The organism is Campylobacter corcagiensis (assembly GCF_013201645.1).
Lineage (GTDB): Bacteria > Campylobacterota > Campylobacteria > Campylobacterales > Campylobacteraceae > Campylobacter_B > Campylobacter_B corcagiensis.
The window spans coordinates 57,672-169,934 of sequence record NZ_CP053842.1; the positions used below are offsets into that span (position 1 = coordinate 57,672).

Below are 112,263 nucleotides of genomic sequence, written 5' to 3' on the forward strand. Positions count from 1 at the left end.
TCCGCCACCTACATATAGTGAGTCAAATTCATATCCAGCACCTTTCATCTGATAAATTTCAGACCTTAAATTTTTAAAGTACTCTTTACAAAGATCATCTGAGTATTTATATTTGTGAAAAGAGCAATATGTACAAAACACATGGCAAAATGGTATATGTGCATAAAGCATATATTCTTTGCCTTCATCAGGAACTTTTTTGATCTCTTTATCTAAAATATCAATATCTAGGGCATTGCTAAGAGTTTTTTGCATCTTGTTGTGTCCATAATTAAGTGCAAATTTCTGTAATACATTCATCATATCTTTAACCTTAAATTTAAAATTCCAAATTCTACCATAATACCTTTAATATTAAAAAGTTTTTAAAATTATTTTATGGGTTTTTGTCTAAAAAATTTTTTATATTTTGGGCAACTTTTTTTATTAAAAGAGTTCTTGCTTCTATACTAGCCCAAGCAGTATGAGGAGTAATAATGAGATTTTCTTTTTTCTCAATGTTAAAAAATGGACTATCTTTTAGCATCGGTTCAACTTCTAAAACATCAAGTCCAACTTTTAGATTTTTCTCATCTATAAATTTAGCCAAATCACTCTCATTTACGATGCCGCCTCTACCAAGATTCATCAAAATGGCACCATTTTTCATCTTTGAAAGATTGCTAGCGTTTATTAAGTTTTTAGTATTATCATTAAGCGGTGCGTGGATGCTAATAATATCAGAAGTTATTAATAACTCATCTAAACTAACACTTTTGTAGGTAGTGTTAGTGTTTTTCCCACTAGTTGAGTAGTAGCACACTTCACAACCAAAAATTTTAGCAGTTTGAGCTACCTTTTCTCCGATAGTTCCAAGCCCTATAATGCCAAATTTCTTACCATGAATTTCACTTATTTCTCTTCCTAAATGTGTAAAAATTTCACTTTTTGCCCACTCGCCATTGCTAACATAGTTAGTGTAATACCCTATGTTTTTTGTTAGTTCAAAAAGCAGGGCAAATGTGTGTTCTACGACGCTATTAGTTGAGTAACCTGCTACATTTTTAACTACAATTCCTGCATTTTTAGCCGCTTCTAGGTCGATGTTATTTACGCCTGTTGCAGTAACGCATATTAGTTTTAAGTTGGTGTTATTAATGACTTCTTTTGTTATTAAAACTTTGTTAGTTATAGCAATATCAGCGTTTTCAAGCCTTTTTATAGTATCTTTTGAGTCAGTTTTAGCATATACTTTAAAACTACCAAATTTTTCAAAAATAGATAAATCAACATCAAATCCTAGTGTATCTGCATCTAAAAATACTGTATTCATAATATTTAATCCTTTATGTAATGCCCTACAAATTTAGCAAAATTTCCTAAAATTTCACCACCTTTTCTATATCCTAAAGCACACCCTTCAAAAGCAAAAAATACCCCTGCTTGATAGTTGTGTCCTAGACTATCTTTATTAAATTCATAAAATTCTTGATAGACAAATTTTTGACTTTCATACTCGCCATCTTCTTTTGCTACTATTTTACCGTCAGCGTCAAATATAGTAACATTTGCTCCTTCTCTGGCTAAAAATGGCTTCTTGACCATTTTTTTACCAATTAATGGCTCAAATGAAGTTTCTAAAAGAAGTGGGTGATTTGGATACAGATCCCATAAAATTTTTAAAATTCCTTTGCTTTGGAATAGTAGCGTATAGGCTGGATTTAAGATGATTGCTTTTTGGTTTTTTATGATATTTTTAAGGATTAAAGCAAGATCACTCTCATCAACTGCTATACTCTCCCAAGGAATCAGTTTAAACCAAAATTCATAGTTTTCATCATCGTAAAAAATGCCATTTTCATCGTTAAATACAACCTCATCAGCATAGGCAAAATTTGTCGTAAATCCTGCATCTTTTGCTGCAAATTCCAAAAGTTTAGTTGTGGCTTCATCTTCTAAATTTCCAGCAATTGAGCTAAATAAAATTTTCCAACCATTGTAAAATTTCTCAAAGTCGCTAGTATCTTCACTAAGCGTTACAAGGCGTTTGAAATTCTCAACTAAAGCATCGTATAAGTCATTAAACTGAGAACTTTCATCCATGCCATTTTGCTTGAGTAAAGCCCACTGGATGATTGCAGTTTCAAAAAGAGCAGTTGGAGTATCGGCGTTAAATTCAATTAGTTTTATCTGTTTACCATCAAGCCCACCCGCTAAATCAAAGCGGCCATATAAGTGCCAATGAACATCATTTTCCCAGCTATCTTTTATAATATCAACTAAGTTAAAAGGAATGCCAAGTTCGTGAAAAAGGTTGTTGTCTATTACATGCTGTGCAGCAGCAACAAACATATCATATAGCTCATTTGCCGCTTCATAGTAGGCTTCACACTCATCTTTACTAACTTCTACAACTTCATCTGCTACATAACTTGTGTTATCACTATCTGTGTGCCACGAAAATCCTATACTTTCTAGATACTCAGGTGTTAAAGCATTTAGTTTTTTGATATTCATCTTATCCACCTACTGATGATGATTTAGATCCACCACCAAAAAAGCCACTTCTGCCACTTGTGCTTTTTTTAGCCGTTTGACCTTGTTTTGCATTGTTAAAACTATTTACACTTCTTTGATAACTGCTTGTGTTTTTATACGCACTTTGGCGTTGATTTTGATAAGCTGGGTTGTTAAAAAGCTTACTTCCTATCCAGCTTCCAATTATTGCACCTGCTGCACTTGCAAGTATTGCTTCACCTAGACTCATTCCACCACTACTAAGTTGAGCATTAGGATTTGTTAAATTTGAAGTACCATTATCTATCTTTGTTGCTTCTTTGGCTATTAAAGCATCCATCTCTTCTTTTGTTAGAACCTCTTCTGTTCCATCAAGTTTTTTAAGAACAACTCTAGTTTCTGCACTGGGAAATTCTTCTAAAATCTTATATCCACCGCCTTGAACTTCTTCAATAACTACAAATGCACCTGCTAACTGATTTTGCTCTTTTGTGCTACTTTGTCCATTACATCCTGATAAGCCGCCTGCTAAAACTAGCCCAAACCCACTAGCTATAGAGACTGCTACTATCTTTTTAACTCTTTTCATTATCATCCTTTATTAAAGTTGAAATTTCAAAATTCTTATCAATAAATATCATTCCTGCTTCTATTTTTATAAACTCACTATCATAAGCTTCTTTTATGATTAGCTTTTTAATCTCTTTTCTCTCTTTTTTCTTAAGATCAAGTGTGTCTAAAAAGTCCTTAAGAGAAAGCCACTTTTTTTCGCTTTTTTTATCTTGAGCAGTTTTTACTTCAATAGCTTCTATTTTATCTGTTTTTGCAAGCATGGGTTTTTCAAGTAAGCTTAAAAAATACTTAAGCTTCTCATCTCTTTCATTATAAATGGCTTTTATTTCGTCTTTTGTATTTGTTAGAATTTGCTCTTTTTCTTGATAGAGTTTTTCTTTATCGCCTTGAAGGGAGCTGATTTTTAGCTTTAAATACTCAATTTCACCTTTAAGATAGTCAATAAAATCCTTATCATTTTTGCTAGATTTTTGTGATTTTGTGTTTGTGGTAGTTTTATTATCATCTTTACTAAGAAGGACATATTTTACGCCATCTATCTCTTCGCTTTGGATGGTTTGTCGGCGAATTCTATTGTAAATAGCCTCTTTTGAAATTCCAAGTTTTTGTGCTGCATCCGCTATTGATAATCTTTCCATATTAACTAACCTTTTCGCATTTTGTTAGTTTATTGTAGCAGATTTTGATTAAATTTAGGCTAAATTTTGGAGATAAAAAGCTAACTAACAAATAGTTAGTTAGCTTCATGGGCTTAGAGTCTTGATTCGTATCTTCTAAGCATATAGAGTCTTTTTAGCATTTTCTTTCTAGCTGCAATCTTTTGCTTTTTGCGAATTTCAGTCATCGGTTCGAAATTTCTTCTAGCTCTAGCTTCAGTTACAATTAGATTTCTATCTGTTTGCTTTTTGAATCTTCTATAAGCTTCATCAAAACTCTCATTAGGATAGACCTTTACACCAGGCATTCCTAATCACCACCTTTCGTTAAAATTTGAAGAGTAATTATACTACAAAATTTATAAATTTCAAAATTTAAGGATTAAATAATTGAAATGATAGTAAAATTTAAATGTGATAAAGATATTACTATTTTAAGGACAGATTATGTATAACTATGCTAAAAAACGCTATATTAGTTTTTCTATCATAATGATTTTAGCTTTTGTGCTTCCTTTCATAAGGATTAATGGGAATCATATTTTTCTTTTAAGCTTTGATAGAAAAGAACTTCATCTATTTTTTCAAGCTTTTTCAACTCAAGAACTTTTTTTGCTTCCATTTTTGCTTATACTTTGTTTTGTTGGAATTTTTTTTATAACATCTCTTGGAGGTAGAGTTTGGTGTGGTTGGGCTTGTCCGCAGACGACATTTAGGGTTTTTTATAGAGACTTCATTCAAACAAAACTTCTTGGAATCAGAAGAAGTATAAAAAACAAGCAAGTTCAGCCAAAAAGCAATATTGTTAAAAAAGCAATTGGATTTATTATATGGGTAGTTATATCTTTAATTGTAGGTTCAAATTTTATGTGGTATTTTATACCGCCTGAGGACTTTTTTAGATATTTAGCAAATCCTAGCGAGCATCTGTTTATGATAGGCATAGTTGTAGGTATTGCGCTGTTTTTAGTGCTTGATATTGTATTTATAAAAGAGAATTTCTGTGTATATATATGCCCCTACGCTAGAATACAATCTGTTATGTTTGATAAAGACACATTTCAAGTCATATATGACGAAAAAAGAGGCGGTAAGATTTATGATGATAAGCACAATCTTATAGCAAATAAACCAACTGGTGAAGGTGATGAGTGTATAGGATGTAGAGCCTGTATAAATATCTGCCCAACTCATATAGACATAAGAAAAGGTATGCAACTTGAGTGTATAAACTGTTTAGAGTGTGCTGATGCTTGTAGTGGCGTTATGGGTAAATTAGGCAAAATTTCACTTATAAATTGGACAAGTGAAAATGCAGTAGAAACTAGAAGTGAAACAAGAGTATTTAGACCAAAAACCATTGGATATATGGCATTTTTATCACTGATATTTGTTGTTTTACTTCTTGTTGGGGCTAGTAGAGATAGCTTGCTTCTAAACATAAACCGAGATAGTGGTCTTTATAATATAAGAAAAACTCAAGATAGTTTAGTTGTAGAAAATGATTATGTATTTTTAATAGAAAATACTCATAGTAAAGATGGTAAATTTTACTTTAAAGTAGATAGTGATCTTATAAAAATAAAAAGACCAAAAGATGAATTTACAGTAAATTCAGGTAAAAAAGAGAAAGTTATCGTAACTCTTGTGATGAATGCAAGTAGTATAGAAGCCAAAGATGATGATATAAAAATTCCTATAAAAGTTAAAGCATATGCAGTTGAGAATGAAGATGAGATTAATGTGGTTAGGGATAGTGTTTTTATATTTCCAAAAAATGAGCAACTAAAAAGGTATAAAAAGTAAACCATAGGAGGGCAGATGGTGCCAAATTTAGCTAACAAAAGAGCAAAATTTAGATACAACAAAGTCCTAAATGTTGGACTTGAGCTATTTTTAGAAAAAGGGTATAACGATACTAGCTTAAATGATATAGTAGAAAGAAGTGGAGGTTCGCTTTCTACTATATATAAGTATTTTCATAATAAAGAAGGGCTTTTTAAGGCCATTATTGCAAATGGAATCAATAGATTCAGTGATGAACTTGAAAAAAATATAAATTTAAATGACTCTCTTTTGCTAGAAGAATTTTTATATAAATTTGGACACTCTTACTTCATAAGTATATTTTCTTCAAAGAGTATAGCTTTTTTCAAGCTAGTTTTAAGCGAGTGTTTTAATAGAGACACTATTGCTATAGGTAGAGATTTTGTAAGAGATATTGATACTTTTATGAGTGGTAGGCTTACTGAATTTTTTAAAAATGATCCAGATATGATGAAATTTAGTAGCGACGAGCTTATGAATTATGCTAGTTTTTTTACATATCTTGCAAGAGAACCATACTTTACAAATGCTCTGTTTTATGGAATAGAGCCAAATTTAACAGATAATCAATTGGAAAATCATCTTAAAAATATTATAAAAATCTTTTTATATGGAATCTTAAAGTAGTTTCATAGTTTTTTAAACTAAATGGAGTATAATTTTATTTTATTTAATTTAAAAGGCTATTTGTGCAAAAAAATATATATAAGAGACGAAGAATTTATGCGTGGGGAGTTATAGTTGGAATTTCAACCATTTCATTTTTTATATCTGAAATTCCACTTTTAAAATCTCTAGCCATAAGCCCTTTGATCATAGCAGTAATTTTTGGTTCAGTATATGGCAACACCGCTAAAATTGGCACAAAAATTCTCTATAAAACAAAATCTATAGCCATTTCAACTAAACAAATTCTAAGACTTGGAATTATACTTTATGGTTTTCGTATCACTTTTTCTGATATCGCTTTTGTTGGAGTAAATGGCATTTTAATGGCTTTTGTCATGGTATTTTCAACATTTTTTGTAGGATTTTTGATAGGAAAAGCTCTTGGTTTAGATACAAAAAGCACGACGCTTATTAGTTCGGGAAGCTCTATTTGTGGTGCTGCTGCTGTTTTGGCAACTGAGAGTATGACAAAAGGCGGCTCATCTAGAGTTGGTGTTGCTGTTACTACTGTTGTAGTTTTTGGTACTATTACTATGTTTATCTATCCTTTTGTATTTAAGATAGGAGTTTTACCATTTAGTCAAAAAGAGATTGGATTTTTTCTAGGTGGAACTTTACATGAAGTAGCTCACGCTGTAGGTGCTGGTGCAGCTGTTGGGGGCATGAGTGAACAAATTTCTATAATTATAAAGATGCTAAGAGTTCTTATGCTTATGCCGTTTTTAATACTACTTAGTTTTTTAAATAAAAATAAAGAGCACAGTATAAAAGATAGCATTCCATACTTTGCTATATGGTTTATAGTAGCAGTTGTTGTTGGTTCTGTCATGCCATTTAGAACCGAGATTATTCCGTATATAAATTTTTTAGATACTTTTATGCTAACTATAGCAATGGTTGGACTAGGTATTGGTATAAGAAAAGATATATTTAAAAGCGCTGGCAAAAAACCATTTATTCTTGCTTTTGGACTTCTTTTGTGGTTAATACTTTTTGGTGGAGTTGCTTCTAAAATTTTAGGCTAAAATCTAGTTATAAAATAGAATAATTAAACATTAATAGTTTAAATTTAGTTTATAAAAAAAGTATAAAATCACCTATACACAGCTGTTTATGGTATTTTTTAGTATAATTATCGGACTAATTATTAAATATTCGTTGATAAAATTTACACTAATTAAGTATAATTACAACTGTTTTATAGTAATTGATATTACACATTAAAGGAATGGTATGAGTAAATTTAGAAAAGCACTTATTTTTTCATCTTGCTTGTTTGTTTTAGCAGGTTGTGCTGATGGCGGAAAAGATGCAAAAGCAAAAGGTTCTATGAGAGATCAAGGACCTGTTCCGGTAGGAATCTTTACTGCTAAGATGGCTGATGAGCCTATAGTTTTAGAGTACCCTGCTAGGGTAGTAAGTGATCAAGATGTAGATATTGTTGCAAAGATTTCAGGTACTATAGAAAAGCAGAATTTTAAAGCCGGGGACAAAATAAAAAAAGGCGATGAGCTGTTTTTGATAGAACCTGACAAATATGAAGCTGCTTATGAGATGGCGGCGGCAAACCTTAGCTTAGCAAATGCAAATCTTGAAAAAGCTAGACTTGATTATAATAGAGCTTCAAGGCTTAAAAGATCAAATTCTATAAGCCAACAAGAATTTGACGCAGCTAGTGCGGCTTATAATAGCGCTTTAGCATCTATAAAAAGTAGCGAAGCAGCACAAAAAAATGCAGCTGTAGATATGAACTATACTAAAGTTATAGCACCATTTAGTGGGGTTGTAGGAGATCCGTATGTTGATGTTGGTGAGTTTGTATCGCCAGGAGCGAATGCTAGACTTGTAAGACTTACAAAACTTGATGTTGTAAATGCAGAATTTGCTATTCCAGATATTGATGCTTTGACGATTAATAATCAAAAAAATGGTGGCGAGTGGGCTCAAAATGGCTCTCTTGCAACACTTAAAGTTGGTGATAGAGAGTATAATGGAACTATTACTTTCATAGATAGAGTTTTAGATGAAAAAACAGGTTCTATAGCTGCAAAAGCTAGTTTTGAAAATAAAGATGGCTCTCTTCTTCCTGATTCATTTGCAAGAGTGAGAATGGACGGACTTTATCAAAAAGATGGCTTTAAAATTCCACAAGTTGCAGTTATGCAAGACCTTTCTGACTCATTTGTATATGTTATAGAAGATGGAAGTGCTTCAAAAAAGATTGTAAAAGTAGTTTCTGAAACCGGAGAGTACTCTATCGTTTCTAGTGGATTAAATGATGGTGATAAAGTGATAATAGATAACCTTATGAAAGTAAGGGTAGGAACACCTGTTCAGATAGTCCAAGAGGTTAAGTGATGTCAAAATTCTTCATACATAGACCGATATTTGCATCGGTTTTGTCTATTATAGTAGTTATCGCTGGTCTTGTATCTATGGCGGTTTTACCAGTTGAGGAGTATCCTCAGCTTACTCCACCTAGAATTATGGTTATGGCAACTTATAGTGGAGCTGATGCTGAAACTATTGCTGAAACTGTTGCTGCACCTTTAGAAGATGCAATAAATGGTGTTGAGGATATGATCTATATGCAGTCAACTTCAAGTTCATCAGGTGAGCTTAGTCTTAGTGTTTATTTTGAAGTTGGAACAGATCCACAAGAAGCTCTTGTTAATGTTAACAACCGTATAAGCATTGCCGAACCAAGACTTCCTGCTGAAGTTGCAAGACTTGGAGTTAGGGCTTTTGAGATGAGTCCAAACATTCTTGAGGTTGTATCTTTTTATGATCCAACAGAGCAGATGGATCAAGTTGATGCTTATAACTATCTTGCTGTAAATGTCGTTGATGAGTTAAAAAGAGTTCCTGGCGTGGGTAATGTTGTAGCTGTTGGAAATAAAGATTATTCTATGAGAATCTGGGTTGATCCTGATAAACTTAAGCATTATGATCTTACAATTTCTGAAGTAACAGCAGCTATTAGAGAACAAAACTCACAATATGCCACTGGTAAATTTGGACAAGAACCAACAAAATCAGAAAATGCCTATGTATATATTATCAAGCCAGAAGGGCGTTTGATTAAAACAAGCGAATTTGAAAACATAATACTTAGAAGTGATAAATTTGGTTCAGCACTTAAGCTAAAAGATGTTGCAACTATCTCTCTTGATGCAGAACAGCACTTTTTTGAAGCTAGATACGGTAAACATCCAATGACACCTGTTTTGATATTTACTCAAAGCAGTGCAAATGCATTAGCAACAGCAGAAGCTGTAAATGCAAAACTTGAAGAGCTTAGCCCTACATTTCCTGGTGGTTTGACTTACTCTATAAGTTATGATACAACAGAATTTGTTAAAGTTAGTGTTGGAGCTGTTGTTAAGACATTTATTGAAGCTATGGTTCTTGTTATGGTTATTATGTATCTTTTCTTAGGAAATATAAGAGCTACGATTATACCTATGCTTGCTATACCAGTATCTATTGTTGGAGCTTTTGCTGGAATGCTTGCAATGGGCTTTTCCATAAATATGATTACGCTTTTTGCTATGATTTTGGCAATTGGTATCGTTGTTGATGATGCCATCATTGTTGTAGAAAATGTGGAGCGTATTTTAGAAGAAGATCCTGAAATTTCAGTTATTAAAGCTACAGAGAAAGCTATGGAAGAAATTTTTGCCGCAGTTGTCTCTATCGTATTGGTTCTTTCAGCTGTTTTTATTCCAGTTGCTTTTTTAGAGGGTTTTGTTGGAATTATGCAAAAGCAGTTTGGTTTAACTATGGTTGTTGCTATTGTAATATCAGGAATTTGTGCTCTAACTCTAACTCCAGCACTATGTGCTATGCTTTTAAAAAGAAAAGAAAAGCGACCATTTTGGTTTGTTAGAGGATTTAATAAAATATTTGACTACTCAACAGATGTATACTCTTGGATAGTTAAATGGATACTAAAAGTTCCGATTTTCTCAGTTTTAGTTTTTATTGGAATTGTGTTTTTAACATCTGTAATGTTTAAAGTTGTACCTGGCGGACTTGTTCCAAATGAAGATAAGGGAAGCCTTATGGTTATCAACCAACTTCCTTCAGCTGCAGCTATAAATAGAACCTTATCTCATGGTGTTGAACTTCAAAATAGCATTGCTGATGAAAAAGAGGTTGACTCAACCGGACTTATGGCAGGGTATGATCTTCTTTCTGGCAACCTTAGAGAAAACGCTGCCATTATGTTTGTTAAGCTTAATCCTTGGGATGACAGACCACTTGAGAGCCAAAGTTCATTTGCACTTGCTGCTAAATATAACGCTATGTTTGCACAAAATCGCCATGGTTTAAGCTTTGTTTTAAATCCACCACCAATTAGTGGTCTTTCAACCACTGGAGGATTTGAGTTATATGCACAATCAAGTTCTGGTAAGACATATAAAGAGATAGAGGCTGATATGGGCAAAGTTGTTGCTAAGGCAAATGAGCGTCCTGAACTTATGATGGTAAGGACTACTCTTGATACGAATTTTCCTCAGTATGATATATCTGTAGATAAAGATAAAGCAAAGATGATGGGTGTAAATATTGCTGATATCTTTACAACTATAAATGCAACCATCGGTAGCTACTATGTAAATGACTTTAATATGTTAGGCAAAACTTACAAGGTAAGAATTTCAGCAGATAGCGACTTTAGAGATAGTGAACAAGCTATTAGAAATATCTTTGTTAAAAGCATGACAACAGGAGAGATGATACCAGTTAGCACTCTTGTAACACTTAAAAAAAGCCTTGGACCTGATAATGTTGATAGATTTAATGGTCTTCCAGCAGCTAAGGTTATGGGCGAACCAGCACCAGGATATACATCTGGTCAGGCAATAGGTGCGATAAGTGAAGTAATGGCTGAGGTTTTTCCAAATAATGAGTACTCTATAGGTTGGTCAGGAACAGCTTATCAAGAGGTTCATACAAGCGGAACTGGAACGATAGCATTTATCTTTGGTATGATATTTGTGTATCTAATCTTAGCTGCTCAGTATGAAAGATGGCTAATGCCAATAGCAGTTCTAACAGCTGTGCCATTCTCGGTTCTTGGGGCTTTAGGTGCTGCTTATATCGGTGGGCAAAACAATGATGTTTATTTCCAAATCGGACTACTTTTGCTGATAGGACTTGGTGCTAAAAACGCTATTTTGATTGTGGAATTTGCTATGGCAGCTCATGAAAAAGAAGGAAAGAATTTAATTGAAGCTGGAATTCAAGCTGCAAAACTTAGATTTAGACCAATTGTTATGACATCTTTAGCTTTTACTCTGGGGGTTTTACCACTTGCTCTAAGCAGTGGAGCTGGAGCGGCAAGTAGACATGCTGTTGGTATACCAGTAATTGGTGGTATGATAGCAGCATCAACGATTGCGATTTTGTTTATTCCATCATTTTACTATTTGGTTGAGTCATTTAACAACTTGCTAGATAGAATTTTTGGTGATAATAAGTCAAAACAGAGTCCAGCTGTTACCCAAAATAGCGATATGGAGATCATAGATGATGATAGGAGAGTTCATGTTAAGTAAAAAGAGTTTAATTAGTGTAGTTGCTATATCATTATTTTTAACTGGTTGCTCTTTTAAGCCAGTTACTCCGCTAAAAGATGCTAGTTTTAAAGCAACTTATGCTACAACAAATATAAATGATATGTGGTGGATGGATTTTAAAGATCCAAATTTAAACACACTTGTAGATAGTGCCTTAAAGCATAATTCAGATCTAGCCTTAGCACTAAACAATATTGAAATAGCCAGAGTTAGCTTAGGGTTAAGTAGGCTTGATTACTTGCCAAATTTTGGATACGGTGCAACCGCTGGTGGTCAAAATAACCTTCCGATGAGACCAAATGCTAACTCTAGTGAAGCTTACTCAGCTAATATAAATATGAGTTATGAGATAGATTTATGGGGTAGGGTAAGAAATGGCGTTAGGGCAAATGAAGCTAAATATCTAGCTACAAAATATGATTATGATTCAGCAAGACTTTCAATTGCAAGCAATGTGGTTACGACTTATTTTAGGCTTCTTTTCTTAAAAGAGCAAGAAAGTATCTTAGAAGATACTCTTGCTAGCTATACAAGAACTCTAAATTTTAGAAAAAACCAACTAGGAGCTGGAGCTATAAGCTCTATAGTTTACTATCAAGCAAAAGCCCAAGTTGACTCAGCTAAAGCAAAAATTACTGAAGTTAGAAATGAACTATCTAGTACAAATACTGCTTTAGCACTTTTAACTGGTAAAAACTACAATGAAATTTTATATAAAAATATATCTACAAATAGAAATACTCTTCCAACGATGCCAGTAGTTCCAAGTGGAGTTCCATCAGATCTACTTTTGCATAGAGCAGACGTTGCTGCATCTTTAGAAAGACTTAGAGCTTCAAATTTCTTAGTTGGTGTTTCGAGGGCTAATTATTTTCCAAGTCTGTCTTTAACTGGAAATTTAGGATATATGAGTAGTGATTTTAGTAGATTGTTCGCTACAGCAGCAAATAGCTGGAGTATAGCAGGCTCTCTGGTAGGACCACTTTTAGACTTTGGTAGAACCTCAAAAAGAGTTCAAATTTCAAATTTAGAGCAAAATGCTAGTTTTATTAACTACGATAAGACTTTAAAAAATGCCTTTGGTGAAGTTAGAGATGCGTTAGTTAATAGAGAAAACGCCCTTCTTTTACAAGATAGTATGCAAAATTTATACAAATCACAACAAAATGTTTATAATATAGCTAGCAACCGCTATAAAGCTGGATATAGTGATAACTTAGAACTGCTTGATGCTCAAAGAGGGCTTTTAAACGCAAGACTTAGCCTTGCATCAGCAAGACTTGGCGTTGCAAATAGCGTAGTTGGCGTTTATAAAGCTCTAGGTGGTGGATTTACGCTCAAAGACAGTAGAGCAAAAGCTTTACTAGAAGCTAACAAAACTGTAGAACCTACAACATCTACTAATCCATTTGGCGATCTTAAATACTAAATTTAACCCCTACTTTGGGGTTAAAACTTTAATATTTAAAATGTTTACCCTTTTGTCATATAATGTTAATACATTTTTTAAAAGGAGATAAAATGGCAGAAGTTACAACAGAGTCACTTAAAAAAGATTTAGATGCACTTAAAAAAGATTTTGAGTCGCTTACTAAGAATTTGAAGAAAACAACAGAAGAAGAAGTAAGCAAGAAATTTGACTCTATTAGTGAAGAGCTATCTTTAGAAGAGCTTAAAAAATCTATTGAAGAGTTAAAACTTAAAGGTAAACAAGGTTTTGAAGATGCAAAAGACAAAGGCAAACAAGTTTTAGAAGACGTAAAAGACAGAGGCGAAGACTTTTTCAACAAAGCTGAAAGTTGCGTGAAAGATGATCCGCTAAAAAGCGTTGCTATCACTTTTGGTGTTGGCTTTATTTTTGGATGGCTGATGAGAAAATAATGGGAAATTTCTCACTATCAGAATTTTTTATATCTGCTGTTGAGCTAGTTGAAGCTGAGGCTTACAACATAAAAGATTCATTTGTAAAAAGTGCAAATGGAATAGTTTTTATGATTGTGGTGGCAGCTTTGGCTATTGTAGGTTCGGTATTTTTGTTTATTGGAGTTTTCTTGCTTCTTGAACTTTGGACTGGTAAAATTTTGGCTTACTTTTTAACAGCTGGGATAATCTTTACTGTAGTTTTAATACTATATGGAGTCTCTCTTGCTAAGCATAAGTGAAAGAAAGCTTACGGATGCTAAGCTGAATTTGATAAAAAATAGATCCAAAATGAAAGAAAGTGACTATAAAATAGAGATGGCAAAGCTAAAACTTAGAAAAAATGACCCAACTTATACCATAAGTAGCGAGTTAAATTTGCTAAGGCAAGGAAGTCTTAGCACAGCTATTTTTAGCTTTATAGATAGAAATTTCATACTTCCATATATTGCTAAATTTATGGGAAAAAAGAGATAGTTTAGGCTATCTCTTTTAGATTAAGAGATTAAGATTTATTTAAATTTCAAATATCTTAAATTTCACAGTAAACTTAAAAATCGCAAAAAATGTATCGGCGATAAAAATTTAAAAAGGATAATAAATGGTATTTCAAACAATTCAAAAAATCTTTCAAATTTACAAAACGGTAAAAATTTAGCTAAGAAACTAGGCTATTATAGTTTAAATAACTTTAATAAAGCTATTTTAAAAGTTGCTAATGCTAAAAGCTTAGATGAGTTTTTAAATGATGGCTATTATGACTATATAAATAGTTCTGAGAGTTTAGTTACTAAACTTGCTAATGCTTTTAATTTAGATATTAAAGACGAGCTAAACCAAGCTAAGATTATAAATAACGAAAGGGCTAAATTTAAAAATTGCTACGCTTATATAGATACAAATTTTAAACGAAACTCTTGTCCTATTTTTAAAATAGCTATGATGTTTAGATTAAGATATATAAGCCTAAATTTAAAAGAGCTATATTTTAAAAATTTAGACACTCAGCTAAAGATAATTTCAAATATTTTAAAAAATCATTATAAAATGACAAAATCTCTACCTTTGTTTGGCGACATAGCAGGATATAACGCTCATTTTTTGGGCAAAATTTACCCTTTTGATGTAAGTGGCGATTTAAAAGGTGAAGCTATTAGCGAAAGTGAAGCTTGGATAAAGGTTTAATATGAGAGTTTTATATATACATGTATTAAATGGTAGTTGTAACGGAAGTACTGGAAGTTTTGTAAGATAATTTTTAATGGTAAGTTTATAGAACAAAATTTTAACATGCTTAACTATAGCGAAACGATGGAAATTTTATCAAATTTAAAATTTGATATGGTTGTGGCATCTTCTTTTGGATGCTTTTATGCACTTCATTTAGAAAATGTGCCTAAAATTCTAATAAATCCTTGTTTACACCCATCAGTAGAGATTCCAAAACTAACAAAAACTAAGGCAAATTTTGCTAGTGAATTTTCTAAAATAGAGAAAAAATTATATTCAAAGGAGAAAATGATAAAAGACGTATTTGGTATATTTGGAAATAGCGATGAGCTATTTAGTTATTTAGACGAGTTTAAATCAAATTTTAGCTTTAAAGATTTAAATTATGCTGTTGTAAATGGCAAGCATAAGATATCTAAAGGTGAGCTAGAAAAAGGTTTTATTAAGGCTAGAGATTATTTTAATGTTTAAAGATTTTCATAAAAAGGCATTATTCATTATATGCAAATTCAACATTTTGAGATAACAATATACTAGGTGAAAGCATTTTTCTAAGTGAATTTAATGCTATGTAAAGGTTAAATTAAAGAGTTTACAAAATGCTAAAAATGAAGAATATTTTCTTATAGATACGGAGAGAAATATAGGATAATTTGATACTGCTTTTATGTCTGGAGTGGTAAGCTAGATGAGTATATGCAATGTTATGGTACTTTTTTGACACAACTAATTTTGATATGTTTTGAAACAATAATTATAAATTATAAGAGATAGAGAGTGGCTACTGTGAAGCAGATCTAGATGCAAAAAATTATAACTATTTTAAAGGAGAGAGAATTATAGATCAATACTTAGTTCAAAGTTAAAGATGGCGTTGCTAAGGGGCTATTTGCTTATAGCTTTATTTAAGAAGAAGGTGAAATATTTTAAATAAAAGGCTACGAAAGCAGCCTTTTGCTAATCTTTCTCTTTATTATTAAAAATATAACTGGCATAATCCAAAATTTTAGCAATCTCTTCAAGGAGTTTTTCATCTCTAGACGTAGCTTCTCTTCCAAAACTATGTATATTTTTATACATTATTTCTGGACGATTGTCAGATGTGGTTATTTTTTCTCCTTTTAAATTTAAATCATTTGAGATTTCATCATACTTTCTCATAAAAGATATAGTTAATTCAGACTCTAGATGAAATTGTGAATATTGCCAGGTATTAAACCACACTGGATATATTTTTTTGTTTAATATATCTCTTGTCATACCCATCATTGATGTTTTTCCAGAACCCCAATCGCCTTGTATAGCAATTGTTAATGGGGTGCTGCATTTGTTTATAAAAGCAGCCAAGCCCTCAATATAGGGCTTTACGCCAAGAGTATCTTCATCAGCCGGCAGATCTGTCATTGCTACTATTTTTGCCATCTTTGCTCTTTAAAAAATATCTAATTTTTCGTTTATTTTTTTTATCATTTCGTTTTGCCTATTTTTTAATTCATCTGGATTCCATGGCGTATAGAATTGATAAATTCTTTGAGTTGATTCAAAACAAGTCCTAAGGCCATCTTTATTTTGATAAATTTCCATTTTTTCAGAGAATGATTTGTTACTAGCTTGAATATTTTTTCTACCATAAAGTAAAGTCAAGTTTCCTAGTTTATAAATAGAATCTTTTCTTTCTTCATCAGTAAATTCTTGTGGGTTTTTCTTGGGTTTTCTTTGTGGCAGGATATGTTCTACTTGAAGTTTTCTATTGATTTTAATCTCATTTGGAGAGATATCATCGGTTGCAAAATATTCCAATAAAATTAAAATAGGCTTTAGCCATTTTCGATCTTTTATATCATTTTTTAAAATTTCCTTATAAGTTGTAGTTCTTTGGTAATTGTCTAAATTTTCTTTTATTAGATCTTTAAAATCTTTTATTTTATAGTTTTCTTGTTTTTGATAGAATTTGCAATGTTTATAGAAGTTTGTTTTATGCTAGCAGCATTTCCACCAGCAATCCAATTTTGATAATACCAAGCAACTAAAATTTCCAAAAGTTTATCAAATTCTTTGTATTCGTGAAGTTTTGCAGTAGTTAAAATAAGTCTATAATAAATAGAATGATTTAGATATTTAAGTAGATAAAAGTATCTATTTTTGAGTTCATAAATTTTTAAATAGCTATCTGAAAATTTTTTGATATTTCCAATAACCTTTGATATATCTTTATTTTCAATATAACCCATAAGTTCCTCATCGTATCTTCTCGATGTATTTTTTCCACGAAGATAGATTGTGTAAATTATTAACATATCATTTATGTTTTGATCTATTTTTTCTAGTTCGCGAGAAATATTTCCCCAATTGTGTAATCTCAAGTTTAGTATCTTTGTTTGTGGTTTTTGAAATTAGATTTGCTTTTAAAATATCACTGGGAAAAAGTTTAAGACCACGATCATTTAAGACTAAAAATATTTTAATAGCTGTATTTTGATTGGCGCAAGTTATTTGATTAAATTTTATATTATAATATAACCATTTTATAAATATATTTAAATCTTTTATTTCTTTTATAAATTCATGTTGCATTATAAATGTTTTATTTTTCCAATAGTTATTTTCTTCTTTTTTTGATGCTGAGTATTGTTCTAAAATACTTTTAAAATCAGTATGATGATTGTTGTTTAACCAAATTCTGAAGTAAGGATCTTTCGATTCTTTTGATTTTATAGTAAGATTTAATAAATTTCTAGACTCTTCATTCATTCTATTACTATTAGAATAAAGATCTTTTAATGCAGATGCTAAAAGTGTAAAAGTTATTAACCTTTGCTGTCCATCAATTATATCAAAAACTTCATTTGATCCTTTTTTGTTTATTTGTTTTGATAAAACTATGGATCCACAAAAATATTCATCACTTTCTTCTATCTTGCCATTTAAAATGGCTTTTTCATATTCTTGAAATATGTCTTCTAATAGACTATTTACTTGCTCTTCTTTCCAGCTATATGGCCTTTGAAATAGTGGAATTTCAAAAATTCTACCATCTTGTGTTAATAAATTTTTTAGATTTATTAGTTCTACGCTTATACAATTAGACATTTTTATCCTTTTTATGCTACTACTCATTGCGTTTTAAGTAGTGCTCTATCTCTGTTTTAGCGCTTACAGCATCTGCTTTTTCATCATATGATATGGTGTAATAAGTTCCATCGGCAAGAAACATATGAAGTTGATAAACTGCCGGTATGGTTTTAATATTTAGTTTGCCATTGCTATCTTTTCTTCTTATTTTTTTCTCTGGAATCTTTTCTATATCTGTTTGAACAATATCTGCCATCTCTAAGTATAAATATTTAGAATTTCCAGTCAAAAAAGCCCTTCCAAGTCTTATTCTAACTAATCCAGTGTTTGAGTCAATCTCTTCGTTTTTTGGTTTGTCTTTAAACCACCATGCAACCTATAATCATTACAAAAAATCTTAACACCACATAATCCTTTCAAGATTTATAATATTTCAATTTTATCATCTACTTTTTTAAGATTAGCTAAAATCTTAAAAAATCTGTGTATATAAATAAAAATTCATAACTATAATATTTACTTTTTTAGAGGGTTTTTGAATGTATTGTTTTTGAAAATTTTAGCCTTTTTAAAAGGCTAAAATTTAAAATTATAGAAAAATTTTTAAGTTAAATAGGCATTACACGGATTTTTGGGCTAAGATTTTCTTTTAAAACTGATTCTATTGCAAAAAGCGTTCCAGTTGAACCGCTTGCACAACCACTACAAGCCCCGAGATAGCGGATATATATATCAATATATGAATCATCCGATTCTCTTATATCAACTATATCTAGATCTCCACCGTCAAATTGAAGCATAGGGCGAATTTCTTTATCTATTAAATTTTCCACGGCTTTAAATTGACCAATTGCATTTAGCTCTTCAAACGCCATATCACTTGCGTTAGGATTTGTCTTAGCATCTGCGATAGCTGATAGTTTTTCTTGTTCCATCTCAGCTCTAGTTTGAGCTAAAATATCAACTAAGTGATACTCTCTTTTTTCATGTCCGCCAGGCTTTATACAGCTTTTACAAAATCCCCCTGCTTTGGTGTATTGAGTGATTTCTTCGACTGTTTTTAAATCATTTAGTCTAATTACTTCTTTTATCGTTCCAAGGCTTACTCTTGCACACTCACATACTATTATCTCATCTTCAAAGTGTTCTGGATCTATTCCTTTATACTGTGCAGCTGCTGCTTTTATAACATCATAAGCCATAACCGAACAGTGCATCTTTTGAGGTGGTACAGCTGGAGTATCTGGGTCATCTCTCATAGCTTTTTCAACATCAATATTTGTTATTTTTACAGCTTCATCGACGGTTTTTTCGATACAAAGCTCAGCCATAGTATCACTACTTGCTATAGCGGAACCACAGCCAAAACTTCTAAATTTAGCATCTTTTATAATATTTGTTTTTTCATCAACCAACCAATAAAGCCTAACCGCGTCCCCACAGCTCTCAGCTCCAAAATCAGCAACTATTAACTTACAACCCTTTTCTTTTGCCTCTTCTTCTGTGATTTCACCCATAAATTTAGGGTTGTTCATCCTATCTTGAACTTTTTGTGAGTACTCATCCCAAAAAGAGGTGCTTATTAAATCATTTTTTGCCATTTTTTATCCTTTATTATAAACCGCTTTTATACCCTTTAGGAGCATAAGCAAACGAACTTGATATACTTCTTAATCTTACGACAGCTTTTTTTATCTCTTCTATAGCATAATCTATCTCTTCTTCTGTATTAAATCTTGAAAGTGATAGTCTAAGTGCTGTATGTGCTAAATCGTCACTTGCTCCAATTGCTTCCATTATCGGATTGCTTTCTAATGTTTCACTTGCACAAGCTGAGCCTGTTGAAGCAGCAATTCCAGCTTTATTTAAGTCCCAAAGCATCGCCTCTCCTTCAACGCCTTTTATACTTGCTAAGATTGTGTTTGGAGTTCTATGCTCTCTTTTTCCTACAACTGTAACATCTGGAATTTCTAAAAGTGCATCTTCAAGTTTGTCTCTTAGTCTTCTTACATGACTATCTTCAAAGGTTAGAAATTTATTTGCAATATCAAGAGCTTTGCCCATCGCAACTATATATGGAACATTTAGTGTTCCACTTCTTCTTCCGCCCATATGCTCACCGCCATGTAAAAGTGGGGTTAATTTTTGTGAGTTTTTAATGTAAAGCCCACCAACTCCTTTTGGTCCATGGAATTTATGTGCTGAAAAACTTAAAAAATCAACTCCTGCGTCAATCACATTTACTTTTATTTTTCCAACAGCCTGCACTGCATCTGTATGAAATAAAACCCCTCTTTCATGAGCGATACCGGCTAACTCTTTTATCGGAAAAATAGCCCCTGTTTCGTTATTTGCCCACATTATGCTAACTAAGGCAGTTTTATCATCTATTGCATTTTTTAAATCATCTGGATTTATAAGCCCATCGCTATTTACATCAAGTCTTGTAACTTTTACACCAAGTCGCTCTAAAAACGAACAGGTATGCCCAACGGCAGGGTGCTCTACACTTGTAGTTATTATATGGTTTTTTTCGCCAGTTACTATCTTATCAAAATATATCCCTTTTAAAACCCAGTTATTGCTCTCGGTTGCACAAGATGTTATAACGATATCGTCCATATCACCTGCTCCTAAGCCATCATATAGCTGATCCATTGCTTTTCTAAGATATGGACTTATTTGGCTTCCATAGTCGTGAAGTGAATTTGGGTTTCCATATTTTTCACAGAAAAACGGCTGCATTGCTTCATAAGCTTCAGGGTCAACCATTGTCGTTGCGTTATTGTCTAAATATACCTTTTTCATATTGCTCCTTTTTAATTAGGACTAACTTTATCTTTTATGTAATTTTATAGCTAAAGTTTAAATTTTAGCTAAATTTAGAAAATTTAATCAAAATCTCATCTCTTTTGGAGAATTTATAAGTGAAAAAAACTCTTTTCTTGTTCTTGCATCGCTTATAAAACCACCACGAAGTGCTGAAGTTGTCGTAGTTGAGTTGATTTTTTCAACACCTCTCATCTCCATACACATATGCCTTGCTTCAACTACTACGCCTACGCCCCTTGGTTTGATAACTTCTTGTATGGCGTTTGCGATTTGTTCGGTAAGTTGTTCTTGAATTTGAAGTCTTCTTGCGAAAATATTTACCATTCTTGGAATTTTAGAAAGTCCTACAACCTTGCCATTTGGGATATAAGCCACATGAACTCTTCCTATTATTGGTAGCAAGTGATGCTCACACATACTATAAAACTCAATGTCTTTTATTAAAACCATTTCGTTATTTGTACTATCAAACAAAGCATCATTTAACACAGTTTTTGGGTCCATATCATACCCACTTGTTAGAAATTTCATCGCTTTATAGACTCTTTGTGGAGTTTTTTTTAGCCCATCACGGTCTGTATCTTCACCTAAAATTTCAAGCATCTGTCTTACTAAATTTTCAAATTTTTCTTGATTTTGCATTAAATTTCCTTAAATTTTGAGCAATATTATATCAAAAATGCTTTATTTGTAATAAATTTGCTTTTTTTATACAAAAATAAAGCTAAATTTAGATATATTAATAAATTAATTTCTAAAAAACAAAAGGAATATAATGGAAGTAAAAGCAAAATTAGTAGATTCAGCTAATGCTTTAGTGGATGTAAAAATAGCAAAAGATGCTATAGATAAAAAGGTTGACGAGATCGCTAAAAAAAGTGCTAAGCAAGTTAAAATGGCTGGTTTTAGACCAGGAAAAGTTCCAGTTAGCGTTGTTAAAAAAAGATATGCTAAAGAGCTAGAAAGCGATGCTAAACAAGACATTTTCAAAGAGGCTATAAATGATGGCTTAAAAGAGCTAGATAAAAAAGGTGAAGATATTTTAGGTGAGCCAACATTTGCTAAATTAGATGATAATGAAAATGGCATCGATGCATCAATTGAGATCTCTTTTAGACCTGAAATTGATACAAAAGGCTATGAGGAGAGCATTCCTGAGTACTCAACTCCAAAAGTTATGAAAAAAGAGATAGAAGAGAAGATAAATGAACTATTGCTTATGATCGCTCCATTAGAAAAAAGCGACAAAGAGGTTTTAGAAAAAGGCGATTTTGCTAAATTTGATTTTGAAGGCTTTGTTGATGGTGAAGCATTTGAGGGCGGTAAGGCTGAAAACTATAGCTTAGAAATCGGATCAAATCAGTTCATACCAGGATTTGAAGACGGTATGGTTGGCTTAAAAGTTGGTGAAGAAAAAGATATAAAAGTTACTTTTCCAGCTGAGTATGGAGCAGAGCATTTAGCAGGAAAAGATGCTATTTTTAAAGTAAAACTTCATGAAATTCAAAGCAAAAATCCAGCAAAAGAGCTTAATGATGAAACTCTTAAAAAACTTATGCCAGGTGATGAAAATATAACTATAGCTAAATTTGAAGATAGAGTAAAAGAGCAAATCAGAGCTGATAAATTTACAAAGCTTTTAAATGAAGAGTTAAAACCAAAATTTGTAGATGCTGTAGTAGAAAAGCTTAAATTTGACCTACCTAAAAATATCGTAGAACAGGAGATGGATCTTCAGTTTAGAAATTCATGGAATGATTTCACAAAAGAGGATATGGAGAAATTTAGAGAAGATAAAGATGCTTTGGCAAACAAAAGAGAGGAGTTTAGACCTGAGGCTGAAAAAAGCGTAAAGCTAACATTTATCGTTGATGAGCTTGCAAAACAGAGAAATGTTGAAGTAGCTGATCAAGAGGTTCTTCAAGCTGTTTATATGGAAGCATTTCAGTATGGTATAGATCCAAAAAAACATCTTGAAAGCTATAAAAATCAAGGAATTTTACCAGCTGTAAAAATGGCCTTAATAGAAGAAAAACTTTTTAAAGATCTTTTCAGTAAAGATAAAAAAGAGGACAAAAAAGAGACTAAAGAAGATAGTAAAGGGGAGTAAAATTGAGCTATTATATACCTTATGTAGTTGAAAAAAGTAGCCGTGGTGAGAGAAGTTATGATATTTACTCTCGCCTTTTAAAAGATAGGATTATAATGCTTGCTGGAGAGATAAATGATGATGTAGCAAGTGCTATCGTCGCCCAGCTACTTTTTTTAGAGGCTGAAGATCCTGAAAAAGATATATATCTATACATAAATAGCCCAGGTGGCGTTGTAACAAGCGGTCTTAGCATATATGATACGATGAATTATATAGCTCCAGATGTAAGTACGATTTGTATTGGTCAAGCTGCTTCTATGGGGGCTTTTTTACTAAGTTGTGGAACAAAGGGCAAAAGATTTGCTCTTCCAAATTCAAGAATCATGATACATCAGCCTTTAGGCGGAGCTCAAGGACAAGCAACTGATATAGAAATTCAAGCAAATGAAATTTTAAGAATCAAAAAAACATTAAATGATATATTGGCTAAAAATAGCGGTCAAAAGCTCTCTAAGATAGAAAAAGACACCGATAGAGATTTTTTTATGAGCTCAGAAGAAGCAGTAAAATATGGCTTAATAGATAAAGTCTTAGATAAGAGTCTTAAAAAATGATATTAGAAGTTTTAACATATCCAGATAAAAGGCTTTATGAAAAGTCATTAGAAGTTACTGAATTTGATGAAAAGCTTCATAAATTTTTAGACGATATGTATGAAACTATGATAGCTAAAAAAGGCATCGGACTTGCTGCTATTCAAGTTGGTGTTCCAAAAAGAGTGCTGCTTGTAAATTTGGCTAATGAAGATGGCATTCAAGATAAAGCTGACCTTCTTGAGATAATAAATCCTGAAATTTTAAGTAGTGATGGCGAAATTTGCTATGAAGAGGGGTGTTTATCTGTGCCTGAATTTTTTGAAGAAGTAACTCGCCCTGAGTTTATAAAGCTTAAATTTCAAGATCGCTTTGGCAAAGTTTGCCAGCTAGACGCTAATGGCTTAAAAGCAGTTTGTATCCAGCACGAAATAGATCATCTAAATGGACATCTATTTATAGAAAAGATAAGCTTTAAAAACAAAAAAAGATTTAGCAAAGAGTATAAAGAAAAACTTAAAAAGCAATGAAATCTCTAAAATGTGCAAGTTTTGATGGGAACTTACAAGTTGTAAATATAGAGTCCAAATTTCTAAATGCCTTGCCAAGCTTTAATATAATAGGTTTGGCAAATACCACAATAAAAGAGAGTGAAAACCGTGTTAAATCAGCACTTTTAACTCTAAATTTTAAATTTCCACCTCAAAAAATCATCATAAATTTAAGCCCTTCAGATATTCCAAAGCGCGGTAGCCACTTTGATTTAGCTATAGCTATACTTATTGCTTTGCAAAAAGAGAGTTTTGATGAGAGTTTTTTTGTATTTGGTGAGCTTGGACTTGATGGAAGCGTAAAAAGCACAAATTCTTTATTCTCAGTTTTGCTATTTTTAAGTAAACAAGTAATAAGTGCCAAAGTTATCGTTCCAAAAAGCATCGCTTTAAGGGCTGCTACTATTCCAAATTTTAGAGTTTTTGCAGTTGAAAATTTAGAAGATGGAATTAAATTTTTTATGGATGAAGAGTTTGCTAAGAGTTGTGAAGTAGTTGGCACTCATCCGCTATTTGCTAATACTCTTGAAATTTTAGGTAAAAATTATGTGCCTAACTTAGAATTTGAGCTTGATTTTAGTGATATAAAAGGACAAGCTAGAGCAAAAAGAGCAAGTTTAATCGCCGCAGCTGGATTTCATAATGTCTTATATGAAGGAAGCCCGGGTTGTGGTAAATCAATGTGTGCAAAACGCTTACGATACATTTTGCCACCACAAAGTATAGATGAGGTTATGCTTAGCGCAGCTTACGAAAGTCTTGATAATAAAGACGCTGATTTTTCAGCTCTTAGGCCATTTAGAAGCCCTCATCACACCTCTACAAGAGGGTCTATCTTTGGTGGTGGGTCAAATTTAGCTAGAGTTGGTGAGGTAGCTTTGGCAAATGGGGGTGAGCTATTTTTTGATGAGCTTCCACACTTTGGTAAGCAAATTTTAGAAAGTCTTAGAGAGCCATTAGAAGATAATAGAATTCTAATATCTCGCGTAAATTCAAAAACCAAATACCAAACTAAATTTCTTTTTGCAGCGGCAATGAATCCTTGTCCGTGCGGAAATCTTTTTAGCAAAACTCAAAGTTGTGTGTGCTCTGAAATGGAAATCAAACGCTACAAATCAACTATTTCAGCGCCTTTGCTTGATCGCATTGATCTATATGTGGCAATGGATGAAGTTAGCAAAGATGATAAAAGTAGCGTAACTAGCCAAGAGATGTATGAAAAAGTTTTGTATGCTTTTAAAGCTCAAAAAACAAGAGCACAAACTGAGCTAAACGCAAAACTTAGCGATCAAGATGTGGGTAAAATTTGCTTGCTTGATAGCGATGCTAAAAGCGTTCTTGATATGGCTATATCAAAGTTTAGTTTGTCTCAAAGAGGGATTAATAAAAGCTTAAAAGTTGCTAGAACTATTGCTGATTTGGCTGGAAAAGAAGTCATAGGAAAAAGTGAAATTTTAGAAAGCCTTAGTTTTAGGGTTAGGAGTTTAGGATGAAAAATCTATACCTAAGCAGTGCTAAATTTGACGAAAATTTAACTCAATATTATGGTCTAAATGAGGCTATTTTAATGGAAAATGCCGCAAATGCTATAGAGAATTTAGTTAGAAAAAAGTTAACTAAAGGCTCAAGATTGTTAGTTATAAGTGGTGGTGGAAATAATGGAGCTGATGGGCTTTGCGTGGCTAGAAAATTAGCAGGAGATTACGAAGTTAGTGTTATGTTAGTTAGTGATAAACTAAACGACATGGCAAAATTTCAGCTTAACATTTTAAAAAAATTGGGTGTAGATTTTATTTTTTCTTATAAAGAAGAGTTTAAATTTGATTGCTTTATAGATGCCATTTTTGGTAGTGGTTTTCATGGAGAACTATCAAACGAGATTGTAGAAATTTTAGATACTTTAAATTCTCAAAAAGGGCTTAAAATCGCTGTTGACATTCCAACGGGAATTGATAAATTTGGTGGCGTTAAAAGTGTAGCTTTTGTGGCTGATTATACTGTTACAATGGGGGCTTTAAAGCTTGGTTTATTTGGAGATTTGGCTAAAGATTTTGTTGGAAAGATAAAAGTAGCAAATTTAGGTGTTAGTAAAACTAAATTCCAAAGTGAAAAATCACCTTTTTATTTGCTAGAAAAAAGCGATTTAACTCTTCCAAACCGAACCAAACAAAACACTAACAAAGGCGATTTTGGTCATCTTTATATAGCAAGTGGAGAGATGAGTGGAGCAAGCATTATGGCTGGATTGGCAGCAAATGCTTTTGGTACTGGGCTTGTTAGTTTAGTTAGTAGTGAATATATATTAAATTTGCCACCATTTTTAATGCAAAAAAGCTCATTTAAAGATGCTAAATGCGTAGTTATAGGACCAGGACTAGGGGATGCTAAATTCGATCTAAAAGAACTAACTAACAAAAAAGTTGTTATTGATGCAGATCTATGCTACAGAAGTGAAATTTTAGAAATTTTAGATGAAAATTTTGTTATAACACCACATCCAAAGGAGTTTGTTAGTTTGTTAAAATTAGCTAACATTGCTGATATTAGTGTTAGTGATTTGCAGTTTAATAGATTTAAATACGCTCAAATTTGGAGTGAGAAATTCAGAAGTGTTTTGGTGTTAAAAGGGGCAAATACTATTATTGTCCAAAATGAAAAGCTTTTTGTTTCAAATTTTGGCTCGCCTGCTCTTAGCAAAGGTGGAAGTGGTGATGTTTTAGCTGGAATGATAGGAGCTCTTCTTGCTCAAAACTACAGCGTACTTAATGCTTCAATAAGCTCTGTTATCGCTCATGGTCTAGCAGCACAAAAATTTAGAGCAAATTTATATGGGTTAAATCCACTTGATATTATAGAGGAGTTAAAATGGTTATAAAAAAAATAGCAGTTTTATTTAGTGGAAGTGGCTCAAATTTAGAAGCTATTTTAGAAAAAGTTCACGCTAAAGTTTTTAATGGTGTTTTGATTGAAGTTGCTCTTCTTATCACAAATAAAAGCGATGCTTTTGGGATACAAAGAGCTAAGAATTTTGGACTTGATACTTTAGTGGTTAACCATAAGGATTTTAAAAGTCGCGAAGATTTTGATGCTAGACTTGTAAAAGAGATAACTAACGCTAACATAGATTTAACTGTGTTAGCTGGATTTATGAGAATTTTAACCCCTGTTTTTACAGATCAAATCCTAGCTATTAATCTACATCCAAGCATTTTGCCACTTTTTAAAGGAGCAAATGCTATAAATGATAGCTATAACAGTGATATGGCGTTAGGTGGAGTTAGTGTTCACTATGTTAGTAGCGAGTTAGATGCTGGCAAGATCATAAAACAAAGAGCTTTTGAAAGAGAAAAAGATATGAGTTTAAAAGAGTGGGAAGCAAAAATACACTCCATAGAACACGAGATTCTTCCTGAAGTAATAGTTGAAATTTTAACTAAGTAAACTAAAAATTATGAAAATAATAATATATTAAATAAAGAGTTTATTTTACAATAACGCTAATGTTAATCTCAAACTAAAATATGGTGTTTGTTTTATAAAAATTACATAAATCTTATAAAAAATAGAGTTATATTATCTTTTTTTTTGATACAATAACGCCTTAAATTTTATAATGTATTTTATATTAATAAGGAGTTATGATGAAAAAGATAATTTTATCTTTATGTGTAATGGCTGGAGTTCTTTTTGGAAATTCTCTTGATGAGATTCAAAAAAGCGGTGTTATTAGGGTTGGTGTTTTAGGGGATGAACCACCATTTAGTAGTGTTGAAGATGGAAATTTTGTTGGTTTTGACATTGATTTTGCTAAACGCATTACAAAAGATATAGTGGGCGAAAACGGTAAAGTTGAACTTATAGAAGTTACTACACACAACCGTATTGAAATGCTTCAAAATAATAAAGTTGATTTATTGATAGCTGAGTTTATTATAGACCCTGAAAGAGAAAAACTTGTTGATTTTTCTATGCCTTATTTTGCTGTAAATACAGGTGTTTTAACCAAAGTTGAAGACCACTATGCAAATATCTCTCAACTTCGTGGTAAAACTATTTTAGTTGAAACAGACACTGAAGCTGAAAAAGATCTTAGAAAAGCTGGATTTAATACATTGGGTTGTAATGATATGTTTCATTGTTATAGTGAATTAAAAGCCGGAAGAGGTGATGCTTTTGCTGGTGCAAACTTGATAGTTTTAGCTTATCCTATTATAGATAAAAAACTAGAAGTAAATATTACAGGAATAGGAACATCAAGTTATTATGCCATTGGAGTTCAAAAAGGTAACAAAGAGTTGCTTGATGCCCTAAATCAAGAACTTATTACTTTGAGCAAAGAGGGATTTTTCAAAAAAGCGTTTGAAGATACACTAGATCCATTTTACAAAGGAACAGCTGATAAAAAGTATTTCTTACTAGATGATATTTACAGAATTTTTGGTTAATCACCTTAGAAAGGCGAATTAATGAAAAAGATTATTTTATGTTTGGGATTTTTATGTGGCTTAAGTTTTGCTGATGAATTAGCAGATTGTGAAGCTGGTAATATAAAAGCTTGTCATAATATAGGTGTTGAACACTATGAAAAGGGCGAATTTGAAAAAGCACTTGAGTTTTTTAAAAAAGGGTGTGATGGTAGGGCTTCAAAGTCATGTTTTGCAATTTCAGAGATGTATCACAGTGGAAATGGCGTAAAAAGAAGTATGCATGAAGCAATTATCTATGTAGAAAAAGCTTGCGATGAGAGTGATGATCCTGAAAATTGCGATAAGATGGATAGATACTGAGCTAGGAGATTGGTATGAGTAGATTTATTGTGGTTTTAGGAATACTTTTTAGCTTAAGTTTTGCTGATGAATTGGCAGATTGTGAAGCTGGTAATATAAAAGCTTGTCATAATATAGGTGTTGAATACTATGAAAAGGGCGAATTTGAAAAAGCACTTGAGTTTTTTAAAAAAGGGTGTGATGGTAGGGCTTCAAAGTCATGTTTTGCAATTTCAGAGATGTATCACAGTGGAAATGGCGTAAAAAGAAGCTTTAGTGAAGCTGTTGCTTATGTAGAAAAAGCTTGTGATGAGAGTGATGATCCTGAAAATTGCGATAAGATGGATAGATACTGAGCTAGGAGATTGGTATGAGTAGATTTATTGTGGTTTTAGGAATACTTTTTAGCTTAAGTTTTGCTGATGAATTAGCAGATTGTGAAGCTGGTAATATAAAAGCTTGTCATAATATAGGTGTTAAACACTATGAAAAGGGCGAATTTGAAAAAGCACTTGAGTTTTTTAAAAAAGGGTGCGATGGCAGGGCTTCAAAGTCATGTTTTGCAATTTCAGAGATGTATCATAAAGGCGAGGGTGTTAAGCATAGCACACACGAAGCAATTATTTATGTAGAAAAAGCTTGTGATGAGAGTGATGATCCTGAAAATTGTGATAAGATGGATAGGTATACTTTCTAGTTTTTGATATAAAACATTTACTTTAATAAGAGCTTCTAGGATATTTTTTATTTTATTAAGTAGTTTTTGAAGCTCTAAATTTAGTATTAGAGATTTAATTTATATTTTTATTGGTTAATGCAGCATCTTACTTTTACATTTATACAAACTTGATAAAATTCTTACTAAATTTTAAAATTAAGGATAAAAATGGAAATGCTAAATTTCGCTTGGATATATTCTCCGGAGGCATGGATATCTCTTGCTACACTTATCGGTCTTGAGATAGTTTTGGGTATTGATAATATTATATTTATTGCTATACTTTGTGATCGTTTGCCAGTAGGGCAAAGAGATAAAGCTAGGATAATCGGTCTTGGTTTGGCGATGATTACTAGGATTTTACTGCTTTTAAGCTTGTTTTGGATTATGAAGCTAACTTCGCCACTATTTAGTGTTGGCGGTATGGAAATCTCAGGGCGAGATCTTATACTAATACTTGGTGGACTTTTCTTACTTGTAAAATCCACTACAGAGATCAGTCATAGCGTGACTGGGGCTGATGATACTCATGATGAAAAAAATAGTAAAACATTTGCAAATTTCGGTGCAGTTTTGGTTCAAATAGCGATTTTAGACATTGTTTTTTCACTTGATAGCGTTATTACAGCAGTTGGAATGGCTGATCATGTTATGGTTATGATTATTGCAGTTATAGTTGCGGTTGGTTTTATGATGGTAGCAAGTGGGTCAATAAGCCGCTTTGTAAATAATAATCCTACGATTAAAATTCTAGCACTGTCATTTTTGATAGTTGTAGGAGTTGCTTTAATAGCAGATGGTTTGGATTTCCACATACCAAAAGGATATATCTATTTCTCAATGGCATTTTCTTTAGGTGTTGAGATGATAAATATCACAATAAGAAATAAAAAGAAAAAAGCTTTAGAAAATAAAGAATAAATTTAGCCTAGTTGACTAGGCTAAATTCTTACAATGTAAATTTAGCTGTTTTAACAAGCGTTTAAAATATAAAATTTTTATAAATTTAACCTATAAATTTAAGCCCAACAGCTGAAGATATTATTATAAATGCAAAGAGTATTTTAAGTCTGCCTAAACTCTCACCAAACAGAGCAATACCAACTATCATGCCTCCAACAGTGCCTATCCCTGTCCAGATAGCATACGCTGTACCCATAGAAATTTCACGCATTGATAGTCGTAAGAAAAAAAGACTTACGGCAAAATTTAACCCCATAAAAACTATCCATCTTTTACGCTTTGTTATTGTGTATTTTTTGGTGCCATAAATTCCAACAGCTTCTAAAATACCAGCTATTATTAGATATATCCAGCTCATTTTTTGCTTTCCTTTTGGGTGGCATATACCATTCCTATAACTCCACTAAAAAGCGTTGTGATAAGAAAAATCTTTAGCCAATCAAAAGGCTCGCCATAAAATAGCATCTCAATTAATACAACCCCAGCTGCTCCAACTCCAACAAATACTGTATAAACAGTACTTACTTCACCAAGTTCTGATGCTTTAAGCAAGGATGGAAAGCTTATAGATACTCCGATTAAAAAAACCAAATATCCACTCATATCTGATGCATGTTTAAGAGCTGTAACCCAGATGAGTTCTCCAAAAACAGCTAGAAAAATGTAAAACCAAACCAATATTGTTCCTTATATAACAAAATATTAACGCTATAGTCTTATGTTAATCTAAAGCTATAGTGTTAATACTAAATAAGAAATTTTATGTATAAAAATATAATAAAACTCTTTTAAATTTCATAAATACTTGAAGTATCTAGGTAAACCATATTCTAAAGTGTTAAGTGGGTATGTAGCAAAGGGGATGGTGCGGACGAGAGGACTTGAACCTCCACGCCGTGAAGCACTAGATCCTAAGTCTAGCGTGTCTGCCAATTTCACCACGTCCGCAAAATCTAGCTTAAAGGTGCTAGTGACCTTAAAATGGTACGCCCAAAAGGATTCGAACCTTTGGCCTACGCCTTAGAAGGGCGTTGCTCTATCCAGCTGAGCTATGGACGCTCAAAAATATACTTAAGTCAATGGTACGCCCGAAAGGAGTCGAACCTTCAACCTACAGATCCGAAGTCTGTTGCTCTATCCAATTGAGCTACGAACGCACGGTCTAATGGGGTGAGTGATGGGAATCGAACCCACGACCCTCAGGACCACAATCTGATGCTCTAACCGACTGAGCTACACTCACCATTAATGGTCGGGGCGAAAGGATTCGAACCTTCGGCCCCTTGGTCCCAAACCAAGTGCGCTACCAGACTGCGCTACGCCCCGTCTCCTGGATACTTTTCTAAAAGTGAAATCGAATTATACAAGATTTTTAAACCTTTGTCAAGTAAATTTCTGATTTTAAGTTAAAATTTAGCAAATTAGTATTGAATTTATATTTGACAAATTTTGAGCGTTTTAAAAACGCTCAAAATATCTATTTAGTGTGAGTTAATTGCCGATATGATTAAATCAGCATTTCTGTTATAGTCACTTGCTATAGCTCTTTGTAGCAAAGGTCCAACTTGTGCGTAACTTGTAACGCCAGTGCCAAAAAATGTTAACTCGCCAAAATGCCTTTCAGGACTTGCTATATTTCTTCTAAATAGCTCTTTCCCCTCTTTGTAAATAGTTAAATTTAAGCCATAACTTATAAATGGCTTTGCATCAACATCAAGCCCGTCTGGACTATAAAAACCGTATGAAAAGTGGGTTATTTCAGGAATTATTATAAGTTCGTTTGTTGCTAAGACATCGTTTTTATTTGTAACTTCTAAATTTCTTAAGTAGTTTTTAAAAAATCTTTTGCTCTCTTCACCTAAATACAACCCTAAATCAATATCAAGCTCATCTTCACCAAGCCTTGTGCTAGGTTTAAAGCTATTTTGCTTCATTGTTGATTTATCTATATAGATATAAGTTTTTTGCAGAGGTTTTGATGCTTTAAAAGCATTACTAGCTTGAGTAACTTCAAGATTTTTGTTATACTCAGCTGTTTTTGAACACCCTGTTAAAAGAGCAAGTGCACTAAGTAAAAGTAGAATTTTTTTCATAGTTTTCCTTTTAAATTTAAATAAGAGTAATTTTAGCACTAATTTAAAATTTAATCAAATCTTAAATCACTATTTAAAATGTTACATTATTACAATAAAATTTTGATTTTGAAAGTAAATCAGCTGTTTTACCTTAATTAAAGCCAAATTCTACTAAAATAAATCTAAATAAATTTTCAGGGGCAATGATGTCACATATGTACTTTGAGCACCCATATTTTGGTGCTTTTTTTATGCTTATTTTTGCTTTTGGTATATTTTTATCTATTATAATTTTTACTAAATTCATAGGTGATAAATTTGCCAATAAAGATGGAGAAAAGCTAAAAAATGCTCTTTATGAGAGTGGTCCAGAAGGGCTTAAGCAGCCAAACCGTATAAATTCTCACTTTTATTTGGTAGCGGTTTTGTTTGTGCTTTTTGATGTGGAGATTGTGCTTATGTTTCCGTGGGCTGTAAATTTTAGATTTTTAGGGATGTTTGGTTTTGTAGAAATGATACTTTTTATCCTACTTCTTGCTTTTGGTTTTATATATGCTTGGCATAAAGGAGCATTAGAGTGGCATTCCATAAAGTAGACTACACAAAAGAAAATGGTCTTCCAGTTGTTTTAACAACTGTTGATAAACTAGTTCAGTGGGGCAGAAGCAACTCTCTTTGGGCGGTTAGTTATGGCTTAGCATGCTGTGCTATTGAGATGATGGCAGCAGGTGGCGGGCGTTATGATTTTGATAGATTTGGGACTATATTTAGAGCTAGTGTTAAACATAGTGAAGTTATGATAATAGCTGGAACTTTAACTAAAAAGCATGCTGAATTTACAAGAAGACTTTATGATGCGATGCCTGAGCCAAAGTGGGTTATAAGCATGGGAAGTTGTGCAAACACAGGCGGTATGTTTAATACCTACTCAACTGTTCAAGGTGTAGATAGAATAATACCAGTTGATATCTATTTGCCAGGCTGTGCACCACGCCCTGAGACTCTACAGTATGCTTTGATGATACTTCAAAAGAAAATTCGCCGCCAAAAGCCAAATAGATCTCAAAAACCAAAAAGGCTAGTGTGATGAGAGATAAATTTATAAAAGATAGAAGTTTAAAAAACTACTACGATGATAGATTTTTTGTAGTTAAAGATAGCAAAAAGCTTGAGGTAGAAGGAAGTGAGTTTGAAGCTGAAATTTTAGCTTTAAAAGACGCTCAAATTTTAAACTCATATATTGAGTTTAATACTTTGGTTGTTTTTATAAATAAAGAGCAAAATTTAAAAGCCTTAAAAGCGTTAAAAGAGTTTGGCTATGAGTGTTTAAGCGAATTAAGTGGGGTGGACTTCGAAAGTGATAAAGGTGGAATAGAGGTCTTTTATCAGCTTTTAAGTATAGAGCATAAAAGAAGAGTTAGGGTTAAGTGTTTTGTAAAAGATGGCGATTTTTTAGAAAGTGTGTGTGAGCTTTACAAAAGCGCAAGATGGGCTGAAAGAGAGCTTTATGATATGCTTGGAGTTTTGATAAAAAACCATCCAAATTTAAAGCGAATCTTAATGCCTGATGACTGGTATGGTCACCCTCTTAGAAAATCCTACCCACTTCAAGGTGATGAAAGAGCTAAGTGGTATGAGATAGATAAAATTTTTGGGCGTGAATATAGAGATGAATTCGGGGAAGAAAACCGCGATTCTAGTTTTGTGGATAGCAAAGATACATTTAATTTCTCAAGACTTTATCACGAGACATATTATGGCGAAGAAAGACCCGATAAGGCCTACCTTCAAGAGTATCAAGAAGAAGGCGGTGTAGCGTTAGTTAAACACCTAAAAAGGGATAAATTTAAAAATATTAAAAGACAGGAGCGAAAATGACTCCTACAAAATTAAGACCTTTTTTTGAAAATATTGAGTTTGAAAAAGATGGCTCTCATATGGTGCTAAATTTCGGTCCTCAGCACCCAGCAGCTCATGGCCAGCTTAGACTTATTTTAGAACTAGATGGCGAAAAGGTTATAAAAGCTGACCCACATGTTGGATATATGCATCGTGGCATGGAGAAAATGGCTGAAAATATGATCTATAGTGAGTTTATTCCTGTAACTGATAGGATTGATTATCTTGCTTCAACTGGGTGTAATTACGGCTTTGCTTTAGCTGTTGAAAAGCTTTGTGGTATTAAAATTCCAAGAAGAGCTGAGGTTATAAGAGTTATACTTTTAGAGCTTAACCGCATAGCTGCACATCTGCTTTATATCGCGACTCAAGCCCTTGATATCGGAGCTATGACGGTATTTTTATATGCTTTTAGAGAGCGTGAGTATGTTTTAGATGCAATTGAGCATTATTGTGGTGCAAGATTAACTCACAATGCCATAAAAATAGGTGGTGTTTTTACAGATCTTCCTGATAATTATTGTAACGAGCTTTTAGAGCTTTGTGATAAGGTGCTTAACGGCGTAAAAGATTATGAGATTATGCTTGATAAAAACAGAATTTGGCTTCTTAGAACTCAAGGCGTTGGTGTTATAACTAAAGATATGGCACTAAATTGGGGCTGTTCTGGAGTCACGCTAAGAGCTAGTGGAGTTCAGTGGGATATAAGAAAAGAAGAGCCTTACTCTATTTATGATGAGCTTGAATTTGATGTGCCTTATGCTACAAGTGGCGATGTTTATGCAAGATTTAAGTGCTATATTGAAGAGATTAGACAAAGCGTTAGAATTTTAAGACAGTGTGTAAAGCTATATCATGAAAGTGATACAGCGATTTTAGCTGATAATCCTGAGTATGTAAATCCAAGCAAAGAGCAAATCATGACACAAAACTACTCTTTAATGCAGCACTTTGTTTTAGTAACACAAGGACTAAAAGCACCAAAAGGCGAAATTTATCAAGCTACTGAGACAAACAAGGGCGAATTTGGCGTATATATCTATTCAACTGGCGATAGCAAACCTTACAGAGTAAAGCTAAGAGCACCTAGTTTTTGGCACTGTGCTATATATGAAGAGCTTTTAGTTGGTGGATATATTGCTGATGTTTCAGCCATTATTTGTTCGACAAATCTTATCTTTGGCGAGGTGGATAGATAATGAAAAGATACGATTTAAGGCATTTGGGCGAAAATTTTAGCATAAGAATGGGTGAAATTTTAAAAAACAGTAGTTATGGCGAAGTTAGCCAGTTTGTCTTTGAAGTTGGAGATTTTAGCTCTGTTCAAAGAAGTGCTGAGTTGGTAAATGCCCTAAATTCAACGCTTTTAAATTCAATAAGATTTAACAGAAGTGACTGGATAGTTACAGTAAAGAAAGGAAAAGTATGAAAGTTTTAAATTTAATACCAATGCTTAGTTTTCAAAGCCCTAAGCTTTTTGCTAAATTTAAAGATGAGGAAATTTTAACTATTAGCCCTATAAAAGATCCAAATTTAAAGGACTTTATCAAGTGTGAGATAGGAAGTTTAAGCTATGTTTTAGCGATGATAGTAGCCGAGCTAGAGCCTAGAATTTATGAGTTTGATATTGGAGAATTAAGCGGCGAAAGTAGCGTTGGAGAAGAGGAAATTCCAGAAATTTTAGAATTTATAGAAAGCTTAGATTATATCTTAGTAGATGATAATGCTCTAAATTTTCACTTTGATAAATCAAGCGTTTTGGCTTTTTTAAATTTAATAGCTTTAAAAAGTGGAGCTAAAATTTTAGGACTAAATGGCGAGATAAATTTAGAAAATGCCAAATTTAGCGAGCTAAAAGAGCTTCCAAATTTTGATGGTGCTGTGGTTTTAAAGCATGATTTAGATGATAAATTTGTAGGCGGACCATATTTCATGGCTAGTTCTAAACTAAAAGATGGCGATATGGTAGAAATTTCAGGCGTTAGGCGAGTTTTTAAGTTAGATAGAGATATAAAAGGAACAGTAGCACTTCTTGGTTTGCCAAAGATAGATAGCTATATCTATGAAATAGCTAAATTTAGCAAGGTTTGAGATGATCTGGATAGATGGAAAAGCCATAAATTGCGATGAGAGCGAGAGCATCTTAAATGTCGCAAGAAAAAATGGAATCTACATTCCTGCTATTTGCTATCTAAGTGGATGTAGTCCAACTCTTGCTTGTAGGCTTTGTATGGTTGAAGCTGATGGCAAAGTAGTTTATAGCTGTAATGCTAAGGCAAAAGATGGTTTAAAAATAACTACAAATAGCCCTGAACTAAACGAAGCTAGAAAAGCTATCATGCAAACTTACTGTGTAAATCACCCTTTAGAGTGTGGTGTGTGTGACCAAAGCGGTGAGTGCGAACTACAAAATATGGTATTTCATATGAAAGTTAGCGAAGTTCCATACGCCATAAAAGATAGCTATAAACCTGTGCAAAAATGGGGAATTGTTGAGTATGAGCCAGCTTTATGTATCGTGTGTGAACGCTGCGTTACAGTTTGTAAGGATAAAATCGGCGAAAACAGGCTAAAAACCGTTCCTAGAAACGCAGACCAGCTACCAAAAGAGTATAAAGATGAGTTGCCAAAAGATGCATATGCTGTGTGGAATAAATTTCAAAAAAGCCTTATAGGTTTAGCAAGCGGCAAAGATTATTTAGAATGTAGCCAGTGTGGCGAGTGTGCGGCGGTTTGTCCTGTGGGGGCTTTGACAGAAAGTCATTTTACTTACACTACAAATGCTTGGGAACTTACAAAAATTCCATCATCAAACCCTCACGCAAGTGATTGTGAACTTATTTATTATGAGATAAAACCAACCAGCATTGAAGATAGAACGCCTAAAATTTATCGAGTTAGTAATGATTTTTTCTTTGGTGAAATAGATAAAGCAGCAAGATTTGGCTATGATTTTAATAATGGCTTTGGCGTTAAAGATGAGATTAAATTTAAAAGTATTGTTGAAAATATCAAAAATGGCACTATAAAAAATATAAAATTTAGTAGCTTTATTACAAACGAAGAGGCTAGAATTTTAGAACTTCTTAGCAAGAAATATGGCTTAAATTTGGTAAATGATGAGGCTAAAAAGTATCAAGAGTTTTTAAATATTTTTAGTGATTATTCAGGCATGACTTTATATAGTGGCGATGTGGATTCTATAAAAGAGGCTGATTTTATCGTTGTAGCTGGAAGTTTTTTAAGGTATGACGCGCCAAATTTAAGCTATAAAGTAAACAATGCTTTAAAGATAAATAAAGCAAGTGGATACTATTTTCACCCTATAGAAGATAGCGTCGTGGAAGGGTATTCTAAAAATTTTAAAACCATAACTCATAAGCCAAATTTAGATATTGAAATTTTGCTTTTTATCTTACAGAAATTTGGTACAAATTTACCTGTTTGGATTGCTGATAAGCTAGTTTATGATGAAAAAGAGATAAAAGACCTAAAAGAAGAAACAACTAAAATGGTAGAATTTTCTAAATTTGCTGAGGTTTTAGGAGTTAATGAAGAGGAATTTGATAAGCTATCAAAGGATAAAAAAACCCCAGTTTTAATCATCGGCGAAGACTATATAAAAAGTAAAAATGCTCCTACTTTAGCAAAGCTTTTAGGATATATACAAAGATTTACTTCGTTTAAAATTATCATCATTCCACCGCGTACAAATTCCTTAGGTGTGGCTAAAATCTGCACTATTAGTAAACCAGATACAAACAAGAAAACCCTAGGATATAATGAAAAAGCAGACTTTGAATTTGGTGTGTATGAGGGCTTAAATGCTCCGTCGTTAAACCAGCAAGAAGGTACTTTTTTAAATTTAGACAGAAGAGTTGTACCTATAAATCCAGCACTTCCATACTACGGATATGAACTAAACGATATAGCAAAAGCTTTAGGTTTGGATGCAAAACACACTATAGATTATAGTGAGAATTTAGGCGACGAGTTTAAAAGCGTTAAATTTGATGATTTAGAAAATTTCTATGATAATGGCGGAAAAAATCACAGAGGCTATAAACTAGAACCAAAAAAAATTGTAGGCGTGATAGATAGCGAGTTTGATATAGAAAATAAAGCTTTAAATTTAGATAGTTTTATCTACCTTGCAAATCCTATTTCTCAGTTTAGCAAATTTACAGCTAGATCAAGCATTGGCGAAGTTGCTTATTTGTATGCTGGGGCTAAATTTTTAAAAGATCATGGTTTGGAAGATAAAGATATCGTAGAAATTAACGGTATAAGTCTAGGTGTGAAGCTTGATAGTGAGATTGAAGGTGCGTATCTGCCTTACTTTGATGATAAGATAGAAGTTGAGAAATTTTTTAAAACTCGCTATGAAAATTTAGAGATAAAAAGGTTAAAAGATGAGTAGTACTGGGTTTTTAATCTTTGAAACTATTATTAAAGCCATAGTTATCCTAGCTGTTATTGCTAGTCTTGCAGGGCTTGGAACTTATGCTGAAAGAAAAGTTTTAGCGTGGATGCAACGCCGAGTTGGACCGCAAATGGTTGGTCCGCTTGGTTTAGCACAAATCGTTGCTGATATGATAAAACTAGCCACAAAAGAAGATCTCATCCCTGCAAACGCTAACAAACTAGCATTTATGTTAGCTCCACTTATCTCGGTTACAGCAGCTTTTGTAGCTCTTGCTCCAGTGCCATTTTTACCTGAATTTAGCATGTTTGGACATACTATCCATCCTATTTTAAGTGATATTGGAGTTGGTGTGTTGTTTGTGTTAGCTGTTAGTTCAACTTGTATATATGGACTAATAATTGGCGGCCTTGCTAGCTATAATAAATACTCACTAATTGCATCAATGAGAGCAGTTTTGCAACTTATAAGTTTTGAAGTTATAAACGGACTTAGTCTTATACCTATTGTTATGATTGTTGGGTCTTTATCTATTATTGACATAGTAAATGCGCAAAGTGGCGGTATTGGCGCTTGGTTTATATGGAAGCAGCCAATTTGCTTTATTATATTTTTAATAGCAAGTTTTGTAGAGTGTAATAGAACGCCATTTTGTTTAACAGAAAATGACCCTGAAATAATAGCTGGTATTACAACGGCTTATTCTGGCATGAGATTTGGTATGTTTTTTATAGCAGAGTATGCTAATATGATAACTTACTCAATTCTTATGTCACTACTGTTTTTGGGTGGTTTTAACTCAGCTTGGTTCGTACCTGGTGGGGTTATGATGATACTAAAGTCAAGCTTTTTCTTCTTTTTATTTTTGTGGACAAGGGCTACTTTTCCACACTTAAGACCTGATCAGTTAATGAGCCTTTGTTGGAAAGTACTACTTCCTCTTAGCTTGGCTATGATTTTTATAACTGGTTTGGTACTGTTATAAGGAGTAGTGATGGAATTTAGATGTCAAAATTGTGGAAGCGGGATTAGTAAGATAAAAAAGCCATTAATTTGTCCAAATTGTAAAACTAAATATATAAGAAAAAAGAGTGCTTGGGCGTTATTGGTTTCTAGAATAATGGAGTTTTTAATAGTTGTTTTAGCTATTTATAGCTCAGTAAAAGTAGGATATTTTTTCATGACAAACTACGCACTTGGCGATATAGCTTATGTTGTAGTAAGTATTGTTTTATTTGTTATGTTTATGGTGGTTTTTTTGTTTTTATACTCTATTTTTGAAGCTAATTTGTTAGTTAAATTTGTTAAGGAAAGTGATGATGGCATACATTGAAGTAGATAAACGAGATGAGATTAGAACAAATTCTGATAGATTTAAAAGATTTCTTAAAAGAACTTTTAGTTTAGAGCTATTTATTGGGCTTGGTCATACTTTTTATCAAATGATTAAAAAAAACAACACCCACACATTTTTATATCCACTTGAAAAGATGGAAGTAGATAGAAGATATAGAGGTGTTCACAATCTTATGCGTATGCTAGAAAGTGGTAGTGATAGATGTATTGGGTGTGGGTTGTGTGCTAAAATTTGCGTTAGTAATTGTATAGATATGGATACATATTTAGATGAGAGTGAGCGAAAGGTAGTTGGTAACTACTCCATAAATTTAGGGCGATGTGTTTATTGTGGTTTATGTGCTGATGTCTGTCCAGAAATAGCAATAGTTCATGGCGGGGAGTATGAGTTAGCAAGCGAACAAAGAGCTTATTACGCGTTTAGGGATGATTTGTTAACTAAAAGCGTAAGAGAACAGAGTGAATTTGAGGGTTATGGTTCACTACCAAAAGATGCTGATGAGAGAGTAAAACTTACTCCAACGGCTTATATAGAGGTTGAGTGATGATAGAACTAGTAGCGTTTTTATTTTTTTCCATCTTGTCAGTTGGGCTTTTTAGTGTGAGTGTGTTTTCAACAAATATTTTATATGCTATGAGTAGTTTAGCTGGTGGGATGATATTTATTTCAGGACTATTTTTTCTTTTAGGGGCTGAGTTTTTAGGAGTTGTACAAATTTTAGTTTATGTCGGTGCTGTGGTTGTTCTTTATTCTTTTTCTATGATGTTTTTTGATGCAAATAAGCTTGTAAAAGAGAACAAAAAAGGCTCTAAAACAATATATACTTTAGCTGTTTTTTCAGCTTTACTTCTTTTTGTGATGGTACTAGCTCCAGTTACAACTGAGCTTAGTGCTGAACTTCCTATTATAGAAGGGGCTGGAAATAGTGATTATCTTGGCAAAGTTGTCTTTACTAAGTATTTGATAGTGTTTGAAATTTCTGCTCTTATGCTTTTAGTAGCGATGATAGCTGGCATTGTTTTGGTTCATAAAGATATGGATAAAAAAGGAGATGCGATATGAGTGTGGGTGTAAATCACTATCTATTTGTCGCTATAGTTATGTTTGTTTTAGGTCTTGTTGGTGTGATGAAAAGAAAAAATCTCTTAATGCTATTTTTTTCAAGCGAGATTATGCTAAATGCTGCAAATTTAGCTCTAGTTGCCATATCAGTTCATCATAAAGACCTTAATGCTCAAGCATTTGCACTTTTTGTTATTGTTATAGCTGCAAGCGAGTTAGCGGTAGGACTTGCTTTACTTATAAGGTTTTATAAAAAAACAGGCTCTATTGAGATAGAAAATTTAAGCAAGGATGCTCTATGATAAATTACATATTAGTAGCTCTTTTTGCACCACTTCTTTCATTTATAATAGCTGGAATTTTTAAGGGTAAAAACCTAATAATAGGCATCATCTGCTCAGGTCTTATAGTAATAAGTGCTATTAGTTCGCTTTTTTTACTAGAGATTGTTAGAAGTGAGGGTGCGTTTGAAGTTTTGATAAAAGACTTTATTTATACAGGTTTTATCAATGTTGATTTTTCTGTTTTGGTTGATAGTGTAAGTGTTGTTATGATGGTTGTTGTAGGAATTGTTGCAAGTGTAGTTCATATATACTCAATTGGCTATATGGAAAAAGATGATGGTTTTAACCGCTTTTTTAGCTATCTTGGACTTTTTGTTTTTTCTATGATGATTTTAGTGATGAGTGATAACTTTGTTGGGCTATTTATTGGATGGGAAGGTGTTGGACTGTGTTCGTGGCTGTTGATTGGTTTTTGGTATGACAAGGCTAATAATAGCTGGTGTGCAAATGAAGCTTTTATAATGAATAGAGTAGCTGATCTTGGAATGCTGCTTGGGATTTTTCTTATTTTTAAATATACAGGTTCTGTAAAGTATGATGTAGTTTTTAAAATGGTGCCAAATTTGCCTAGCTTTGTAGTTGTTTGGATGGGAATTTTCTTGCTAATTGGAGCTATGGGTAAATCAGCTCAGTTTCCATTTCATACATGGTTAGCTGATGCGATGGCTGGACCGACGCCTGTTTCAGCACTAATCCATGCAGCTACTATGGTAACAGCTGGAGTTTATCTTGTTATAAGAGCAAATGCTATTTTTGGTTTAGCAACTGGCGTTAGTGAATTTATAGTTATTTTAGGAACATTTGTAGCAGTTTTTGCTGCTTCGATGGCGTTAGTTTGTGATGATTTAAAGAAAATCATCGCCTACTCAACACTTTCTCAGCTTGGATATATGTTTGTAGCTGCTGGACTTGGGGCTTACTGGGTAGGACTTTTTCACCTTACAACTCACGCATTTTTTAAATCTTTGCTATTTTTATGTGCTGGAAATATTATGCATGCTATGAATGATGATTTAAATATTAAAAAAATGGGTGGGCTTTATAAATTTATGAAACCAACGGCGATTCTTATGGGAATTGGCTCAGTTGCTTTGGTAGGATTTTATCCATTTGCTGGATTTTTCTCAAAAGATAAAATTTTAGAAGCTGCCTTTGGAAGTGAGTTTTACATCATCTGGGCGGTGCTTTTAGTTGGAGCTATGATGACAGCATTTTATAGTTTTAGGCTTATAATGCTAGTTTTCTTTGGTAAGGCTAAATTTAACCACTTGCCTAAAGAAGCTAGGAAATTTATGATTTATGCTCTTACTCCACTTGCTATTTTAGCAGTTATTGCTGGATGGTTTGAGAGTGAATTTCACGCTTTTGTGAGTAAGTCTTTGCCTGATTTTAGCTCTGGACTTGAAAAAGATAGTGTAACAAATCTTATAGTTATAACTCTTATTGTTATTACGCTTAGCTCGCTTTTAGCGATATTTGGTTATAAAAAAGGAATTTTTAAAGAAGGTGGAAAAATTTATAATTTATTAAAAAACGAATACTATTTGCCACAAATTTATGAGAGAATTTTTATAATACCTTACTATAAAATAGCCCAAATTTGTGCTAAAGCCGATAAGCAAGTTATAGATAGAAGTGTTGATATTATTGCTGTAATACTTAGAAATTTAGGAAATAAAGCTGATAGAATTTCAAATGGAGAGCTAAACAGTATGGTTAAATGGCTAGTTTTTGGATTTATTATACTTCTTTTAGTTGCTATTTTGGGGGTTTTATGATACTTAGTTTAGTTATTTTCTTTCCTTTGCTTGCTGGGCTTTTGGGCTTTTTTATTGATGAGAAAAATATCAAAATTTATGGAATTTTAGCAACTTGTATTGAGTTTTTTTTGGTTTTATTTGTATGGATAAGCTTTAGCGGAAATGGCTATGAATTTATTGAAGCTTCACCGCTCATACCAAGTCTTGGGATAAGTTACTTTTTAGGAGTTGATGGAATTTCATTAGTTCTTGTCCTAATGAGTGCATTTATGACGCTAGTTGGGCTAATAAGTGTTAATATAACAGAAAAAATAAAGCATCTTGTTATCTCGATTTTGTTTTTAGAGATGACTATGATGGGGGTATTTTTAAGTCTTGATGCGATTATGTTTTATGTGTTTTGGGAACTCTCGCTTATACCGATGCTTTATATTATTGGGGTTTGGGGAAGTGGGGATAAAATTTATGCCGCTGTTAAATTTTTCCTTTATACTTTTTTTGGCTCGGTTATAATGCTAGTAGGAATTGTTACAATGGCGTATCTAAATTTTAAACACACTGGAGATATTAGTTTTAATATACTTCAGTGGCAAACTCTTCCTTTGGTAAAAAGCATTCAAATTCCTCTGTTTTTTGCTTTTGGTATAGCTTTTGCTATTAAAACTCCTTTGTTTCCGTTTCACACCTGGTTGCCTTATGCCCACGGACAAGCACCAACTATTGGATCTATTCTTTTAGCAGCAGTCTTGCTCAAGATGGGAACTTATGGCTTTGTAAGGTTTTTATTGCCGATGTTTCCTGATGCAAGTGTTTTTCTATCTGGTATGATGAGCGTGATTGGGTGCATAATGGTAATTTACGCATCATTTGTAGCATTTGCACAAAGCGATATCAAACAAGTTATTGCTTATAGCTCAATTGCTCATATGGGTATTATTGTGCTTGGCGTGTTTTCATTTAGTGTTGAAGGAATTTCTGGTGCTGTGTTTTTTATGGTAAGTCATGGTATTGTAAGCGGTGGGCTTTTTATGTTAGTTGGTTTTATTTATGATAGAACTCATACTAAAGAAATGAGCGAATTTGGTGGTCTTGCTAAGGTAATGCCTATTTATGCAACGCTTTTTTGTATAGTTATGTTAGGTGGTATTGGGCTACCTCTTACAAGCGGGTTTGTGGGTGAGTTTTTAAGTTTGCTTGGTATATTTAAAGTTAGTCCTTGGCTAGCCTTTTTTGGTGGGCTTGGCATTATAATGGGGGCGATTTACTCTATGAATTTATACAAAAGAGTGTTTTTTGGGAAGCTAAATTTAGAAAAAAATAGCTCTTTAAAAGATCTAAATAAAAAAGAGCTTTGTGCGATTTTGCCGATAGTTTTTCTTGTGTTGTATCTTGGAATTTTTCCAAATACAGCTCTTAAGCATATTGATAAAGCTACGATAAATATAGTAGGGATCATGCAACAAAAAGCTTCAGATGAGAGTAGCTTAAATTTTATAAAGAATTTAAACCAAATAAGGAGCGTTGATGCTAAATAGATTAAATATGGATTTTAGTATGCTAAATTTGGCTTCCATCGCCCCTATGGCAACTTGCGCTGTTTTTGGAATTTTGATTTTATCTGTAAGTATGATCAAAAAAGATCTTGAAGCTAAATTTTATGCAGTTTTAGCACTTCTTGGGCTTATTGTAAATATCGGCCTTATGCTTGGATATGGCGGGGCTATAAGAGGGCTTTTTGATATGGTTTTAATAGATGGAATTTCATATATATCAAATTTATTAATATCTATAGTCTCAGCCGTTTTTGTTTTATATACGATAGACGATGAGAGATTTGAAGAGTATAAAAAAGCTGAGTTTTATTCACTATTTTTATTTATGGTAGCTGGTTTTGGATTTATGGTGTCAAGTGATAGTCTGGTGCTTATTATTGTAGCTTTAGAACTTTCAAGCATCTCACTTTACACTCTCATAGCCCTTAGAAACACAAAAGACGCACTAAGTGCAGCTATAAAATACTTTGTAATGGGTACGGTTGGATCTGGATTTTTTATATTTGGAGCGGCGATTTTTTATCTAGTAACAGGAAGTTTTGAGATAGATAATATCGGCAGGGCTTTGATTTCTAATAACCAAGGAGTTACTCTAACTGTTGGAGTTGTGATGATTATGGTAGCACTTGGATTTAAAATCTCAGCTGTGCCTTTTCACACTTGGCTGGGTGATGTGTACTCTTACTCAAACTCAAATTTAAGTGCATATATCTCAATAGTTCCAAAAATAGCAGCATTTATTGTAGTTTTAAGGCTTTTTAATACTTTGCTTGTCGTGGATATTAAGGTGGTTATGGTAATTCTTTTTATTATCTCAGTTACTACGATGAGTATAGCAAACATAGCAGCCTTAGTTCAAAAAGACATCAAAAGAATGCTTGCATATAGCTCTATATCTCACGCTGGATTTATACTGGTTGCGGTTTTAGTAGGAAGTATTCAAGCTTCAATGGGTATGTTTTTATACTGGATAATGTTTTGCGTAGCAAATTTAGGGGCTTTTGGAGTTGTTTTGGCTTATGAAACAAAAGAAGCTGATACTATAAATATAGAAAAACTTAGCTCTCTTATAAGCATAAATCCAAAACTCGCTTTAGCTATGAGTGTGTTTATGTTTAGTTTAGCAGGAATTCCGCCATTTAGCGTGTTTTGGGGTAAGATGATTTTACTTAGTTCAGCTGTTAGTTCTAGTTATTATACGCTTGCTGTCATTATGGCGATAAATTCAGCAGTTGCGATGTATTATTATCTAAGAGTTATTGTAGTTATGCTTCTAAGTAGATATAAAAGTGAAGCTAAATTTGAATTAAATACTATCTTAAAATGGCTTATTGGAATTTGTGCTTTACTTTGTATATTATCGCCACTACTTGTTAAATTTATAGTGCCTAAAATTTATGCTTTATTGCTATTTAGTGGCTTTTAGTTTTAAATTGAGATAGTAAGGTAGTTTAAGTTTATAATAAAAGGATAGATATGAAAAATTTACTTTTAATACCAGCAGTTTTGCTTTTTTTAGGTTGTGCACAAAAAACAGAAGTTTTAAACAAAGATGAAAAAGCCTCACCTAAATATGAAAATGTCAATATAACATCAGTAAGCACCATTAAAGATCCATATGGCGGCAGTGGCGTAAGTGTTGGCGGCTTTGGCGGAAGTCATGGAAGTGGCATTGGTGTAGGCATAGACCTTGGAAGAGTTTTTGGGAGTAAAAGTAGTGAGGTTATCATAAACTATGAAAAAGATGGCAAATTTTACGAAGTTACTCAAAAGGGCAAAATTTGTGAGTTTAAAAAAGGAAATGCTATTTTGATAAATTCTCAAAAAATTGAGCCAAATTCATTTTGTGACTGAATTTGGCATTTTTATCAAAAGAATTTTTAAAAGCCAGATATAAATTTAGAAATTTCACCTTTTAAATCTTTAATTGGGGCTGAAATTTTATCTTTAAACTGCGAACGGAAAAATGTTCTTTGGCGTTTTGCGAGTTGGATTGTGTGGGTTTGGATTAAATTTTCTAGGTTATCTTTTGAAATTTTACCACTTAAAACCTCTCCACACTCCTTAAGACCTACGGAATTTAGGGCTTTACACTCATAGCCGTATTTATTAAATAGATACTTTGCTTCGTTCATTAACCCACTTTTTATCATATTTTTAGTCCTAGTAATAATTCTAGGATTTAAAACTTCAGGCGGGGATAAAATTTCAAAAATTTTTAGATTTTTTATGATTGGCTCGCTTCTATTTTCTCTTAAAAAAATAGTTGGAATTTCTCCTGTAATTTTATAAATGCTATACCATTTTAAAAGCCTATAGCTGTCGTTTTTACTAAATTTAGCCGCAAATTCAGGATCTACTTTTAAAGAAAGCTCATAAATTTCAAAATTACTAAGATTTGTTTTAACATCTTCGATTTTAGGGCTTAGCCCACTCATCATAGCTTTTAGATAAAACCCAGTTCCGCCAGTTATGATTAAAATTTTATCGTTAGTAAAAGCAAATTCTTTAGCTTTCTTATACTCATTTATAAAATCTCCAACGCTAAAATGCTCATTTGGACAGACTAAATTTACACCAAAATGTTTCACGCTTTTAAGATCATTTTTACTTGGTTTAGCACTTGCTATGTCTATCTCTTTATAAACAGATAAAGCATCAAGACTTAAAATAACACCATTAAATCCTAAAGCCAAATTTAGAGCCAAATCGCTCTTTCCGCTAGCAGTAGGTCCTAAAATTCCAAACTCTTTAAACATAAATATCCTTAAATTTCAAGAAATTTTATCAAATTTAGACTTAATCATAGATATTTTAGTATAAATTTGGTAAAATCTTGGTTTGTAAAAAAGGGTATAAATGGAAAAGTTTAAACAAATTTTATTAGATATTAACGAACTTATTGTCTTTAAGCACTCAGTTTTTGCGTTGCCATTTATTATGACAGCGATGATCGTTGCTTCAAGCATAAAAAATGGTAGTATGTGGTTTGGTTTTAGGCTTTTGTTTTTAGGTGTGATATGTGCTGTTAGTGCTAGAAGTTTTGCTATGGCGTTTAACCGTTTTATGGATGAAGATATTGATCGTCCAAACCCACGCTGTGCAAATCGCCCGAGTGTGGACGGAAGGATAGGAAGGCTAAATTTAATACTTTTTATTTTGTTTTGTGCTTTGGTTTTTATAGCAACAACTTACTTTATAAATGATTTGGCGTTTTATTTAAGTGTGCCTATTTTGGTTGTTCTTGGTGGATACTCTATATTTAAAAGATTTTGTAGTATTGCACATTTAGTCCTTGGTTTTTGCCTTGGATTAGCACCGATAGCTGGAGCTATTGCTGTAACGCAAAGCATTCCTATGTGGTCAGTTTTACTGTGTTTTGGGGTTATGTTTTGGACTGCTGGGTTTGATGTTTTATACTCACTTCAGGATATGGAGTATGACAAAAGTGCAGGGCTTTTTAGTATACCATCAAGATATGGCGAAGATGCTTCGATGTTTATATCGGCACTTTTTCATACTATTGCTGTGATATTTTGGCTGTTTTTTTGCTGGGGAGCAGGGCTTGGTATTTGGGCTTATGTTGGAGTGATAATCTCAGGGATTATCTTATTAGCAGAACATAAAATCGTAAGAAAAGATTTTAGTAAGATAGATAGAGCTTTTTTTACATTAAATGGCTATCTAAGCTTTGTGTTTTTCTGTTTTATATGGTTAGATTTATTTTTATAAGGAGTAGTAATGGCTACAAATAGTATTGTGATTTTAGGGCTTTGTATAGTTATATTTATTATGCTTATTGTTATGTATGTTAAAGATAAGCAAACTGATAGAAAGCTTCAAAGATATGATAATATTGTAACTGATAATATGAATGAAATTTTTGCTCTTAAAAAAGAGCTTGAGACCCAAAGAGAGCTTATTGACTCTATGGTTGGAATTGATTTTGATGATGAGATAGAAAGACAAATCAACCAAAAGCTTGAACCTATTGTCTCTATGTTAAAAGCGATGAACTAAAGTTTTAAAATACGTTAAATTTTAAATAGTAGTATTTAAAAAACTTTAGGATTTAAAAATGTTAATAGATGGACATGGTAGAAGAGTTGATTATTTAAGAATTTCAGTAACTGAAAGATGTAATTTTAGGTGTCGTTACTGTATGCCTACAACCCCATTTGAGTGGGTATCGCATAGTGAGATTTTAACATATGAAGAGATGTTTGAATTTGTTAAAGTTTGCATCGATGAAGGGGTAAAAAAGATAAGAATAACAGGTGGCGAACCACTCGTTAGAAAAGGTACACCAGAATTTATAAAAATGATAAGTTCTTACGCACCTGATATTGATTTAGCAATGACCACAAATGGCTATTTTTTAGATAAATTTGCTAAAGAGTTAAAAGATAGTGGGTTAAAAAGAGTAAATATCTCACTTGATACTTTAAATCCTAAAAAGGCTGAGTATATATCTCAAAAAGATATCTTTGATAAGGTTATGGCAGGGATTAACAAAGCTTTAGAAGTTGGGCTTAAAGTCAAGCTAAATAGCGTTATACTTAAAGGCATAAACGATAATGAAATAATAGATCTTTTAGAATTTGCTAGAAAAAAAGGTGCAATGATAAGGTATATTGAATTTATGGAAAATACTCATGCTTATGGCGAGTTAAAAGGGCTAAAAAAGGATGAAATTTTGGGCATTATCTCAAAAAAGTACTCCATAAAAGAGCTTGGAAAAGCTTTAAATTCACCAGCTTCTATCTTTGAGATAGATGGTGGGTATAAATTTGGTATCATCGATCCACATAAACATGATTTTTGTGAAAGTTGCAACCGCCTTAGAATGAGTGCTAGTGGGGTTTTGATTCCTTGTTTGTATTATGATGAAGGTCAAAGCATAAAAGGTGCATTAAGAGATGGTGATATCAAAAAAGCTACTGAAATTTTAAGAGATGTGCTTAAAAATAAGCCTGAGAAAAACCGCTGGGAGCATAATATGGCAGATTCTAACATCTCAGCTAGAGCGTTTTATCAAACTGGCGGATGAGTGAAGGCTAAATTTGCGTTTGGTTGAGTGTTTTTACTCCATTCAAGGCGAGGGAAAATACGCTGGTAAAGCGGCTGTTTTTTTCCGTTTTGCTGGGTGTAATTTAGAGTGCAAGGGCTTTGGCTGTGAGTTAAAATCTCCAAAAACAGGAGAAATTTTAAAAGGCTGCGATACGATAAAGGCTGTGAAATTTAGTCATTTTAAAACTGAAGCTATAAAAAGTGCTAAATTTTTAATGTCAAAATTTAAAACTTTAAATTTTAAATCTAAACCAATAGTTGTTATCACAGGTGGAGAGCCACTTATCCACCATAAAGACAGCGTTTTTTTGGAGTTTTTGGGTGAAATTTTAAAGCAAAATTTTGAGGTTCATTTTGAAACAAATGGAACGATTTTAGTTGATTTTGAGAAATTTAGTATCTATAAAAACTGCACTTTTTGCATAAGCCCAAAGCTTGAAAATTCAGGCGAAGAAAAAAGCAAAAGGCTAAATTTCAAAGCCCTTAAAGCTATAAAAGAAAACTCAAAAGATAGCTTTTATAAATTTGTAGTTGATTTAAATTTAAAAAAAGATGAGATTTTTGAAATTTTAGATGAGGTTTCAAACGAAGTTTATATAATGCCACAAGGTGCGACAAAAGATGAGCTTGAAAAAAACGCTAAATTTGCTTTTGAATTTGCGTTAGAAAATGGCTTTAATTATAGCGATAGATTACATATTAGGATTTATAATGACAAAGATGGTGTATAGATGATAATAAGAAAAATGTATAAATTTGAAAACGCTCACATCGTAAGAGATTGTAGCTCAAGGCGTTGTAAAACAAGCATTCACGGGCACTCTTACAGGTGCGAGGTGCTTTTGAGTTCAAATTTTTTAGATAACGCTGGTATGGTTTATGATTTTGGGCTTATGAAATTTGGTATAAAAACTTTGATTGATAGTTTTGATCATGCTACGACGATTTATAGTGGTGATAGTAGTGAGTATAAAAACGATATTAAAAAGCACTCACTTCGCTGGGTAGAGCTGCCTTATAATCCAAGTGCTGAACAGTTTTGTAGGATATTTTTTGTGATGATTGATAAACTTCTTAATCTTAGCGATATGGCAAATGGTGAAAAAGAGGTAAAACTTCATAGTATTATCGTTCATGAAACAGATACGGGATATGCACAGTGCTTTAGAGATGATGCTTATAATGAAAATATGGGAGTTATAAATTTAAAAGATATCAAATTTAGTGATGAGATAGTAAAAGAGTGGCAAGATCAAAAACTGTTTGAAAAGCTAATAAATGGTGAAAGATTTAAAGCAAGGAGCGAGTGTTAAATGGACTACACTTATGATATGCTATTTAAATTTCACTCATTTTTAAGCGTGAGTTTGGTGGTGCTTACTTTTGTGCTTTTGTTTTTATCACAAAAGGGCGAAGGCGTGGCAATGGTAAAAAGAGTGAGATATCTTTATCCGCTTTATTCAGGGGTTTTAGCTGGTGTGATTTTAACGGGCATTATTATGATGCCTATTATAAATTTTGAGTTTTCATTTAGAATTTGGCTAATGGTTTTAACAAGTATTGTTTTGCCAGCACTGCTTGGAGCTGGATTTTCGGCTCTTAAAAGGGCTTATTATACAAGACATTATAAAACCTATAAAGATAAAATGAAAATTTTTATAGCCATTATTTTGATTTTAAATTTAGCGATTTGGGTGGTTTGAAGTGGTTTTTTTATACTCAAAAGATTGTGGCGATGAGAGCTTAATAATAGATGGCGAGCAGTTTAAGCATCTAAAAGCAAGAAGGCTTAGCGTTGGCGATAGACAAGATGTTAGAAATTTAAAAGATGGATATAACTATATCTATGAGATAAAAAGCATGGATAGAAAAAGTGCAAATTTAGATCTTGTTTTTAAAAGTTCATCTTATGATTTTGCTAGCGATATCACCATAGCATGGGCAGTTGTAGAGGCTAGCGTGGTAGAAAAAACCCTGCCTTGCCTAAACGAGCTTGGAGTTAAGAAGCTATGTTTGGTTTATAGTGAATTTTCTCAAAGGGACACTAAATTTAGCACAGAAAGGCTAAAAAGAATTCTTATAAACTCATCACAACAGTGCGGGCGAAATTCTATAATGGATATAGAAATTTTTGAAAATATTAAAAATTTTAAAGCTAAATTTAATAATATTTGTTTAGTTGATTTTGAAGGTGAAAATTTAAATAACGCTAAAGTAGATGAAGTGCTATTTATAGGACCTGAAGGTGGGTTTTCAAAGAGAGAAAAAAGCGAGTTTAAAAGTTATAGTTTAGGTTTAAAAAGCATACTTCGTTCAAACACAGCTATTATTGCTACTGCTAGTAAGATGATTTTGTTTTAAATAGTTTTAAGTTAATTTATGATACAATCGCCACTTACTAAAAATTTTGTAACACCAAAAAGGAAATAAAAATGAAAAAAGAGATTCATCCAGAATATGTTGATTGCACTGTAACTTGTGCTTGCGGAAACACTTTTCAAACAAAATCAAACCAGAGTGAACTTAGAGTTGATATCTGTTCAGAGTGTCATCCATTTTTCACAGGTAGTGAGAAAATCGTTGACTCAGCAGGTAGAGTAGAGAAATTTAAGAAAAAGTATGGAATGAAATAATTGCTTTACCTTCTTCCTACACCAATAGGAAATTTATCTGATGTATCCTTTCACTCACTAGAAATTCTTAAAATTTGCGAAATTATACTGTGCGAGGATACAAGAGTTAGTAAAAAACTCCTAAATTTACTAGAAAACAGATTTGAGCTAAATTTTGCTGATAAAGAATTTGTCAGCGTTCACTCTCACAATGAAGAAAAAATCACAACTGAAATTTCAGATATTTTAAGAGATAAAATTTGTGTTTATATGAGCGATGCAGGTATGCCTTGTATAAGCGACCCTGGCGTTTATCTTGTAAGACACGCTCAAAATTTAGGCATTGCTTATGAAGTCATAAGCGGTTCAAACGCTACTTTGTTAGCAGCAGCTGCTAGTGGGATAGTTAAAAAAGAGTTTGTGTTTTTAAGTTTTTTACCAAATACTGGAAAAGAGCGAACAAAAGCAATAGAAAACGCCCTAAATTTAGCATATCCTGCGATAATTTATGAGTCTCCAAAGAGAATTTTATCACTTATAGAAGCTATTAGAGATTTAGATGAAAACCGCCAAATTTTTCTCATTAAAGAAGCAACAAAGAAATTTGAGAAAAAATTTTGGGGCAAAGTAAAAGATGTAGCAAATGCTTTAAAAGATGAGAATTTAAGTGGCGAGTGGAGCGTTGTGATTGATAAAAATCCAGCTAATTCTCAAGAAAAAATCTCACTTGATGACATAAATAATCTTGATATTCCACCAAAACAAAAGGCAAAACTTATTGCCAAAATCACAGGTGATAGTGTTAAAGATATCTACAATATCCTTACAAAATAAGCTAAATTTTAAACTTTATCTGATATTATTACAGCTATGATTATTTATGGAAAACAACTATTTTTACATTTACTAAAGCACCATAAGGATAAATTTGAAAAAATCTATCTTGCTAAAGAGCTTGATAAGCCTTTGTTTAAGGAGATTTCAAAGCTAAATTTAGATATTATCAAGGTTGATCCTAAAAAAGCACAAGCTTTAGCAAAAGGTGGAAATCATCAAGGCTTTTTAGCTGAAGTTAAAGAATTTGAGTTTAGTGATTTTAAAAGTTTAAAAAATTTTAACTCACTTGTGGTTTTGTATGGTCTTAGCGATGTTGGAAATATCGGAGCTATTTTAAGAACTGCTTACGCTTTAGGTGTAGAAGGCGTTATTGTTGTTGCCAAGAATTTACGCATGGAGGGTATAATTCGCTCAAGCTCTGCAGCGGCTTTTGAGATACCTATTGCCATGCATTGTGATGGTTTGACGCTGCTAAATGAGCTAAAACAAGCTGGTTTTACAACATATGTAGCAGATGCTGGTGGTGAAAATATAAATAATATAAAATTTAGTCAAAAAAAGGCTTTAATACTAGGCAGTGAAGGCGATGGAGTTCCACAAAAGGCGATTAGTAAGTGTGACAAAACAGTCGCTATTGGGATGAAAAATAGCTGGGATAGTTTAAATGTAAGTGCAGCTTTTGCGATAATTTGTTATAGGATGATGAATGAGTGATAAAACAGTAGATGGCGTAAAAAGACTTGCTGAGTTAGAGATTAGCGAGATAGTTAAAAAAACACATATTGAAGCTGAATATATAGAAGCGATAATTTCAAGAGATTTTGATAAATTAAAACATAAAAATGTCTATGCTTTTATAAAGATAATAGAGCGTGAATTTGGTGTTGATATGAGTACTTGGCTTGATGAGTATAAAGCAAGTATATCATTAGATGAAGAAAAAAGAGCCTTTGTTCCAGTTAGTTCAAGAGAGATAGTTATAAAAGATCGCAATAAACTTCCAAAAATTCTCTTTTGGTTGGTGCTAATTATAATTGCTGCTTGGGCTATTTTTAACTTTAAGCTTTATGATTTAACTAGGTTTAAAAGTGAAAACAACGCAACTTCTTACTCTTCAAATACCACAATGGTTGAGGTTGCAGGTGGTAAACTTGAAAATGTTGGTGTTGAGATAATAAGTCTTGATGAGCCACTTATAGTAACTGAGAATAACGAAACTGAAAATTTAAATGCTCTTGAAAAAAGTATAATTCTTCAAAGTGTTGATGATGAAAATATCACTAATGATAACATTGCAACTAATACCTTAGAAGATGAAACACCAACTGGGGCTAGTATTGTTCCATCTAATAATATCTGGATAGGAATAATTGACATTGCAACTAAGAAAAAATCAACTATCACAACAGATAAAGAGTACAAAATAGACTTAGATAAAGAACAGCTTATTCTTACAGGACACGGACTTTTTGAGCTTAAAATAGACGCAAAAAGTGAGAAATTTAACGATAAAAACCCACATAGACTTCACATAAAAGATGGTAAAGTTAACCAAATAAGCTATGATGAATTTTTAAAGCTAAATGGTGGCAAAGCTTGGTAAAAGCAAATTTTTAAAATTAGGATAAAATATGTTTGATGAGATTAGATTTAACACAATAGAGCGTCTTCCTAACTATATTTTTGCTGAGATAAATGCACTTAAATTGCAAGCAAGAAGAAATGGCGAGGATATTATAGATTTTTCTATGGGTAACCCAGATGGCAGAACGCCTGAGCATATTGTAGATAAGCTTTGTGAAAGTGCTAAAAAAGATAAAACTCATGGATACAGTGTATCTCAAGGAATTTATAAATTAAGACTTGCTTGTGCAAATTGGTACAAAAGAACCTATAATGTTGAGCTTGATCCAGAAACAGAAGTTGTAGCAACTATGGGAAGTAAAGAGGGCTTTGTACATCTAGCAACGGCTATTATAAATCCAGGCGATGTTGCAGTTGTGCCCGATCCAGCCTACCCGATACATACTCAAGCTTTTATTATAGCGGGCGGAAATGTTGTTAAAATGCCTTTAAAATATCAAGATGATTTTTGGCTTGATGAAGATGCGTTTTTTGCTGATTTAGAACAAACTTTTAAAGATAGCATACCAAAACCAAAGTATGTAGTAGTAAATTTTCCACATAATCCAACCACAGTTGTTGTAAATAAAAGCTTTTATGAAAAGCTAGTATCTATGGCTAAAAAAGAGAGATTTTATATAATTAGCGATATTGCTTATGCTGAGCTTACTTTTGGAGATTATAAAACTCCATCTATATTTGAAGTAGATGGTGCAAAAGATGTAGCCGTAGAGTCATATACTCTATCAAAAACTTACAATATGGCTGGTTGGAGAGTTGGCTTTATATGTGGAAACAAAAAGCTTGTAAGTGCCCTTAAAAAGATAAAGTCATGGTTTGATTATGGTATGTTTACGCCTATTCAAGTTGCAGCAACAATAGCTCTTGATGGACCACAAGATTGCATCTTAGAAAATAGAGCCAAATATGCAAAGAGAAAAGATGTACTGATTGAGGCATTTGAAAATAGCGGTTGGAGTTTAACTTCTCCAATTGCGTCAATGTTTATTTGGGCTAAAATTCCTAAAGATTTGCAGCATTTAGGAAGTTTAGAATTTTCCAAACAGCTATTAACAAAGGCTCATGTTGCAGTTAGTCCTGGCGCTGGATTTGGTTCAGCGGGTGATAAACACGTAAGAATTGCTCTTATAGAAAATGAAAATCGTATCCGTCAAGCTGCTAGAAATATTAAAGCTTATCTAAAAGAGGCTAAGTGAGAGTAGCTATTTTAGGTGTAGGTACAGTTGGAGCTTCAGTAGCAAATATACTACAAAAAAATGCCGGTATTATCTCAGCAAGAGCCGGAGAAAAAATAGAGCCAGTTGTTGGTGTTGTAAGAGATCTTAGCAGGGATAGAGGTGTTAGTATTCCTTTAACAGATGATTTACAAAGCGTTCTAGATAGAGATGATATTGATGTCTATGTAGAGCTTATGGGAGGCGTTGATAGTGCATTTGCTGCTGTTAGTAAGGTGCTTAAAAAAGGAAAATCTGTTGTAACTGCAAACAAAGCTATGCTTGCATATCACCGTTATGCTTTAGAAAAACTTGCAAAAGATAGTAGTTTTGGGTTTGAAGCAAGTGTTGGTGGTGGAATTCCAATCATTAAAGCTTTAAAAGAGGGTTTAAGTGCAAACCATATAAAAAAAATCGTTGGAATTTTAAATGGAACTAGTAATTATATACTAACTCAAATGATGGATACAAATGCAGATTTTCATGAGGCTTTAAAAAAAGCTCAAGATTTAGGCTATGCAGAAGCAGATCCAACTTTTGATATTGAGGGGCAAGATGCAGCTCATAAGCTTTTAGTTCTTAGTTCTATAGCATATGGAACTCATGGTAATCCAGAAGATATTTTAATTAAAGGAATAACTAAAATTTCAAGTGAAGATATATTTTTCGCAAAAGATTTTGAGTATGTTATAAAGCTTTTAGCAATTGCAAAAGTAAATGGCGATAAAGCAGAACTTAGAGTTCATCCAGCTCTTATTGATAAAGATAATATCTTAGCTAAAGTTGGCGGTGTTATGAATGGCATTAGCGTTTTTGGCGATGCGTTAGGTGAGAGTATGTATTATGGTCCTGGTGCTGGAGGAGATGCGACTGCAAGTGCTGTGATAGCTGATCTTATAGATATTACGCGTGGAAACAAAAACCCAATGCTTGGTTATAATAGTCCAGTTAATGCACTTAAACTTTTGCCAATTAGCGATATAAGAACTAAATACTATCTAAGAGTTAAAGTTGAAGATAGAGTAGGGGTTTTAGCTAAAATCACAAATGTAATGAGTGAAAATTCCATCTCTATTGATAGTTTTTTACAAAAACCAAGAAACAAAGAAGAAAAATATACAACATTATTTTTTACAACACATACTTGTAAAGAAAGTGATGTAAAAAGAGTTATGGATATACTTGAGCGTACTGAATTTGTCGTAAATAGACCGTTTATGATAAGGATAGAAAGCTGAGTTTAAAAAGCTATATTTTTGGGTTTAAGGCTGAAGATAAGGCAGTTAAATTTTTAAAAAATAGTGGCTTTGAGATAGTTGAGCGAAATTTTCACTCTAAATTTGGCGAGATAGACATCATCGCTAAAAATGGTGAAATTTTACACTTTATCGAGGTTAAAGCAACTAATGGCGAGTACGAGGCGATTTATAGAGTTACACCTTTAAAGCTAGAAAAGCTTTTGAAAACAATAAGGTTTTATCTTATGAAAAATAGCAAAGATGAGCTTTTTCAGCTTGATGTTTTGATTGTAGATAAAAGCGGTATAAGACTGGTTGAGAACATAACTAGTTGATGATTGTATTTAGAATAGATTAAATATATAAAGATAAAATTTAGACATTAAAATTTAAGGAGATATTATGTCAAAATACATAGAGTTAACATCAGCAAATTTTGCTGATGCAAAAAGTGGCGTTAGTTTAGTGGATTTTTGGGCTCCATGGTGCGGACCTTGCAGAATGCTTGCTCCAGTAATTAATGAGCTTGCCCAGGAATTTGAAGGCAAAGCAAAAATTTGTAAAGTAAATACAGATGAAGAGCAAGATTTAGCAGTTGAGTATGGTGTAAGAAGTATTCCAACTATGATATTTCTTAAAGATGGCGAAGTAAAAGATACTTTAGTAGGTGCTCAATCAAAGCAAGTTATCGCAGATAAATTAAATTCTCTTCTATAAAATTTGGGGCTTTTGCCCCATTATTACTCTTTAATAGTTTCATTATAAGTGTTATTATAAATTGATAATGATTATAATAAAACTTAGGAGAAATATATGATAGATTTAGCAATAATAGGTGGTGGACCAGCAGGGCTAAGTGCAGGACTTTATGCTACAAGAGGTGGTTTAAAAAATGTAGTTATGTTTGAAATGGGAATGCCGGGTGGACAAATTACAGGAAGCTCGGAGATGGAAAACTACCCTGGAGTTTCAACTGTAATGGACGGGATGTCTTTTATGGCACCATGGCAAGAGCAGTGTTTTAGATTTGGATTAAAACATGAGATGAAAAATGTTGCAAGAGTATCTAAAAATAGCGATGAGAGCTTCAGTATTTTTCTTGATGATGGAGGCGAGATAAGGGCAAAAGCTGTTATTGTTTGTACTGGATCAGAGCCAAGAAGAGCAGGTTTTAAGGGTGAAAATGAATTTTTTGGTCGTGGAGTTAGTACTTGTGCAACTTGCGATGGATTTTTTTATAAAAACAAAGAAGTAGCCGTTTTGGGTGGTGGTGATACTGCTTTGGAAGAGGCGATTTATCTTGCAAATATAGTTTCAAAAGTTTATCTAATTCACAGGAGAGATGGTTTTAGAGCTGCGCCTATTACGGTAGAAAAAGCAAAGAAAAATGAAAAAATAGAATTTATAACAAATGCTGTTGTTGATGAAGTTTATGGTGATCAAAGCGGCGTTACAGGCGTTAAAGTTAAATTTAAAAATGGCGATATAAGAGATCTAAAAGTTCCTGGAATTTTTACCTTTGTGGGTTTAAATGTTAGAAATAGTGTCATAAAAGATGAAAATGGAAATTTTATTTGCGAAACAACCCAAAGTGGACAGATAAAAGTAGATCTTAAGATGCAAACAAGCCTAAAAGGGCTCTACGCAGCTGGCGATATCAGACAAGACGCTCCAAAGCAAGTAGTTTCAGCAGCAGGAGATGGTGCAGTTGCTGCTCTATCGGCGATGAGCTATATTGAGAGTTTAAAATAAGGGCTTAAGCCCTTATGAATTTCTATTTTTATAAATTTTATAATTAATACAAAATCCAAATGCTTATAAATTTATATGATAAATAAGCAAATAAACTAACTTTAAAATTTTAGTCATCTCTTAACTAAATTTGGTATAATCAAAGTAAAATTTCATAAAGGAAAAATATGGTAAATGTTGGTATTAATGGCTGTAATGGCAGAATGGGAAGGATGATACAAGAGTGCTTAAAAGATAGTGATAATGCAAAATTTTATGCAGGTTTTGATAGAGAAGCAGGAAGTTTAGAAGAGCTTTTTGGTAGTGATGTAATAATAGACTTTAGTTTAAATTTAGGGACAAAATCACTTTTAAATTTCGCTAAAAATCATCCAAAACCTTTAGTTATCGGTACAACAGGACTTGATAATGAAACTAAAACTTTGCTAAATGTATGCTCAAAAAATATGCCAATTTTATATGCTACAAATATGAGTCTAGGTGTAGCAGTTTTAAACCGTTTAGCGTATTTGGCTAGCAAAGCTTTAAAAGATTATGATGCTGAGATAGTAGAGATGCATCATAAGCATAAAAAAGATGCTCCAAGTGGCACGGCTTTAACTTTAGCTAAAGAGATTGCAAATGCTAGAAATTTAGATCTTGATAAGGTAAGAGTTAGTGGTAGAGATGGAGATGTTGGTGAAAGAAGCAAAGATGAGATAGCGGTTATGTCCTTAAGGGGTGGTGATATAGTTGGACGCCATACGGCAGGATTTTATACAGATGGTGAGTTTATAGAGCTAAATCACACAGCAACATCAAGAGCAACGTTTGCAAATGGAGCGATAAAAGCGGCATTGTGGCTAGTTAATCAAAAACCAGGATTATACTCCATAAATGATTGTTTAGGATTTTAAAATGTGTGCAGTTGTAGGAATCATTAACTCAAAAGATGCAGCCAGAACTGCTTATTACGCACTTTTTGCGATGCAGCATCGTGGTCAAGAAGCAAGCGGAATAAGCGTTAGCTTTAATCACCACATAAAAACATATAAAAATTTAGGATTAGTAAACGAAGTTTTTAATAATGAAAATTTGTCAACCCTTAAAGGTAACATGGCTATCGGTCACAACCGCTACGGTACAGCTGGAAGCAAGGAGAGCAAAGATGCTCAACCAATAGCCGCAAATTACTTATTAGGTGAGATTTCCATAGCTCATAATGGAAATTTAACAAATAATAAAGAAGTGCGAGATAAACTCATAGCAGAGGGTGCGATTTTTCATACAAATATGGATAGTGAAAATATCATCCACCTAATAGCAAGGAGTAAAAAAGAGCACTTGCAAGAGCGTATTGTAGAGGCTTTGGGTGAGATAAAGGGTGCATATTGTTTACTTGTAATGAGTAGGTCTAAGATGTTTGTAGTAAGGGATAAGTACGGCATTAGACCATTAAGCATAGGAAGACTAAAAGATGGCGGATACATTGTTGCTAGCGAGACTTGTGCGTTTGATCTAGTGGGGGCTGAATTTATTAGAGATGTCAATCCTGGCGAGATGATCATTTTTGAAGAAGGAAGTAATAGTTTTGAAAGCATTGAGCTTTTTAACGCTCAAGCACCTAGAATTTGTGCATTTGAGTATATATATTTTGCTAGGCCTGATAGTACAGTTGAGGGCAAAAATGTCTATGAAGTTCGTAAAAATATCGGCAAAGTCTTAGCTAAAAAGAGTAAAATAAAAGCTGATATGGTCGTTCCTGTACCAGATAGTGGCGTTCCAGCAGCTCTTGGATATGCCTTTGAGAGCGGACTACCTTTTGAGATGGCTATAGTTAGAAATCACTATGTAGGTAGAACTTTTATTGAGCCAACGCAAGAAATGAGAAATTTAAAGGTTAAACTTAAATTAAATCCTATGGGTGAAATTTTAAAAGGTAAAAGCATAGTTGTGGTTGATGATAGCATCGTTAGGGGAACAACATCTAAAAAGATAGTCGAGCTTTTACGCCATGCAGGGGCAAAAGAGATACACTTTAGAGTTGCTGCTCCTGAGATAAAATTTCCTGATGTGTATGGCATTGATACCCCTACAAAAGATGAGCTAATAAGTCATAAAATGAGCGTAGAAGAGGTTAGAGAGTACATCGGGGCTGATAGCTTGGAGTTTTTAAGCTTAGATGAGCTAGTTAGTGGAATTGGCAGCGAGAGAAAGTACTCACTTGTTAGCTTTGATGGGGACTATTTCGTTAAATAAGATGGATTTAAATAGATAAAAAGTTTAAATTTTTAAAATTTAAACTTTTTGATATGATTTTCTGGAAATTTAGAATTTAGATTTTTCTTGAATTTTTCTCATCTATTCCACTTATGCCATTTCTTTTTGCTAACTCATCTAAGATTTGGTTTGGGTGGATATTGTGAGCTGCTAAAGATATAAAAAGATGAAAGACCAAATCACTTGCTTCATAAACTACATCATACGAAGGATTTCCATCTATATGTTCGCCAAATTTTTCACGCTTTAAGTCTTTGTAATTTTCAAATTTACTTAGATCTTTACAAGCAAGAGCAAATTCTCCTGCTTCTTCACAGATTTTTTTAAGCATAGCATTTTCGCCTCTTTTAAAAAGCTTAGCAACATATGAATTTTCAGGACTTGCGTTTAGTTTTCTATCAAGTATAGTGTGATAAAGCTCATCAATTATATCATAAGCACTAACTTTAGTTGGGGCTAGAATTTCACTTTTGCTATTTAAAGAATCAACTTTTGTATAAAAGCAGCTTTTTCTACCTGTATGGCATGCTACGCCGTTTTGCCTTACTTTTAAAAGCACGCTGTCGCTATCGCAGTCTAGAAAAATCTCCTTTACTTCTTGAGTGTGACCACTTGTTTCGCCCTTCATCCATAAAGTATTTCTAGATCTTGAGAAGTAGTGGGCAAAGCCTGTTTTTATGGTAAGCTCATAGGCTTTTTTATCCATATATCCAAGCATTAAAACCTCACCATTTTCTAGATCTTGAGCAATAGCAGGCACTAGCCCCTTACTAAAGTCTATCACTGTATTTTTCCTTCAAAATAATCACTTGATGATGTTGGCGTATAGCCTTGTTTGCTGTTTTGTCCGCTTATACTTGGGCGAATTTTATCTTTGGTATCTACCCATATATTTGGCACTGCTCCACCAGGAGTTAGGAAAATTTTAGCATCTTTATTTTCACGAAGTGCTTCGTTAAATTTAGCTTGAGTTTCAATCTGTTTCATTGATAAAATGTTATTATCTAAGCTTTTTGCTATTTCTATATTAGCATACGCTTCAGCATCAGCTTCTACTTTTTTAGCATCAGCTCTACCCTGAGCCTCTATAATAGTTGCTTGAGCTGTACCTTCAGCAAGAGCAGCTTTTTTAAGTGCTTCTTGATTTGCTCTTTCTACTTCGTATTTTGCTCTTTCAGCTTCTTGTTTGGCGATTTGAACTCTTTCAATTTGTTCGCGTATTTTTTGAGGAAGTATTATCTCTCTTAGCTGTATAGCGTGAACATCAACTGGTTTACTTGCAATTCCATGAATATTATCAGTTATCTCTTTTGTAATAGCTGCTGAAATTTCACCTCTTTTTGTTGGAATTTCTTCAGCTGTAAATTTACCTACAACTCTAAGGATAACATCTCTAACTGTTCTATCTACTATCTTGCTTTCCCAAGATGGTCCCCAAGAAGCAATAGTGTTTGGTGCTGTGTTTTCATTTAAGCTATATTGAACGGTTAAATCTATACTAACTGGAAGGTTTCTTGAATCAGGCACTGAAATAGCACTCATTCTAATAATTCCTGAGTTTTTATCAGTTGAGCCACTTACATCAACATTTGTATAATCAATGGTTCTAACTCTTGTATCAACTATAAAAACCTCTTGCATAAAAGGAATGAAAAAGTGAAGACCTGGTTGAAGAGGGGTGTTTTCATACTTTTGCCAAGTTGATTTTATTCCAACATAACCTGATTCTATCGTTACAAATGGCCTAAATAAAACTAGCAAAAATATAAGTCCAGCTATCGTATAAATAGCCCATGAAAATTTACCAAATCCTTTAAAATCTGGCATTTTCATATTGCTAAAGTCTGGACCTTTGAAGTTTCCACCACCACCGCTGTTATTATTGTTGTTTCTTTTCTTGTTAAAATAGTCATTTAAATCTGCTGGCATATCTTTCCTTATTTTACATATGTCAAGTAGTGCTCATATCTGCTGTCTTCGCCTCTAACAGCAGCAAAATAAGCTTTTTGAAGTTTGCTTGTTATTTCACCCATCTCTCCACTTCCTATAACCCTAGCGTCAATATTAGTAATAGGCGTTACTTCAGCTGCTGTTCCTGTAAAAAATGCTTCATCTGAAGTGTATACTTCATCTCTTGAGATTCTTCTTCTTTCTACTTTAAAGCCTAAATCTTTGGCTATTTCTATAACTGTTGCTTGTGTGATTGACTCTAGGCTTGTATCATTTGGCGGAGTGATTATAACGCCATCTTTTACGATGAAAAAGCACTCGCCACTTCCTTCAGCTACAAATCCACTAGCATCTAAAAGAAGTGCTTCATCATACCCAGCCTCTAAAGCTTCAAAATTTGCCATTTGAGAGTTAAAGTAGTTTGCACTTGCTTTTGCTTTTGCCATCATAGCATTTGGCGCTGGTTTTGCCCATGATGAAATTTTAACTTTTATACCTTTTTTAAGAGCTTCTTCGCCCATATAAGCGCCCCATTGCCACGCTACCATAGCAACTTGTGTAGGTGAGCCTTTGTGCGAAACACCCATTGAGCCATAACCTAAAAAAACAAGTGGTCTAAGATAGACTGTATCTGTAAAATCGTTAGCTTTTACCACATCAATTTGAGCTTTTAGTAGCTCTTCATAACTATAAGGGATATTTATAAGGCAAGCTTTTGCTGAGTTTATAAGTCTTTTTGTGTGTTCTTCAAGTCTAAAAATCGCTATGCCTTTATCTGTTTGGTATGCTCTAACGCCTTCAAATACAGCATTTCCATAATGAAGTGAGTGAGTTAAAACATGGACAGTTGCATCTTTCCAATCTATAAGTTTTCCATCTATCCAAATCTTTTTGGCTTCGTTTATTTTTGCCATCTTTTTTGCCTTTCTTATGTTAAAATTAAAATTCAATAATACCAAAAATTTGGTTAATCTTTAGTCAAATTCATAAATTTAGATAAATTTCTAACTATTTACTGCTTTTTGTTAGAATAATTTTGAAATTTTTAAAAAAGGAAATTACTAATGCCATATGTAAGTATTAAATTTTCAAGTCCTATGCCTACAAAGGATGAGCAAGATCAAGTAGCAAAAGAGATAACTGAGATCTTAGTTAAAAATTTAGGCAAAAATCCTGATAGAACAGTGATAACTTTTGAAGAGGTTAAAGCTGAGAGTTTTTACTTCGCAGGAGATAGCGTAGCTAATAAAAGGAGCAAAAATGGCTGAGTTTTCACAAGAAGATTTAGAAAGAAAAGTTACATTAAAACCAGGTGATAAAGCTCCAGATTTTACGCTTTTAAATAGCGATGGAGTAGAAATTTCACTACATGATTTTAAAGGCAAAAAAGTTGTACTTTATTTTTATCCAAAAGACAACACTCCAGGGTGCACCACAGAAGCGTGTGAATTTAGCCAAAACTATGATGATTTTATAGCAAATGATAGCGTTATAATCGGCATTAGCCCTGACTCGACCCAAAGTCATGCTAAATTTATTGATAAACATAGCCTTAAGCATATTTTATTAAGCGATGAGCAAAAAGAAGTTGCAAAAGCTTATGGTGTTTGGCAGGTTAGAAAAAACTACGGAAGAGAGTATTTAGGAATCGTAAGAACGACTTTTGTTATCGATGAAGATGGCAAAATTTTAAAAGTCTATAAAAGCGTTAAGGCAAAAGATCACGCTGCAAAAGTTTTAGCTGATCTTACAAAAGAGTAGAATTTTTGGTAGTTCAGATTTGCTGTTCGGTGGATTTTGCCTATTTTCTTAAAAGGCTTCGTGATGAGTATCCAAATGAAAAGATTGTAGGATACTTTTACAACCCAAATATCCATCCTTACGCTGAATATATGCTTCGCTACTATGATACTGTAAGAATTGCTAAAAAATACGGTATCGAAGTAGAGCTTGGAAGCTATGATTTAGAGCGTTGGATGGACTGTGTTAAGGGGCAAGAAATGGAGCCTGAGCGTGGAGAAAGGTGCCAAAGTTGTTTTGATTTTAGGATGGAAGAAACAGCTAAATTTGCTGTAAAAAATAGTGAAAATCTAATAACAACTACTCTTTTAATGAGTCCAAAAAAAACTCACGCTCAACTTGAAAAAAGTTTAAGCGAAATTTGTGATAAATACTGGCTAAATTTCATAGCACCTGATTATAGAAAAGGTGGCGGAACGCAGGCCCAAATGAAGCTAGCTAAGGATGAAAAGCTTTATCATCAAAAATTTTGTGGCTGTATTTATGGCTTAAAAGCTATGAATAAATTTAGCCTTGAAGCTGATCTTTTTAGCCCAATAAATAGACAAATTCTGCCTAATAGTATAGAACAAAGAGCTAAATTTTATGCCCAAGATTTTAAAGATAAAAGCATCAAAAAAGACAAATTTATAAACTACAGACTTTTAAAAGGGGTTGTTAAATTTAACCAAAAAGCGGTAAAGAGCTATTTTTTATTTAACTCTCATTTTGATAGAAATTTTATAAAATTTAGCATCGATAAAGAGTGTGATGAGTTTTACGCTGATAAAGAGTGCGTTTTACTACTTTCGTTTGCTAAATTTTGTGAAATTTCTAAAGTGAAATTTAAAAGCTTTGATGAGTTTTTAGCTACTACTTTAAGTGTTAGCGATGAGTTAGAAATTAGGGCTAAAATTTTTGGTTACTATAGTTTTTCGCCAATTATAATCGTTGAAAAACTACAAAAAGCAGAGGTTAAAATAGAAGCAATCAGTAAAATTTACTCAGATATTAGGGAAATTTTAGTTTGATTTTGATAAAATGATTAGTTTAGTTAAATTTTTAAGGTTGAGATATGAATGTTACACAGATAATGGAAATTTTACCACATAGATACCCTTTTTTACTTATAGATAAAGTTATTGATATTGAGCCAAATAAGACAATTACAGCGATAAAAAATGTCACAATTGGCGAGCCTGTTTTTGGGGGTCATTTTCCAGGTCATCCAATCTATCCAGGGGTTATGATTTTAGAAGGAATGGCACAAGCTGGCGGAGTTTTGGCGTTTAAGAGTATGGATAATGAAGAGGATTTAAAAGATAAAGTTGTATATTTTATGAGCATTGATAAGGCTAAATTTAGAAGCCCAATTCGCCCAGGAGATAGAATCACTTATAAAATAAAAACAATCAAACATCGTGGTAGAATTTGGGTTTTAAAAGGCGAAGCATATGTTGATGACAAACTCTCAGCCGAGGCTGAACTTCAAGCAATGATAATGGATAAATAGATGAATATTCACAAAACTGCCATCATTGAAGATGGTGCAACTATTGGCGAAAATGTTAAAATCGAAGCTTATGCTTTTATTAGTAGCAAGGCAAAAATAGGTGCAAACTCAATCATAAAGCAAGGAGCTAGAGTTGTGGGCGATACAACAATAGGTGAAAATTCCAAAATTTTTAGCTATGCAGTTGTTGGGGAAATTCCACAAGATATGAGTTTTCAAGATGGTGAGAAAACAGGGCTTATCATTGGTAAAAACGCAACAATTCATGAATTTTGTACGATAAATTCAGGTTCACATAAAGGCGATGGTTTTACAAGAGTTGGTGATAATGCTTTCATAATGGCGTATTGTCATATCGCTCATGATTGTAGTTTGGGAAATAATGTGATTTTAGCTAATAACGCAACCCTAGCAGGGCATGTGGAACTAGGAGATTATGCTGTTATTGGTGGGCTTACCCCAGTTCATCAGTTTGTAAAAATTGGACAAAGTTGCATGATAGCAGGGGCTTCTGCTCTTAGTCAAGATATTCCTCCATTTTGCCTAGCAGAGGGAAATAGAGCTTATGTTAGAGGGCTAAATTTAATAGGAATTAGAAGAAGGTTTGATAAAGAAAAAGTTGAGAGTATTAACAAAGCTTATAAATTTATCTTTAATCAAGGCGTGAGCATAAAAGAGCAAGCTGAAATTTTGCTTAGTCAAACAAGTGATGAAAATGTTAAAGATATGTGTGAGTTTATAATAAATACAAAGCGTGGAATCCCACTAAATAAAGGAAAAGAGCAATGATAAAAAAGTGTAGTTTTTGTGGCGGAAATGATGGTGATGGACGCAGAATTTTTCCAAACGATACAAAAGACGCTTTTATCTGTGAGTATTGTATAGATGCAGCTTATGAAGTAGTTCATGGCGGAGAGATTCTTGATATCAAAGATGAGAGTGATAAAACTCCAAAAGATATAGAGGATATAACTCCTAAAAAATTAAAAGAGGTTTTAGATAGCTATGTTGTAGGCCAAGAAAAAGCAAAAAAAACCTTTAGTGTTGGAATTTATAACCACTATAAGAGAATTTTTAGACAAGATGAGGCTCAAGAAGACGATACAGAAATTTCAAAATCAAATATACTTTTAATTGGTCCAACAGGAAGTGGTAAAACCTTAATGGCTCAAACTTTGGCTAAATTTCTAGATGTGCCTATTGCAATTAGTGATGCTACGAGTTTAACTGAGGCTGGATATGTGGGTGAAGATGTAGAAAATATCCTTACTCGTCTGCTTCAAGCAGCAGATGGCGATGTAAAAAAAGCAGAACAAGGCATAGTTTTTGTTGATGAGATGGATAAAATCGCTAGAATGAGTGAAAATCGCTCAATCACAAGAGATGTAAGTGGTGAAGGCGTTCAACAAGCTCTTTTGAAGATAATAGAAGGAAGTGTGGTAAATATCCCACCAAAAGGTGGCAGAAAGCATCCTAATCAAGAATTTATCCAAATAGATACATCAAATATCTTATTTATATGTGCGGGAGCTTTTGATGGGTTAAATGAGATAATAAACCGCCGTATTGGACAAAATGTTCTTGGATTTGGGCAAGAAAAACGCACAAAAAGCGAAAGTGAAAATTTAATACATCTGGTTGAACCTGATGATTTAGTTCACTATGGCATAATTCCAGAACTAATTGGTAGACTTCATGCAGTAGCTACTTTAGAAGAACTTGATGAAGATGCGATGGTGAGAATTCTTACAGAGCCAAAAAATGCTATCTTAAAGCAGTATCAAAAGATATTTGCTATTGATGGTGTGACTTTAGAATTTGAAGATAATGCTTTAAAAGAGATAGCAAATTTAGCCCTTAATAGAAAAACAGGAGCAAGAGGTTTAAGAAGTATTATGGAAGAGATTATGCTTGATACGATGTTTGATTTACCTGAACTTAAGGGTTATAAAGTTGTTGTGACAAAAGACGTTGTTAATGGTAGTCAAAAGCCGATTTTGATAAAGCAAGATATACTGAGTGCATAAAGGATAAATATGATTTTAGATAGTATTTTAGGGTTTTTTTCAAGTGATATGGGGATAGATTTAGGAACAGCAAATACACTTATTTTAGTTAAAGATAAAGGTATTATTATAAACGAACCAAGTGTTGTAGCAGTTGAGAATACCAGATATGGCAAACAAAAAATCCTAGCAGTAGGACACGAAGCAAAAGATATGGTTGGTAAAACACCTGGCGATATTGAGGCTATTAGACCTATGAAAGATGGAGTTATAGCTGACTTTGATATGACTGAGAGAATGATAAGGTATTTTATAGAAAAAACCCACAAAAGAAAGAGTTTTGTAAGTCCTAGAATAGTTATATCTGTACCTTATGGTCTAACTCAAGTAGAAAGAAAAGCTGTTAGAGATAGTGCTTTGATGGCTGGAGCAAGAGAGGTTTTCTTAATAGAAGAGCCAATGGCAGCAGCTATAGGGGCTGGACTTCCTGTAGAGGAGCCAAAAGGAAGCCTTGTTGTTGATATCGGTGGTGGAACAACTGAGATAGGTGTTATATCACTTGGTGGTCTGGTTATTAGTAAATCAGTAAGAGTTGCTGGAGATAAATTTAACTCAAGTATTGTTAACTACATAAAAGAAAAATATAACCTTTTAATAGGTGAGCGAACTGGTGAAGATATAAAAGTAAAGGTTGGAACAGCCATTCAGCTTCCAAAAGAGCTAGTTACAGTTGTAAAAGGAAAAGATCAAATTACAGGACTTTTAAGTAGAATAGAACTAAGCAGCGAAGATGTCAGAGAGGCAATGAGAGAGCCACTTAAAGAGATAGCAGATTCGTTAAAAAGCGTTTTAGAACTTATGCCACCAGATCTTGCAGCTGATATTGTAGAAAATGGTATCGTTTTAACAGGCGGTGGGGCACTTATTAGAGGTATAGATAAATATTTAAGTGATATTGTAAAACTTCCTGTGTATGTTGCAGATGAGCCACTACTGGCTGTTGCGAAGGGAACAGGTAAATCTTTAGAGTCTATAAGTACATTAAGACAACTAACCAATGAGTAAAATAAAACCACTCATTTTTATAGCGATACTTGTTTTTGTATCTCTATATTTTGGCTCAGCTATACAAAGTAAAAGTGTAGGTGTTAGTAGCCAAGTGGTTAGTTTTTTTAAAGATGTTAAAGATATTATTAGTTTTAAGATTACTCAACATATTCATAAAAATAGACAGGTAAGAGAACTTACAGCAGAGAACAAAGAGTTGGAAAAAAGAGCACTCTTGCTTAATACTTTTGCTTATGAGTTAAATCAAATTTTAAAAGATACAAACTCTTTACAGTTTAGTCCTAATGCTGTACTAATTAGAACAACTTCATATGTAAATATAAGTGATTATTCTAAATTTTGGGTGGATTTTAAAGGCTTTAAGGATGGTGAAATTTATGGAGTTATATATGGTGGAAATAGCGCTGGAATAGTAGTTAGCAAAGATAATAACCCAATGCTAGTACTTCAAAATGATCCATTATCATCTTTTTCAGTCTCTATCGGATTTGATGAAATTCCAGCAGTTGCAGTAGGAGATGGTGTAAATTTGATTGCTAAATTTATACCTCAATGGCTTAGTCCAAATGTAGGGGACGAGGTATTTACTAGCGGACTTGATGAGATATTTTTTGCGGGTGTTCCAGTTGGAGTGGTTAAAGAAGTTATAGATGAGGATTTATATAAAAGTGCTGTAATAGAGCCTTATTTCAAGGAAAATAGTCCAGCATTTTTATATGCAGTCACTAAAGTTAGATAGCAAATATTAAAAATAAGAAAGGATAGTAGTATGAAAAGAGATGACTTTAAGACAGTTTTGGTTATAGGAAGTGGTCCTATTGTGATAGGTCAAGCATGTGAGTTTGATTATAGTGGTACTCAAGCAATTAAAACATTAAAAGCTCTTGGATATAGAGTTGTGCTTATAAACTCAAATCCAGCTACTATCATGACAGATGCTGATTTTGCTGATAGAACATATATTGAACCCATTACAAAAGATAGTATTATTCGTATCATTAAAGCTGAAGGCGTAGAGGCGATTTTGCCAACTATGGGTGGTCAAGTTGCGCTAAATGCTGCTATGGATGTATATAATAGTGGTGAAGCAAAAGATATCAAATTCATTGGTGCAACACCTGAAGTTATAACAAAAGGCGAAGATAGGATAGCTTTTAAAGAGGCAATGCTTAAAATCGGCATGGATATGCCACGCTCAACCTATGCTTATGATATGGATGAAGCTTTAAAAGCAGCTGATGAAATAGGTTTTCCACTCATTATAAGAGCTAGTTATACACTAGGCGGGGCAGGAAGCGGGGTAGCTTATAATATTGATGAGTTTAAAGCAATAGCAAGTAGTGGTCTTGATATCAGCCCAATAAGTGAAATTTTAATAGAAGAGAGCCTTCTTGGTTGGGAAGAGTTTGAAATGGAGGTTATAAGAGATAGAACAGGTAAATCAATTCTTGTTTGTTCTATAGAAAACATTGATCCAATGGGCGTTCATACAGGTGATAGCATTACAGTAGCACCACAGCTTACAATGGATGATGAGACCTTTTCAAGGATGAAAGAACAAAGCTTTAAAATCGTTGAAGAAGTTGGTATAAATAGCGGTGGAAGTAACATCCAATTTGCATATAATAGAGAAAATAAAAGACTTATTGTTATAGAGATGAATCCGAGGGTTTCAAGAAGTTCAGCTCTTGCTAGCAAAGCAACAGGATACCCAATAGCTAAAGTATCAACTATGCTTGCTGCTGGTTTTAGTTTAGAAGAGATAGGTATGGATTTTGAGCCAAATGTTGATTATATAGTAGCAAAAGTGCCAAAATTTGCTTTTGAGAAATTTCCAGGAGCAAGCACAAGGTTAGGAACAGCTATGAAGTCAGTTGGCGAGGTTATGAGTATAGGTGCAAATTTCAAAGAGTGTTTTCAAAAAGCACTTTGTAGCCTTGAAGAGGGACTATCAGGATTTAACAAAATAAGTTATAAAAATAAAGATGAGTTAATATACAACCTAAGACACGCAAATCATAAAAGAATTCTCTACACAGTTCAAGCCCTAAGAGATGGCATGAGCATAGATGAGGTCCATGAGTATACAAAGATAAATAAATTTTTCTTACAAGAATTTATGGATTTGGTTGAGTTTGAAAAAAGCGTTGATATGGATATATTAAATGACAAAGCTAAGTTGAAACAAGCAAAGCTTATAGGCTTTAGTGATGCTATGCTAGCTAAAATCATAAACGAAAAAGACTCTTTAAATTTAACTAAAAACGACATATATTATGCTAGAAAGCTCTTTGATATCAAACAAAACTATAAAAAAGTACCTACAAAAGAGGGTGCAAACTATCTATATTCAAGTTTTGGCGTTGAAGATGAACCAGTAGTTAAATCAGACAAAAAAGTACTAATAATAGGTGGTGGACCAAATAGAATAGGTCAAGGAATCGAGTTTGATTACTGTTGTGTTCACGCAAGTTATGCACTAAAAGAGCTAGGCGTTACGACGATAATGTATAATTGCAACCCTGAAACTGTAAGTACGGATTATGATACGAGCGATATTTTATATTTTGAACCAATTGACTTTGAAAGATTAAGAGCAGTTATTGACAGAGAAAAACCAGATGGCGTTATAGTTCATTTTGGTGGACAAACTCCACTTAAATTCTCTAAAAGTTTAAGTGTTATTGGGGCTAAGATAATAGGCACAAGCCCACGAGTTATTGATTTGGCTGAAGATAGAAAGAAATTTAGCGAATTTATTAGAAATTTAGGCATAACTCAACCTAAAAATTCTACTGCTACAAGCAAAGAAGAAGCAGTCATTAAAGCTAGGGAAATAGGTTATCCAGTCTTAGTTCGCCCAAGCTATGTTTTAGGTGGAAGAGCTATGAAAAAAGTAGCAAATGAGAGTGAATTAAGAGAGTATATGGACGAAGCAGTTAGCGTAAGTCACCACTCTCCTGTACTTCTTGATAAATTTTTACAAGATGCTGTTGAGGTTGATGTAGATGCTATAAGTGATGGCAAAGAGGTCTTTGTAGGTGCGATTTTAGAGCATGTAGAAGAAGCTGGAATTCACTCAGGTGATAGCGTTAGCATGATGCCTCCATTTAGCCTTAGCAAAGAGATAATCGATGAAATTTACTCCTACACAAAAGATATCGCTATAAATTTAGGCGTTGTTGGACTTTTAAACATCCAGTTTGCTGTTCACGATGGTAAAATTTATATGATAGAAGTAAATCCTAGAGCAAGCAGAACAGTGCCATTTGTAAGCAAAGCAATAGGCATAGCCATGGCAAAAGTTGCCACAAGAGTCATGTGGCAAGGCGGTCTTAAAGAGGCTTTAGCTTACTATGATAAATATGCAGTCGTTTATGAAGAAAACGGCATTTATAAGCCAAATTTAAGAGGTCAAGTTGCCATTAAAGAGAGTGTTTTTCCATTTAATAAACTTGCTGGAGCGGATGTTATTTTAGGACCTGAGATGAAATCAACTGGCGAAGTTATGGGCATAAGCGATAGTTATACAAAAAGCTTTGTTAAAAGCCAAATAGCAGCTGGAAATGCACTTCCAACAAGCGGTGTAGTTTTTATAAGTTTAGCTGATGATGATAAAGAAAAAGGCGTAGAAGTTGCTAAGAATTTTGAAAAGCTTGGCTTTGAAATTTTAGCAACTAGTGGAACTTATAAATTTTTAAGTCAAAATGGTGTTAATTGTAAAATGGTCTACAAAATAAGCGAAGGACGCCCAAATATCGAAGACAGGCTTAAAAACAAAGATATAGCTTTGGTTATAAATACAAGCGATAACAAATCAAGCACAAGCGATGCAGCCACCATAAGGCAGCTCGTACTTCGCTTTAAGCTTCCATACTACACAACTATAAAAGCAGCTCTTGTAGCTTCTACATCGATAGAGGTAGTAAAAGATGCTTTAGAAGTAAAGCCACTTCAAGAGTATTTATCTTAAAGGGCGGCAGAAGTTGCTGCCCTGATAAATTTCAGCATAAATTAGCTTTTAAATTCAAATAAAATTTATCAAATTTTGATATCATCACTCCTTAAAAATTAAAAGGTATGAAATTGAGAGCATTAGCACTATTTAGCGGTGGACTTGACAGCATGCTTGCCATCAAGCTTTTAAGGCTTCAAAACATAGATATCACCGCACTTCATATGGATATAGGTTTTGGTGGGCGTGAAGATAGAAGTGAAATTCTAAAATCAAGAGCAAACGAAGCAGGGGCGGATTTTAAAGTAGTGGATATAAAAAATCCTTACTTACAAGATGTGCTTTTAAATCCTAAATTTGGCTATGGTAAGCATTTTAATCCATGTATTGATTGTCATGGATATATGTTTAAGACAGCTTTAAGTATGCTAAAAAGCGAAAATGCAAGTTTCATCATCACAGGCGAAGTTTTAGCCCAACGTCCGATGAGCCAGCGAAAAGATGCACTAAATAGCGTCCTAAGTCTAACAGGAGATGAAAACAACTTAATCCTTCGCCCTTTAAGTGCTAAGTTGTTAAAGCCTACAACGCCTGAGATAAATGGCTGGGTTGATAGAGAAAAACTTCTTGATATCTCAGGAAGAGGAAGACAAAGGCAGTTAAATATGGCAAAAGAGTTTGGATTTAGCGATTATGAAAGTCCAGGTGGCGGGTGTTTACTAACTCTTGAAAGTTTTAGTGGGAAGCTAAAAGATGCTTTAGAATTTGAAGGTCTTGATATTCCAAAAGATACAGAGATTTTAAAATTTGGACGCCATTTAAGACTTCCTAGCGGAGCAAAACTTATCATCGGAAGAGATTTAAACGACAATAATAAGTTAGAATCTATAAAAAACCCTAAATTCTTTGAAATCTCACTGCCAAAGGGCGTTACTGGACCCTATGCTTTGATAAGCAAAGAAGCAGCTAGTGATGATATAAATTTAGCCGCAAAGCTTGTTTTAACATACGCTAGAACGCAAAAAGGTGAAATTTATGAAATTTCAGTTGATAAGAATTTGATTAATTCTACTCCATTTGAAAGCAAAGATGAAGCTAAAAAATACTTCGTTGGATAGTCTTATTTACTAGTATTTACCAAGATGAGTATATAATGATATCCATAGATGGTTTAAGCTATCTAAATTTTAAAAAAAGGATTTAAAATGGCTGCACAAGATAGTATGGATGCTATGAAAAAAGAGCTTGACTCTTTAAAAGGTGAGATGAAAGATTTAGTAAATTCTATGAAAAGCTATGGTAAGCAAGCTATTGATAGTGGAAAAGAGAAAATCACAGATCAAATTTCCCTTGATGAACTCCAAAAAACACTAGATGAACTTAAAGAAAAGGGCAAGGACGGTGTTCATTATGTGGAGAAAAATATAAAAGATGAGCCTTTTAAAAGCGTAGGAATAACTCTGGCTGTAGGCTTTGTGCTTGGTTGGTTATTAAGAAAATAGATAAAAGCAAAGGATAAGATGTGCTAAGATGGGTTATAATTTTGGTTGTATTATCTTTGGTAGCTGGAGTTTTAGGCTTTGGCGGTATCGCTGGAGCAGCAGCTTCTGGAGCTAGGATAATATTTTACATATTCTTAGTTTTACTTGTTGCTTCTATTATTATGAGTATTATAAAAAAGGTCTAGGAATTTTCCTAGGCTTATGATAGCTTTTTAAGAGCTGAGAATATTATCAAAGACGCTCCAAACAGACAAAAAGATGCACCGATTAAATCAAATTTTGTGACATTTGTTTTTTCTATAAAAAATAACCAAAGAAGTGAGCTTAATATATAAATACCACCGTAAGCAGCGTACGCTCTACCTGCAAATTCACTCTCAACACGGGTCAAAATAAACGCAAAAATCATCAGCGATAAAATGCCAAGACCAAGGTATAATGAGCTTTTGTCATGTCTGAAAACTATCCAAAAAAGATAGCATCCTAGTATTTCAAAAAATGCTGCAACTATATAGTAAAAAATTTCTACAAACACATCTGACCTTTAAATTTTTGATAATTATAATCAAATATATTAAAAAGAGTTTTAATTTAATAAAAGTTCAAAATTTTATAAATTTATAAGAAAACTTACGCTATAATTCAGCCTTTATGTCAAGGTAGCTCAGCTGGTTAGAGCGCTGGTCTCATAAGCCGGAGGTCGGGAGTTCAAGTCTCCCTCTTGACACCACGAACAAATTCTTAAACTTTTACATTTGCAAAATTTTTAACTAAAATAATTTAAAGCTAGAATTTAACTTCACTTAGCTAAAATAAAATTAAAGATTTACACAAAGGTTAAAAAATGACTACACTAATAATCAAAGGCGATAGCGAAGTAATCAACCAAATTTTAGATCTTATTAAAGAAGTAAAAGATAAGGTTACACTAAGCAAAACAAGCGACCCAATAAAAGAAAGTATTTTAAAAGACATAGAAGCTTATAGAAATGGTGAACTAGATACAATCACACTTCAAGAACTAGAGAAAAGAGCCCTATTGTGGTAGTTTTTAATAATCGTTTTGAATATGAGCTAAAAACGATACACGACTACATAAAAGAGCAAAGCCCCACTAATGCCAAAGAGTTTACAGACGGACTTTTTGATGAGCTTAGAGAACTACCGAACCACCCTAAGGCATATCGCAAAAGTATAAAATTTGATGATGAAACAAAAAGAGACTTAATTTACAAAGGCTTTGTAATACCATACTCAATAGAAACTAATGGCGATTTACTTATTTTAGGAATTTACAAAGCCAACCAGTGGAAACCTTAAGAACACAATTAACTTAATTTTCAAATTCTAATTGTGTTGAATTTAAAATCTTAAAGCTAAGATTTATATACTCAAAATCCTAAAGATTACTATAAATTTTCAACTCATCATCGCTTTGACGCCTTCAAATACTAGTTGAGCTGATAGTCCTGCTAAGATAAGTCCTGTTATCTTTGACATCACTAAAAGCCCTTGACGACCAATGAATTTTTTGATGTAGTTTGATGAGTATAACATCGCTCCGATAGTCAAAACAGCAAATACCAAGGCAAGACTCACTATAAAAAGAGCCATTTTTTCATAAGTGATACCAAAAACTAAAAGCATTCCAATAGTTCCTGGACCAATTGTTATAGGTATGGCAAGTGGCACAACGGCTAGTTCCATAAGGGTTTCAGGGCTACTTTTGATATCGTTTTTGCCACCATTTACTAAACTAACTGCTGTTAGAAAAAGTATCGCTCCAGCACCTATTTTAAAGGCATCAATAGTTATACCAAAAAGGCTAAATATATGTTTACCAAAGAAAAGTATCACAAGAGTTATTGCAACTATTGAAAGAGTAACTCTTAAGGCTAGGGATTTTGCTGTTTTATCATCTGCTGTTTCTATCACACTCATAAAAACAGAAAGTACAAAAAATGGTGTCATTAGAAAAAACATCTTTGCGTATGTGGATATGAAAAACTCCATATTATCTCCTAAATCAAATATCAAAATTATACCAAATTTATGAGATTTATAGTCTACTTAGAAATTTAATATGGTTTTTATGGTTATTTTATCAGTGAAATTTATAAGAAATTTTAAACTGTTTTTAAAAATATTAGTTTTATTGTTATAAAGGTGACTTTTAGCCACCTTAGAGTATTTTGCTACTATTATTTAGATTCTTCTATATTTTCTTTAGCTTTTGTAGCGTTATCTTCTATAGCTTTAGCGGCTTTAGATGCACCTTCTTTTATATTTTGAGCTGCTTCTTTGCTACCATCTTTGATATCATCTGCTAAGTTAGCAGCACCTTCTTTTGTTTTCTCATAAGCCTCTTTGGAACTTTCTTTGATATCAGAACCAACTTTAGCGGCTTTATCATCAGCATCTTTTGTAGCTTCGTTTATTTTATCTTTAGTTTTTTCGTAAGCTTCTTTAGAGCTTTCTTTAACATCTTCTACTATATTAGCAGTGCCTTCTTTTGTTTTCTCATAAGCATCTTTTGAGCTTTCTTTGATATCAGAACCAACCTCACGAGCTTTATCAGCTGCTTTGTCTGCTGCTTCACTTACTTTATCGGCTGCTTTTTTAGTAGCCTCTTTTGTAGCCTGAGCTGCATCTTTTGTTGCTTTTACAACATCTTCTTTAATCTCTTTTGCATCTTGTTTCATTTCATTAACAGCCCTGTTTGTATCGTCATTTTTAGATGAATTATCTGAACAACCTACTAAAAAAGACAGAGCCAACACGGCAACTAAACTATAAATAAGCTTTTTCATACAAGCCTCCTTAATAAAATTTGTAAAATTTTACAACTTTAAAGTAACTCTTTGTTAATAATATTAAAATTAAATATAAAAATCTTACTTAAACCCAGCTTCGTTTAGTATTTTATAGCTATCACAACCTTTTAAGTCTCTTAAATCGCACGCCTTACCAAAGAATTCTTTAGCTTTTGTAAGATTTTGTTCTACATTTGTACCGCTTGTGTAAGCTACACCAAGTTCTAAGCAGTTTTGAACCATGCCATACTCACAAGATTTAGCAAGACTATCCAAAAGCCCTGTTTGGTTATGTTCATTAAGGTAAAGCACTGAAAGATTGTGGCAAGAGGTGGCATTTTTATTATCGCAAGCCATTTTAAAAAACTCTTCAGCTTTTTTAAGATCTTTTTTTACTCCTTTTGCGTTTTGATAAATTAAACCTAAATTTACACAAGCTGAGTACTCTTTGTTTTTACAAGCTTTTTCATACAGCTCTTTTGCTTTTGTAAAATCCTGCCTTGTACCCATACCATTTTCATACATATAAGCTAAATCTACACAACCTTGCCAAAAGCTCTTATCGCAAGACTTTTCATAGTAGTCAAACGCCATAAATAGATCTTTTGCCACACCAATACCGTTTTCATACATCACCCCTAAACTTTGACAACTTTGATATGTCTTGCCACCACATGAAAGTGTAAAAAGCCTTAGTGCTTCAGCTAAATTTGAGTATTTGCCATAGCCATTTAGATATATAAGACCTAGGTTATGACAAGCTGCTAGGTTTTTGGTTTTTTTCTCACACTCTTTGGTTAGTTTTGATATCGCTGTTTGAGTATCTCCAACTTCTAGAGCTTTTTGTGCTTCTTGTATAGGATTAGCTAGGGCTAAATTTAGACTCATAAATAGCAAGGTGATTAGTTTTTTCATCAGTTTCCTTTGATACAAAATTTCAAAATTATAGCCAAAAGGTGTAAATTTTAGATGTTTGGATTTCTAAAATTTACATAAGGGTATGTAAAGTGAAATTTAAAATAAGGAGAAAACCATGAAAAAAGGTTTTACTATGATCGAGTTGATCTTCGTGATCGTAATTTTAGGTATATTATCAGCAGTTGCTATCCCAAGACTAGCAGCTACAAGAGATGATGCTGAAGTCAGTAAAGCAGCTACAAATGTTAGCACTATAATTTCAGATATTAGTTCATACTATACTTCTCAGGGAACATTTGCAAAAGATTTAGATAAAATGACTAACGTTGCTTTAACAGAAGCAACGGGAGATTTATCAAAAGGTGAAGCTGCAACCGGAAATATGAGAGTATCTGGTGAAGATTGCTTTACAGTGACTGTAACCCCTAGACCTACTACTAATATAAAAGTGGGTGATCTTAATACAGATATTATAACTATTGCAGCGGCAAAAAAAGTTACTAAAAATGGTTGTAAAGCTGCTCAAGCAAACCCACAAATAGTAAAAATGGTATCTGCAAAGTTTGATGCTCAAAAATGCAAAACAGTAGAAACAAAAGAAGGTAAGACTTCTTGTACTAAATGGGAACCCGCAACTAACATATCTGGCTTTCCTTTAACTGGTTTATCAGTAGTTTAATAAGTATACAAAAAGCTTATTTTTTAGCCCTAAGTTCAAACCTTAGGGCTTTTTTAAATTCTGCTATTTATAAACATTCAAACATTATTAATATATTGTAGTCTTTCTATAGAATATAAACATCAAACTAATCAAAATTTTCAGTTCTTATAAGCGGTAGGTCAATTTTTGGAAAGTTTTTATCATTTGTTATTATTGCGATTGAGTTGCTGTTTTTAGCACAAATGTATTGTTGCAAGTCTTCAAAATCAGCTTTTGGGTTTTTGTCAATTATGCTAATTATTTCTACAATATCTCTATTTTTTATCTCATAAACTTCAAAAAGATCAGTTTTAAAAAAATCTTTTATAAACTCTAGTGTTTTTAACCTATCTTTTTTAGCTCCGATATACCAAATAGTATTTAAACTAAGAGCATTTAAGACAAAAGTATATCCATCTTTTATAAAACCATCTATCTTTTTTGCTGTTGCTTTGCTAAAAACTCTATCTTCAAAAAGCTCATCAAGTAAGATATTTGTATCTAAAAATAGCTTTTTATTTTCCATATTTTTCTTCTAAATATAAACCATATTCGCACTCATCACCGCTACCTGATATCTTATGCCTGTGTTTTTTTGCAAATTCTAATCTATTGGCTATCTTTTTACTTGTTAGGCTATCGTTAGATAAAGTTTTGAATTTTTTGGCTTTTTCTAAAAGTAAATTTGCTATATCGATGAGATCTTTTTCATCGCTTGGCAATTCAAATGAAAATTTTGTCATAGCTTGCATTTTATCTCCTTTTTTAAAGTTTATTATATCAAAGTTTGTTGAAATTTACAGCTAAATTTGAGTGATTTTTACATAAGGGTATGTAAAGTGAAATTTAAAATAAGGAGAAAACCATGAAAAGAGGTTTTACTATGATCGAGTTGATCTTCGTGATCGTAATTTTAGGTATTTTAGCAGCAGTTGCTATTCCGAGACTAGCAGCTACAAGAGATGATGCTGAAATTTCAAAAGCATTAAATAACATTAACACTTTGGTATCAGATGTTGGTGCATATTACACTTCTCAAGGACAATTTGCTCCAAATCTAAGTGATATGACAAATGTTCCTTTGGTTAATACAACTGGTTTAACGTCTGCTATCAATGCTGGTGGTCAGCCTTGCATTAGTGTTACATTAACTCCAGATGCACCTGGCGTAGCTGGTACTAGTGGTCCAGTTCCAGCTCTAATAACAGTAGCAAATGGTACAAACACAGCTGGTCTATGTGGTAAAATACAAGCAGACCCTGGATTTACAAGATTAACTGGTGCTACTGGCACTTATGTAGATAGCGTAACTGGTGCAAGCACAACAGTAAATGGTATCATCGTAAGTGGTGTTCCAGTAGTTAGATAATTATTATCTTAAATATTAAAGCCTTAGCACTCGCTGAGGCTTTAAATTTTTTAAAGTATTCTGCTTAGATAGTTAATATAACAAGAAATAAAACGATTTTACTAAAAACTGAAATCTAAATTGTTTTGATGATGTCTAAATCATTAATTTCTATAGTTGTATTCTTTCTTTTGTTATTTTCTATAAGAGCTTGTAGTTTCTGGCTAGCTTGATTAAATTTTATATTCTTTATAAATTTAACCAAATGTAAAAATCCTATATCGCTAGCGATTTGTGGGATTTCACCATTTTGGACATTTATAACTTTATTTGAAATTATTTGACAGATATAAATTTCATTATCAAATTCTTGCGTTAGTGGAATCACTATAATGTCATTTTTCTTAATTTCATAGACAAAATTTATCACATTGTTTTCAGTTACATAGTTGTAATTCCAGCCAGGGCACTCTTTATCTAGTGCTTCTTTTACGCTTTGAAGTTTGTTATTTGGATCGTAAATAAAACTTTTAGCCATATCACTATATCCAGTAGCTAATAAATTTAGCTTTATTAAAAGGTTAAAACAATTTGTTTCATTGCTTTGACTTGGATTTATTTTATGTAGCCAAAATTTCATTTTTATTTCCCTTTTTGAATGTATTAGCAGAATTTAAAGCCCCAAAATGGGGCTTTAAAATTAATATTTTATATTAGATGTTCCGCCAACTCTTACGCCAGTTTTAGCTGATCCATCTACGGCTGTAAACTTAGACTTGATTAGAGCATCTATACCAGGAGCTTTTGCAACTGATGCGCAAGCAGTTTTACTTGAGCCACTTAAACTACCTGAGTTATCAACTATCACCATAGCTGCTTCAGTCGCTAAAAATTTAATACCTATGCAAGGCTGACCTTTAAATGGTACAAATACTGCTGGCTCACTATCATCTGCAGTCATTTTTCCAGCAGTAGCACTAGTTTCTTGTGGTTTGTCTGCTTCAGTAACTAACTGAACATTTGTCATATTTGCTGCTGTTGCATTAAAATCACCCTGTGCTGTGTAATAACCTGTAAAATCTCTAATAGCAAATGAAGCGTTTGAGATAGTTTTTGTTATTTCTGCATCATCTCTTGTAGCTGCTAGTCTCGGAATAGCAACTGCTGCTAAAATACCTAAAATTACGATCACGAAGATCAACTCGATCATAGTAAAACCTTTTTTCATGGTTTTCTCCTTATTTTAAATTTCACTTTACATACCCTTATGTAAATTTTAGAATTTATCTTTTGTGAAAATGATTTGTACAATTTTGCAAATCTTTAAATTTACACTAGTAAAATTCAGAAAATTTATCACCAAAGGACACAAATGAAACTTATCAACCACAAAGGCAAAATTTACCTTCAGTTCTATCTAAAATCAAAACTTACTAAAAGATCTCTAAACCTTACCTACACCCCTAAAAACATAGCTTACGCTACTAAAACCTTGCTTCCTATATTTACTAAACTTAAGGCCACTAAAGAGCATATACAAACCAAACCTAGCGTCTTTAAGCACCACTCTCAATCAACACCAAATTTTCTTTTTAACCTAACCACCAAAGCCATAAATTCTCTGCCCACTACCAAGCTATCCACTAAAATAAATGCAAGAAGTTTTACCAAACGCTTTTTTGATTTTTGCCAAAACAAGGCTATCCATACCTACACCACAAAAGACTTCCAAGATGCTATTTATAGAATGAAAAGTGCCAACCTATCACCTAGAACTATTCGTACTTTATTTGTCTATCCAAGACATGCTTTTAAATTAGCAAAAGCTAAAAATTTAGTGAAAAATGACCCCTTTTTAGCCCTTAAATTTCCTAAAATACTACCAAAAACTCATCACATTTTTACCCAAAAAGAGATAAATAAGCTACTTTTGACCGCCACAGGCGAACTAAAGAGCTTTTTATACATAGCATTTTTTACTGGTCTTAGAAGCGGTGAGATTTTAGCTCTTACAAAAAGCGACTTCGATCTTGATAACAACATACTTTTTATTAGCAAAAACCAAACTCGCTTTGAGCTTACTACGCCTAAAAATGCAAAATCTAGGCAGGTATTGCTCCCACAAAAGTTAAAATCATATCTTGTAGAGATATTTAGAAATTTTGAAAATCAAGAATTTTGTAAAAATAGCAACCAAAACTCTAATGATATAAATTTTAACTCTTCTTTTTCTCAAATACCACTTTTTACTAAAGATTACTTCTGTATTTATTATGAATTTCAAAAACTCCTAAAGTTACTAAATCTTCCAAAATGCGGACTTCATATCACTCGTCATACCTATACATCACTTCTTATACAACAAAACACACCCCAAACTCTTATCGCGCAAACGCTAGGTCACAGCGGACTTTCACAAATTCATAAAACATACGCTCATCACATAAACTCAAAAAATGACCTTAAGCTTATAAACAAAGCCTTTAAATTTGCGTTGTAAGCTAAATTTAAGTAGGAAAAAGTTACATTTAAATGACAACAGTTATAAAAGTAAGAATATCAAAAATTTGTATAAAATTTCAGTATTTTTTAAGCCTACTTGGACTACAATCATATCAACATTTTACATAAGGGTATGTAAAGTGAAATTTAAAATAAGGAGAAAACCATGAAAAGAGGTTTTACTATGATCGAGTTGATCTTCGTGATCGTAATTTTAGGTATTTTAGCAGCAGTTGCTATCCCAAGACTAGCAGCTACAAGAGATGATGCAGAGATTGTAAAAGTTGGAACAAATATGACAACTATCATAAGTGACCTAGGTGCATACTATACTTCACAAGGCGAACTTGCAGATGAAATTTCAAAAATGACAAATGTTCAACTTGCTGGTGTAAGTGGTCTAGAGGGTGATTTAATGACAGCTGGAAAAGCTTGCATACATTTTAAAGCAACAGATTATGATGAGACTACAAAAAAACCAGCTACTCTAAAAGTTACTCAAGGTGATGATAGTGGTGAGAAAATTTGTAAAAAAGTATATGATTTAGCTGCAATAGATGCTATTTTAAAAGGAAAATATACATATCCTAAGTACGATGCTACAACTCAAAAATACACAGATACTGAAAGTGATGAAGGTGAAGTTGCTATAAGTGGTGTTGGCGTTAAGTTTTAATCTTTAAACAAAACGCATCTTTAAGCCCTAGGGTTTTGCTCTAGGGCTTTTTTAAATTCTACTATCTTTTCAAAATAATTTTCTATTTTCAGATTTAAAACTAATCATTCAAAATACAGTCATTTAAGATTATAAACTTAAAACTTTGCTTTTAAATTTTATATGAAATACTTTCTATGGTAAATTCTATATATAAATTTAGTGTTTATTTAAAAACTAGCTATGTTAATGCTGGATTTTAAATTTTATGATTTAGGCTCAAAGCCTAAATCACCTACTCTTGATAAAAAGCAATGCCCAGCATAATCTTATCTACATGTTTATTATAATCATCTAAGCTCTCTCCATACCCTGTAAAGTACTGTAAAAAGCCATGAAGACCTGTGTTAAATAGTGGAAAGTAGTAGTTAAGCTCTAAAGCCCCGCGGTTATTGCTATCAAATCTTAAGTTATTTCTCCACATAGCTGTTAGATGATGACGACCGATATCATATGCAAATTTCACATCTCCATAACCCATGTATTGTCTAATATCTTCGTTGTCTTTATCAAATGTAAATGAGTGCCAAATTCGTGGAGTTATACGAAAATCGTTTATATCAAAAGTAGTGCTTGCATAGACTCTGTTCCACGACCTTGACTCCATGCCATCTTTGCCGTTTGACTCGTGGTTAAATCCAAATCTTACATAGTCAAAAAATCCCTCTGTTGGAATAGTGACAAAAAGTTCAGGCTGATAGCTACTAGTCCTAAATGGAGCTGAGTCTTCTCTAATCTGCCAAAATGATGTTTGCGTATAAGCGATACTCCAAGTCTCATCAAGACCGATAAGATCATCAAATAAAGGCTTTTGAAAACTGAGTTGAAATTTAAGTTCGTCGTTTTTTCTACCTTTTCCATTTCTGCCATCTTTGTCATTAAAGTCGTATGCCCATCCGATATATGTTGGTTCATACATATAAAGCCATTGTGGATTTTCTTCTTTTGCCTTTGGATAAAGTGACTTTTTGCTAGAAGATTTTGTATCTTTAGTGTATAGAGTTTGTGCGTTTTGCGTGCTAGTTGGCTCTGTATTTTGACTAGATGCATCAAAAAATGACTCATCTTTTGCTATTGTATTTTGCGGAACTACAACTTTTGTGGCTAGTTTTTTATACTCAAGCATTGCGGATTTATAATCCCCCTTTGCTTCATACTCTAAGGCTTTTTGGTAAATTTCGCTATTATTTGCCATCAAAAAACTAGCACAAACTAGCGACAAAACAGATATCTTCTTCATACTCTCTCCTTTAAATTTTCATACTCATTTGGGTAGTTGATATTGTAAAATTTTTCATCAAATTCTATGCTTTTAAAATTTGCTTCCTTAAACAAAAGCCCTATTTTATGCTCGCCTTTTTCGTAAAGTTCTTTTGCTTTTAAAGCTAATGAGCTGTGATAAAAGCCACATAAACTATGTGTAAATTCCTTATCTTTTGCCACGCAAATTTTAACTTCGTTTAAATTCTCATATAGAGTTTTTATGACATTTTGGCTAGTAAAGGGCATATCAGCTGGATTTATAAAGATAAATTCATCATTAAATTTTTCAAGAATTACAGCCAAAGCCCCCATCGGCGAAAAGCTATCAAAATCATCTTTGATAAGTGGTAAATTTGGCACGAACTTTTGCTCTTTAGAGCTAACATACACACTTTTAAAAATTTCGCTAAATCTAGCATAGCAAAAGTGTGTAAGTGTAGGATATCCGCCAAATGGTAGCAATGTCTTATCTTTGCCCATTCTAGAGCTTTTGCCACCCGCTAGGATAACTGCTGTTACTTGTAGTTTGTTGCTCAAATTTTACCTTTTATTTTACGCAAAGGCTTACAAATCCCGTGGATCAGTGATTTTACCAGTTATTGCAGAAGCTGCTGCAACGGCTGAGTTTGCAAGATAAACTTCACTACTTCTATCGCCCATTCTACCAACAAAGTTTCTGTTTGTTGTTGAGATGCATCTTTCTCCTGCTCCTAAAATCCCCATATATCCGCCAAGGCAAGCCCCACAAGTTGGGTTACTCACAACCGCACCAGCATCAGCAAATATATCCATTAAACCCTCTTTTTGTGCAGCAAGGGCGATTTTTTGCGTTGCAGGAGTTATGATAAGGCGGGTTTTACGAGCTACTTTTTTACCTTTTAAGATATTTGCCGCTATTCTTAAATCACTCAGTCTTCCATTTGTGCAACTTCCTATAAAGGCTTGGTCTATCGCGATGTCATCTTTAACTGCTTCTCTAACACTTTTACCATTACTTGGTAAAAATGGATATGCGATAACTGGGTCAAGCTTTGAAGCATCAATTTCTAAAATTTGTGAGTAAGTTGCCCCATCATCTGAGTAAAAATATTTTGGTGTATCTCTTAAATTTTTACTAGCTAAAAACTCTTTTGTGATCTCATCAGCTGCGGTTATTCCGCTTTTTCCACCAGCTTCTATTGCCATATTACAAAGGCTAAATCTTGAGTCCATATCTAAAAACTCAATGCTTTCTCCTGTAAATTCAAGTGCTTTATATAACGCCCCATCAACGCCTATTTGCCTAATAACTTCCAAAATCAAATCTTTTCCATAAATATGCTCACCTGGTTTTCCTTTAAAAACGACCTTGATACTCTCAGGAACTTTAAACCAGTTTTTTCCAGTTATCATGGCATATGCTAAATCAGTACTTCCCATACCAGTTGCAAAAGCCCCCAAAGCCCCATGAGTACAGGTGTGCGAGTCAGCTCCTATTATCACATCTCCTGGAATAACTAGCCCTTTTTCAGGCAAAAGTGCGTGTTCAATTCCCATATCTTTTTCATCAAAATAGTTTTTTAAGTCATGTTCGTATGCGAAATCTCTTGAAATTTTTGCTTGATTTGCACTTAATATATCTTTTGCAGGAATGTAGTGATCCATAACAATGGCAAATCCATCAGGATTAGCTAATTTTTTTGCCCCACTTTCTCTAAAAGCTTTTATTGAAATTGGCGTTGTTATGTCATTTCCTATAACCATATCAATTTTAGAATCCACTATCTCTCCAGCTTTTACAGCCCGTCCAATGTGGTCACTAAAAATTTTTTCAGTAATTGTTTGCTTCATACTTTACCTTTTTACAAAATGATGTTATTTTACCCAAATCTTACTAAATTTCACTATAATTAGGTCATGAAATATAAAATTTTAACTCAAATCGGTAGTTTTTTACAGCAGTTTAGAAAAATTTCATCTATAAAACGGGTAAATGATAGAGTTTTATTAGTTGATTTTGGTAAGAGTTACAGGCTAAATTTTGATATGGATAAGACAAATTCAAGCGTGTACATAGATGAAAATTTAGTTCCTATAAAAGAGTATAAAGCTCCATTTGACGGGGTTTTGGCTAAGAGATTTAACGCTAGTGATATTGAAAAAATAGAGGTTATGAAAGGAAATAGAATTTTACTTATAAAGGCTAGCAAAAGTGGAAGTTATAAAAAGATTTTTACAAATATATACTTTGAATTTACTGGACGCTTTACAAATGTGATAATAACTGATGAAGATAGCATTATTTTAGAAGCATTAAGCCACTATGAAAATGATCACAGAGCTATAAAAGTAGGCGAAATTTACACTATGCTTAAGCCTATTGACATAAAAGAAAAAGCTGTTCTTGAGATTGGGGATTTTAAAGAGTTTTTTATAGATGAATTTAGGCGTTTAAACGATAAAAAACTTGAATCTGTAAAGATAAGCAAGCTAACTCAGATTTCTAAAAAGATTGAGAATTTAGAGCTAAATTTATCAAATTTAGAAAGCAAAGATGAGCTTTTAGAAAAGTCAAAAAATATCTCAAATTTAGCCACAATTATAACTGCAAATTTGCATACCTTAAAGGAATTTGATAGAGAATTTACTCTTAAAGATTTTAGTGGTAAAAGTATCTCATTTAAGATTGATGAACCCCCTAAAATTCATACTAAAAATCTTTTTAACGAAAGTAAAAAACTTAAGCAAAAAGCAGCTGGAATTGAACAAGAAGCTGAGAATCTAACCTCAAAGCTAGAGTTTTATAACTCACTAAAAGAGCTAATTACTCACGCAAAAAGCATAAATGAACTTGAAATCTTACTTCCTAAAAGAAGTTCTAAAAAATCATACGAAAAAGAGCATGATAATGTAGAAAATTTTTATTTTAATGAGTATAAAATTTCAGTTGGAAAAAATGAAAAAGGAAATGAATTCTTACTAAAAAATTCTAAAAAAAATGACTTCTGGTTTCATCTAAAAGATATCCCATCATCTCATGTTATCGTTAAAACAAATAAGCAAAGCTTAACGCCTGAAGTTATAGAATTTGCTGCCAAAGTGTGTATAAATTTTAGCGTTAAAGGTGCTGGAAAATACGCTGTAGACTTTACAAGACGCTCAAATGTTAAGGTTAGGCAAAAAGCTTTTGTAAACTATGATAATTACGATACGATTACGCTTGATAAGCCTTAAATTTAAGTATTTTTAGATAAAATTACCCAAAATTTGACAAAATGGAGGAATTTTATGAAAACTCGCATTAAAACAGCAGGAATTTTAATAGCAGCACTTCTTGTGCTTGCGTGGCTGGACTTTTATATTCTAAATTTAGCGATATTTGTAGTTGCTTTGGTTATTGCAATGGTTGAAGCTTTTAAGCTTTACGGAATTAAAGAAAACGATCTTGCTATCGTTGGTGGTTTTCTTTTTGTAGTAGCAGCAATACTATGTGGTTCGTTTAGTGGGTATTATAAATTTATAATTTTTACGCTTTTACTTGCAACTTCTATTGTAGTGCTTAAAAATAGCGAAAATTTAGATCCGATAAAAGTTACTCTTTACCCTTTTGCTCCACTTCTTGTGATGTGGGCAATTTATGACTCACTTGGCATGATATATTTAGTTTATCTAATCGTAATAGTGGCTGTTATGGACTCTGGAGCTTACTTTGTAGGCAAATTTTTAGGCTCACACACATTTACAACAACTTCTCCAAACAAAACAATAGAAGGCGTTATAGGTGGCTTTGTAGCTACTTTTTTCATAGCTGGAGTTTTTTATAGCCTGTTTTTAAAAGATGGTGTTATTGGCTGTCCGTTTTTATCGACAATGTTTATTGCTTTAGCGAGCTTTTTTGGTGATCTGTTTGAAAGCTACTTGAAACGAAAAGCTGGAGTTAAAGATAGTGGCGATATATTTCCAGGTCATGGCGGTATGCTAGATAGACTTGATAGTTATCTATTTGCAAGTATTGCGATGAGTATGGTTGTGGCGTGGTAAATTTATGGTTGTTTTAGGATCAACTGGAAGTATTGGTAAAAATACCTTGCTCATCGCTAAGCAGTTTAATCTTAGCGTTGAAGCACTTAGTTGCAATAAAAACATAGAGCTTTTAAATGCTCAAATAGCTGAGTTTAAGCCAAAATTTGTCTGTGTTGGAAGCAAGAATTTAAAAAGTAAAGTTAAAGGTGATGTTAAGGTTTTTGCTGGTGAAGATGGAATTTTAAATATGCTTGAAAATTCTAAAAGCCAAAAGGTTATAAACGCTCTTGTTGGCTTTGCTGGACTAAAGCCTAGCATAAAAACTCAAAAACTCAACAAAACCCTTTGTCTTGCTAATAAAGAAAGCCTTGTAGTTGGTGGTAAATTTCTAAAAACTAGTGAAATTTGTGCTATAGATAGTGAGCATTTTGGGCTTAAGTTTTTGCTTAAAGATAGCCCTGATATTTCTAAACTAATAATAACAGCAAGTGGCGGGGCATTTCGCGATGCTACGCTTAATGATCTAAAAACTGCAACGCCAAAAGATGCACTAAAGCATCCAAACTGGGACATGGGAGCAAAAATAACAATAGATAGTGCTACTATGGCAAATAAGCTTTTTGAAGTACTAGAAGCTTACTGGCTCTATGGCTTAAAGAGCGTGGATGCAGTCATTGAAAGAAGTTCAACAATACACGCTTTAATTGAGTTTGTTGATGGTTCAACAACTGCTCATATCAGCAAAACAGATATGAAACTAGCCATAGCTCACGCTATTATGCCAAATTTAAATTCTCAAATTTTATCACACTTTGATCTTCTTAGTTTACCACCACTTAAATTTGAAGAGATTTGCCCTAAAAAATACCCTATTTTCTCACTAAAAGATGAGGTTTTAAAAAATCCTAGCCTTGGGGTTATAATAAATGCAGCAAATGAGATATATGTGGCTAAATTTTTAGCTAAAGAGTGTGAGTTTTTAGCACTTAAGAGTATGGTTTTAAAAGCTTTGGATAAATTTTGTGGTGAGAATTTGGGTAGCTTAGAAAGTGTTTTAGAAGTTGATAGAAAGGTTAGACAATTTGTCTCTAAAATAAAATTATGAAATTTATAATAATAAAACTAGATAAAGAAAAGTATAGCCAGGTAATCCAAAAATTAGATGAGTTAAAAACAAATGATAACTATAAAAGAAATTTTGATTGCTATTTTATAGAAGAAAAAGTTACTTATAGTGATGATTTTGCCGATAAATTTGTGGTTTTTAATGATGAGTATTACGCTATAAATGATGATAAAAATAGCGATGAGTATTTTTATAATAAATTCTATTTTTTAAAATCTGAGTCTGAATTTAATGATTTGGTTAAAATATATAAAATCACAAATTTGTATAAAAGAGATAGAGGCGGTTATATGGTTGGATTTAATAATAATACTTTTATCTGCTTTAGTCAGATGAGTACTGATAGCGGTCTAAATTCGCCAAATGTCTTTAAAATTCTGTTTTTGCAAATTTTATCTATATCTTATCAGGGCTTAAATCAAGAATTTCTTCAAAATCTTCAAAATCTTGACGGTAAATTTGATGATGTGGTTGCTTCAGATTTAACATTTAAAATTCATAACTTCAGGCTAAAAGAGATAAAATGCAACCTTTATAAAAGTCATATTGGCGATGAAACATATGAAATTTATAAGATGATCGTTGAGTATTTTGATTTTAAAAATACTTTTGAAAAAATTTCGCAAGTATTTCAAGAGATATTTGCTGTAAAAACTAGAGAGTATGAGATAAAAAACATCAAACTCCAAAATGACTTTAATGAGCATATAAAAAACCTTTTCGAAGAGCAAAAAAAGCAGACCCTAGAGCGAGAAAAACAAGATAAAAAGATGAATAAATTTGTAAAGCTTGGTACTTCTATTACGATACTAACCTTCATAAGCGTCATAGCTGATATTTTTAATCTTTGGGATAGATTTAAGGTAAATTTTTAACACTATAAAATTTCTTTAAAGAAATTTCAGGTATAATCCATTCTTTGGAAAATTTAGGTTTTTCAAAGCTTTACCTTCATCTTCCCGCGAATTCTTACTTAAAGGTATAAAATGAACTCACACGAGTATAAATTTCATCCAAAAGATGCACTCTTAGGTGCTCAGTTTTTGTTTGTTGCATTTGGCGCTTTGGTGCTTATGCCGATTTTATGTGGGCTTGATACAAATGTCGCTTTATTTACCGCTGGTGTTGGAACTCTGATATTTCAGCTTATTTGTCGCAACAAAATTCCGCCGATATTTTTAGCATCAAGCTTTGCTTTTATAGCTCCTATATCTTTTGCAGTAGACAGATGGGGCTTAGCAGCTGCGATGGGCGGGGTAGTCGTGGCTGGCGTTGTTTATGCTCTATTTGGGCTTTTTGTGAAATTTAAAGGTACTGGTTTTATAGATAAATTTTTGCCACCGATTGTCGTAGGTCCTGTGATAATGACGATTGGGCTTGTTTTAGCTCCTACTGCTGTAGCTTCAGCAATGCCAACTGATCTTAGCTTATATACAGCTTTAAATCCAAATTTTACTACAACTGATGCGATGATAATTGCTGGCATTAGTCTTTTTGTAACGCTTTTGTGTATTGTTTTTGCCAAAGGTGCATTAAAACTCATCCCAATACTATGTGGTTTAAGCGTTGGGTATATAATTTCGTTATTTTATGGAATAGTAGACTTTAGCTATGTAAAAGCAGCGTCTTGGTTTGCTGTGCCAAATTTCACTACGCCTAAATTTGAACTAGATGCCATACTTTTTATGATACCTATCATAATAGCTCCAATAATCGAACACATTGGAAATATCTACGCAATCTCAAATGTAACAAACTACGACTACACAAAAAAACCAGGACTTCATAAAACGCTTTTTGCAGATGGCGTGGCGACTACTGTGGCAGCCTTTTTAGCAGGACCACCTTGTACAACATATGCTGAAGTAACAGGAGCAGTTAGGCTCACAAAGGCTTTTAACCCAGCTATTATGACTTGGACGGCAATAACTGCTATACTTTTAGCATTTGTTGGTAAACTAGGAGCTTTGATAGCAAGTGTGCCACCTTGCGTTTTAGGTGGTATAATGGTGCTACTTTTTGGTATCATAGCAAGTGTTGGAATGGAGACTTTGATAAAACATAGAGTTGATATGGATGAACCACGAAATATGGTAATAATCGCTCTTATTTTAGTGCCTTCTCTTGGTGGAATGGTGCTTGACTTTGGTTTTGCAAGTTTTAGTCAAATCGGTCTTGGTGCAGTTGTTGGAGTGATTTTAAATTTAGTTTTACCAAAGAGTAAAAATCAAGCCACAAAAGATTAGGAAAAAGCTATTTTTTTATAAAATAAGCTGAAATTTGGTAATGTTTTTATATAATGACAAAAATTTTAAGGAATTTTGTGATATATCTAGTTCAAACTGATACTACTGTAGGGCTTTTAAGTAGGGATTTTAAAGAGCTGAATTTAGCCAAAAACAGAGACGCTAATACGCCTTGCATACTTACTACAGCTAAATTTTTAGGTCTTAGAGTGCCAAGACCTTTTAAAAATTTAGTGCGAAAAGCTAGAAAAACAACCTTTATCTATCCAAATGCTAAAAGTATACGAGTAGTAAAAGATTGTGAACATGAGAGCTTTTTAAAAGAGCACGGTAGTATGTACTCAACATCTGCAAATCCTCATGGAAAGGGCTTTGATGAAGAGTGGGCAAGAAGCGTAGCTGATGAGATAGTGGGAAATAACTTTTCATCAAAACAAAGCTCTAGAATTTATAAAATTTCAAGAAAAAAGTTAAAGGTTATTAGATGAGAGAGACTATTTCAAATTTGCGTGAAAATGGCTTTGAAGTCGTTGTGGCTGAGAGCGGAGCATGGGCTTTAGTATATGCTAAAGGAATGATAAAAAGAGGAATGAGTGTAGGGCTTGGTGGGTCTGTTACAGTTTCTCAAATAGGTCTTTTGGAGTATTTGGAGAATTTACCAGACATTAAACTCTACAATCAATACGAACAAGGAATAACTGAAACTGATAACTACAATAGACGAAGAATGGGGCTAGTAAGCGATCTATACATCACGGGGTGTAATGCCATAACAAGAGATGGTCGCTTAGTAAATGCTGATGGCAGTGGAAATAGAATAGCTGCTCAAATTTATGGACCTAAAAAGGTTGCGATTTTTGCTGGAATAAACAAAATAGTTGACAGCGTTGAAGATGGATTTAAAAGAATAAAAGATGTCGTTGCACCACTAAATGCTGATAGGTGTAATGAAAGAGCTCTTAGTTTTGGTAAAAAAGCAAGATTTACATCTCAAAATATAGCTAAAAAATGGAGCATAATAGATAGTGATGAACCAGGCAGAACTACCATAGTGCTGATAAATGAAGAGCTCGGGTTTTAGAGCTAAATTTTGTTATGCAAGATTAGATAAATTTTAATGTGTAAAAGCGTGAATTTATTATCACGCTACTTTAGAGTTTAATTAGATATTAAATTTTTAAATACATAACTAGCTAAGAAATTTCCAAATGTTGCAGTTACGCCCATAAAGCTACCAAGATTAGTGCAATTTGGAGTTTCATTGCTATACACTACATCAAAATCCCCGTTAAAGCCACTTTTTCTTAGTTCATATCTAAATTTTCTAGCTAACGCATCATCTTTTGTTTTCCAAATGTTAGTTATAGATATAAGCCCTGGATTTAGGCGTTTTGCTCCACCCATAGAACTAACAAATTTTGGTTTGTTAGTTATTAGACCATCTTTTTTGTTAGCAAGAGCGTTAGCTAAAAAGACCTTAGCAGGAATATCATCTATAGCATCTACAACAAAGTCAAATTCACTAAAGTCAAAGTTTTTTATAAATTCAGCATCAATTTTAGCGTGGATGGCTGAGATTTCAGCCATTTTACTTTTAAAAACTTCTACTTTTTTGCTTCCTAAATTTTCACTTCCGATTTGGCGATTTTGGTTTGTTATTTCAAAACTATCACAATCAATAAGTGTTAAATTCACAACCCCACTTCTATATAAAACTTCAGCACAAACGCCACCAACGCCACCAACGCCACATATTAAAACTTTTGCACTTTGAAGTTTAGAGAAATTTTCATCTCCTACAAGCATTTTGATTCTAGTAAATCTATCTTCTACTTTAGCCACTCTTTTAGCCTTTGTAGTTCTTTGTATTCTGTTAAATTTAGAGTTATTGGAGTTAGGCTTGCATATCCGCTAAATACCGCTTCTAAATCACTTCCAGAGTTTTTACTAGCATCAAAATTCATTGAATTTTGCCCAAGCCAATAATACTCAACGCCCCTTGGGTTTTTAGCTAAAGTTGCATCTGTGTAGTACTCTTTTTCTCCTGCGTGAGTTACTTTTAAGCCCTTAAAATCGCTCTTTGAAACTGCTGGGATATTAAGATTAAGTAGTTTTTTCTCAGGAAGCGGAAAGCCATCTTTAAAGATTTTATCAACTAAATCAAGAGTTATATCACAAGCTAAATCAAACCCATATTTTATCAAACTATCTGCTATATAAAGCTGTGAGACAGCAAGGCTAGAAACTCCTTGAAGCACTCCTTCCATAGCCCCTCCACAAGTGCCTGAGTAGGTGATATCTTCAGCCATATTTGCCCCATGATTTATGCCGCTTATGATAAGATCTGGTTTTTTATCTCTAAAAAGAGAGTGAAGTCCTAAAAAAATACAATCTGCTGGTGTTCCATCATCAACTTTAAAGAAATTATCATCAAGTTTTATCAGCCTTAAAGGTTTAGTTATCGTAATAGAGTGAGCACAAGCTGATTTTTCTATACTAGGAGCAATTACTGTGACTTTGTATTTTGATTTTAAGCTTTTTGCTAGTTCTAAAAGCCCTTCTGCTTCAAAACCATCATCATTTGTTATTAGAATTTCTCTCAATTTATATCCTTTTTTGGCATTATTTTATCATACTTTGGTATAATAACTAAAAATTTAGAGGAAATATGAGTAAAAAATTACTGATTTCAAGCCTAGAGCCATCGGCAAATCTCCATCTTGGTGAAATCTTAAATCACTTAGAAAATATAGAAATTTATGGAATTTTTGATAAAAAATTTGGCACGCCTTATATGGAGAGTAGGGAATTCTCAGCAATGGGTTTTGTTGAGGTTTTGCCACTTATATTTAAGGCAAAAAAGGCTATAAAAAATATGGTAAATTTAGCTAAAAACTGCGATGTTGTGCTTTTAATCGACAGCCCAGCTTTTAATATACCACTTGCCAAAGCTTTGAAAAAAGAAAAAGTTAAGGCTAAAATTATCTACTATATCCTTCCACAAGTTTGGGCATGGAAAAGAAAAAGGGTAAAAATAGTTGAGCAAAATTGTGATATTTTGGCTTCCATTTTACCATTTGATGAGAAATTTTATAGCCGTTCAACTTATGTGGGGCACCCTTTGCTTGATGAGATAAAAGTAGAAAAAACTAGCTATGAAAAAGAGAAAATTTTAGCATTTTTACCAGGGTCAAGAAAGGCTGAAATTTCAAGACTTATGCCTATTTTTAGAAAGTTAGTGCTAAATTTTGACGAATTTAGGAAAATTTTAGTTATTCCACCGCATCTTAAAAATAGCCAAATTTATGGAGATATTAATGGTTTTGAGGTTTCATATAGTACGCCTGAAGCTTTAAGTATTAGTGATTTTGCTTTTATTTGTTCAGGAACTGCTACTCTTCAAGCAGCTCTTATTGGCACCCCTTTTGTTCTTTGCTACAAAGCAAAAAGCATAGATATATTAATTGCCAAAACTTTTATTGGCAAAAGGATAAAGCATGTAGGACTTGCTAATATTTTCTTTGATTTTATGGGCAAAGACTCACTTCACGAAGAGCTGATTCAAAATGAAGTCACAGTAGATAATCTACTAAAAGCTTACAAAAACCATAACGCTATGAAATTTAAAACTGCCAAAGATGAGTTAAAAGAGTACTTAAAATTTGGCAGCAGTAAAAATGTAGCAAATTTTATAAAAAACAGTTAAAAGGAAAAAAATGACAGAACCAATGACACTATATGGATTTGAGAAAATAACAGCAGAACTTAAGGATTTAAAGCTAGTTCAACGCCCACAAGTAGTTGAGGAGATTGATATAGCTAGAAGTCATGGAGATTTAAAAGAAAACGCTGAATATCATGCCGCAAGAGATAAACAAGCTTTTATAGAAGCAAGAATAGCTGAAATTTCAGATATAGTCTCACGCGCACAAGTTATCGACCCGAGTAGTTATGAACATGATAAGGTAAAATTTGGCTCAACTGTAACAATACTTGATGTTGATACAGAATTAGAAAAAACCTATACAATAGTTGGAACTAGCGAAAGTGATATAAACAAAGGTTATATCAGCATAAATACCCCACTTGCAAAACAACTCATAGGCAAAAAAGAAGGAGATGAGCTAACTTTGAATTTGCCAAATGGTAGAAGTGATATAGAAGTAATTAAGGTTGTTTATAAGGAGATAAAATTTGACTAAAAAAGTTGGGATTATAGGCGTTAGTGGATATACTGGACTTGAGCTTATAAAGCTAATCTTAAATCATCCTTATATGGAAATTTCATATCTTGCAGCAAGCAAAGAGAGTAAAATTTGTGAAATTTTTCCAAGTTTAAAAGGGGTTTTTGAATTTGATGTAAGTATAGCAGATGCGAAAATAGCAAGCCAAAAATGCGATTTAGTTTTTTTAGCCTTGCCACATAAAACGGCCATGAGTTTTGCTAAAGAGATACTTAAATTTAACACAACTAAGGTTGTTGATTTATCGGCTGATTACCGTTTAAGTTTAGAAAATTATGAGAAATTTTACTGCCTACATGAAGATAAAGAAAATTTAAAAAACGCAGTTTATGGACTAGTTGAGTTAAACCGCCAAAAGATAAAAAGTGCAAATTTGGTGGCAAATCCAGGGTGTTATCCAACAGCTTCTTTGCTAGCTATTATTCCATTTTTAGAGTATATAAATGATGATGTGTTTATATCAGCACTAAGTGGAGTAAGTGGTGCAGGTAAAGGTCTAAAAGAGAGTAGTCATTTTGTAAGCGTAAATGAAAATGCAAATTCATATAGCCCGCTAACACATCGCCATACTCCAGAGATAACACAAATGCTTTCGTTAGTAGCTAAAAGAGCGATAAATGTGAGCTTTGTTCCACATCTTATACCGCTAACAAGAGGCATGTTAGTAAGTGCATTTGTTAGTTTAAAAACTAAAATAGACCCTTTGGAAGTTTTAAATAATTTCTATAAAGATGAAAAATTTATAAGAGTAAGACAAACTCCAGTTAGTATAAAAGATGTGGTAGGAACAAATTTTTGTGATATTTATGCTAAGCAAAATGGTTCTCATCTTTATATAAACTCAGCTATTGATAATCTTTTAAAAGGTGCAAGCTCTCAAGCCTTAGCTAACGCTAACATAATGCTAGGTTTTGATGAGTTGTTAGCTCTTCCAACGGTAGGTAATAGTGTTTGAAGTAAAGTCTGGTGCGGTTTTTGTAGCTGATGCACATGCTAATGTTAACAAACAAGAGTTTAAAAACTGGCTTTTATTTGTTAGTAAAAATCACCCAAATTTTAGTCAAATTTTCTTTATGGGAGATATGTTTGATTTCCTAGCAAATACAACTTATACGCAAAAATTTTATGCTTATGAAATTTCTCTTATAAATGAGTTATCTAAGATTTATGAAATTTACTATTTTGAGGGAAATCACGATTTTAATTTAACAGAAATTTTTCCAAATGTTAAGGTTTTTAGCATAAAAAATCAGCCTGCTATTTTTAGTTCAGAAGTAGGAGATATTTCGCTTAGTCATGGCGATAAATTTATACCTTTTTTTAGTGGAGTTTTCATTAGATTTTTACGAAATAAACCGTTTTTGAAATTTATGGACACTATAGATAAAGCTATGAATTTTAAAATTTCAAAGCTTATTTTAAAATCACAAGAAGATAAAACTCTATATAAAAAACACCCAAATTTTAAGAGCCTTATAGGTAAAAAAATCTCTAAATACAGCACCAAATTTATCATAGAAGGGCACTATCATCAAGATGAAATTTTAGAATTTAACCAAAAAAAATATATAAATTTAAACTCATTTGCTGTAAATCCTAAGGTTTATATAGTAAAATTTCTAAATGATACTGTTATGTTTACAAAATTTAAAGGAGATATGTGATAAAGCTATGTGTTTTTGATTTTGATAGTACGCTTATGGATGGCGAGACTATTACAAATTTTGCTAAGGTAGTAGGCAAAGAAAAAGAGGTTCAAAGTATCACTTCTAGGGCTATGGCTGGCGAACTTGATTTTTATGAGAGCTTAAAACAAAGAGTTAGCTATTTAAAAGGAATAGATAGTAAAAAAATCAAAGAAGTTGCTCAAAATTTACCATTCATAGAAGGGGCAAAAGATATCATTTCTTATCTAAAACAAAAGGGCATTAGGATTATAGTTTTTAGTGGTGGTTTTCATGTGGCAACTGATTATGCTAAGGAGGTTTTGGGTTATGATGCTAGTTTTGCTAACTACTTACATGAGAAAAATGGTGTTTTAACAGGAAATGTTGGTGGCGAGATGATGTTTGGTGACTCAAAGGGGAAAGTTTTAAAAGAACTTAAAGCCATACTTGGACTTACAAAAGATGAAGTCATGTGCGTAGGAGATGGCGCAAATGATCTGTCTATGTTTAAAGAAGCTGGCCTGAAAATAGCATTTTGTGCAAATGAAGTACTTAAAAAAGAGGCGACTTTTATAGTAGATAAGAAAGATTTAAGGGAGATAAAAAAGTATGTATAGTGGAAATTTTAGTCTTTGGTGTGATTTTGTAGAAAGAGATTTTATAAAAGATGATTTTGTAGATTTATTACAAAAAGGCGTTGTAAATGGAGCGACTTCAAACCCAGCTATTTTTAAAAATGCTATTTTAAATTCACCTGCTTATAAGGAGCAAAAAGAGCTTTTTAAAGATAAAAATCCAAAAAAGATTTATGAAATTTTAGCAACTACTGATATTCGTTTAGCAGCTAGAAGTTTGCTGAATAACTACATACAAGAAGATGGCGGGTTTATCAGTATCGAAGTTGATCCAAGATTAAGCGATGATGAAGAGGGGAGTTATAAGGAAGGAAAGAGGCTTTATAGCATTATAGGAATGCCAAATGTGATGATTAAAATTCCAGCTACAAAAGCTGGATATGGTGCGATGAGTGCACTTTTGGCTCGTGGCATAAATATAAATGCTACTCTTATTTTTTCACCTTCTCAGACAAAAGAGTGTTTGGAGGCTATAAAAGAAGGAACCAAACTTTTCAAAAAAAGATTTGGACCTGAAGCAACTCTTCCAAGTGCTGTTATAAGCATATTTGTAAGCCGTTTTGATAGACTGCTTGATTCAAATTTAGAGCCTAATAACCGTGGAAAAGTTGGAATTTATAATGCTACAAAGTGCTACCATATCATAGAAAACGCAAATTTATCCAACGCTAAAGCTCTTTTTGCAAGCACTGGCGTAAAAGGTGATGAGTATGAAAAAAGCTACTATATAGATGAGCTTATGTTTAAAAATTCTATAAATACAGCCCCACTTGATACAATAAAGGCATTTTTAGAAAGCAAAAAAGAGCTTAAAACACCTCTTGATTTAGATGAAATTGATGCTTTTTTAGATAAAATAGATATGAAAAGTGCTTATGAAAAGTTGCTAAAAGATGGCTTAGTGCAGTTTAAAGTGGCATTTGATGAAATTTTAAAAGAGTTGGAATAATAATAAATAGTTGGAGTATAAAATGGTAAATAGAGAACACCCGTTAGTTAAAAGACTTGATAGGTTTTTGGAATTTTTGATAGAAAATGGTGGAAGTGACCTTCATATAAAAGCTGGTGCTGAGACTAGAGGTAGGATTAATGGTAGCCTTACTAAATTTACTAAAACTGTATTTAGCGAGGAGGATTCATTAGAGCTTACAAGAGCACTGGTTGGAGATAGTGGCATAGATGAGCTGCAAGTAAGAAAAAGCCTAGATTTTAGTTATGCACTAAATAAAGACTATAGATTTCGTGTAAATTTATTTAAACAGATAAATGGAATAAGCTTTGTATTTAGAGCAATTCCTACAAGCATACCAACAATTGATGATTTAAAGCTTCCTGAGGTTATTAAAAAAATCACAGATGAAAGCATGAGGGGACTTGTACTTATAACAGGACCAACAGGTAGTGGTAAAACGACAACCATAGCAAGTATGATAAATAGAATAAATCATAGTCGTTTAAGTCATATTGTTAGTATTGAAGATCCAGTCGAGTTTGTTTATAATGATTCAAAATGTATAATAAATCAGCGTTCAATTGGAGAAGATTGTAACACCTTTTCTGACTCACTTCGTGCAGCACTTCGTGAAGACCCTGATATTATATTTGTTGGTGAAATGAGAGATTTAGAAACTATAGACACAGCACTTCACGCAGCAGAGACTGGACACCTTGTTTTGTCAACTCTTCATACAGTAGATGCCAAAGAAACCATAAACAGAATAGTTTCTATGTTTGGTTCTAAAGAACAAGAAAGAGTTAGGTTAAGTCTTGCTTCGGTTTTAGAAGCTGTTATTTCTCAAAGGCTTGTTTTAACAACTGATGGAAAAAGAAGAGCAGCTGTTGAGGTTCTAAGAAAAACTGTTCGTATAAAAGATATGATTTTAGAAAATAGAATTCACGAAATAACTGATGCTATGAAAGAGAGTGGAGATAGCTATGGAATGCAAACATTTGATGAGCATCTTTTAGAGCTGTATAGAGATGGCATTATAAGTAGAGAAGAAGCTCTTGATAAATCAACTATTAGAAGTGACCTTGATTTAGCTATCAAAAATGTTATAGCAGAAAGAGGCGGTAATCAAATAAATGAAGATAATATACCTAAACTAAAAGAGCTATAAGCCAAAATTTAGAAATTTAAGGTATAATCACAAGTTTATTTTATTTTAAAGGAAAAGTGATGTTAGAAGGCATTATTAGAGAGAGTATCGGTAAAAAAGCTTCAAAAGAGCTTAAAAGAGATGGTTATCTGATTGCTAATATCTATGCAAGAGATGTTAAAAATGTTTACGCGGCATTTAAACTAAACGAATTTGTAAAGTATGTTAGAGATAAAGAAAACCTTGCATTTGATGTTAGCGTAGGTGGTAAAACCTATAATGTCATAGTTGAGGATTATCAAAAAGATCCCGTTACAAATTTCTTAACTCATGTGGATTTAAGAGTGGTACTACCTGATGTTAAATCAAAATACAAAGTTCCTGTTAATGTGGTTGGAGTACCAGTTGGTCTTAAAAATAAAGGTATTTTAGTTCAGTCAAAAAGAAGACTTAAAGTTGAGTGTTTAGGAAAAGACTTACCAAATTCATTTACATTAGATGTTACACAACTTGATACCGGTGATAGTATTATTATAAGAGATATAGAAGTTCCAGCTGGTGTTAAAATTTTAGAAGGCGACAATGTTGCTGTAGTTGGAGTGCTTTCAGCATAATATGACTTTAGTTGTTGGTCTTGGTAACCCAGGAAGCGAGTATGAAAACACTCGTCATAATATTGGTTTTATGCTTATAGACCGACTAAAAAACTCAAATTTTAGCGACGTTAGTTCTGCTAAATTTCAAGGTGAGCTATATAAAAATGGCTCACTTTTACTTCTAAAACCTACGACATTTATGAATTTAAGTGGAAATTCTGTAAAAGCTGTAAATGATTTTTATAAACCAGAACGAATTATAGTAATCCATGACGATTTAGATTTAAATTTAGGTGCGATCCGCTTTAAATTTGGCGGTAGCAGCGGTGGACATAATGGCATAAAAAGCATTGACTCACTTATTGGAAATGGATATGAAAGAGTTCGTATTGGTATTGGCAAAAAAGGCGGTGCAGTAGGGCATGTGCTTGGAAAATTCACTAATGATGAGAGCATTTATTTAGAAAAAATTCTATCATATGCAAAAGAGGCTACCTTAGCACTCATAAATGGCGAAATGGATGATATAAAGGCAAGATATAGCACAAAAGAGGTAAAATGAAACTATACTCAAGATATATTGGCTATGTATATATTAAGTATGTTTTTATAGTTTTTATTGCTCTAAGCCTTTTTTATACAGGTGTTGATTTCCTTACAAATTTAGATGAAATTCCAAAAAGTGCAAATTTAGCCTTTCTCTATGCTGGGTTTACCGCAATCAGTGCTATACAATATGTGCTTCCGCTAACTCTTATCTTTGCTATGATTTTAACATTTTTTAATATGATAAAAAATAACGAATTAATAAGTTTTTACGCTCTTGGGATAAGCAAATTCTCAGTTATAAAAGCTCCATTTATCATATCTTTAATAATAACTTTATTTTATATATATCTAAATACCACACCTTTTGCATATGCAAATGAGTACAAAGGAAATTTAGAAAATTTCAACGCTATTGGGCGTATTAGTAACGGTATGTTTTTAAAGCATGATAATAAATATCTCTATATAGAGGCTCTAAATGTTACAGAAAAAGCAGCTAGCAATATAAGGCTTTTTTATATAAAAGATGGCAAGATTGAAAAATCAACCTCAGCTAAAAGAGCTACTTATGATGATGAAAAGTGGACATTTTATGATGAAAACGCTACCATTTTGCCGTTGGAATTTAAGTTAGGCGGCAAAGGGCTTAAATTTGAGTCAAGAGATAAATTTATAGATTTAGATGGCTTTAATCCAGAAGCTATTGAGAAAATTTACAAAAGCTCAAATGTTTACTCTATAAATGACGCAATTGAAGCTATAAAGATATTTAAAAATCAAGGCATTAATGTAGATGGGATTAAAGCAAATCTTTATACACTTATCTTTGGTCCGCTATTTGCACCTTTTATGATGCTTATTTTGTTTTATCGTTTGCCACCAACTGCTAGGTTTTTTAACCTTGCTATTTTAAGTTTTATCTTTTTTGTAAGCACGGTTTGTGTTTGGGGAATACTATATGTGATGCAGCGTTTTGCTTTTAGTGCTGTTATACCTCCTGAAATAGGCGTGATACTACCAGTTATCTTACTGATGCTTTATTCGCTTAAGTCTATTTTTAGTTATCGTTAAGCAAAAAAGTGTAAAATTCAGCCTAAAAAAGGGAATTTATGGATTATCAAGAGTTAAAAAATATTTATGATACACCTTTATACGTTTACAATTTTGATGATATAAAATCACGCTATGAAGCCTTAAAGAGTGAATTTAAGGCCAGAAAATCTCTCATTTGCTACGCTGTAAAAGCTAACTCAAATTTAAGCTTACTTAAGATGTTAGCAGATCTTGGAAGTGGGTTTGATTGTGTTAGTATAGGAGAGGTAAAAAGGGCTATTTTAGCTGGTGCAAAATCTTATAAAATAATCTTTTCAGGTGTTGGTAAAAAAGATAGTGAGATAAAAGAGGCTATAAATCTTGATATATTGATGATAAATGTTGAGAGCAGTGCTGAGCTTTTAAGAGTTGAATCAGTAGCAAAAGAGTTAAATAAAAAAGCAAGGATAAGTATAAGAGTTAACCCAAACATCGATGCAAAAACTCATCCTTACATATCTACAGGGCTTAAAGAGAATAAATTTGGCGTTGATATAGAAAAAGCAAAATCTATGTACTTAAAGGCTAAAAATAGTTCCTTTCTTGATCCAGTTGGAATTCACTTTCACATCGGAAGTCAGCTTTTAGATATCACCCCTGTACACGAAGCAGCAAAGGTTGTAGCAAAGCTTTTAAATGAACTAAAAGCAGTTGATATTGATATTAAATTTTTTGATGTTGGTGGCGGAATAGGCATAAGATATAACAAAGAAGAGCCTGTAAATTTATACCAATACGCACAAGGAATTTTAGAGTCTTTAAAGGGGCAGGATTTAACCATAGTTTGTGAGCCTGGAAGATATATAGTTGGTGAGTGTGGAGAGCTTTTAACAAGCGTGATATATGAAAAAATCAATGATAAGAAGCGTTTTGTGATAGTTGATGCTGCGATGAATGATCTTTTAAGACCTAGTTTATATGGTGCATATCATGAAATTTTAAGTTTAAAAAATACACAAACTTCAAATTGCGATGTAGTTGGTCCAGTTTGTGAAAGTGGCGATTTTTTAGCCAAAGATATAAATTTACCAGATTTAGAAAGTGGCGATCTTTTGGTGGTTAAAAACGCAGGAGCGTATGGATTTACTATGTCTAGTAACTACAATACTAGAGCTAGAGCTGCTGAAGTTGCTATAGAAGCTGGCAAACATAGACTAATACGAAAAAGAGAGAGTTTTGAAGACTTGATAAAAAACGAACTTGTGGAGGATTTTGGTGCAAAATATTGATGATTTAAGAGTTAGTATTGATAGAGTTGATAGTGAAATTTTAAGGCTTATTGATAAAAGAATGAGCTATGTAAAGCAAATTGGCGAACTTAAAAATATAAACGGCTCAACCATTTACCGTCCAGAAAGAGAAAAAGCCATCATCTCACGCCTTTCAAATTTAGAACTAAATCATCTTAACAAAAAAGCCATTGAAGCGATATATTTTGAGATTTTTTCAGTTGCTAGAAATTTAGAAAAACCTCAAGTTGTAGCATTTTTAGGGCCATTTGGAACTTATACTCATCAAGCTGCTAAGGCAAGATTTGGAGCGATTAGTTCGTATACTCCTTTAAGTACTATAGAAGCAGTTTTTACAGAACTTATAAATGGCGAAGCAAAATACGGCGTAGTTCCTATTGAAAATAACACAGAAGGCGGAGTTGGAGCTACTTTTGATTGTTTAGGTGTGTATAATGATAAGATAAAAATAGTAGCTGAAATTTACCTTGATATACATCACTGTTTTGTTTCAAGATATGAAAATTTAAAAGATATAAATAAAATTTACTCCCACCCACAGGGGTATAATCAATGTCTTAAATTCTTAGAAGATCACGCTTTAACTGAGGCCGAATTCATCCCTACAAAGTCTACTGCCTTAGCTGCAAAAATGGCTAGTTCTAAACCAAACTCAGCAGCGATTTGTTCTAAAATAGCAGCAGATTTATATGGTGTTCCAACGATGTTTGAAAAGATTGAAGATAATCTTGCTAATAGAACTAGGTTTTTTATATTAAGTAACTTTAAAAACGCAAAATCAGGACACGATAAAACCTCGATACTAGCTAGAACTGAGCACAAACCAGGAGCTTTAGTTGAGCTTTTAGAGATGTTTAGAAATGAAGGAATTAACCTTACAAAACTAGAAAGCCGCCCTATAAAAAAGAAGGAATTTACTCAACATTTCTACCTTGACTTTGAAGGTCATATCGATGATGAAAGCGTGAAAACAGTTTTAGAAAATGCAAAAAAACAAGGACATGATATTCAGTGGCTTGGTAGTTATATAAATGGAGATGAGAGATGAAATTTAATAAAATACTAGAAAATATCAAAAATTATGAAGCAGGAAAACCAATTGAGCTTATAGTTAGGGAATTTGGTGTAGAGCCAAAAGATGTTTTAAAGTTAGCAAGCAATGAAAATCCAGTTGGAACTAGCAAAATGGTCGTTCAAGCACTTAAAAAAAGTGCAAATAAAGCTCATCTTTACCCAGATGATAGTATGTATGAGTTAAAGGATAGTTTGGCTAAAAAATACTCCATAAAGCCAAAAAACATTATAATTGGCTCAGGAAGTGATCAAGTTATAGAGTTTGTACTCCATGCAAAATGCAGTAAAAATAGTGCTATTTTGGTAGCAGGAACAACATTTTCAATGTATGAAATTTATGCAGCTCACATCGGTGCTAAGGTTTATAAAACCCCATCTAAAAGTCACAATATAGATGAATTTATGGAAATTTATAACTCAAAAAAAGATGAAATTTCAGTTATATTTTTGTGTTTGCCAAACAACCCGCTTGGTGAGTGCTTAGATGCTAAAGAGGTTTTTGAATTTATAAAAAGTATAGACAAAGATACTTTGGTTGTAATTGATGCAGCTTATAATGAGTTTGCCACATATAAAGATAGTAAAAAGCATATCAGCCCACTTGAAATTTCAAAGCTAAAAAACACTATTTATCTAGGAACTTTTTCTAAGCTTTATGGTCTTGGGGGTATGCGTATAGGATATGGTGTAGCAGATGAAAACATTATCTCAAATTTAGCCAAACTAAGACCTCCATTTAATGTTACAACTCACGCATTAATAGCAGCAAATGAGGTGCTAAAGGATAAGGAATTTATTAAAAAAACCTTAGAAAACAATGCTAGCGAAATGGTAAGATATGAGAAATTTGCTAAGAAAAATGGTATTAAATTTATAAATAGCTATACAAATTTTATAACCTACATATTTGATGATAAAAACTCAACTCAAATTTGTGATACTTTACTTAAGCAAGGTATAATCTTAAGAGATTTAAAAGGTTATGGTCTAAACGCTATAAGGATAACTGTTGGACTTCCAAAGCAAAACAAAAGAGTATTAAAAGCGTTAAAGGCTCTTATTTAAGGGGTTAATTTTGGATATCAAAGATAAAAGCATAAAAGAGCTAGAAGAGCTTTCATCAGCTATAAGAGAGAGAATTTTAGAAGTTGTTAGCAAAAACGGCGGACACTTAAGCTCAAATATTGGTGCAGTGGAGTTAATTGTAGCGATGCACTATGTTTTTGATGTTAAAAAAGATCCATTTATCTTTGATGTAAGTCACCAAAGCTATACTCACAAACTCCTTACTGGTAGATGGGATGAGTTTGAAAGCCTTCGTAAATTTGGTGGTATTAGTGGATATACTAAGCCAAGTGAGAGCGAGTGTGATTATTTTGTTGCAGGACATAGCTCAACTTCTATAAGTCTTGCAGTAGGTGCTGCAAAAGCTATAAAGCTAAAAGGTGAAGATAGAATTCCAGTAGCTTTGATAGGAGATGGGGCAATGAGTGCTGGAATGGCTTATGAAGCTCTAAATGAGATAGGCGATATAAAACTACCGTGCGTTATTATATTAAATGACAATGAGATGAGTATAAGTAAGCCAATAGGGGCGTTTAGTAAGTATATAAGTCAGAAAATGGCAGAGCCACTTTATATGAATTTCAGAAATGGACTAAAGGAATTTATAGCTAAAAATTTTCCAGAAAGTGCAACTTATATGGCAAAAAGATTTGAAGAGAGCTTTAAACTTATAACCCCAGGGCTTTTCTTTGAAGATTTAGGAGTTAAATATATAGGTCCAGTTGATGGACATAACTTAGAAAGCATGATAAAGGCTCTAAAAATAGCTAAAACTCTTAAAAAACCAGTAGTTGTTCATGCTCAAACTATCAAAGGCAAAGGCTATAATTTAGCCGAGGATAAGGACGCTAAGTGGCACGGAGTAGGTCCTTTTGATCTTGAAAATGGTAAATCTTTAAAGCGTCAAACCTGTAAAAACGCTACTAAAATTTACTCAGAAAAACTTTTAGAAATGGCTAAAAAATATGAAAATATCGTTGGCGTTACAGCTGCTATGCCAACTGGAACTGGAATGGACGCTTTGATAGAAGCTTTTCCAGAACGCTTTTGGGATGTGGCAATTGCCGAACAACATGCCGTAACTTCAATGGCAGCAATGGCAAAAGAGGGGTTTAAGCCATATATTACGATTTATTCTACATTTATGCAAAGAGCTTATGATCAAGTTATACATGATTGTGCGATTATGAATTTACCTGTTGTGATTGCCATGGATAGAGCTGGAATTGTTGGAGAGGACGGAGAGACTCATCAAGGCGCTTTTGATATAAGCTATCTAAATACTGTGCCAAATTTTACTCTTATAGCTCCAAGAGATGAGGAGAATTTCTGTGAAATTTTAGAGTTTTCCTACTCGTTTAAGACCCCGCTTGCCATTCGTTATCCAAGAGGTGGGTTTTTACTTTGTGATAGTGGCTTAAAGGCTAAAAAAATAGAGTATGCAAAGGGTGAAATTTTAGTTGATAATGCTTCAAATGTTAGCCTAATAGGCTATGGAAATGGTGTTGGTAGGGCATTTTTAGTTATGAATGAGCTTGATTTTAAAGTAAATTTAATTGATCTAGTTTTTGCAAAACCACTCGATGAAGAGATGCTTTTAAATTTAGCTAAAACGTCTAAAATTTGGTATATTTTTAGCGACTCAGCTAAAAAAGGCGGTGTTGGTTCTATAGTGTCTGATTTTTTACAGCAAAAAGAGATTTATGATGTAAAAGTTGTTAGTTTTGAGTATGAAGATAAATTTATACCTCATGGAAGTACGGCTTTAGTTGAAGAGAGTTTAGGACTTGATATAAAAACACTAGCTGAAAAAATAACAAAATAAATTTATATACTTTAAATTTTTAAATATTAATGGCTATATTATTTAAAAATTTTTCCTTAAAAGATAATAAATATTATTTGATATTAACTATATTGAAAAAATTTTAGGTATAATTTGCGAAAAAGGATAGAAAATGCAACATATGAAAATTTTAAAAGATCACGGCTTGAAAGCTACACCTCAAAGGCTTTGTGTTTTAAAACTATTAAGTGAGCACACACATCCAAATATTGACGAGCTTTATGAGGAGATGAGAGATATTTTTCCTTCTATATCGCTTGCTACTGTTTATAAGAATTTAAATACCCTTATAGAAAAAGGTGTTGTTGTTGAGGTTGCAAACTATGGTCAAAAATCAAAGTTTGATATATACCATAGTCCACATATACATGTAATTTGTGAAAATTGTGGCAAGGTATATGACTATCATAATGATATCTCTAAGATTGAAGATTATAAGGAGATGCTAGAAAAAGCCTTAAATAATACTCTCTCAAAACTAAGTATAGTCGCTACCATACCAGATTGTGAGTGTTGCAGGTAAAACTTTAAGCACTTTTTGGTACAATATAGCTATTAATTTTAGGGGGTGGCTATATGGAGATAGAGCGTAAATTTCTGTTAGAAAATGATAGAATTCTTAAATTTATCTATTCTAAGAAAATAACCATCTACAAGTCTAAAATTTATCAATTTTATACCCAAACAACCTCTAATAGCGAAACAAGATATCGTAAAAAGGGTAATCTTTACTATCTTACTACAAAAAAAGGCTCTGGTTTAAGTAGAGATGAATTTGAAGTTGTTATCTCTAAAGATGAATTTAAAGAAGCTTTTGATAAAAAAATAAGCTCTGTTATTTCAAAAGATAGATATAGCTTTGATTATGAAGGAGTTACATACTATGTTGATATTTATAAGGGCTTATTAAGTGGGCTGTATATTTTAGAAATCGAGTTTGAGACTGAAAACAGTGCTTTAGATTTTAAGCTTAGTAGCGAAATATCAGAGTTTGTATCCAAAGAAGTTACACAAGATAGAAGGTATCAAAATAGAAATATTGGGTTATATGGCTTACCAAATTTTGATTTGGATTTAGATAAAACCCTAAATTTATTGAAAAAGTCTCCAAATTTGGAGCTAAATTTTCCAAGTTATATCGATGCTTATCATGGCTTAAGAGTGCTTTTAAATCATTTCTACTCTAAGATTAAATTTCATAAAAATGAGTATGAAAATACTAAAAATCCAGAAAATCTTCACCAGCTTAGAGTAAATTTAAGAAAAACTAGAAGCCTTCTTAAAAGCTCAAAAGATCTGTATGACGAAAAGATATTATCACAAATTTTACAAACCCTTAAAGATGTAGCAAAAAGCACAAATCAAAGAAGAGATTTCGATGTTTTTATAGAGTATTTAGAAGGAATTGAAGGCTCAAAAGATGTAGTTAAAAGCCTTAAATTTGTAAGCAATAACCAAAGTTTGAAAGCTAACTTTGATGATGAGAATTTTATAGACCTTGAGAGTTTACTTGCCGATAAAGATGGATTTTATAGTACAAAATGTATATATTTAAAGCCATATATCTCAAGAGTTATAAGAAAAGAGATAGTAAAAATAGAAAAAGATCTACTTAGGCTATCAGCTGAAGTAGAAAATGAGAAATTTCACAATACAAGAGTTGAGTTAAAACGCCTTAGATATCTGCTTGAGGGCTTTGGAGCAATGTTTGAAATAACTGCTATTAATGAGCTTTTTAAAAAGCTAAAATTTATGCAAGAACTATTTGGCAAGCTTCAAGATAGGGATGTTTGGTGTGATATTATTGATATGTATGATAAAGGGGAGTTGGGGGATTTTTTAAGAAATCAAAAGAGTGAAATTTCAGTTGAGATGTTTGAGATAAGGGGTGAAATTTTAAGCTATAGGGCTAAATTTCTAAAGTCTACTAAAAAAGTTTCAAGAGTTTTAAAAGCTTATTATTAAAGGAAATTTATGAAAAATCAAAATAAAATCATAGAGATGTTTAGTGCAATAGCACCAACTTATGATAAAGCAAACCGCGTTATGAGTATGGGTCTTGATATTCAGTGGAGAAAAGATGCAGTAGCAGCGGTTTTAGCAAATTTTATCAACCGTGATGTAAGTGTAGCTGATATAGCCTGCGGTACAGGCGACATGATGGGGCTTTGGTATGAAAGAGCTAAAGGTTATAATGCAAATTTAACACGCTTAGTTGGTGTTGATCCAAGTAGTGGAATGCTTAAAGTTGCTAAAGAAAAATATCCAAAATTTGAATTTATACAAGCTCACGCAGCCGATACAAAGCTAGAAGAAAAATCAGTTGATGTTGTAAGCATAAGCTATGGTATAAGAAATGTGGTTGAAAGAGTTAAGGCTTTAGAGGAATTTAACAAAATCTTAAAAACTGGCGGTTATTTGGTTGTTTTAGAATTTACAAAGCCATCAAAAAACGGACTTGTAGCAAAAGCAAGGGATTTTTATATAAGCAAGATTTTGCCAAAAATAGGTGAGAAAATTTCAAAAAACAAAGAAGCTTATGAGTATTTGCCAAACTCAATTGAGCAGTTTTTAGATGTTGAGACATTTAAAAGAGAGCTATTAAATGCTGGTTTTAGCGTAGAAATAGCAAAAAGCTATACATTTGAAGTATCAACTCTATTTTTAGCTAAGAAAGTAAGGGATTTATGAGTTTAAGCGTAAGTGAGCTAAATGAGCAAGCTAAGACGCTTTTGGAGCTAAATTTCGCTGATGTTGCAGTTAAAGGTGAGATTTCACGCCTTACTAAAAACCAAAGTTCAGGACATTGGTATTTCACGCTTAAAGATAGCAAGGCAAGTATCTGTGCTGCTATGTTTAGGTTTGCAAATCAAAAGGTGAAATTTGAGTTAAAAGATGGCATGGCAGTAGTTGCTAGTGGCAAGGTTAGCATTTATAGCCCAAGTGGTTCGTATCAGCTTATAGTTAATGCCATTAGACCAGAAGGCGATGGTGAGCTAGAACTTGCTTTTAAGCAGCTTAAAGCTAAACTTGAAGCAGAAGGGCTTTTTGATCATAAAAAGCCACTTCCAAGTTTTCCAAAAAAAGTTGCTATTATT

General features: G+C 32.9%; 133 protein-coding genes and 6 tRNA genes (2 of these 139 running past the window's edge). 100 read left to right on the forward strand and 39 right to left on the reverse strand.

The annotated features are described in order from the left end of the window. From CCORG_RS00310 to rpsU, 6 genes are all read right to left on the reverse strand, one after another. Positions 1–300, reverse strand: the 5' portion of a protein-coding gene (locus CCORG_RS00310) for a coproporphyrinogen III oxidase family protein (RefSeq protein ID WP_025802309.1). 996 nt of this gene lie to the left of the window's left edge; the window shows 300 of its 1,296 coding nt (coding positions 1–300); its start codon is at positions 298–300; its stop codon lies off the left edge, out of view. 76 nt (positions 301–376) lie between these two features. Further along, the gene (locus CCORG_RS00315) at positions 377–1,312 is read right to left on the reverse strand and encodes a D-2-hydroxyacid dehydrogenase (protein WP_025802311.1); all 936 of its coding nucleotides are present in this window, start codon (positions 1,310–1,312) and stop codon (positions 377–379) included. Between the two features lie 5 nt (positions 1,313–1,317). Next, positions 1,318–2,496 (reverse strand): glutathionylspermidine synthase family protein, encoded by a 1,179-nt coding sequence (locus tag CCORG_RS00320; protein WP_025802313.1) that lies wholly within the window; start codon positions 2,494–2,496, stop codon positions 1,318–1,320. Position 2,497: 1 nt separating this feature from the next. Then, the gene (locus tag CCORG_RS00325) at positions 2,498–3,085 is read right to left on the reverse strand and encodes a UPF0323 family lipoprotein (RefSeq protein ID WP_025802315.1); all 588 of its coding nucleotides are present in this window, start codon (positions 3,083–3,085) and stop codon (positions 2,498–2,500) included. Then, positions 3,072–3,707, reverse strand: coding sequence for a hypothetical protein (locus CCORG_RS00330; protein WP_025802317.1), 636 nt, complete (start codon positions 3,705–3,707; stop codon positions 3,072–3,074). The genes CCORG_RS00325 and CCORG_RS00330 overlap by 14 nt, the downstream gene beginning before the upstream one ends. A 113-nt stretch (positions 3,708–3,820) precedes the next feature. Beyond that, entirely contained in the window at positions 3,821–4,033 is a 213-nt protein-coding gene (gene rpsU / locus CCORG_RS00335) for a 30S ribosomal protein S21 (protein ID WP_025802319.1), read from the reverse strand. A gap of 139 nt (positions 4,034–4,172) precedes the next feature. Between rpsU and ccoG the strand changes: the two genes are divergently transcribed. The 11 genes from ccoG to CCORG_RS00390 all read left to right on the forward strand — a co-directional run bounded on the left by ccoG (position 4,173) and on the right by CCORG_RS00390 (position 15,427). Continuing rightward, a complete protein-coding gene (gene ccoG, locus CCORG_RS00340) occupies positions 4,173–5,531 on the forward strand; it encodes a cytochrome c oxidase accessory protein CcoG (protein ID WP_025802321.1) in 1,359 nt (452 codons plus the stop codon). Positions 5,532–5,546: 15 nt separating this feature from the next. Next, on the forward strand, positions 5,547–6,179 hold the full coding sequence (locus tag CCORG_RS09005; protein WP_025802323.1) for a TetR/AcrR family transcriptional regulator: 633 nt from the start codon (positions 5,547–5,549) through the stop codon (positions 6,177–6,179). Positions 6,180–6,241: 62 nt separating this feature from the next. Beyond that, positions 6,242–7,246, forward strand: coding sequence for a YeiH family protein (locus CCORG_RS00350; protein WP_197561062.1), 1,005 nt, complete (start codon positions 6,242–6,244; stop codon positions 7,244–7,246). 208 nt (positions 7,247–7,454) lie between these two features. Next, positions 7,455–8,579 carry an efflux RND transporter periplasmic adaptor subunit gene (locus CCORG_RS00355; protein WP_025802327.1) on the forward strand — a complete coding sequence of 375 codons (1,125 nt, stop codon included), beginning with the start codon at positions 7,455–7,457 and terminating at the stop codon, positions 8,577–8,579. Further along, positions 8,576–11,785 (forward strand): efflux RND transporter permease subunit, encoded by a 3,210-nt coding sequence (locus CCORG_RS00360; protein ID WP_025802329.1) that lies wholly within the window; start codon positions 8,576–8,578, stop codon positions 11,783–11,785. The genes CCORG_RS00355 and CCORG_RS00360 overlap by 4 nt, the downstream gene beginning before the upstream one ends. Continuing rightward, positions 11,775–13,235: an efflux transporter outer membrane subunit gene (locus CCORG_RS00365; RefSeq protein WP_025802331.1), complete on the forward strand. Its 1,461-nt coding sequence runs from the start codon at positions 11,775–11,777 to the stop codon at positions 13,233–13,235. The genes CCORG_RS00360 and CCORG_RS00365 overlap by 11 nt, the downstream gene beginning before the upstream one ends. A gap of 92 nt (positions 13,236–13,327) precedes the next feature. Beyond that, on the forward strand, positions 13,328–13,687 hold the full coding sequence (locus CCORG_RS00370; RefSeq protein WP_025802333.1) for an ElaB/YgaM/YqjD family protein: 360 nt from the start codon (positions 13,328–13,330) through the stop codon (positions 13,685–13,687). Next, positions 13,669–13,968 (forward strand): hypothetical protein, encoded by a 300-nt coding sequence (locus CCORG_RS00375; RefSeq protein WP_232088138.1) that lies wholly within the window; start codon positions 13,669–13,671, stop codon positions 13,966–13,968. Before CCORG_RS00370 ends, CCORG_RS00375 begins: the two co-directional genes overlap by 19 nt. 49 nt (positions 13,969–14,017) lie before the next feature. Further along, positions 14,018–14,203 (forward strand): hypothetical protein, encoded by a 186-nt coding sequence (locus tag CCORG_RS00380; protein ID WP_152534244.1) that lies wholly within the window; start codon positions 14,018–14,020, stop codon positions 14,201–14,203. 465 nt (positions 14,204–14,668) lie between these two features. Further along, positions 14,669–14,911 carry a hypothetical protein gene (locus CCORG_RS08890; protein ID WP_232088137.1) on the forward strand — a complete coding sequence of 81 codons (243 nt, stop codon included), beginning with the start codon at positions 14,669–14,671 and terminating at the stop codon, positions 14,909–14,911. 105 nt (positions 14,912–15,016) lie between these two features. Continuing rightward, on the forward strand, positions 15,017–15,427 hold the full coding sequence (locus CCORG_RS00390) for a hypothetical protein (RefSeq protein ID WP_025802339.1): 411 nt from the start codon (positions 15,017–15,019) through the stop codon (positions 15,425–15,427). A gap of 486 nt (positions 15,428–15,913) precedes the next feature. Here the strand turns inward: CCORG_RS00390 and CCORG_RS00395 are convergent, their stop codons facing one another. The 8 genes from CCORG_RS00395 to folE all read right to left on the reverse strand — a co-directional run bounded on the left by CCORG_RS00395 (position 15,914) and on the right by folE (position 21,502). After that, a complete protein-coding gene (locus CCORG_RS00395) occupies positions 15,914–16,378 on the reverse strand; it encodes a P-loop NTPase fold protein (RefSeq protein WP_025802341.1) in 465 nt (154 codons plus the stop codon). Between the two features lie 9 nt (positions 16,379–16,387). After that, the gene (locus CCORG_RS00400) at positions 16,388–16,879 is read right to left on the reverse strand and encodes an HNH endonuclease family protein (protein WP_081755058.1); all 492 of its coding nucleotides are present in this window, start codon (positions 16,877–16,879) and stop codon (positions 16,388–16,390) included. Next, on the reverse strand, positions 16,876–17,253 hold the full coding sequence (locus CCORG_RS00405; RefSeq protein WP_161632377.1) for a hypothetical protein: 378 nt from the start codon (positions 17,251–17,253) through the stop codon (positions 16,876–16,878). Before CCORG_RS00405 ends, CCORG_RS00400 begins: the two co-directional genes overlap by 4 nt. A gap of 1 nt (position 17,254) precedes the next feature. After that, the gene (locus tag CCORG_RS00410; protein WP_025802347.1) at positions 17,255–18,046 is read right to left on the reverse strand and encodes a DUF262 domain-containing protein; all 792 of its coding nucleotides are present in this window, start codon (positions 18,044–18,046) and stop codon (positions 17,255–17,257) included. Positions 18,047–18,065: 19 nt separating this feature from the next. Then, positions 18,066–18,284: a hypothetical protein gene (locus tag CCORG_RS00415; RefSeq protein WP_172658534.1), complete on the reverse strand. Its 219-nt coding sequence runs from the start codon at positions 18,282–18,284 to the stop codon at positions 18,066–18,068. A 352-nt stretch (positions 18,285–18,636) separates the two neighbouring features. After that, positions 18,637–19,629 (reverse strand): iron-sulfur cluster assembly scaffold protein NifU, encoded by a 993-nt coding sequence (locus tag CCORG_RS00420; RefSeq protein WP_025802351.1) that lies wholly within the window; start codon positions 19,627–19,629, stop codon positions 18,637–18,639. Between the two features lie 13 nt (positions 19,630–19,642). Beyond that, on the reverse strand, positions 19,643–20,836 hold the full coding sequence (locus CCORG_RS00425) for a NifS family cysteine desulfurase (protein WP_025802353.1): 1,194 nt from the start codon (positions 20,834–20,836) through the stop codon (positions 19,643–19,645). An 87-nt stretch (positions 20,837–20,923) separates the two neighbouring features. After that, complete coding sequence (folE, locus tag CCORG_RS00430) at positions 20,924–21,502, reverse strand: GTP cyclohydrolase I FolE (RefSeq protein WP_025802355.1); 579 nt, start codon at positions 21,500–21,502, stop codon at positions 20,924–20,926. Positions 21,503–21,635: 133 nt separating this feature from the next. Here folE and tig point away from each other — a divergent pair, with 133 nt between their 5' ends. From tig to CCORG_RS00485, 11 genes are all read left to right on the forward strand, one after another. Continuing rightward, complete coding sequence (gene tig / locus CCORG_RS00435) at positions 21,636–22,970, forward strand: trigger factor (protein WP_025802357.1); 1,335 nt, start codon at positions 21,636–21,638, stop codon at positions 22,968–22,970. Between the two features lie 2 nt (positions 22,971–22,972). Beyond that, positions 22,973–23,566, forward strand: coding sequence for an ATP-dependent Clp endopeptidase proteolytic subunit ClpP (clpP, locus tag CCORG_RS00440; protein WP_025802359.1), 594 nt, complete (start codon positions 22,973–22,975; stop codon positions 23,564–23,566). Next, on the forward strand, positions 23,563–24,075 hold the full coding sequence (gene def, locus CCORG_RS00445; RefSeq protein WP_025802361.1) for a peptide deformylase: 513 nt from the start codon (positions 23,563–23,565) through the stop codon (positions 24,073–24,075). The genes clpP and def overlap by 4 nt, the downstream gene beginning before the upstream one ends. Then, positions 24,072–25,589, forward strand: coding sequence for a YifB family Mg chelatase-like AAA ATPase (locus tag CCORG_RS00450; RefSeq protein ID WP_025802364.1), 1,518 nt, complete (start codon positions 24,072–24,074; stop codon positions 25,587–25,589). Before def ends, CCORG_RS00450 begins: the two co-directional genes overlap by 4 nt. Beyond that, entirely contained in the window at positions 25,586–26,971 is a 1,386-nt protein-coding gene (locus CCORG_RS00455; RefSeq protein WP_025802366.1) for a bifunctional ADP-dependent NAD(P)H-hydrate dehydratase/NAD(P)H-hydrate epimerase, read from the forward strand. The genes CCORG_RS00450 and CCORG_RS00455 overlap by 4 nt, the downstream gene beginning before the upstream one ends. After that, positions 26,962–27,537 carry a phosphoribosylglycinamide formyltransferase gene (gene purN / locus CCORG_RS00460; protein ID WP_025802368.1) on the forward strand — a complete coding sequence of 192 codons (576 nt, stop codon included), beginning with the start codon at positions 26,962–26,964 and terminating at the stop codon, positions 27,535–27,537. Before CCORG_RS00455 ends, purN begins: the two co-directional genes overlap by 10 nt. Positions 27,538–27,737: 200 nt before the next feature. Beyond that, positions 27,738–28,541: a transporter substrate-binding domain-containing protein gene (locus CCORG_RS00465; RefSeq protein ID WP_025802370.1), complete on the forward strand. Its 804-nt coding sequence runs from the start codon at positions 27,738–27,740 to the stop codon at positions 28,539–28,541. Between the two features lie 21 nt (positions 28,542–28,562). After that, entirely contained in the window at positions 28,563–28,883 is a 321-nt protein-coding gene (locus CCORG_RS00470) for a tetratricopeptide repeat protein (RefSeq protein ID WP_172658535.1), read from the forward strand. Between the two features lie 14 nt (positions 28,884–28,897). Further along, positions 28,898–29,218 carry a tetratricopeptide repeat protein gene (locus CCORG_RS00475; RefSeq protein WP_172658536.1) on the forward strand — a complete coding sequence of 107 codons (321 nt, stop codon included), beginning with the start codon at positions 28,898–28,900 and terminating at the stop codon, positions 29,216–29,218. Between the two features lie 14 nt (positions 29,219–29,232). Then, a complete protein-coding gene (locus tag CCORG_RS00480) occupies positions 29,233–29,559 on the forward strand; it encodes a tetratricopeptide repeat protein (protein ID WP_025802382.1) in 327 nt (108 codons plus the stop codon). 195 nt (positions 29,560–29,754) lie between these two features. Beyond that, a complete protein-coding gene (locus CCORG_RS00485) occupies positions 29,755–30,501 on the forward strand; it encodes a TerC family protein (RefSeq protein ID WP_034971392.1) in 747 nt (248 codons plus the stop codon). 85 nt (positions 30,502–30,586) lie between these two features. On the opposite strand, the gene CCORG_RS00490 is transcribed toward CCORG_RS00485, so the two are convergent. The 8 genes from CCORG_RS00490 to CCORG_RS00525 all read right to left on the reverse strand — a co-directional run bounded on the left by CCORG_RS00490 (position 30,587) and on the right by CCORG_RS00525 (position 32,636). Beyond that, positions 30,587–30,901: a DMT family transporter gene (locus CCORG_RS00490; protein ID WP_025802386.1), complete on the reverse strand. Its 315-nt coding sequence runs from the start codon at positions 30,899–30,901 to the stop codon at positions 30,587–30,589. Then, positions 30,898–31,221 (reverse strand): DMT family transporter, encoded by a 324-nt coding sequence (locus tag CCORG_RS00495; protein ID WP_025802389.1) that lies wholly within the window; start codon positions 31,219–31,221, stop codon positions 30,898–30,900. The genes CCORG_RS00490 and CCORG_RS00495 overlap by 4 nt, the downstream gene beginning before the upstream one ends. Before the next feature lie 185 nt (positions 31,222–31,406). Then, positions 31,407–31,491, reverse strand: a tRNA-Leu gene (locus tag CCORG_RS00500). Between the two features lie 34 nt (positions 31,492–31,525). Beyond that, positions 31,526–31,602: transfer RNA gene (locus CCORG_RS00505), tRNA-Arg, on the reverse strand. Between the two features lie 21 nt (positions 31,603–31,623). Continuing rightward, positions 31,624–31,700, reverse strand: a tRNA-Arg gene (locus CCORG_RS00510). Between the two features lie 9 nt (positions 31,701–31,709). Next, a tRNA-His gene (locus CCORG_RS00515) sits at positions 31,710–31,786 on the reverse strand. A gap of 6 nt (positions 31,787–31,792) precedes the next feature. Next, positions 31,793–31,869 (reverse strand) — tRNA-Pro (locus CCORG_RS00520). A 155-nt stretch (positions 31,870–32,024) separates the two neighbouring features. Further along, entirely contained in the window at positions 32,025–32,636 is a 612-nt protein-coding gene (locus CCORG_RS00525) for a lipoprotein (RefSeq protein ID WP_025802391.1), read from the reverse strand. A gap of 188 nt (positions 32,637–32,824) precedes the next feature. Here CCORG_RS00525 and CCORG_RS00530 point away from each other — a divergent pair, with 188 nt between their 5' ends. The 16 genes from CCORG_RS00530 to CCORG_RS00605 are packed head-to-tail and all read left to right on the forward strand — an operon-like array spanning position 32,825 to position 46,870. Further along, complete coding sequence (locus CCORG_RS00530; protein ID WP_025802393.1) at positions 32,825–33,214, forward strand: NAD(P)H-quinone oxidoreductase subunit 3; 390 nt, start codon at positions 32,825–32,827, stop codon at positions 33,212–33,214. After that, the gene (locus CCORG_RS00535; protein WP_025802395.1) at positions 33,196–33,705 is read left to right on the forward strand and encodes a NuoB/complex I 20 kDa subunit family protein; all 510 of its coding nucleotides are present in this window, start codon (positions 33,196–33,198) and stop codon (positions 33,703–33,705) included. The genes CCORG_RS00530 and CCORG_RS00535 overlap by 19 nt, the downstream gene beginning before the upstream one ends. Further along, positions 33,705–34,496 carry an NADH-quinone oxidoreductase subunit C gene (locus CCORG_RS00540; RefSeq protein WP_025802397.1) on the forward strand — a complete coding sequence of 264 codons (792 nt, stop codon included), beginning with the start codon at positions 33,705–33,707 and terminating at the stop codon, positions 34,494–34,496. The genes CCORG_RS00535 and CCORG_RS00540 overlap by 1 nt, the downstream gene beginning before the upstream one ends. Beyond that, complete coding sequence (gene nuoD, locus CCORG_RS00545; protein WP_025802399.1) at positions 34,493–35,716, forward strand: NADH dehydrogenase (quinone) subunit D; 1,224 nt, start codon at positions 34,493–34,495, stop codon at positions 35,714–35,716. The genes CCORG_RS00540 and nuoD overlap by 4 nt, the downstream gene beginning before the upstream one ends. After that, the gene (locus CCORG_RS00550) at positions 35,716–35,946 is read left to right on the forward strand and encodes an NADH-ubiquinone oxidoreductase subunit E family protein (protein WP_025802400.1); all 231 of its coding nucleotides are present in this window, start codon (positions 35,716–35,718) and stop codon (positions 35,944–35,946) included. The genes nuoD and CCORG_RS00550 overlap by 1 nt, the downstream gene beginning before the upstream one ends. Continuing rightward, positions 35,943–36,608 (forward strand): hypothetical protein, encoded by a 666-nt coding sequence (locus tag CCORG_RS00555; protein ID WP_025802402.1) that lies wholly within the window; start codon positions 35,943–35,945, stop codon positions 36,606–36,608. Before CCORG_RS00550 ends, CCORG_RS00555 begins: the two co-directional genes overlap by 4 nt. Positions 36,609–36,612: 4 nt before the next feature. Continuing rightward, positions 36,613–38,937: an NADH-quinone oxidoreductase subunit G gene (locus CCORG_RS00560; RefSeq protein ID WP_025802404.1), complete on the forward strand. Its 2,325-nt coding sequence runs from the start codon at positions 36,613–36,615 to the stop codon at positions 38,935–38,937. Continuing rightward, positions 38,930–39,925: an NADH-quinone oxidoreductase subunit NuoH gene (nuoH, locus tag CCORG_RS00565; RefSeq protein WP_025802406.1), complete on the forward strand. Its 996-nt coding sequence runs from the start codon at positions 38,930–38,932 to the stop codon at positions 39,923–39,925. Before CCORG_RS00560 ends, nuoH begins: the two co-directional genes overlap by 8 nt. Positions 39,926–39,934: 9 nt before the next feature. Beyond that, positions 39,935–40,273, forward strand: coding sequence for a hypothetical protein (locus tag CCORG_RS00570; protein WP_025802408.1), 339 nt, complete (start codon positions 39,935–39,937; stop codon positions 40,271–40,273). After that, the gene (gene nuoI / locus CCORG_RS00575; protein ID WP_025802410.1) at positions 40,257–40,841 is read left to right on the forward strand and encodes an NADH-quinone oxidoreductase subunit NuoI; all 585 of its coding nucleotides are present in this window, start codon (positions 40,257–40,259) and stop codon (positions 40,839–40,841) included. The genes CCORG_RS00570 and nuoI overlap by 17 nt, the downstream gene beginning before the upstream one ends. Then, positions 40,841–41,359 (forward strand): NADH-quinone oxidoreductase subunit J, encoded by a 519-nt coding sequence (locus CCORG_RS00580; RefSeq protein ID WP_025802412.1) that lies wholly within the window; start codon positions 40,841–40,843, stop codon positions 41,357–41,359. The genes nuoI and CCORG_RS00580 overlap by 1 nt, the downstream gene beginning before the upstream one ends. Further along, on the forward strand, positions 41,356–41,661 hold the full coding sequence (gene nuoK / locus CCORG_RS00585; protein WP_025802415.1) for an NADH-quinone oxidoreductase subunit NuoK: 306 nt from the start codon (positions 41,356–41,358) through the stop codon (positions 41,659–41,661). The genes CCORG_RS00580 and nuoK overlap by 4 nt, the downstream gene beginning before the upstream one ends. Next, positions 41,658–43,481 (forward strand): NADH-quinone oxidoreductase subunit L, encoded by a 1,824-nt coding sequence (gene nuoL, locus CCORG_RS00590; protein WP_025802417.1) that lies wholly within the window; start codon positions 41,658–41,660, stop codon positions 43,479–43,481. The genes nuoK and nuoL overlap by 4 nt, the downstream gene beginning before the upstream one ends. Next, positions 43,478–44,998, forward strand: coding sequence for an NADH-quinone oxidoreductase subunit M (locus CCORG_RS00595; RefSeq protein ID WP_025802419.1), 1,521 nt, complete (start codon positions 43,478–43,480; stop codon positions 44,996–44,998). The genes nuoL and CCORG_RS00595 overlap by 4 nt, the downstream gene beginning before the upstream one ends. Continuing rightward, positions 44,988–46,442 carry an NADH-quinone oxidoreductase subunit NuoN gene (gene nuoN / locus CCORG_RS00600; RefSeq protein WP_025802421.1) on the forward strand — a complete coding sequence of 485 codons (1,455 nt, stop codon included), beginning with the start codon at positions 44,988–44,990 and terminating at the stop codon, positions 46,440–46,442. Before CCORG_RS00595 ends, nuoN begins: the two co-directional genes overlap by 11 nt. 50 nt (positions 46,443–46,492) lie before the next feature. Continuing rightward, on the forward strand, positions 46,493–46,870 hold the full coding sequence (locus CCORG_RS00605) for a hypothetical protein (protein WP_025802423.1): 378 nt from the start codon (positions 46,493–46,495) through the stop codon (positions 46,868–46,870). Between the two features lie 26 nt (positions 46,871–46,896). Here the strand turns inward: CCORG_RS00605 and miaA are convergent, their stop codons facing one another. Then, positions 46,897–47,775, reverse strand: a complete 879-nt coding sequence (miaA, locus tag CCORG_RS00610) for a tRNA (adenosine(37)-N6)-dimethylallyltransferase MiaA (RefSeq protein ID WP_025802425.1) — start codon at positions 47,773–47,775, stop codon at positions 46,897–46,899. 100 nt (positions 47,776–47,875) lie between these two features. On the opposite strand from miaA, the gene mqnP reads away from it, so the two are divergent. From mqnP to purF, 18 genes are all read left to right on the forward strand, one after another. Then, entirely contained in the window at positions 47,876–48,748 is an 873-nt protein-coding gene (gene mqnP / locus CCORG_RS00615) for a menaquinone biosynthesis prenyltransferase MqnP (protein ID WP_025802427.1), read from the forward strand. Positions 48,749–48,757: 9 nt separating this feature from the next. Beyond that, positions 48,758–49,036: a hypothetical protein gene (locus tag CCORG_RS00620; protein ID WP_025802429.1), complete on the forward strand. Its 279-nt coding sequence runs from the start codon at positions 48,758–48,760 to the stop codon at positions 49,034–49,036. A gap of 58 nt (positions 49,037–49,094) precedes the next feature. After that, positions 49,095–50,066, forward strand: a complete 972-nt coding sequence (gene moaA / locus CCORG_RS00625; RefSeq protein ID WP_025802431.1) for a GTP 3',8-cyclase MoaA — start codon at positions 49,095–49,097, stop codon at positions 50,064–50,066. Between the two features lie 13 nt (positions 50,067–50,079). Next, positions 50,080–50,817, forward strand: coding sequence for a 7-carboxy-7-deazaguanine synthase QueE (locus tag CCORG_RS00630; protein WP_025802433.1), 738 nt, complete (start codon positions 50,080–50,082; stop codon positions 50,815–50,817). Next, positions 50,818–51,399, forward strand: a complete 582-nt coding sequence (locus tag CCORG_RS00635) for a 6-pyruvoyl trahydropterin synthase family protein (RefSeq protein WP_025802435.1) — start codon at positions 50,818–50,820, stop codon at positions 51,397–51,399. Continuing rightward, positions 51,400–51,789 carry a hypothetical protein gene (locus tag CCORG_RS00640; protein ID WP_025802437.1) on the forward strand — a complete coding sequence of 130 codons (390 nt, stop codon included), beginning with the start codon at positions 51,400–51,402 and terminating at the stop codon, positions 51,787–51,789. A gap of 1 nt (position 51,790) precedes the next feature. Then, positions 51,791–52,447 (forward strand): 16S rRNA (uracil(1498)-N(3))-methyltransferase, encoded by a 657-nt coding sequence (locus CCORG_RS00645; protein ID WP_025802439.1) that lies wholly within the window; start codon positions 51,791–51,793, stop codon positions 52,445–52,447. Between the two features lie 71 nt (positions 52,448–52,518). Beyond that, complete coding sequence (gene rpmE / locus CCORG_RS00650) at positions 52,519–52,719, forward strand: 50S ribosomal protein L31 (protein WP_025802441.1); 201 nt, start codon at positions 52,519–52,521, stop codon at positions 52,717–52,719. Continuing rightward, complete coding sequence (gene rsmI / locus CCORG_RS00655; RefSeq protein ID WP_025802443.1) at positions 52,720–53,532, forward strand: 16S rRNA (cytidine(1402)-2'-O)-methyltransferase; 813 nt, start codon at positions 52,720–52,722, stop codon at positions 53,530–53,532. A 36-nt stretch (positions 53,533–53,568) separates the two neighbouring features. Beyond that, positions 53,569–54,249, forward strand: a complete 681-nt coding sequence (gene rlmB, locus CCORG_RS00660) for a 23S rRNA (guanosine(2251)-2'-O)-methyltransferase RlmB (protein WP_025802445.1) — start codon at positions 53,569–53,571, stop codon at positions 54,247–54,249. Then, on the forward strand, positions 54,242–55,138 hold the full coding sequence (locus CCORG_RS00665) for a helix-turn-helix domain-containing protein (protein ID WP_025802447.1): 897 nt from the start codon (positions 54,242–54,244) through the stop codon (positions 55,136–55,138). Before rlmB ends, CCORG_RS00665 begins: the two co-directional genes overlap by 8 nt. Positions 55,139–55,166: 28 nt before the next feature. After that, positions 55,167–56,375: an LL-diaminopimelate aminotransferase gene (locus CCORG_RS00670; RefSeq protein ID WP_025802449.1), complete on the forward strand. Its 1,209-nt coding sequence runs from the start codon at positions 55,167–55,169 to the stop codon at positions 56,373–56,375. Beyond that, positions 56,372–57,631 carry a homoserine dehydrogenase gene (locus tag CCORG_RS00675; protein ID WP_025802451.1) on the forward strand — a complete coding sequence of 420 codons (1,260 nt, stop codon included), beginning with the start codon at positions 56,372–56,374 and terminating at the stop codon, positions 57,629–57,631. Before CCORG_RS00670 ends, CCORG_RS00675 begins: the two co-directional genes overlap by 4 nt. Then, positions 57,628–57,966: a YraN family protein gene (locus CCORG_RS00680; protein ID WP_081755061.1), complete on the forward strand. Its 339-nt coding sequence runs from the start codon at positions 57,628–57,630 to the stop codon at positions 57,964–57,966. Before CCORG_RS00675 ends, CCORG_RS00680 begins: the two co-directional genes overlap by 4 nt. Positions 57,967–58,033: 67 nt before the next feature. Beyond that, the gene (gene trxA, locus CCORG_RS00685; RefSeq protein ID WP_025802453.1) at positions 58,034–58,348 is read left to right on the forward strand and encodes a thioredoxin; all 315 of its coding nucleotides are present in this window, start codon (positions 58,034–58,036) and stop codon (positions 58,346–58,348) included. Positions 58,349–58,444: 96 nt separating this feature from the next. Then, positions 58,445–59,383: a thioredoxin-disulfide reductase gene (gene trxB, locus CCORG_RS00690; protein WP_025802455.1), complete on the forward strand. Its 939-nt coding sequence runs from the start codon at positions 58,445–58,447 to the stop codon at positions 59,381–59,383. 167 nt (positions 59,384–59,550) lie between these two features. Continuing rightward, positions 59,551–60,279 carry a 4-hydroxy-tetrahydrodipicolinate reductase gene (dapB, locus tag CCORG_RS00695; protein ID WP_025802456.1) on the forward strand — a complete coding sequence of 243 codons (729 nt, stop codon included), beginning with the start codon at positions 59,551–59,553 and terminating at the stop codon, positions 60,277–60,279. Position 60,280: 1 nt separating this feature from the next. After that, positions 60,281–61,621 (forward strand): amidophosphoribosyltransferase, encoded by a 1,341-nt coding sequence (gene purF / locus CCORG_RS00700; protein ID WP_025802458.1) that lies wholly within the window; start codon positions 60,281–60,283, stop codon positions 61,619–61,621. 76 nt (positions 61,622–61,697) lie between these two features. On the opposite strand, the gene hisIE is transcribed toward purF, so the two are convergent. Genes hisIE through CCORG_RS00715 form a run of 3 tightly spaced genes read right to left on the reverse strand, consistent with a single transcriptional unit; the run spans position 61,698 to position 64,497 of the window. After that, positions 61,698–62,426: a bifunctional phosphoribosyl-AMP cyclohydrolase/phosphoribosyl-ATP diphosphatase HisIE gene (hisIE, locus tag CCORG_RS00705; RefSeq protein ID WP_025802460.1), complete on the reverse strand. Its 729-nt coding sequence runs from the start codon at positions 62,424–62,426 to the stop codon at positions 61,698–61,700. After that, positions 62,423–63,571 (reverse strand): SPFH domain-containing protein, encoded by a 1,149-nt coding sequence (locus tag CCORG_RS00710; RefSeq protein ID WP_025802462.1) that lies wholly within the window; start codon positions 63,569–63,571, stop codon positions 62,423–62,425. The genes hisIE and CCORG_RS00710 overlap by 4 nt, the downstream gene beginning before the upstream one ends. A gap of 8 nt (positions 63,572–63,579) precedes the next feature. Beyond that, a complete protein-coding gene (locus CCORG_RS00715; RefSeq protein ID WP_025802464.1) occupies positions 63,580–64,497 on the reverse strand; it encodes a branched-chain amino acid transaminase in 918 nt (305 codons plus the stop codon). Between the two features lie 159 nt (positions 64,498–64,656). Here CCORG_RS00715 and CCORG_RS00720 point away from each other — a divergent pair, with 159 nt between their 5' ends. The 12 genes from CCORG_RS00720 (at position 64,657) to CCORG_RS00775 (ending at position 75,600) form a co-directional block, all read left to right on the forward strand. Further along, positions 64,657–64,860 (forward strand): tautomerase family protein, encoded by a 204-nt coding sequence (locus CCORG_RS00720; RefSeq protein WP_025802466.1) that lies wholly within the window; start codon positions 64,657–64,659, stop codon positions 64,858–64,860. Further along, complete coding sequence (bcp, locus tag CCORG_RS00725; RefSeq protein WP_025802468.1) at positions 64,853–65,353, forward strand: thioredoxin-dependent thiol peroxidase; 501 nt, start codon at positions 64,853–64,855, stop codon at positions 65,351–65,353. The genes CCORG_RS00720 and bcp overlap by 8 nt, the downstream gene beginning before the upstream one ends. Before the next feature lie 5 nt (positions 65,354–65,358). After that, positions 65,359–66,402 carry an epoxyqueuosine reductase QueH gene (locus CCORG_RS00730; RefSeq protein ID WP_034971382.1) on the forward strand — a complete coding sequence of 348 codons (1,044 nt, stop codon included), beginning with the start codon at positions 65,359–65,361 and terminating at the stop codon, positions 66,400–66,402. 44 nt (positions 66,403–66,446) lie between these two features. Next, positions 66,447–66,884: a 3-hydroxyacyl-ACP dehydratase FabZ gene (fabZ, locus tag CCORG_RS00735; RefSeq protein ID WP_025802470.1), complete on the forward strand. Its 438-nt coding sequence runs from the start codon at positions 66,447–66,449 to the stop codon at positions 66,882–66,884. Then, positions 66,885–67,673 carry an acyl-ACP--UDP-N-acetylglucosamine O-acyltransferase gene (gene lpxA / locus CCORG_RS00740; RefSeq protein ID WP_025802472.1) on the forward strand — a complete coding sequence of 263 codons (789 nt, stop codon included), beginning with the start codon at positions 66,885–66,887 and terminating at the stop codon, positions 67,671–67,673. Then, a complete protein-coding gene (gene clpX / locus CCORG_RS00745; RefSeq protein ID WP_025802474.1) occupies positions 67,670–68,911 on the forward strand; it encodes an ATP-dependent protease ATP-binding subunit ClpX in 1,242 nt (413 codons plus the stop codon). The genes lpxA and clpX overlap by 4 nt, the downstream gene beginning before the upstream one ends. Positions 68,912–68,920: 9 nt before the next feature. Next, positions 68,921–69,955 (forward strand): rod shape-determining protein, encoded by a 1,035-nt coding sequence (locus tag CCORG_RS00750; protein ID WP_025802476.1) that lies wholly within the window; start codon positions 68,921–68,923, stop codon positions 69,953–69,955. Next, positions 69,948–70,697: a rod shape-determining protein MreC gene (gene mreC, locus CCORG_RS00755; protein ID WP_025802478.1), complete on the forward strand. Its 750-nt coding sequence runs from the start codon at positions 69,948–69,950 to the stop codon at positions 70,695–70,697. Before CCORG_RS00750 ends, mreC begins: the two co-directional genes overlap by 8 nt. A gap of 30 nt (positions 70,698–70,727) precedes the next feature. After that, positions 70,728–73,931, forward strand: a complete 3,204-nt coding sequence (carB, locus tag CCORG_RS00760; protein ID WP_025802480.1) for a carbamoyl-phosphate synthase large subunit — start codon at positions 70,728–70,730, stop codon at positions 73,929–73,931. Positions 73,932–74,044: 113 nt separating this feature from the next. Further along, on the forward strand, positions 74,045–75,031 hold the full coding sequence (locus CCORG_RS00765) for an argininosuccinate synthase (RefSeq protein ID WP_025802482.1): 987 nt from the start codon (positions 74,045–74,047) through the stop codon (positions 75,029–75,031). 87 nt (positions 75,032–75,118) lie between these two features. Next, positions 75,119–75,415 carry an ElaB/YgaM/YqjD family protein gene (locus tag CCORG_RS00770; protein WP_025802484.1) on the forward strand — a complete coding sequence of 99 codons (297 nt, stop codon included), beginning with the start codon at positions 75,119–75,121 and terminating at the stop codon, positions 75,413–75,415. A gap of 20 nt (positions 75,416–75,435) precedes the next feature. Further along, positions 75,436–75,600: a DUF1328 family protein gene (locus CCORG_RS00775; RefSeq protein WP_025802486.1), complete on the forward strand. Its 165-nt coding sequence runs from the start codon at positions 75,436–75,438 to the stop codon at positions 75,598–75,600. Positions 75,601–75,614: 14 nt separating this feature from the next. On the opposite strand, the gene CCORG_RS00780 is transcribed toward CCORG_RS00775, so the two are convergent. Continuing rightward, positions 75,615–75,950 carry a YnfA family protein gene (locus CCORG_RS00780; protein ID WP_025802488.1) on the reverse strand — a complete coding sequence of 112 codons (336 nt, stop codon included), beginning with the start codon at positions 75,948–75,950 and terminating at the stop codon, positions 75,615–75,617. Positions 75,951–76,068: 118 nt separating this feature from the next. On the opposite strand from CCORG_RS00780, the gene CCORG_RS00785 reads away from it, so the two are divergent. The 3 genes from CCORG_RS00785 (at position 76,069) to CCORG_RS00795 (ending at position 76,735) form a co-directional block, all read left to right on the forward strand. Continuing rightward, positions 76,069–76,145 (forward strand) — tRNA-Met (locus CCORG_RS00785). A gap of 114 nt (positions 76,146–76,259) precedes the next feature. Then, complete coding sequence (locus CCORG_RS00790; RefSeq protein WP_025802489.1) at positions 76,260–76,463, forward strand: hypothetical protein; 204 nt, start codon at positions 76,260–76,262, stop codon at positions 76,461–76,463. Next, complete coding sequence (locus tag CCORG_RS00795) at positions 76,457–76,735, forward strand: type II toxin-antitoxin system RelE/ParE family toxin (RefSeq protein ID WP_051487251.1); 279 nt, start codon at positions 76,457–76,459, stop codon at positions 76,733–76,735. Before CCORG_RS00790 ends, CCORG_RS00795 begins: the two co-directional genes overlap by 7 nt. 99 nt (positions 76,736–76,834) lie before the next feature. Here CCORG_RS00795 and CCORG_RS00800 read toward each other — a convergent pair whose 3' ends face one another. The 3 genes from CCORG_RS00800 to CCORG_RS00810 all read right to left on the reverse strand — a co-directional run bounded on the left by CCORG_RS00800 (position 76,835) and on the right by CCORG_RS00810 (position 79,143). After that, positions 76,835–77,428, reverse strand: coding sequence for a MarC family protein (locus CCORG_RS00800; RefSeq protein ID WP_025802494.1), 594 nt, complete (start codon positions 77,426–77,428; stop codon positions 76,835–76,837). Positions 77,429–77,616: 188 nt separating this feature from the next. Beyond that, a complete protein-coding gene (locus CCORG_RS00805) occupies positions 77,617–78,225 on the reverse strand; it encodes a hypothetical protein (RefSeq protein WP_025802496.1) in 609 nt (202 codons plus the stop codon). An 84-nt stretch (positions 78,226–78,309) separates the two neighbouring features. Then, the gene (locus CCORG_RS00810; RefSeq protein ID WP_025802498.1) at positions 78,310–79,143 is read right to left on the reverse strand and encodes a tetratricopeptide repeat protein; all 834 of its coding nucleotides are present in this window, start codon (positions 79,141–79,143) and stop codon (positions 78,310–78,312) included. A 118-nt stretch (positions 79,144–79,261) separates the two neighbouring features. Here CCORG_RS00810 and CCORG_RS08895 point away from each other — a divergent pair, with 118 nt between their 5' ends. Continuing rightward, entirely contained in the window at positions 79,262–79,825 is a 564-nt protein-coding gene (locus tag CCORG_RS08895; RefSeq protein ID WP_025802500.1) for a type II secretion system protein, read from the forward strand. A 127-nt stretch (positions 79,826–79,952) separates the two neighbouring features. On the opposite strand, the gene CCORG_RS00820 is transcribed toward CCORG_RS08895, so the two are convergent. Together CCORG_RS00820 and CCORG_RS00825 are read right to left on the reverse strand one after the other, a co-directional pair. Continuing rightward, the gene (locus CCORG_RS00820; RefSeq protein WP_025802502.1) at positions 79,953–80,372 is read right to left on the reverse strand and encodes a type II toxin-antitoxin system VapC family toxin; all 420 of its coding nucleotides are present in this window, start codon (positions 80,370–80,372) and stop codon (positions 79,953–79,955) included. After that, a complete protein-coding gene (locus tag CCORG_RS00825) occupies positions 80,362–80,598 on the reverse strand; it encodes a hypothetical protein (RefSeq protein ID WP_025802504.1) in 237 nt (78 codons plus the stop codon). The genes CCORG_RS00820 and CCORG_RS00825 overlap by 11 nt, the downstream gene beginning before the upstream one ends. A gap of 113 nt (positions 80,599–80,711) precedes the next feature. Between CCORG_RS00825 and CCORG_RS08900 the strand changes: the two genes are divergently transcribed. Further along, positions 80,712–81,215, forward strand: coding sequence for a type II secretion system protein (locus CCORG_RS08900; RefSeq protein ID WP_025802510.1), 504 nt, complete (start codon positions 80,712–80,714; stop codon positions 81,213–81,215). 115 nt (positions 81,216–81,330) lie between these two features. Here CCORG_RS08900 and CCORG_RS00835 read toward each other — a convergent pair whose 3' ends face one another. Beyond that, entirely contained in the window at positions 81,331–81,834 is a 504-nt protein-coding gene (locus tag CCORG_RS00835) for a hypothetical protein (RefSeq protein WP_025802508.1), read from the reverse strand. A 60-nt stretch (positions 81,835–81,894) separates the two neighbouring features. After that, positions 81,895–82,422 carry a type II secretion system protein gene (locus CCORG_RS09010; protein WP_025802506.1) on the reverse strand — a complete coding sequence of 176 codons (528 nt, stop codon included), beginning with the start codon at positions 82,420–82,422 and terminating at the stop codon, positions 81,895–81,897. Between the two features lie 144 nt (positions 82,423–82,566). Here CCORG_RS09010 and CCORG_RS00845 point away from each other — a divergent pair, with 144 nt between their 5' ends. Next, the gene (locus tag CCORG_RS00845; protein ID WP_025802512.1) at positions 82,567–83,694 is read left to right on the forward strand and encodes a tyrosine-type recombinase/integrase; all 1,128 of its coding nucleotides are present in this window, start codon (positions 82,567–82,569) and stop codon (positions 83,692–83,694) included. 168 nt (positions 83,695–83,862) lie between these two features. Continuing rightward, positions 83,863–84,372, forward strand: a complete 510-nt coding sequence (locus tag CCORG_RS00850; RefSeq protein WP_025802514.1) for a type II secretion system protein — start codon at positions 83,863–83,865, stop codon at positions 84,370–84,372. 274 nt (positions 84,373–84,646) lie between these two features. Here CCORG_RS00850 and CCORG_RS00855 read toward each other — a convergent pair whose 3' ends face one another. Genes CCORG_RS00855 through leuC form a run of 3 tightly spaced genes read right to left on the reverse strand, consistent with a single transcriptional unit; the run spans position 84,647 to position 87,504 of the window. Next, on the reverse strand, positions 84,647–85,651 hold the full coding sequence (locus tag CCORG_RS00855; RefSeq protein ID WP_025802516.1) for a phospholipase A: 1,005 nt from the start codon (positions 85,649–85,651) through the stop codon (positions 84,647–84,649). After that, positions 85,648–86,211, reverse strand: coding sequence for a molybdenum cofactor guanylyltransferase (gene mobA / locus CCORG_RS00860; RefSeq protein ID WP_025802518.1), 564 nt, complete (start codon positions 86,209–86,211; stop codon positions 85,648–85,650). The genes CCORG_RS00855 and mobA overlap by 4 nt, the downstream gene beginning before the upstream one ends. A 27-nt stretch (positions 86,212–86,238) precedes the next feature. Further along, positions 86,239–87,504 (reverse strand): 3-isopropylmalate dehydratase large subunit, encoded by a 1,266-nt coding sequence (gene leuC / locus CCORG_RS00865; protein WP_025802520.1) that lies wholly within the window; start codon positions 87,502–87,504, stop codon positions 86,239–86,241. 66 nt (positions 87,505–87,570) lie between these two features. Here leuC and CCORG_RS00870 point away from each other — a divergent pair, with 66 nt between their 5' ends. From CCORG_RS00870 to CCORG_RS00900, 7 genes are all read left to right on the forward strand, one after another. Beyond that, positions 87,571–88,887 carry an NFACT RNA binding domain-containing protein gene (locus CCORG_RS00870; protein ID WP_025802522.1) on the forward strand — a complete coding sequence of 439 codons (1,317 nt, stop codon included), beginning with the start codon at positions 87,571–87,573 and terminating at the stop codon, positions 88,885–88,887. 54 nt (positions 88,888–88,941) lie between these two features. Beyond that, positions 88,942–89,694 carry a phosphatidate cytidylyltransferase gene (locus CCORG_RS00875; RefSeq protein ID WP_025802523.1) on the forward strand — a complete coding sequence of 251 codons (753 nt, stop codon included), beginning with the start codon at positions 88,942–88,944 and terminating at the stop codon, positions 89,692–89,694. A gap of 4 nt (positions 89,695–89,698) precedes the next feature. Then, entirely contained in the window at positions 89,699–90,781 is a 1,083-nt protein-coding gene (gene dxr / locus CCORG_RS00880) for a 1-deoxy-D-xylulose-5-phosphate reductoisomerase (RefSeq protein ID WP_025802524.1), read from the forward strand. Next, positions 90,778–91,677, forward strand: a complete 900-nt coding sequence (locus tag CCORG_RS00885; protein ID WP_025802525.1) for a hypothetical protein — start codon at positions 90,778–90,780, stop codon at positions 91,675–91,677. The genes dxr and CCORG_RS00885 overlap by 4 nt, the downstream gene beginning before the upstream one ends. Before the next feature lie 111 nt (positions 91,678–91,788). Further along, positions 91,789–93,048 carry a uracil-xanthine permease family protein gene (locus CCORG_RS00890; protein ID WP_025802527.1) on the forward strand — a complete coding sequence of 420 codons (1,260 nt, stop codon included), beginning with the start codon at positions 91,789–91,791 and terminating at the stop codon, positions 93,046–93,048. 77 nt (positions 93,049–93,125) lie between these two features. Continuing rightward, entirely contained in the window at positions 93,126–93,536 is a 411-nt protein-coding gene (locus tag CCORG_RS00895) for a Sua5 YciO YrdC YwlC family protein (RefSeq protein ID WP_025802529.1), read from the forward strand. After that, positions 93,533–94,129 carry a lactate utilization protein gene (locus CCORG_RS00900; protein ID WP_025802531.1) on the forward strand — a complete coding sequence of 199 codons (597 nt, stop codon included), beginning with the start codon at positions 93,533–93,535 and terminating at the stop codon, positions 94,127–94,129. The genes CCORG_RS00895 and CCORG_RS00900 overlap by 4 nt, the downstream gene beginning before the upstream one ends. Before the next feature lie 77 nt (positions 94,130–94,206). Here the strand turns inward: CCORG_RS00900 and CCORG_RS00905 are convergent, their stop codons facing one another. Together CCORG_RS00905 and surE are read right to left on the reverse strand one after the other, a co-directional pair. Then, on the reverse strand, positions 94,207–94,854 hold the full coding sequence (locus tag CCORG_RS00905) for a ThiF family adenylyltransferase (RefSeq protein WP_034971400.1): 648 nt from the start codon (positions 94,852–94,854) through the stop codon (positions 94,207–94,209). Between the two features lie 23 nt (positions 94,855–94,877). Beyond that, complete coding sequence (gene surE / locus CCORG_RS00910) at positions 94,878–95,651, reverse strand: 5'/3'-nucleotidase SurE (protein ID WP_025802535.1); 774 nt, start codon at positions 95,649–95,651, stop codon at positions 94,878–94,880. A gap of 65 nt (positions 95,652–95,716) precedes the next feature. On the opposite strand from surE, the gene lpxB reads away from it, so the two are divergent. From lpxB to xseA, 18 genes are all read left to right on the forward strand, one after another. After that, positions 95,717–96,754 carry a lipid-A-disaccharide synthase gene (gene lpxB / locus CCORG_RS00915; protein WP_025802537.1) on the forward strand — a complete coding sequence of 346 codons (1,038 nt, stop codon included), beginning with the start codon at positions 95,717–95,719 and terminating at the stop codon, positions 96,752–96,754. A 10-nt stretch (positions 96,755–96,764) separates the two neighbouring features. Next, positions 96,765–97,250: a transcription elongation factor GreA gene (gene greA, locus CCORG_RS00920; protein WP_025802538.1), complete on the forward strand. Its 486-nt coding sequence runs from the start codon at positions 96,765–96,767 to the stop codon at positions 97,248–97,250. After that, entirely contained in the window at positions 97,243–98,247 is a 1,005-nt protein-coding gene (argC, locus tag CCORG_RS00925) for an N-acetyl-gamma-glutamyl-phosphate reductase (protein ID WP_025802540.1), read from the forward strand. The genes greA and argC overlap by 8 nt, the downstream gene beginning before the upstream one ends. Continuing rightward, complete coding sequence (locus CCORG_RS00930) at positions 98,240–98,956, forward strand: metallophosphoesterase (RefSeq protein ID WP_232088136.1); 717 nt, start codon at positions 98,240–98,242, stop codon at positions 98,954–98,956. The genes argC and CCORG_RS00930 overlap by 8 nt, the downstream gene beginning before the upstream one ends. Next, the gene (serB, locus tag CCORG_RS00935; RefSeq protein ID WP_025802544.1) at positions 98,953–99,576 is read left to right on the forward strand and encodes a phosphoserine phosphatase SerB; all 624 of its coding nucleotides are present in this window, start codon (positions 98,953–98,955) and stop codon (positions 99,574–99,576) included. Before CCORG_RS00930 ends, serB begins: the two co-directional genes overlap by 4 nt. Beyond that, positions 99,569–100,543: a transaldolase gene (locus tag CCORG_RS00940; protein ID WP_025802546.1), complete on the forward strand. Its 975-nt coding sequence runs from the start codon at positions 99,569–99,571 to the stop codon at positions 100,541–100,543. The genes serB and CCORG_RS00940 overlap by 8 nt, the downstream gene beginning before the upstream one ends. A gap of 22 nt (positions 100,544–100,565) precedes the next feature. Then, positions 100,566–101,714, forward strand: a complete 1,149-nt coding sequence (locus CCORG_RS00945) for a type IV pilus twitching motility protein PilT (protein ID WP_034971385.1) — start codon at positions 100,566–100,568, stop codon at positions 101,712–101,714. A 59-nt stretch (positions 101,715–101,773) separates the two neighbouring features. Continuing rightward, positions 101,774–102,307: a 50S ribosomal protein L25/general stress protein Ctc gene (locus tag CCORG_RS00950; protein ID WP_025802548.1), complete on the forward strand. Its 534-nt coding sequence runs from the start codon at positions 101,774–101,776 to the stop codon at positions 102,305–102,307. A 1-nt stretch (position 102,308) separates the two neighbouring features. Continuing rightward, on the forward strand, positions 102,309–102,851 hold the full coding sequence (gene pth / locus CCORG_RS00955; RefSeq protein ID WP_025802550.1) for an aminoacyl-tRNA hydrolase: 543 nt from the start codon (positions 102,309–102,311) through the stop codon (positions 102,849–102,851). Beyond that, complete coding sequence (locus tag CCORG_RS00960) at positions 102,848–103,909, forward strand: LptF/LptG family permease (RefSeq protein WP_025802552.1); 1,062 nt, start codon at positions 102,848–102,850, stop codon at positions 103,907–103,909. The genes pth and CCORG_RS00960 overlap by 4 nt, the downstream gene beginning before the upstream one ends. A gap of 38 nt (positions 103,910–103,947) precedes the next feature. Beyond that, entirely contained in the window at positions 103,948–105,159 is a 1,212-nt protein-coding gene (gene lysA / locus CCORG_RS00965; RefSeq protein WP_025802553.1) for a diaminopimelate decarboxylase, read from the forward strand. After that, positions 105,146–106,228 (forward strand): prephenate dehydratase, encoded by a 1,083-nt coding sequence (pheA, locus tag CCORG_RS00970; protein ID WP_025802555.1) that lies wholly within the window; start codon positions 105,146–105,148, stop codon positions 106,226–106,228. Before lysA ends, pheA begins: the two co-directional genes overlap by 14 nt. After that, positions 106,225–107,319, forward strand: a complete 1,095-nt coding sequence (gene hisC / locus CCORG_RS00975) for a histidinol-phosphate transaminase (RefSeq protein ID WP_025802557.1) — start codon at positions 106,225–106,227, stop codon at positions 107,317–107,319. The genes pheA and hisC overlap by 4 nt, the downstream gene beginning before the upstream one ends. 10 nt (positions 107,320–107,329) lie before the next feature. Continuing rightward, positions 107,330–109,144 carry a 1-deoxy-D-xylulose-5-phosphate synthase gene (dxs, locus tag CCORG_RS00980; RefSeq protein WP_025802559.1) on the forward strand — a complete coding sequence of 605 codons (1,815 nt, stop codon included), beginning with the start codon at positions 107,330–107,332 and terminating at the stop codon, positions 109,142–109,144. A 133-nt stretch (positions 109,145–109,277) separates the two neighbouring features. Beyond that, complete coding sequence (locus CCORG_RS00985; protein WP_025802561.1) at positions 109,278–109,688, forward strand: Fur family transcriptional regulator; 411 nt, start codon at positions 109,278–109,280, stop codon at positions 109,686–109,688. A 53-nt stretch (positions 109,689–109,741) separates the two neighbouring features. Continuing rightward, the gene (locus CCORG_RS00990; RefSeq protein WP_025802563.1) at positions 109,742–111,130 is read left to right on the forward strand and encodes a CYTH and CHAD domain-containing protein; all 1,389 of its coding nucleotides are present in this window, start codon (positions 109,742–109,744) and stop codon (positions 111,128–111,130) included. 9 nt (positions 111,131–111,139) lie between these two features. Then, a complete protein-coding gene (ubiE, locus tag CCORG_RS00995) occupies positions 111,140–111,856 on the forward strand; it encodes a bifunctional demethylmenaquinone methyltransferase/2-methoxy-6-polyprenyl-1,4-benzoquinol methylase UbiE (protein ID WP_025802565.1) in 717 nt (238 codons plus the stop codon). After that, positions 111,853–112,263 carry the 5' end (the start) of an exodeoxyribonuclease VII large subunit gene (gene xseA / locus CCORG_RS01000; RefSeq protein ID WP_025802567.1) on the forward strand. Its footprint extends 756 nt past the window's final position, so the window shows 411 of its 1,167 coding nt (coding positions 1–411); the start codon lies at positions 111,853–111,855; its stop codon lies beyond the right edge, outside the window. Before ubiE ends, xseA begins: the two co-directional genes overlap by 4 nt.

Excerpts from the sequence above, each read along its gene's own strand:
- CCORG_RS00985 (WP_025802561.1), top strand. The coding sequence starts at position 109,278 with ATGCAACATATGAAAATTTTAAAAGATCACGGCTTGAAAGCTACACCT.
- CCORG_RS00465 (WP_025802370.1), top strand. The coding sequence starts at position 27,738 with ATGAAAAAGATAATTTTATCTTTATGTGTAATGGCTGGAGTTCTTTTT.
- ccoG (WP_025802321.1), top strand. The coding sequence starts at position 4,173 with ATGTATAACTATGCTAAAAAACGCTATATTAGTTTTTCTATCATAATG.
- CCORG_RS08895 (WP_025802500.1), top strand. The coding sequence starts at position 79,262 with ATGAAAAAAGGTTTTACTATGATCGAGTTGATCTTCGTGATCGTAATT.
- lpxA (WP_025802472.1), top strand. The coding sequence starts at position 66,885 with ATGAATATTCACAAAACTGCCATCATTGAAGATGGTGCAACTATTGGC.
- CCORG_RS00450 (WP_025802364.1), top strand. The coding sequence starts at position 24,072 with ATGAAATCTCTAAAATGTGCAAGTTTTGATGGGAACTTACAAGTTGTA.
- CCORG_RS00475 (WP_172658536.1), top strand. The coding sequence starts at position 28,898 with ATGAGTAGATTTATTGTGGTTTTAGGAATACTTTTTAGCTTAAGTTTT.
- CCORG_RS00375 (WP_232088138.1), top strand. The coding sequence starts at position 13,669 with ATGGCTGATGAGAAAATAATGGGAAATTTCTCACTATCAGAATTTTTT.
- CCORG_RS00540 (WP_025802397.1), top strand. The coding sequence starts at position 33,705 with ATGAGAGATAAATTTATAAAAGATAGAAGTTTAAAAAACTACTACGAT.
- nuoD (WP_025802399.1), top strand. The coding sequence starts at position 34,493 with ATGACTCCTACAAAATTAAGACCTTTTTTTGAAAATATTGAGTTTGAA.
- CCORG_RS00355 (WP_025802327.1), top strand. The coding sequence starts at position 7,455 with ATGAGTAAATTTAGAAAAGCACTTATTTTTTCATCTTGCTTGTTTGTT.
- CCORG_RS00605 (WP_025802423.1), top strand. The coding sequence starts at position 46,493 with ATGAAAAATTTACTTTTAATACCAGCAGTTTTGCTTTTTTTAGGTTGT.
- CCORG_RS00845 (WP_025802512.1), top strand. The coding sequence starts at position 82,567 with ATGAAACTTATCAACCACAAAGGCAAAATTTACCTTCAGTTCTATCTA.
- CCORG_RS00750 (WP_025802476.1), top strand. The coding sequence starts at position 68,921 with ATGATTTTAGATAGTATTTTAGGGTTTTTTTCAAGTGATATGGGGATA.
- CCORG_RS00595 (WP_025802419.1), top strand. The coding sequence starts at position 43,478 with ATGATACTTAGTTTAGTTATTTTCTTTCCTTTGCTTGCTGGGCTTTTG.
- CCORG_RS00810 (WP_025802498.1), bottom strand. The coding sequence starts at position 79,143 with ATGAAAAAACTAATCACCTTGCTATTTATGAGTCTAAATTTAGCCCTA.
- CCORG_RS00315 (WP_025802311.1), bottom strand. The coding sequence starts at position 1,312 with ATGAATACAGTATTTTTAGATGCAGATACACTAGGATTTGATGTTGAT.
- pth (WP_025802550.1), top strand. The coding sequence starts at position 102,309 with ATGACTTTAGTTGTTGGTCTTGGTAACCCAGGAAGCGAGTATGAAAAC.
- dapB (WP_025802456.1), top strand. The coding sequence starts at position 59,551 with ATGGTAAATGTTGGTATTAATGGCTGTAATGGCAGAATGGGAAGGATG.
- CCORG_RS00885 (WP_025802525.1), top strand. The coding sequence starts at position 90,778 with ATGAAATTTATAATAATAAAACTAGATAAAGAAAAGTATAGCCAGGTA.
- CCORG_RS00480 (WP_025802382.1), top strand. The coding sequence starts at position 29,233 with ATGAGTAGATTTATTGTGGTTTTAGGAATACTTTTTAGCTTAAGTTTT.
- CCORG_RS00905 (WP_034971400.1), bottom strand. The coding sequence starts at position 94,854 with ATGCTTGTAGGAGATGAAAATTTCTCTAAACTTCAAAGTGCAAAAGTT.
- clpX (WP_025802474.1), top strand. The coding sequence starts at position 67,670 with ATGATAAAAAAGTGTAGTTTTTGTGGCGGAAATGATGGTGATGGACGC.
- mreC (WP_025802478.1), top strand. The coding sequence starts at position 69,948 with ATGAGTAAAATAAAACCACTCATTTTTATAGCGATACTTGTTTTTGTA.
- CCORG_RS00455 (WP_025802366.1), top strand. The coding sequence starts at position 25,586 with ATGAAAAATCTATACCTAAGCAGTGCTAAATTTGACGAAAATTTAACT.
- trxA (WP_025802453.1), top strand. The coding sequence starts at position 58,034 with ATGTCAAAATACATAGAGTTAACATCAGCAAATTTTGCTGATGCAAAA.
- CCORG_RS00990 (WP_025802563.1), top strand. The coding sequence starts at position 109,742 with ATGGAGATAGAGCGTAAATTTCTGTTAGAAAATGATAGAATTCTTAAA.
- CCORG_RS00835 (WP_025802508.1), bottom strand. The coding sequence starts at position 81,834 with ATGAAATTTTGGCTACATAAAATAAATCCAAGTCAAAGCAATGAAACA.
- CCORG_RS00325 (WP_025802315.1), bottom strand. The coding sequence starts at position 3,085 with ATGAAAAGAGTTAAAAAGATAGTAGCAGTCTCTATAGCTAGTGGGTTT.
- CCORG_RS00395 (WP_025802341.1), bottom strand. The coding sequence starts at position 16,378 with ATGGCAAAAATAGTAGCAATGACAGATCTGCCGGCTGATGAAGATACT.
- CCORG_RS00870 (WP_025802522.1), top strand. The coding sequence starts at position 87,571 with ATGAAATATAAAATTTTAACTCAAATCGGTAGTTTTTTACAGCAGTTT.
- carB (WP_025802480.1), top strand. The coding sequence starts at position 70,728 with ATGAAAAGAGATGACTTTAAGACAGTTTTGGTTATAGGAAGTGGTCCT.
- hisC (WP_025802557.1), top strand. The coding sequence starts at position 106,225 with ATGAAATTTAATAAAATACTAGAAAATATCAAAAATTATGAAGCAGGA.
- CCORG_RS00410 (WP_025802347.1), bottom strand. The coding sequence starts at position 18,046 with ATGTCTAATTGTATAAGCGTAGAACTAATAAATCTAAAAAATTTATTA.
- CCORG_RS00850 (WP_025802514.1), top strand. The coding sequence starts at position 83,863 with ATGAAAAGAGGTTTTACTATGATCGAGTTGATCTTCGTGATCGTAATT.
- trxB (WP_025802455.1), top strand. The coding sequence starts at position 58,445 with ATGATAGATTTAGCAATAATAGGTGGTGGACCAGCAGGGCTAAGTGCA.
- CCORG_RS00825 (WP_025802504.1), bottom strand. The coding sequence starts at position 80,598 with ATGCAAGCTATGACAAAATTTTCATTTGAATTGCCAAGCGATGAAAAA.
- moaA (WP_025802431.1), top strand. The coding sequence starts at position 49,095 with ATGTTAATAGATGGACATGGTAGAAGAGTTGATTATTTAAGAATTTCA.
- CCORG_RS00380 (WP_152534244.1), top strand. The coding sequence starts at position 14,018 with ATGAAAGAAAGTGACTATAAAATAGAGATGGCAAAGCTAAAACTTAGA.
- lysA (WP_025802553.1), top strand. The coding sequence starts at position 103,948 with ATGGATTATCAAGAGTTAAAAAATATTTATGATACACCTTTATACGTT.
- CCORG_RS00580 (WP_025802412.1), top strand. The coding sequence starts at position 40,841 with ATGATAGAACTAGTAGCGTTTTTATTTTTTTCCATCTTGTCAGTTGGG.
- CCORG_RS00960 (WP_025802552.1), top strand. The coding sequence starts at position 102,848 with ATGAAACTATACTCAAGATATATTGGCTATGTATATATTAAGTATGTT.
- CCORG_RS00470 (WP_172658535.1), top strand. The coding sequence starts at position 28,563 with ATGAAAAAGATTATTTTATGTTTGGGATTTTTATGTGGCTTAAGTTTT.
- CCORG_RS00900 (WP_025802531.1), top strand. The coding sequence starts at position 93,533 with ATGAGAGAGACTATTTCAAATTTGCGTGAAAATGGCTTTGAAGTCGTT.
- ubiE (WP_025802565.1), top strand. The coding sequence starts at position 111,140 with ATGAAAAATCAAAATAAAATCATAGAGATGTTTAGTGCAATAGCACCA.
- rlmB (WP_025802445.1), top strand. The coding sequence starts at position 53,569 with ATGATTATTTATGGAAAACAACTATTTTTACATTTACTAAAGCACCAT.
- miaA (WP_025802425.1), bottom strand. The coding sequence starts at position 47,775 with ATGTTTAAAGAGTTTGGAATTTTAGGACCTACTGCTAGCGGAAAGAGC.
- CCORG_RS00770 (WP_025802484.1), top strand. The coding sequence starts at position 75,119 with ATGGCTGCACAAGATAGTATGGATGCTATGAAAAAAGAGCTTGACTCT.
- nuoI (WP_025802410.1), top strand. The coding sequence starts at position 40,257 with ATGATGGCATACATTGAAGTAGATAAACGAGATGAGATTAGAACAAAT.
- def (WP_025802361.1), top strand. The coding sequence starts at position 23,563 with ATGATATTAGAAGTTTTAACATATCCAGATAAAAGGCTTTATGAAAAG.
- CCORG_RS00890 (WP_025802527.1), top strand. The coding sequence starts at position 91,789 with ATGAACTCACACGAGTATAAATTTCATCCAAAAGATGCACTCTTAGGT.
- CCORG_RS00415 (WP_172658534.1), bottom strand. The coding sequence starts at position 18,284 with ATGGCAGATATTGTTCAAACAGATATAGAAAAGATTCCAGAGAAAAAA.
- CCORG_RS00635 (WP_025802435.1), top strand. The coding sequence starts at position 50,818 with ATGATAATAAGAAAAATGTATAAATTTGAAAACGCTCACATCGTAAGA.
- CCORG_RS00855 (WP_025802516.1), bottom strand. The coding sequence starts at position 85,651 with ATGAAGAAGATATCTGTTTTGTCGCTAGTTTGTGCTAGTTTTTTGATG.
- mqnP (WP_025802427.1), top strand. The coding sequence starts at position 47,876 with ATGGAAAAGTTTAAACAAATTTTATTAGATATTAACGAACTTATTGTC.
- CCORG_RS00405 (WP_161632377.1), bottom strand. The coding sequence starts at position 17,253 with ATGTTAATAATTTACACAATCTATCTTCGTGGAAAAAATACATCGAGA.
- CCORG_RS00720 (WP_025802466.1), top strand. The coding sequence starts at position 64,657 with ATGCCATATGTAAGTATTAAATTTTCAAGTCCTATGCCTACAAAGGAT.
- leuC (WP_025802520.1), bottom strand. The coding sequence starts at position 87,504 with ATGAAGCAAACAATTACTGAAAAAATTTTTAGTGACCACATTGGACGG.
- rpsU (WP_025802319.1), bottom strand. The coding sequence starts at position 4,033 with ATGCCTGGTGTAAAGGTCTATCCTAATGAGAGTTTTGATGAAGCTTAT.
- CCORG_RS00485 (WP_034971392.1), top strand. The coding sequence starts at position 29,755 with ATGCTAAATTTCGCTTGGATATATTCTCCGGAGGCATGGATATCTCTT.
- CCORG_RS00800 (WP_025802494.1), bottom strand. The coding sequence starts at position 77,428 with ATGGAGTTTTTCATATCCACATACGCAAAGATGTTTTTTCTAATGACA.
- CCORG_RS00950 (WP_025802548.1), top strand. The coding sequence starts at position 101,774 with ATGTTAGAAGGCATTATTAGAGAGAGTATCGGTAAAAAAGCTTCAAAA.
- bcp (WP_025802468.1), top strand. The coding sequence starts at position 64,853 with ATGGCTGAGTTTTCACAAGAAGATTTAGAAAGAAAAGTTACATTAAAA.
- CCORG_RS00525 (WP_025802391.1), bottom strand. The coding sequence starts at position 32,636 with ATGAAAAAAATTCTACTTTTACTTAGTGCACTTGCTCTTTTAACAGGG.
- folE (WP_025802355.1), bottom strand. The coding sequence starts at position 21,502 with ATGCAAAATCAAGAAAAATTTGAAAATTTAGTAAGACAGATGCTTGAA.
- purN (WP_025802368.1), top strand. The coding sequence starts at position 26,962 with ATGGTTATAAAAAAAATAGCAGTTTTATTTAGTGGAAGTGGCTCAAAT.
- CCORG_RS00710 (WP_025802462.1), bottom strand. The coding sequence starts at position 63,571 with ATGCCAGCAGATTTAAATGACTATTTTAACAAGAAAAGAAACAACAAT.
- CCORG_RS00425 (WP_025802353.1), bottom strand. The coding sequence starts at position 20,836 with ATGAAAAAGGTATATTTAGACAATAACGCAACGACAATGGTTGACCCT.
- greA (WP_025802538.1), top strand. The coding sequence starts at position 96,765 with ATGACAGAACCAATGACACTATATGGATTTGAGAAAATAACAGCAGAA.
- CCORG_RS00945 (WP_034971385.1), top strand. The coding sequence starts at position 100,566 with ATGGTAAATAGAGAACACCCGTTAGTTAAAAGACTTGATAGGTTTTTG.
- CCORG_RS08900 (WP_025802510.1), top strand. The coding sequence starts at position 80,712 with ATGAAAAGAGGTTTTACTATGATCGAGTTGATCTTCGTGATCGTAATT.
- CCORG_RS00940 (WP_025802546.1), top strand. The coding sequence starts at position 99,569 with ATGTATAGTGGAAATTTTAGTCTTTGGTGTGATTTTGTAGAAAGAGAT.
- CCORG_RS00620 (WP_025802429.1), top strand. The coding sequence starts at position 48,758 with ATGGCTACAAATAGTATTGTGATTTTAGGGCTTTGTATAGTTATATTT.
- dxr (WP_025802524.1), top strand. The coding sequence starts at position 89,699 with ATGGTTGTTTTAGGATCAACTGGAAGTATTGGTAAAAATACCTTGCTC.
- CCORG_RS00670 (WP_025802449.1), top strand. The coding sequence starts at position 55,167 with ATGTTTGATGAGATTAGATTTAACACAATAGAGCGTCTTCCTAACTAT.
- CCORG_RS00365 (WP_025802331.1), top strand. The coding sequence starts at position 11,775 with ATGTTAAGTAAAAAGAGTTTAATTAGTGTAGTTGCTATATCATTATTT.
- nuoN (WP_025802421.1), top strand. The coding sequence starts at position 44,988 with ATGCTAAATAGATTAAATATGGATTTTAGTATGCTAAATTTGGCTTCC.
- CCORG_RS00640 (WP_025802437.1), top strand. The coding sequence starts at position 51,400 with ATGGACTACACTTATGATATGCTATTTAAATTTCACTCATTTTTAAGC.
- CCORG_RS00790 (WP_025802489.1), top strand. The coding sequence starts at position 76,260 with ATGACTACACTAATAATCAAAGGCGATAGCGAAGTAATCAACCAAATT.
- CCORG_RS00875 (WP_025802523.1), top strand. The coding sequence starts at position 88,942 with ATGAAAACTCGCATTAAAACAGCAGGAATTTTAATAGCAGCACTTCTT.
- CCORG_RS00805 (WP_025802496.1), bottom strand. The coding sequence starts at position 78,225 with ATGAAAAAGCTTATTTATAGTTTAGTTGCCGTGTTGGCTCTGTCTTTT.
- CCORG_RS09005 (WP_025802323.1), top strand. The coding sequence starts at position 5,547 with ATGGTGCCAAATTTAGCTAACAAAAGAGCAAAATTTAGATACAACAAA.
- CCORG_RS00330 (WP_025802317.1), bottom strand. The coding sequence starts at position 3,707 with ATGGAAAGATTATCAATAGCGGATGCAGCACAAAAACTTGGAATTTCA.
- nuoK (WP_025802415.1), top strand. The coding sequence starts at position 41,356 with ATGAGTGTGGGTGTAAATCACTATCTATTTGTCGCTATAGTTATGTTT.
- nuoH (WP_025802406.1), top strand. The coding sequence starts at position 38,930 with ATGAGTAGTACTGGGTTTTTAATCTTTGAAACTATTATTAAAGCCATA.
- CCORG_RS09010 (WP_025802506.1), bottom strand. The coding sequence starts at position 82,422 with ATGAAAAAAGGTTTTACTATGATCGAGTTGATCTTCGTGATCGTAATT.
- CCORG_RS00390 (WP_025802339.1), top strand. The coding sequence starts at position 15,017 with ATGCTTAACTATAGCGAAACGATGGAAATTTTATCAAATTTAAAATTT.
- CCORG_RS00530 (WP_025802393.1), top strand. The coding sequence starts at position 32,825 with ATGTCACATATGTACTTTGAGCACCCATATTTTGGTGCTTTTTTTATG.
- purF (WP_025802458.1), top strand. The coding sequence starts at position 60,281 with ATGTGTGCAGTTGTAGGAATCATTAACTCAAAAGATGCAGCCAGAACT.
- rpmE (WP_025802441.1), top strand. The coding sequence starts at position 52,519 with ATGAAAAAAGAGATTCATCCAGAATATGTTGATTGCACTGTAACTTGT.
- CCORG_RS00570 (WP_025802408.1), top strand. The coding sequence starts at position 39,935 with ATGGAATTTAGATGTCAAAATTGTGGAAGCGGGATTAGTAAGATAAAA.
- CCORG_RS08890 (WP_232088137.1), top strand. The coding sequence starts at position 14,669 with ATGTTTAGATTAAGATATATAAGCCTAAATTTAAAAGAGCTATATTTT.
- CCORG_RS00420 (WP_025802351.1), bottom strand. The coding sequence starts at position 19,629 with ATGGCAAAAAATGATTTAATAAGCACCTCTTTTTGGGATGAGTACTCA.
- CCORG_RS00320 (WP_025802313.1), bottom strand. The coding sequence starts at position 2,496 with ATGAATATCAAAAAACTAAATGCTTTAACACCTGAGTATCTAGAAAGT.
- tig (WP_025802357.1), top strand. The coding sequence starts at position 21,636 with ATGGAAGTAAAAGCAAAATTAGTAGATTCAGCTAATGCTTTAGTGGAT.
- CCORG_RS00550 (WP_025802400.1), top strand. The coding sequence starts at position 35,716 with ATGAAAAGATACGATTTAAGGCATTTGGGCGAAAATTTTAGCATAAGA.
- CCORG_RS00555 (WP_025802402.1), top strand. The coding sequence starts at position 35,943 with ATGAAAGTTTTAAATTTAATACCAATGCTTAGTTTTCAAAGCCCTAAG.
- lpxB (WP_025802537.1), top strand. The coding sequence starts at position 95,717 with ATGAGTAAAAAATTACTGATTTCAAGCCTAGAGCCATCGGCAAATCTC.
- fabZ (WP_025802470.1), top strand. The coding sequence starts at position 66,447 with ATGAATGTTACACAGATAATGGAAATTTTACCACATAGATACCCTTTT.
- CCORG_RS00665 (WP_025802447.1), top strand. The coding sequence starts at position 54,242 with ATGAGTGATAAAACAGTAGATGGCGTAAAAAGACTTGCTGAGTTAGAG.
- CCORG_RS00370 (WP_025802333.1), top strand. The coding sequence starts at position 13,328 with ATGGCAGAAGTTACAACAGAGTCACTTAAAAAAGATTTAGATGCACTT.
- nuoL (WP_025802417.1), top strand. The coding sequence starts at position 41,658 with ATGATAAATTACATATTAGTAGCTCTTTTTGCACCACTTCTTTCATTT.
- CCORG_RS00490 (WP_025802386.1), bottom strand. The coding sequence starts at position 30,901 with ATGAGCTGGATATATCTAATAATAGCTGGTATTTTAGAAGCTGTTGGA.
- CCORG_RS00820 (WP_025802502.1), bottom strand. The coding sequence starts at position 80,372 with ATGGAAAATAAAAAGCTATTTTTAGATACAAATATCTTACTTGATGAG.